The following is a 114,296-nucleotide window of genomic DNA, read 5'->3' as shown; positions in this document are numbered from 1 at the left end:
GAGCATGTTGTCTTCGAAATCGTCGAAGCCGACGCCGTTGTCAAAGGTCAGACCCAGTCTTCTTCCTTCAAGCCGGCTGTTCTTGAGAACGGTGTTCGTGTGATGGTGCCCCCGCATATTGAATCGGGTACGCGCATTGTCGTGAACACGGTTGAAGGCACCTATGTCGAGCGTGCCAAGGACTAAGGGCCTCCCTGCCCGCCGGTCCGGAAAGCGGACCTTCTTTTAATTCAAATTCCGGGAGATATGCCGTGCGAGGCGCCGCCCGTCGTTCTGCAAATATCAACGTGATGTACAAGGCTGTCGAAAAGGCAGCCTATGGACTGAAACGCGACTTCGGTGAAGTCGAAAACCTTCAGGTTTCGATGAAAGGCCCGGCAGATTTCGTATCTGCGGCTGATCACCGTGCCGAAAAACGCCTGCGTGAAGAGCTTGAGCGTGCCCGTCCGGGCTATGGCTTCCTTCTTGAAGAAGGTGGCGAGGTCAAGGGCTCCGATCCCGAGCATCGCTGGATCATTGATCCGCTTGATGGCACCACCAACTTCCTGCATGGCATCCCGCATTTTGCGATTTCGGTTGCCCTGCAAAAGGGTAACGAAATCATCGCTGGCATGATCTATGACGTTGCCAAGGATGAGTGCTTCTGGGCGGAAAAAGGCGTCGGTGCGTTCCTTGATAACCGTCGCCTGCGCGTTTCGGGCCGTCGTCGCCTGAATGAATGCGTTCTGGCCTGCGGTGTTCCGCACCTTGGCCATGGCGATCACGCGACATTTGAAAAGCAACTGCACTCGGTCATGGACCGTTGTGCCGGTGTACGCCGTATGGGGGCTGCAGCCCTTGATATGGCCTATGTTGCGGCTGGCCGTTATGACGGATACTGGGAATCTCACCTGAATGCGTGGGATATCGCAGCCGGTATTATCCTGATCTCCGAAGCGGGCGGTTACATCCGCGATGAAAAAGGCGGCACCAACATGCTGGCTACCGGCAGCGTCGTTGCAGCCAACGACTACATCCAGCCTGTGCTGGCCAAGACGCTGAAAAAGGCAATTGCGGGCTAACACACCGCTTTTGTTACTGTTTTTTGAAAGGGGCGCTTCACAATTTGCTGAAGCGCCCCTTTTGCATTATCGGTCAAAGCGGTTGTCCATTACCTGTCTCTAAGCTATTGTGCATGGGACTATGCGGCCTAAATGCAGGCCCATAGACAACAGGGGGGCATTCCGAAGGTTTGCGGGTGCCTAATGATCGACACAAAACTGTGTGAAATAGAATAGCGTTACCAAAACGATTTCAAACACAGGGTATTAAGGGGCCTGCGATTTGATGATGGGGTATTCCAAGATTTCGGTGCTTGCGATGACGGCCGCACTGGGAACAACCGTGTTCTTTGGGGCAAACGCATCCGCGCAACAATACTCCCCCGTTTCGGTTGATAGCAGCGTTCAGGTAAACTGGGACGTGGCAGATGGCTATGGCGGACAACCGACCGTGCCACAATATCTGTCCCCGACTGTTTCACGCGATCACATCGTCGTGCCCGGCGGTGATCTGATTTTCCCGGAAAGCAAACCAAAATCGACCTTCCTGGCTTCGGATCAGTTTGCCAGTGCCTCTGGCGCAGGCGGCTATGACGGCGGCTTTGAAACGGTTGTCATTGATGGATCAGGTGGTGGCAACGCCTTTCCCACCCAGTCAGAGTTTTACGGCGTACCCGGCGTTGCGGCGCCCTCACCGTCTGCTGCCCAGGCACAGGCAATGATGGATGACGGCGCAAATCAAACCATCGTGTTGAACCAGCCGGAACCAACCGCCGCACCGCGCAGCAAGCCCGCAGCCCCCACCACCAGCGAAAGCAGCGCTGCGGCACCTACCCCGCTGACGAAACCGGCACCAGCACCGGAGCCAATGCCAAGCGTCGCAGAACCAGCGCCTGAAGCAACATCATCACCAGCGCCGGTGACGGAAACAGCAGAAGAACAAAGCGTTCCGGCGGCCCCGGCCGCGCCAGAGATTGCGCCGATTGCAGATGCACCTGAACCGCCTGCTGCACCGGCACCTGACACCACCCAGCCCGCAACCGAGATGGCCGACACTGCAGAGCCTGTGACCGAACAGGCTGCCCCGCCGGCACCTTCGGCCGAAGAAGCAGCCATTCCGCCGGAAACCGCACCGGAACCAATGCCTGCTGCCGGGTCTGATGAATACAGCCTTGGTTTTGCGGCTGAAAGCTTTGAGCTTAGCGACGCCGCCAAGCGCCAGCTTGACAGCGTGATTGCAACCATGGGTCAGGATGAAAACCTGCGCATCCAGTTGCAGGCATACGCACAAGGCGATGGATCAAACGCATCCAAGGCGCGTCGTCTGTCGCTGTCGCGCGCGCTTCAGGTACGTTCCTATCTCATTGACCGGGGTGTGCGCTCCACGCGCATTGATGTTCGCGCTCTTGGTGCGAATGTTCCGTCCGGCCCCGCCGATCGCGTCGATATCAAAACCGTTCAACGCTAGGATTAATCCGTTATGAGCAGCAATTCGGCAAATGGCACGGGATCTCTCCCGCCCATTACCAAACCCGGAAGTTATCTGACACGCATGGCAATCTTCGTTGCCATTATTGCCGGGGTTGGCGCCCTGTTGTACCCGGCGCTGTCTGATGCCTTTATGGCCAATGCTGTTCTCAATGGCCTGATCCTAGGCGTGTTTGTCGTCGGCGTCATTTACACGTTCCGCATGGCCGCAAGCCTGTCACCGGAAGTCACCTGGATCGAGGATTTCCGGCGTTCCCGCCCGGGTCTGACATCACAGGTTCCGCCAAAACTTCTGGCCCCGATGGCCAGCATGATGGCCGAACAGCGCCGTGACCGCCCGCAGCTTTCGACGACTTCGACCCGGACGATCCTTGACTCGATCCGTTCCCGACTGGATGAAAGCCGCGAATTGTCGCGCTATGTCGTTGGCCTTCTGGTGTTTCTTGGTCTGCTGGGGACCTTCTGGGGCCTGCTTCAGACCGTCAACTCGGTTGCCGGTGTGATCAGCAACGTCAATGTTGGCAGCGGGTCAAACATGGATCTTTGGTTCTCTGAACTCAAAGACGGGCTGTCCGAACCGCTCAGCGGCATGGGCACAGCGTTCTCGTCCTCGCTGTTTGGTCTTGCAGGCTCGCTTGCGCTGGGCCTTCTGGACATGCAGGCCGGTCAGGCACAGAACCGGTTCTTCAACGACCTTGAAGAATGGCTTTCAAGCTTTACCCGCCTTGGGTCGGGTGGCGGCATTTCCGATGGTGAACAGTCAGTTCCGGCCTATCTTTCGGCCCTGATCGAACAGATGGCAGACAATATGGAAGGGTTGCAGAACTCTATCCAGCGATCGGAAAGTTCGCAGATCAAATCGCACAATACGCTGATTGATCTGGCCGACAAGCTATCCACCCTGACCGATCAGATGAAGGCCGAACAACAGTTGATGGTCAAGCTGGCTGAAAACCAGATGCACCTCAAACCGGTTCTTGATCAGTTGGCTGATTCCATGAAGATGGGCAGCTTCGGCATTGATGATAACACCCGCGCCCACATCCGTTCGCTTGACAATACGCTTGGCCGTATTGGCGAAGAGCTGACCATGGGCCGCCAGCAATCCACACAGGAAATCAGAAGCGAGATCAAGCTTCTCGCCCGCACCATCGCCGCCATCGCCGAGGAGGGCTGATCGCATGATCGGGCTTTCGCGCCGTCGTAACCGCGATGTAAATACGTGGCCGGGCTTTGTTGATGCGCTGGCAACCCTTTTGATGGTGATCATCTTTCTTCTGATGATCTTTGTCATTGCGCAGGTTTATCTTGGTGCGGCCCTTTCGGGCCGTGACGAGGCCCTGAATGACCTGACCGCGCAGGTCAACGAGCTGACCAATTTGCTGTCGCTTGAACGCGGCAACAATCAGCGTATGGAACTCGAACTGACACAACTGACAACCGAGCTTTCCAACACGGCTGATCAACGTGATGATTTGCGTGCACGTGCCGCGACCCTGGCCGATCAATTGGCTGCTGCCGAACTTTCCGCCGACGAGATTGAGCAGAAACTTCTGGCAGCCTTAGCATCGCTTGAAGACAAGGAAGCCGAACTGACCGAACTTCGCGAAACGACAGGCGAAAAGATTTCGGATCAGGAAACCCGCATTGACGAGCTTTCAGCCCTTTTGGCATCGCGCGCGGCTGAACTTGAAGATCAAAAAAATCTGAGCGAAGAAGCACAAGCGCAAGTCGCCGCCCTTAATCAGCAGATGCTGGCCCTGCGCCAGCAACTGGCCCGGATTGAGGCCGCGCTTGAGGCATCCGAGCGCGAGAACGAGGAAAAAGAAGCCCAGATCGTCAATCTTGGCAACCGCCTGAATGCGGCCCTTGCCACCAAGGTTGCCGAACTGCAGCGTTATCGTTCGGAATTCTTTGGCCGCCTGCGTGAAGTTCTGGGCGATCGTCAAGATATCCGTGTTGTCGGGGATCGCTTTGTCTTCCAGTCCGAAGTGCTGTTTGGATCGGGCGAGGCAGAGCTTGGCGAAGAAGGCAAGGATCAGTTGGCCAAACTGGGCGAAACGCTGACCACGATCGCAGCAGACATTCCAGATGACATTGACTGGGTCATGCGTGTTGATGGCCATACCGACAAGGTGCCGATCCGAAACCTTCAGTTTGCCTCGAACTGGGAACTTTCGGCCGCCCGTGCGATTTCGGTGGTCAAATTCCTGATCGATCAGGGTGTACCGCCCAACCGTTTGGTTGCCGCTGGCTTTGGTGAATACCAGCCGCTCGATAACCGTGATGATGAAATCGCCTATCGCCGCAACCGGCGCATTGAGTTCAAGATTACCGAGCGATAAGCCAAAGCACCAAAACAGACCTTTTAACGGCACCCTTTAGGGGTGCCGTTTTTGGTTTGGGCGCACTGAAATCCAATTAAAATGGAACCAATCCGCGTTGTGTTACGTTCAATGTCAATGAGCCTTGCAACAAAAAGGAGGCCCAAATGACAACAACACATCGCGAAACCGTAGGCGTTTTTGACGATATCAAACAACTCCAACAGGCGGCTGATGATCTGGCGCAAGCCGGATTTGATCAGCAGAAGGAGCTTAGCCTTCTTGCCAATGAAGGGACCGTCGAAGACAAGCTTGGCCATATTTACAGCAAGGCCGAGGACATCGACAACGACCCTGACATGCCTCCGCTTGCCTATACGACGCCGACACCGATCGGCAATGCCGAAGGCGCATTGATCGGTGCCCCGATGTATGCAGCGGCCTTTGGCGCCGCCGGTGCCGTCATTGCAGCGGGTGGCCCGATTACACTGACCATTTCAGCGATTCTCGGCGCGGGCGGTGTTGGTGCTGCTGCTGGTGGCGTGATCGCCGCCATGGTGGGAAAGACCTATTCTTCCAAGCTGCAAGAAGAGCTTGACCAAGGTGGCTTGCTGCTGTGGGTCAAAACACCCGATCCACAAACCGAGGAACGTGCCAAGGATGTGCTTGGCCGTCACGAAGCACGCCTCGTTGAAACCCACGACGTATCTAACCCCACCACCAAAGGTGACGTCGTCTGATACCTATTCACCCCCAACCGTTCGAACGCGGCTGAACTTAAAGACAAAAAGAATCCAGGCGAACAAGCACAGGCACCAGCCGCCACGTTTGATCAACAGATGCTGGCATTGCGCCAGCATCTGGCAAACATATAGTCGGCCCTTGCCAAGACTCTTACCAAATCGCAGTTGATTTTGGTGAACACCAGCTACTTAACTAGCGCGATGACGAAATCGCCCTTTACCGAACTAAGCCCAAGATTACCGGGCGGCGGGCATTCCCAGCCCATTGATTTTCGAACGATACAGGTTCCGTTTTCCCATCCCCATATGCAATTTATGGTGGAAAAACTCCAGCATGTTGAAATATAAGGAACTTAGATAAATACACAGGGGAGACCGAATGTTTTCTAAATTCCTTATCGTGGCGGGGGCTGCGCTTCTTTTGGCTGGCTGCGTAACAGACCAAGGACTGACTGATCGTAAGGGGCGTTCGCTTAGCCTTGATGATGAAGGCAGCTTTGAACCCGCTGAAAGCAGATTTAACACCTTCAAGTTTCTTGATGTTTCCAAAAGCTACTCAACGCAGGCTTATGAACGCGACAATGGGCAAGGTTGGGCTGAGATTGTTAAATGGGATACCGGAAAATCATACGTCCTGATCCAGTATGTGAACAGTGCCTGGTTCTCACGCTCAACTGAAGACAGAGCGCTTGAAGGCGCTGATTTCCGCAAGATTGCTGCGAAGATGGGTATTCCTGAAGCCAAGCACCAAATGATTGACCAGGTTTCTCCAAGAACCAAAGGATGGATCGGGAAAAACGGCGACTGTGTTGCTGGGTTCTTTGCCAAACGTTTCAAACGGTTTACCCCGTATGACAACGACAGAGGTTATTCGGATGCCATTGTCGAATTTGCCGGCTGCAGCAAATTCTCGGAATCTCCCGAAGCCATTATGCAAGGGATCAATCTGATCACGGAAGCAGATGAAGCACAGCTCGCTGCCGCCTATTTGAACATTGGTCCTCTGGGAAACAACGGCTCGACCCTTACGTCGCAGAATCAAACTTGGACGTTTGAAGGAGACTGGGACGGCGTTTCTTCCGAGATTGAAGGTGAAGTCAGAAAGAAAGGCGCAGCACAGTTCGATTTCTCGTTTGATATTACTGAGGCAGACGCAAGCTGCAGCGGCACTGCCATTACCGGTAGCGGTACTGGCAACACAGGCACATGGAAACTGCTATGTGACAACGGCCTGAAAGCTGACGGCATGTGGACCAAACACGAGGGGCAACCGATCAAGGGAGCCGGTGCAGACAGCATGAAGCGTCGTATCAGTTTCGAGTTAAAGTCCTAGACATCCACACCAAATCACCAGAGACATATCGCATATCATGTCTGAGTAAATGCCCCGCAGGTCACCGCCTGCGGGGCTTACATATTTACTGGTACAGGCGCATTGATCAGGTTAGCGTCGCTACTTCGCCACCAAGATGTTCTATAAAATTTCGCGTTCGGAGCTCCCATGCTGCGTGATATTTCGCCCCAAAGTATTTTCATGGGCCTGCTGGCCGGTTTTGTTGGCTCTGCCAGTTCGTTTGCGGTTGTGCTTCAAGGTCTTACCGGCGTTGGCGCCAGCCCGGAACAGGCGGCATCTGGCCTGATGGCGCTATCCCTTTCGATGGGCATTTGCGCAATTGTTCTATCCCTTAAAACCCGCCTGCCGATCAGCATTGCATGGTCAACACCCGGTGCAGCCCTTCTCGCGACATCTGGCGCAATTGAGGGCGGCTTTGCTGTTGCTGTTGGCGCGTTCATCGTTTGCGCCATCCTGATTATCATCAGTGGCGTTTGGAAGCCGCTGGGCCGTGCGGTTGCAGGTATCCCTGCCCCTTTGGCAAACGCGATGCTGGCCGGTGTGTTGCTGGGTCTGTGCCTTGCGCCGGTCAAGGCGGTTGCCTTTGATCCGTTGCTTGGTCTTCCCATCGTGATCGCATGGATTGTAATGGGCCGGTTTAACCGGTTGCTTGCCATCCCGGCCGCCCTTTTGGCCTTTGTCGGGGTGATGGTGTTCGGCATTGAGTTCCCTGAAAATGCGCTTGCCGATCTGGGTGGGGCAATTGCGCCGCCCGTTGAATTCGTCATGCCGGAATTCACATTGGCCGGACTGGTCGGCATTGCCTTGCCGCTTTTCATCGTCACCATGGCATCGCAAAACATTCCGGGTACGGCGGTTCTGCGCGCTAATGATTATGAAACCCCGCCAGGGCCGCTGTTTACCGTGACCGGGATATTCTCGTTATTATCTGCCCCGTTTGGTGGACATGCAGTTAACTTGGCCGCCATCACCGCAGCCCTTTGTGCGGGCAAGGATGCCCATCCCGATCCGGCCAAACGGTATTGGGCCGCTGTTTCGGGCGGCGTTTTCTATATCGTGTTTGGCCTTTTGGCCGGGCTGGTTACGGCGTTTATCAGCCTGGCACCCGGCATCCTGATCGAGGCGGTTGCAGGCCTTGCCCTGATTGGGGCGTTTGCCGGATCCGCCGTTGCCGCCTTCAAGGACGAAGATGGACGTGAAGCAGCCGCCGTGACCTTTATCGTGACTGCGGCTGGTTTGACATTCTATGGGATTTCGGGTGCGTTCTGGGGCTTGCTTGCCGGTGGGCTGATTTATTTCCTGACCCATCTGCGCAATGGCAAAAAGAAACCGGACTGAAAACTCAATCCGGTTTCGATCTTCGGTCCTGGACCAATTTGACTTTGGGTTCGGTGCTTGGTGGTGTTTCTGCCACCTGCCCGTCTGTCAGTTTCGAGACGGCCTCAAACTGTGACAAGAAGACATCGCCGGTCAGTTCATCAAGGAAGTGGGTCTTTTTCAGGCGATCCATCACCGGACCTTTGACCTCGGACAGATGAAGCGAAATACCCATTTCCTCAAGCCGGTGATTGATCGCCTCAAGCGATTCAAGCGCGCTTAGATCAATCTCGTTCACGGCCGAGCACATCAGAACCACATGCTTTAGGTTCTTGCACCCAACCACCCGGTCGTAGAGGTAGTCCTCCAGATAGCGCGCATTGGCGAAATAAAGACTTTCATCAATCCGGATGGTTAAAACCGATGGATGGGTAATGACCTTGTGACGCAGGATGTTTCGGAAATGCTGGGTGTCGGGCACAAGGCCGACCTCGGCAATATGCGGGCGCGATGTTTTGTACAAAAACAGCCCGATCGAAAGTACCACACCGGCGGTCACCCCGACCTCGACCCCAAGACCAAGGGTCAGAAGGATGGTTGCCAGAACCGCAATGAAATCCGCCTTGGAATATTGCCAGCTGGTTTTCAGGATCGAGAAATCGACCAGCGACAGCACCGCAACGATGATGGTCGCAGCAAGGGTTGCTTTGGGCAGAAAGTAAACCAGTGGCGTCAGCGCCACGGCGGCAATAGCCAAACCAACAGCGGTAAAAGCCCCGGCCGCAGGTGTCTGCGCCCCGGCGTCAAAATTCACGACCGAGCGGGCAAAACCACCCGTGACCGGATAACCACCCGTGAAGCCCGCGCCGATATTGGCCGCCCCCAGACCAATCAGTTCCTGGTCCGGGTCAATGCGTTGACGGCGTTTGGCCGCAAGCGTCTGCGCGACAGAGATCGATTCAACAAAGCCGATCACCGAAATCAGGATGGCAGGCACCAGAAGGTCGGCCATCAGCCCCGGGCTGAAATCCGGCATGGTCAGCGGCGGCAGACTTTGCGGCACATCACCAACAATTTTGACCCCCTTATCGGCCAGACCAAGATACCAGGTCGCCGCCGTGGTGGCGAAAACGGCAAAGACCGGCCCCGCCTTGGTCAGGACATCTGCAGCCCGCACGCCAAGGCCAAGTTTACGTAAAGTGGGTTTAAGGCCCTTACGCACCCAAAACAGAAAGCCGGTGGCACAGATGCCAATGATCAGGGTCGTCTGATTGGTTTCGGGAATATGGGCAATCAAAGAGGTCACAATTTCCCAAAGGTTATGGCCGCTGGCATCCACACCAAGGATGTGTTTGAGCTGACTGGCGGCAATGATCATGCCCGATGCGGTAATAAAACCCGCAATGACCGGGTGGGAGAGGACGTTGGCCAAAAAGCCCAGCCTGAACACGCCCATCGCAAGCAGGATCGCCCCGGAAAGAACCGCAAGCGTCAGGGCAGCAAGGGCATAGCCCATGGTACCGGTTTCGGCAATATTGCCCACTGCTGCTGCGGTCATCAGGGAAACAACCGCAACCGGACCGACCGCAAGGGCGCGGCTGGTGCCAAAGATGGCATAAAGAATGATCGGCGCGATGGAGGCATAAAGCCCTGCCTCGGGCGGCAGACCGGCCAGCAACGCATAGGCAAGCGATTGCGGGATCAGCATGATCGTCACGATCACGGCTGCAATCATGTCATTGCCAAAGGCCGTCCTGTCATAGTTCTGTCCCCAATCAAAAATCGGGACATATTTCCGAAGCATGTTAAGGCGCATCAGTCGATCTCTTGAATAAGAGTGGGTCCAAGGCAGCGGTTTCACCGCCTTGGACGAAGGGTATTTTAAGTGCTGGTGACTTTTTCAGGCTTTGCCAGCCATTCCTTGCCACGCAGCATCGCCTTCCAATAAATCGGCGGCAGCAGCTTTTCCTTAAGCAACCAGGCAAGGTGCGAAGGTTTGGTGCCGTCGATCATCCATTTCGGGAAGGACGGCAAAAGCGTTCCGCCATACCCGAATTCGGCAAGAACAATGCGACCGCGTTCGACGGTGAGCGGGCAGGACCCATAACCGTCATATTGCGCCACCGGGGACTTGCCATCGATATCGGCAACCACATTTTCGGCCACAACCGGGGCCTGTTTGCGGGCCGCAGCAGCGGTTTTGGCATTGGGCGCATTCATCACATCGCCAAGCGACCAGATGTTGCTAAACGACTTGTGGCGAAGGGTCGCCTGATCGACATCCACCCAACCGGCGGCATCTGCCAGCGGGGACACACGAATGAAGTCCGGTGCCACCTGCGGCGGGCAGACATGGATCATGTCAAACGACTTCTCAACGCGTTCGACCTTGGTGTCGGGTTTGGCCACATCGAACCAGGCCTTTTTCGCCTGACCATCAATCGCCACCAGATTGTGGAAGAAATCAAGATGTGCATCGTATTTCTTCACATAGCTTTCAAGCGCTGGGACATAGTCCTTTACCCCGAACAGCACGCCACCAGCATTGCAGAAATCAATATCAATGTTCTTCAGGACTCCGCTGCGGTGCCAGTGATCGGCCGAGAGATACATCGCCTTTTGCGGGGCACCGGCGCATTTGATCGGCATTGGCGGCTGGGTAAAGATCGCCTTGCCTTCGCGCATCGAGGAAACCAGTTCCCACGTGTAAGGCGCAAGATCATAACGATAGTTTGACGTCACACCATTACGGCCCAGCGTCTCGACCAGACCTTCAACCCGGTTCCAGTCAAGTTTGAGCCCGGGACAAACGATCAGACGGTCATATTTGACCACCCGGCACCCATCAAGGATGACGGCATCGTCTTGCGGCTCGAACGCGGCAACAGCGGCCTTGATCCAGTGCACGCCCTTGGGGATCAACGATCCCATGGTCTGGGCCGTGGTGCTGGCTTCAAATACGCCACCACCAACCATGGTCCAGCCCGGCTGGTAATAGTGAATATCTGCCGGATCAATGACCGCGATCTCAAGCCCGGAACGGCGGGCCTGCAGGCTGGATGCCACCGAAATACCGGCTGCACCGCCCCCGATGATCACGACATCGTACTTCGCATCACCTTGATCGGTCGGCGTCTTGCCGCCATTGACAATCCGGCGAACAACACCGCCCATGTCATAGCCAGCCGCCTTGGTGGCGCGAAGGATTTCGCTGGTATCAAGTGTTGCGGCCTGGCTTAGCGACCAAAGCGTTGTCGAACGCGTGCCAGTGCGGCAATAGGCAAAGACCGGTTTGGGCAATTCATCAAACAGGCGGCCGAAGTCACGGGCGTCATCGTCGCTGACCTTGCCCGACACAATCGGCTGATAGCGAACCTCAAGCCCGGCTTCCTTTGCCGCATTTGAAATCTCTTCAAAGGTTGGCTGATCGGCACCCTCGCCGTCCGGACGGTTACAGACGATGGACCGGAAGCCGCGCTTGGCGATTTCCTTGACATCGTCTGCAACGATCTGCGGGCTGACAGAGAACCCGTTACTTATTGTTTTGATTTCCATGGCTTTTCCTCACCTGAGTGTTGATCAAAGCCCGTTTACCGGGACTTTCAGCATTTTTTTGCCGCTGCCGTCGGTCGGCACCTTTCCGGCGCGCATATTGACCTGAAGCGACGGGATGATCAGACGCGGCATATCAAGCTGTGCATCACGCTCGGTGCGGAACTTGATGAAGTCTTCGCGGGTTTTGCCTTCGCCAACGTGGATGTTGTGCTTTTTCTCTTCGCCGACGGTGGTTTCCCACTTGATATCACGGCCATTGGGGCCGTAGTCGTGGCACATGAACAGGCGCATATCGTCGGGCAGCGCGAGGAGCTTCTGGATGCTGTCATAAAGCGTCCCGGCGTCACCACCCGGAAAGTCGGCCCGTGCCGAACCGCCATCGGGCATGAACAAGGTGTCACCGACAAAGGCGGCATCGCCCATGACATGGACCATGCAGGCCGGGGTGTGGCCCGGGGTGTAGATGGCAAAACAGGTCATGGAGCCGACCTGATAGGTATCACCATCTTCAAACAGGCGATCAAACTGACTGCCATCGCGCTGGAATTCAGTGCCTTCGTTAAACACCTTGCCAAAGGTGTCCTGAACAACCGTGATCTTGCTGCCGATGCCAAGTTTGCCGCCGAGCTTATCCTGAATATAGGGTGCTGCCGACAAATGGTCGGCATGGACATGGGTTTCGATAATCCATTCCAGCTCAAGGCCGTTATCCTTGATAAAGGCAATGATGTTGTCGGCGTGGGCAAAGGTGATACGACCCGCCGCATAATCGATATCCATCACGGAATCGACAACTGCACAGGCGTTGCTTTCCGGGTCCTTGACCACATAGCTGATCGTGTTGGTATCTTCGTCGAAAAAGGCGGTAACTTCCGGTTTTATCGACATGTTTACCGGGTATGCAGACATGTGTTCCTCCTAAACAACTGCCTCCGTGCGGCCTTATGAGCAGCCTGCAACGGATGGATTTGCGATGTCCTATGTCCGCCAGGATTGCGGGCGAAACATCTGGGTATATTGTTTATTTTAAGAGTTCGCGATTTGCGCTTCAGTGATGAAGTCACCAAACATCGCAACATTAACAACTAATAATTCTAAAGTTGTAGAGCCGCCGGTCTTGGTACAGAATTCCTAGCTATTTGCCAGATTTTCCAATGGCATGCGCTCAATCAGCCGGATGGTACCGCGCGATTGTTCAATCCAGCCGCGACGCTGGAATTCTTGCAGCTGGCGCGAGATCACTTCACGGGCAGAGCCCAGTTCGACGGCCAGTTTCTGATGGGTTGCCGAGACCGTATCATTGTCCCCGGCCAGTTCGATCAGCTTGTGGGCGAGGCGGATGTCAAGCTTCTGGAATGCGATTTCCTCGATCACCATAAACAGGTCGGTGATGCGTTTGGAATAGGCGGTAAAGACAAACTGACGGAACTCGATTGAATCCGAGACAAGCTTGTCAAACACCTTGCGCGGGATTGCCACCGCGCGGGTTTCGGTTTCGGCAATGCCTTCTGCCGAGTAATCCTCGTAAGCCAGAAGGCAGGCCGTGGTCAGAACACAGCTTTCCCCGGCATGGACGCGATAAAGCACGATTTCACGACCGGTATCGGATGTTTGCTGGACACGCACTGTGCCATCAAGCAGCAACAACAGGTTTTCCGGCGACTTGCCCGGTCCGAAAATGACCGTATTGGCAGGAACCGTGACGATCTTGCTTTCTTCGACAAGGTAGGATCGGATGGCATCGGGCAAACGTGATAGCCCTGGAAACTGGTCGATCCAACTCAAAACCTTATCCCCCTTGAAAGCATGGATTAAAACTACATCACGTTCGATGTAAAAGTAAATTATCCCCGATGCAACTGTACTTTGGAATATCTATGAAAACGGGCAGCATGTTGCTGCCCGTGCTATGTAAGTATGCAGAGATGCCGTGGTGGCGCGATGGATGCGCCCTACGCGGTTTTCTGTGGCGGGATGTGCAGATTGCCCTTCTCGTCAATTTCCCAGAATGGATTAAACGCGACTTCCCACGCATGGCCGTCGGGGTCTCGGAAATAACCGGAATACCCACCCCAGAAGACCTTCTCGGCCGGTTTCTGGATTTTGGCCCCGGCTTTTTGCGCCTCGGCCATCACCTGATCGACGTCTTCTTCGCTGCGCGCGTTATAGGCCAGTGTCAAACCGGCAAAGCTTGCCCCGGTATCATCATCAAACTTGCCATCTTCCTTAAGCGCATCGCGCCCGAACAGGCCAAGGGCAAGACCGTTGGACAGCTGATAAAACACCACCTGCCCTTCAACCATTTCGGTCATCTGCCAGCCGAGGCCACCTTCGTAAAAGCGACGCGACCGATCCAGATCCGCAACACCGAGAGTAATCAGCGAAACACGCTGTTCCATGCTAAGCTCCTTGCTGTGCGCACCCAAAACCCGCGCGAGATTAACACAGCGCGGTATCCCCGCCGAGCATGGACTCGACCCCAACGAGCAATTTCGCACTGCAATAGATGCGCAATTTTATTGCGCGTAAATCGGTACCGGAATAAGTAAATATTAAGTTGACCCAACGTCAACAGGTGCAATCAGGCATTTTGCATAGTGCGATGCGAGTTCGTTTTGAAAAAAGGTCAGTATTTATTACCATTTCAAAGTCAGGCATTGGTCCCGCACACCAAACCTGAAACATAATTTACAGGTCATACCGAAACACTGCACAAACACCCATATCAATAAATGCAGTGCATTGGGCGCGAAATGACCCCGCATATCAGAGAGATCCGAGGGAGACCGGTCATGGCACAACATTTGGCGGCAGTTCAACTCGACGATAAATATACGCTTGAGGAAGGCCGTGTTTACCTGACAGGTATTCAGGCACTGGTGCGCTTGCCCTTGATGCAGCGCCAGCTTGATGCGCGCGCAGGGCTTAATACTGCCGGGTGCATTTCAGGGTATCGCGGATCGCCGCTTGGTGGCCTTGATCAACAGCTTTGGCGTGCCAAGAAGTTCCTGACCAAACAGCAGATCGAATTTCAGGCCGGCGTAAACGAAGACCTTGCCGCCACCGTCGTCTGGGGCAGCCAGCAGGTCAACATGTACAAAGATGCCAAATATGATGGTGTCTTTGGCATGTGGTACGGCAAGGGCCCCGGTGTTGACCGGTCCGGTGACGTTTTCAAACACGCCAATTATGCTGGCACGTCCAAGCATGGTGGTGTGCTGGTTCTCGCCGGTGACGACCATAGTTGCAAATCATCCACCCTGCCTCATCAGACCGAATATGCCTTTATCGATGCGCAGATCCCGGTTCTGAACCCGTCCGGCGTTCAGGACATTCTGGATTACGGCCTGCATGGCTGGGCAATGAGCCGCTATTCCGGGTGCTGGGTGGCGATGAAAACCATTGCCGAAACGGTGGAAAGTTCGGCTGCCGCCGATGTCGCCCCGGATCGGATCATGCCCGTCATCCCGACTGATTTCGACATGCCCGAGGGTGGCCTGCATATCCGCTGGCCCGACACGCCCAAGGAGCAAGAACATCGCCTGATGAAATACAAGCTGTATGCCGCATTGGCATATGCGCGGGCGAACAAGCTGAACAAAACCGTGATCGACAGCCCGAATGCGCGGCTTGGCATCATTACCACCGGCAAGGCCTATCTTGATGTCATGCAGGCCTTCGATGACCTTGGCATTTCCGAAGAAGACGCTACCGAGATCGGTATTCGGGTCCTGAAAGTCGGCATGAGCTGGCCGCTCAACCGTGATGACGTGCGCGAATTCGCCATGGGACTGGAAGAAATCATCGTCGTCGAGGAAAAGCGCGCGGTGATGGAAAACCAAGTCAAGGAGCAGCTTTATAATTGGCGCGAAGATGTCCGCCCCCAGGTCATCGGCAAGTTCGATGAAAAGGGTGAATGGATCCTGCCATCCATGGATGAACTGACCCCGGCACGGGTTGCCGTGGTTCTGGCTGAACGTATCAAACGTTTCTATGACAGCCCGGCCATTCATGAACGCATCGACTGGCTGGCGGAAAAGGAACGCGAAATCGCCGAACCGCGCCCGGATGTGGCGCGCATTCCATGGTTCTGCCCGGGTTGCCCGCATAACAGTTCAACCAAGGTGCCCGACGGCAGCCGCGCGATGGCCGGTATCGGGTGTCATTACATGGTCAACTGGATGGATCGCTCGACGGAGACCTTTACCCATATGGGCGGCGAAGGCGCGACCTGGATCGGCCAGGCGCCGTTTACCGATACCAAGCACGTATTCCAGAACCTGGGTGACGGCACCTACTATCATTCCGGGTCGCTGGCCGTGCGGGCCGCGGTCGCATCGGGTGTGAACATCACCTACAAGATCCTGTTTAACGATGCAGTTGCCATGACCGGCGGGCAGCCCGTTGACGGGCCGCTGACCGTGCCGCAGATCACGCGCCAGATGTATGACGAAGGTGCCAAGCGCATCATTGTTCTGTCCGATGAACCCGAAAAATACCCGATGGGCGCAGACTTCGCGCCGGGCGTTGACGTCCGCCATCGCGATACGCTTGATGACACCCAGAAAGAACTGCGTGAAATCGAAGGCGTTTCAATCCTGATCTTTGACCAGACCTGTGCTGCGGAAAAACGCCGCCGTCGCAAGCGCAAGCTGATGGTGGATCCGCCCAAGCGCGTGTTCATCAATGATCTGGTCTGCGAGGGCTGTGGCGATTGCGGCGAACAGTCCAATTGCCTTGCCGTTGTGCCGGTCGAAACAGAGTTCGGCCGCAAACGCGCGATTGACCAATCGGCCTGTAACAAGGATTTCTCCTGCCTCAAGGGCTTCTGCCCAAGCTTTGTCACCATCGAAGGCGGCGAGCTCCGCAAACCGGATGCCGCAGCCAAAGGCGATACCGGCATGGATACGGTCTTTGCCAGCCTGCCGCGCCCGACCCTGCCCGATATTGATGATCCGTGGTCGGTTCTGATTACAGGTGTTGGTGGCACGGGCGTTGTCACGATCGGCGCGTTGCTTGGAATGGCTGCCCACATCGAAGGCAAGGGTATTGTTGGCCTTGATATGGCAGGTCTTGCCCAGAAAGGCGGGGCTGTCGTCAGCCATATCCGCTTTGCCAACGATCAGAACAAGCTGCATGCCGCGCGCATTCCGGCCGGTGAAGCCAATGTGGTTCTGGGTTGTGACCTTCTGGTTGCGGCAAGCTATGAAGGGCTTGCCAAAATGCGCCGCAACTTTACCCAGGCGGTGATCAACACCCATGAAACCGTTACCGGGGCCTTTACCCACAATCCGGACTTCGAGCTTAAAACCAACGAACACATGAAGGTCATCAATGATGCCTGCGGTTCTGAGGCAGTGCATTTCGTTGAAGGCAGCGACATTGCCACCCGCCTGATGGGCAATTCGATTGCAACCAACCTGTTCATGCTGGGCGTTGCCTGGCAGCGCGGCCTGATCCCGATCAGTGAAGAGGCGCTTATGCAGGCAATTGATCTTAATGGCGTATCAATTGATATGAACAAGCAGTCCTTCTATTGGGGCCGCCTTTACGCCCATGACCGCAATCGCGTGATCGAGGTTGTCGGCCCGAACGAGGCCGAAGCCCACCCGATTGCAACCGAGCTTTCCGATATCATCGCCAAGCGCCGTGCCTTCCTGACCGATTATCAGAACCAGGCCTATGCGGATCGCTTCAGCACCCTTGTTGACAAGGTTGCGGCGGCCGAAAAGCGCCTTGGCGATGAGGACGATCTGGCCCGGACAGTTGCCAAATATTACTTCAAACTGCTGGCCTATAAGGACGAGTACGAAGTGGCGCGTCTTTACACCGATCCGGCATTCATGAAGAAAGTCACCCAGACCTTCACCGGGGATTACAAGATCAACTTCCATCTTGCGCCGCCATCACTGGCCAATGCCGACCCGGAAACCGGCAAGCCGCAGAAATCGGTTTACGGTCCGTGGATGATGTCGGCGTTCCGCATGCTGGCGAAACTGAAATTCCTTCGGGGGACCAAACTTGATCCGTTTGGCCGCAATCCGGAACGCAAGGTCGAACGCCAGTTGATCACCGACTACGAAAAACTGGTGGCCGAGGTCCTTGATGGCCTGACCCACGACAATGCACGGATTGCCAAGGCGTTGCTGGCCCTGCCCGAACACATTCGTGGTTACGGGCACGTCAAGGAAGACCACATCAAAAAGGTCAAGGCACGCGAAGCCGAACTGCTGGATCAGTTCCGCAACCCACCCGAACACCTCAAGGCAGCGGAATAAACCTGCACTCTTCCAACATCAAAGGCCCCGGAACATCCGGGGCCTTTTTGGGTTATGTCTGTCAGGAAACGAAAATCGGGTCCTTGCCATCACCGCGCAGGCGCGCAGCCGCTGTTTGACCAAACGAAATCAGAAGCTTTTTGCGGCGGGCAGCCGAAAGCCTGGTTTCGTTACTTTGGCGGATGATGGCGGCCTCAAAACGGTCCGCAACGATCAGCCCGACATCCTCCGGGATCAAATCCTTCGGGAAGTGCATCGGTACGGCAAAATAGAACCGGTCACAGTAATCAAGATAGCTTTGCCACTTCTGATCAACGCGGAAATCCTCGACCGATGATTTGACCTCAACGGCCCAAAGCTCGCCCTTTGGACCAAGGGCCAGCACATCGAGCCTGCGCCCATTACCCAGACGCAACTCCGTCAGGCAGGCCATTTGATGGTGAAATAAAAGCCGACAGACACCTTCGGTGACCTCAGCCGTGATTTCGGGGCGGGATGCGGTTGTCATGGACCCAGCTTACAAAAGCAAAAGCCCGCATCAAAGCGGGCTTTTGGTATTCACGTTCGGTCTGCTGACAGGGTGGTGTCAGCTCATACCCAGCGCACGTTTGTAGACTTCCAGGATTTCTTCCTGTTCGGTGCGCTCGTGGTCTTCCATTTTGCGCAGACGAATGATCTGGCGCAGGATTTTCACGTCATAGCCAAGCGCCTTGGCTTCACCGTAAACTTCCTTGATATCAGCCATCAAGTTGGCTTTTTCTTCTTCAAGGCGTTCGATACGCTCGACATAACTCGCAAGCTGATCGGCTGCGATACCACCGACTTCGGTCATCAATTCTTCTCCGATGATGGATTGCACAGCGGATATCCGATGCGCGGAATTCAAAGGGCCCAAACCCGTTTCGGCGCGACGATACTCAATGCACTGCCCGCTGACAAGAGCGTTAGGTCTCCGATCTTGCGTGCGGGTCGGTGCGCTCGATCAGGACATCCGCCACCGCAACCAGTGCATCCTTTGGCGTCGCACCCAGTTCGATTGCCCCGTCATAGATTTCGCGCTGTCGGCGGGCACTTGTGCCGCGTTTGACTATGGTGCGGGCATGTTCGACTTCATCGACACAGCCAAAGAATTCGGCATCGGGTCGAATGAGTTCGAGGATCTCTTCAAGCAGATCGGCATAGGGCACGATTTCACCCCGGCCAAAGTCGATCAGCCCGGCCTTTTCACCCGGATCGCTGCCGTAACGGCATGCCCGCCAGCGGTTTTCACGAACCAACATATTGGCATAAATCCGCCAGCGCTGATTATTGCGCCGCAGACGATACAGCATGCGCATCAGACATCGCGTAATCGATGCCACACAGACCGCGTCTTCAAGATCAGTACAGACATCAGCAATTCGCATTTCAAGGGTCGGCCAGCGATCAGAGGGACGCAAATCCCACCACAGCTTGGTTCCATCCTCGATCACGTCGGCATTGATCAGCATATCGACATGGCGGCGATATTCCGCCCACGAGCCAAACACTTCCGGCAGGCCGGTACGCGGCAGGTTGTCAAACACCGACAACCGGAAAGTCTGAAGGCCGGTTTCCTTGCCCCGCCAGAAAGGCGAACTTGTGGTCAGGGCCAAAAGATGGGGTAAAAAATAGCTCGCCTGTGCCATCAGTTCGATGCGCAGATCATCATCTTCGATGCCGACATGGACATGCATGCCGCAAATCAGCAATCGATCCACAACCGTGCGCAGATCACGCGCGATGGTGTTGTAACGTTCGCCATCGGTATGCTTCTGGTCGTCCCACTGGGCAAAGGGATGGGTCGAAGCCGCCAGCAGCGCCATGTCATATTTTGCCGCCACCTCGGAAAGCGTGCTGCGCATATGAATAAGCTGCTCGCGCGCTTCAAGTGCGCTGTTGCACACTTGGCTTCCGGTTTCGACCTGACAGCGCATGAATTCGCTGGAAACCTGATCGCCAAGCTTTGCCTTGGCGTCCTTGAGAAATTCGGCAGGCGGGTCTTTGGCAAGGTCGCGGGTTTCGCGATCCACGAGCCAGAATTCTTCTTCTATGCCGATGGAAAATCCCGGTTCGCGCGCGCTGGCCCCTGCCAAATCAGTCTCTCCTGATCTTGTATAGGTTTGGATCCGCAAGGATATCGACGAAGGCGTCGCCAAGGATCTTCGCCCATTTTTCACATCCTTCGTCAGTATCAATCAGATCCTGACGAATTTCAATCGACACACAGGGAAGACCTGCCGCCTCACCATGGTGATCAATCGTGTAATCAGCCAGATGCTGGCCGGAATAAGGTTCATTGTCGCCAATGGTCAGATCCGGGTTCTGCGCACGAAGCGTTTCAAGCAACGGCACCGGGATACGATCGTCCTGATCCCACAACACGCCGATCTCCCAAGGGCGTTCAAAGCCCTGAAATACCGGGGTGAAGCTGTGAATGGCAATCAGGGCCGGTGCGATTTTGTGCGCGTGGAACGTCGCAATCTGTTCTTCGATTGCCCAATGGTAAGGCAGAAAGATCTCGCGGATGCGTTTCATGTGTTCGCTGGGCGAGACATTCTTGTTGCCCGGCACCACGGTCTGATCCGCAATTTCGGGCATCCCCGTCGGGTCCCAAAGCTGCCGGTTGCAATCGATCACAAGACGCGAATATCCGCCCAGAACTGCCGGGCAGTCAAATCGCTCGACCAGAATTTCAGTCACCTTGCGTGCGCCGATATCCCAGCCGATATGGCGTTTGCGTTCTTCGTCGGGCAGGCCAAGAGTCCCAAGACTTTTGGGCACTTCGCGGGACGCATGATCGCACACAAAAAGTGAATGACCCTTGCCGTTCTCGTTCAAGATTTCAAACGGAGCGGGATCATCATGGCCCAAAAGGGACCCGGCTTGGTTCGGCACGCGTGTTCTCCTGAAAATCGGTGGCCTTGGATACTGGCAGGTCAGACCGGGGCTTCATCCCTTGGCACGACTGGTTAAAGGACCATCGCAACCATAAGGCAGAAGCACCAACCGGCACCTGTTGAACTATCAATTTATCACCGCCGAGACAAGATTACGCTGCAATAAGCCGCCTTGGGCTCATACGACGCTTTGCGTCCATCGCAAACATCCCGTAAAATGGTATGACCATTGCGCGGAGATACACAGAAATCGTTGCATTGGCTTAGAAAAACACGATGGGAGACAACCCAACATGCCGTCTGCAAAGACGCTTCAGGCACAAGATGATCCGGAAACCAAGCGCCCCAAACGGGTCGCTGATCAGGTTGCCGATCAAATTCTTGAAAAAATCTCAGATGGCATTTTCCTGCCGGGAGACCGCCTGCCCGGTGAACGCCAGCTTGCCGAAAGCATGTCGGTCAGCCGTGTATCCGTGCGCGCAGCGCTACAAAAACTCAAGACCCGCGGGTATCTGCGTGCGGTTCAGGGCGGCGGCACGGAAATCCTTTCATCAACCGGGATCGACATGGACACGGCCATGACCGATCTGGTGCGCGATTCGATCAGCAATCTGCGTGACCTGCAGGAAATCCGCTGCACACTTGAAACATGGGCTGCAAGACGTGCTGCCATAAATGCCAGTGACGAGGATATCAAACTTCTGCGCATGGCCTTTCGTCAGGCACATGATCCAAGGCGGGCAGCCAAACATCGTGCGGATGACGATCACCGACTGCATATGATGATTGGCCGGGCAACCGGATCGATCATTTATTATCACGTGATGAAAATGCTGCATGATGTCCTGCAAGCGGCCCTGACCGAAATCCGATTTAACGGTATGGCCGGGCCTACATTTGACCGGATGGTGCAAGAACATCATCGCGCCATTATCGAAGCCATTGCCGCCCATGACCCGGACGCGGCAGAAAAGGCAATGTCCGATCACCTGCAGGCGGTTATCGACTTCTTCAAAAGCGCATCCGACAAGCAAGCGACCTAAGCCCCGCCCCCAATTGGCCAAAACCTATTCAGGGAAACCCGACATGACGACTTCGCGCGAAAAACTTCTGGCTTTGATGGACGCTGCATTGAAGGCCGCTGATCCGGGGGTTCAAATTCCGCGCAATTTGCCGGAACCGCCCAAGGGCAAGACCATCGTCATTGGGGCGGGCAAGGCATCGGCCAATATGGCGCGCGCGTTCGAGAAAGCCTGGAAAGGTGACGTCGAAGGTCTGGTTGTCACCCGATATGGCCATGCGGTTGAGTGTGATCAGATCGAAATTGTCGAGGCATCCCACCCCGTCCCCGACGCAGCCGGGGAAAAGGCCGCAAAGCGGATCCTTGACATCGTTTCCGATGCGGGTCCGGATGATCTGGTTGTCTGCATGATTTCCGGGGGTGGATCGGCGCTTCTGGCCCTGCCCGGTCCGGGTTTGACGCTTGAAGACAAACAGGCGATCAGCAAGGCACTGTTGCGCAGCGGTGCCACCATTTCGGAAATGAACTGTGTGCGCAAACACCTGTCGGCCATCAAGGGGGGCCGCTTGGCCAAGGCGTGTGCGCCTGCGCGCATGGTGACATATCTTGTATCCGACGTTCCCGGTGATGATCCGGCGATCATTGCGTCTGGCCCGACGGTGTCCGATCCGACGACCGGACAGGATGCGCTTGATATCATCCGCCATTATCAGATCGAAATTCCGCAGGCTGCCAAGGACCTCTTGCAAAGAGCAAAGGACGAAACCATCAAGCCGGATGATCCCTGCTTTGAGGGCCATGAAACCATCATGCTGGCGCGCCCGCAGGATAGCCTTGAGGCCGCGGCATCGGTTGCGCGCGACATGGGGCTGAATGCCGTCATCCTTGGCGACGCCATCGAGGGTGAGGCCCGCGAAGTCGCCATCGTCCATGCCGGGATTGCCCATCAGGTTGCCAATCACGGCCAACCTGCAGCAAAGCCATGCGTTTTGCTGTCGGGCGGTGAAACCACCGTTACCGTGCGCGGCAAGGGTGGCCGTGGCGGGCGCAATAGCGAATTTTTGCTGTCACTTCTGCTGCAACTTCGTGATCAACCGGGCTTTTGTGCGCTGGCAATTGATACCGATGGCATTGACGGCAGCGAGGACAATGCGGGCGCGATCATGGATGCCCAAAGCTGGCAAACCGCGCAGAAGGCAGGCATCGATCTTTGGGAATATCTGGACAATAACGACGCCTATAGCGCGTTTACCAAGATTGATGACCTGCTGGTGACCGGACCGACCCTGACCAACGTCAATGACTTCCGGGCTATCCTGATTGAATAGATCCCGGTCCGAAGACTGAACAAGAAGACTGGTCAGGCACCCGGTTTTGGCATCCAAGGACGGACCCAGCCAAGCCCGTCTTCGGTCTTGCCATGCGGTTTGTATTCGCAGCCGATCCAGCCGTCATAGCCGATGCGATCCAGCATATAGAACAGGAAGGGGTAGTTAAGTTCCCCGCTGTCAGGTTCGTGTCGACCGGGCGCACCTGCGACCTGAACATGGGCGATACTGTCGATATGCTTATCGAGCCGCGCGGCGATGTTCCCGCCGACAATCTGGGCGTGATAGATGTCGAACTGCAGTTTCAGGCGCGGGTGATCAAGCTGTTCAAGGATCACCGCCGCCTGCTCAACTGAATTAAGCAGATAACCCGGCATATCCAGTGGATTGATCGGCTCGATCAGGATATCCACCCCGGCCTGATCGGCAAGGTCCGCAGCATAAAGCAGGTTATCGCAGTAAAGCCGGGCGAGTTCACCGGAATCCTCACCCTTGCCCATCAAACCCGCCATACAATGGAGCATCTTGCAATCGGTGGCCGCCGCATAATCAAGGGCCTTTACGACAGAGTCGCGAAAGGCATCTTCACGCCCCGGACGACAGGCAAGACCACGGTCACCCGCCTCCCAGTCACCGACCGGCAGGTTAAACAAAACCTGTTCCAGGCCGTTCTCATCAAGAAGCGATTTGACCGTGGAAAGCGGCATGTCATAGGCGCCGATATACTCCACCCCCACAAAGCCTGCTTCTGCGGCCGCGGCAAACCGTTTTTCAAACGGCAGTTCGGCAAACAGGAACGAAAGGTTGGCGGTAAAGCGGGGCATGATCCATCCACAAGAATGATTGACGATGCCCCATGGTTTCCGATGCAGGCCGCAAGGTCAATCGGCAATCCGGGGCGAAGATGCCACCTCGCGCACAATCCAGTCCCCGAATGCCTCTACCTCACGAAGGTTCTCGCCACGGCCGGTATGCACATAATGATAATAATGGCCTTTGATTCCCGGGCCAAATGGCATCACCAGCAATCCTGCGTCAATTTCTGCGCGCACCATCACCGGACTGCCCAAAACGATACCTTGGCCTGCAATCGCGGCCTGAATGGCGTGACTGTCATCGGAAAAACTGATGCCCGCGTTTGGCAGGCAATCAGACCTTTCTGCCACCTGCCCCCATCTTTGCCATGTCGGGGTCGCATCATCGGGACGTAGCCAGTCAAAATGCAGCAAAGTCGCATTGCGCAAGTCTTCCGGTTTTTGCAGGCCCAATGCCGGACTGCAAAGTGGCACGAACTGTTCGCGAAACATCTTGTGCGCAACCAATCCCGGATACGGGCCGACACCATAACGAATGGCCACATCCGCGACGCCACCCGCAAGGTCGACGGCCTCTGGGGACGTATGAAGTCGCAAATGGATGTCGGGATGCGCCGACTGAAATCGCGGCAGGCGCGGCAACAGCCATTTTGCCGCAAAGGATGGGATGACCGAAACCGTCATGCTGCGCGATACCGGGCGGTTTCGTATGCGATCAATGGCCTTGGCAAAGGATGAAAAGCCATCACGCAAAACCGGATATAGCTCCTGCCCGACATCGGTCAGGACAACCTGCCGTGGCTTGCGATCAAACAAGCGGACACCAAGCGTCTCTTCGAGAAGACGTATTTGGTGACTGACCGCTGTCGGCGTCACGCCAAGCTCGGATGCGGCCTGTTTAAAACTTTGATGGCGGGCTGCGGCTTCGAAGGCGCGCAGGGTCGCAAGCGGCGGCAAGGACATATGAATGAATACAACTCATCTGTTGGCTGAGGAGTTCGATTTTGCCGCGTGAATGAAATTCGGTCAATCCTTGACCATCAAACCAAATCACAGATGAACCATTTTCATCACATGGAGAACATGATGACCAAAATTCTTCATATCGACAGCAGCGCCCGCCCGGGGCGTTCCGATCAGAAACCGCATGGTTCGCACACGCGCCGCCTCACCGCACAATTCATCCAGAACTGGCTGGCAAAACGCCCGAACACGGAAATCATCTATCGCGATGTCGGCGCAAACCCGCCACAACCAACCACGGGCGACTGGGTCCACGCGGCCTTTACCAACCCCGATGATCGTGAAACCTGGATGCACGCGGCGCTTCGCGAAAGCGATCAACTGGTTGATGAGCTTCTTTCAGCTGACATCATTGTCGCCGGGGTACCGATGTATAATTTTGGTATGCCCGCACAAATGAAGGCGTGGGTCGATAACATTGTCCGTGTCGGCCGCACATTCGGCTTTGACCGAACCCGTGGTGACGTCCCCTACTGGCCGATGATTGACGGCAACAAATCAATTGTCGCCCTGTCATCGCGCGGCGACTATGGCTATGGGCCTGACGGGCGTATCGCGCATATGAACTTTGTCGAGGGCGGGCTGTTTACCCCGCTTCAGTATATCGGGATCACCGATCATTACGGCGCCGCGATTGAATATGACGAGTTTGCCGACGAACGCACCCAGGCCTCCATTCATGCTGCAGAACAAGAGGTTCTCGGACTTGTCGACCAGCTTCTGGCCAAACACAGCGATATAAAGGCCGCATGATATTTTGGGCGGGAGGGCCTGACCTTCCCGCCAATTTGCGTAAATGCCTGCCCGGGTATCTGATGGATTTCACACCACAGGCCAAGACATGGAAAGCATGGCACGTTATAAGCGGGGTCGCTGTTCGGTTATCACGACAAAAGGACTGACCATGAATAACGCATTCACCCTTCATCCGCAGCTTGCCGCTGACACCACTTTGGTCACCGACGGGCCGCTTTCACATGTTCTGTTGATGAATGATGCGCGTTATCCGTGGCTTATTCTGGTGCCCAAGCGCCCCGACCTTGTCGATTATGATGACCTGGGCGCGGAAGACCGCAAAATTCTGGGCGATGAAGTCGCGGCAGTTTCAAATGTCATCAAGCGCCGCTTTGACGCCTTCAAGACCAATGTTGCAATGCTTGGCAATATGGTGCCGCAGCTTCATTGTCATGTGATCGGCCGCTTTAAGGACGACCCCGCATGGCCCGGGCCGGTTTGGGGTATCGGCACCGCCAAACCGTATGACGAGGAAGAAGGCCGTGACCGCCTTGCAGCCCTTCGTGCCGATCTGATATCGGCCTTCAAGCATCTTTGAAGGCCGTCTGCAATATCGCTACGGCGTAATAAGACGCCACCATCAAAAAGACCACACCCCATGCCGGATCTGGAACGCGATACGATATTCCTGCTCAAGCCCGACTTCGAAGACCCCGCCTGGCCAAACCAACGCTTTTATTGCTGGCATTGTGCTTTGATTGATGGGGTTCTGGGTTCTTTTCCGGACTTGCATGCCGGACTTGATATTCGCCACATCAATTGGCCCCGTCCCCGGCAAGATGTGATTGCGCTTTTGGGCGAAGATCATCAGTCACTTCCTGTCATGATCCTGAAGTCCGGCGATACATCATCGCTTCAAACCGGCATCGCAAATGGTCATGCCTTCATTGATGACAAAGACAGTATTTTGCTGGCTTTGAGCGAACGGCACGGCTTCCCTGTTCCCCATCCTTGACGCACATCAAGGCGGCCAAGTTTGGAATAATGCAAAAGACGGACAGAACGAATTTTCGGGATGTCCGTCATGCAGCTTGCCCTTTACGAAAAATACGACCTGCGACTGCCGCGCTATACCAGCTATCCGACCGCGCCGCATTTCCATGCCGGTGTGGATGGCGAGGTATTTGAAGGCTGGCTTGGCGATCTTGATCCCGCACAGCCGCTTTCGCTTTATCTGCATGTCCCTTATTGCGAGGAAATGTGCTGGTTCTGCGGCTGCAACACCAAGATCACCAAGACCTACAAGCCAGTTCACGGTTATGTCGCAGCCCTTCTGACAGAGATCGAAGGTACCCTTGGCAAACTGCCGTCGGACAAGTCATTCAGCGTTTCGCACATTCATTTTGGCGGCGGCAGCCCGACCATCCTGAAGGCCGAAGACCTGCGTGCCATCATGGCGGCAATCCGCGAAAGATTGCATATTCTTGATGATGCCGAAATCGCCATTGAAATGGATCCGCGCACCGCGACCGATGACTTCATGGAAGCCATGATCGAATGCGGCTTCAACCGTGCCAGCATCGGCATTCAGGATTTCAACCAACAGGTCCAGACAGCGGTCAACCGCATCCAAAGCATACAGCTGGTTCGCGAGGTGATCGCCAAATTGCGCTCGCACGGGATTGCCGGCATCAATGTTGATCTGATGTACGGCCTGCCGTTCCAGACGGTTAAATCCCTGCGCGAAACGGTTGATCAGACTGTGGAGCTTTGCCCGGATCGCCTGTCGGTTTTCGGCTATGCCCATGTGCCATGGATGAAAAAGCACCAGCAGCTTATCCCGACCGAAGCCCTGCCAAACACCGAGGAACGCTGGGCCCAGTATGAGGAAATCCAGAACCGTCTTGCCAAGCACGGCTTTGTTGCCATCGGGCTTGATCACTTTGCCCATCAAACCGATAGCATGGCACGCGCACTATCTGATGGCCTTCTGCACCGGAACTTTCAGGGCTACACCACTGATCGTGCCGAAGCCCTGATCGGGTTTGGCCCGTCTGCGATTTCGTCCCTGCCTCAGGGTTACGCACAAAACGACCCGGCGTTGGCCCGCTGGCAGCAGGCGGTTGAAGACGGAAAATGCGCCATTGAAAAAGGCGTTGCCCTGACCGACGAGGACAGATTGCGCCGTGACATCATTAACGAGCTGATGTGCAATCTTGCCGTGGACCTTGATGACATTTGCGCCAACCACGGTATTTCCGCAGATCGCTTCACGCCCGAGCTTGAACGGATCAAGGCGATGACCCAGGACGGCATTGTCGAAGTTCAGGGGAATTACATTAAACTGAGCGAGTTGGGCCGTCCGCTGGTGCGCGCTGTCTGCGCGGCGTTTGATACCTATCTCAACCACGCGCACGGACGTCATTCGCAGGCGGTTTGATGGCCCCGCAAATCGGACCTTGAACAACGAAGGGAGCCAAACGGCTCCCTTTTCTGTTCTGGTTACGCCCCTTTGCGCAGGGTCAGAATGACAATGCCGCTGACCACGACCAGACCGCCCAACATCTGGATTGGGCTGATCATCTGTCCCAGCACCACCCAGCCAAACAACAAGGTTGCGATCGGTTCGACATTCATCACTGGCGCATTGCGCGCCATATCAAGGCGCGGCACATTGATGAACAGAACCGCAAAAGCCCCGCCATACAGCAGCATCAAGGCCAAAAGCCCCATCCATCCCGGCGTCGCGTTTGGCAGGCTCATACCGCCCGGCAAGACATCGCCAATTCCCGCAATGATCATGGAAATGAAAACCACAACCATGGTGAACATGGAACGCACCGGCCCACTTATCCCCGCAAGCTTGTGATCGGTCACCCAGAAAGCCACTGAAAGTGCGGTTGCCGCCATCAAGGCAAACCCGATCCCCAGCCACCAGCTTGAACTCACTTCTGCACCACCGCCCAGAATGGCTGGCAGATCAAGCGCAAGGACAAGCCCCGAAAGGATGAACAACATCAGCCCCGCCGCGCGCAGTGTCGGGCGCGGCCCGCCAAGCGCCCAAGTCAGCAAAGCCAAAATGATTGGAAACGTATTGGCCGTTAACAGCGCCAACGCAACAGGCACACGGGCAACAGCAGAATAAAGACACAGGCTCTGGATCGTGATCATCAATCCCAGCACCAATTGCCAACGTCCCAATCCACGCGGCAGACGGATCGAATGGCGCTTGAAAAAGACAATCCCAATCAGGATCGATAACGCAACGCCAGAGCGGAACAAAACCGCCACAAGAAGCCCGGTGCCATGTTCAAACGCCAGACGCGCCGCAACATGGTTGCCAGCAAAACAACAGGCAACAATAGCCAGAATGGCGACGGCAATCTGACGCGGAAACAATTGCGGGGCGTTTCCCGCACGCAGAGCGGCAGAAGCGGAATCGGGTGACGACATCGGGGCGAACTTCCAAAACAGTGGTGCCCGACCAATAGACCCTACAGCCCCGGATAAAACAAGGCGCGATCAACGATCCTGATCGGCAGGTGCACCCAAAAGCTCCAGACAGCGTTGCGCAACAAGTCGCGCAGGCTGCAATGACGGGTGCTTGAACGGAACCAGTTCGGTATCAGGTAACAATGGCCGTGCATAGCCGCCTTCATACAGGTTTTGATGCAAACGCTGATGGCGCACATTGGCCAGACCATCCGGGGCATAAATATAAACACCGCCCGGTGCGGCCGCTGCTTCGCAACACATTGAAACGGAATCACTGGTCACGATCAGAACATCGGCCAAGGCAAGATACCCGAAATACGGATTTTCGTCCTGCGACTTCCAGTCATGCAGATGATAAGTCACGCCAGAATTAGCCAGCCGACTGACAATCAATTCTTCGCATTCCTGACCAGTCCGGCGGCTGGTGGTTACAAGCAGTGACCCGTCAACGGACCGAGCCGCATCGATTGCCCGTGCTATCAATTCTTCTGCCATGGCTGGCGTGAAAGTCGTTTTCTTTGTGCTCCCACCAATGATCACGGCAAAACGCGGAGACGGAAGCCCCTTGAAGTAGATGCGCCACTTGTCGGCTTCGACCAGAAGTCTGGTTTCGGTCACGCGATGCGGGGCGCCGGGAATCTCGACAATGTTCTCGCGTACAGGAATTCGATCATGGGCCGGCACAGCAATAAGATCGAAAGCGTTTTCACCACCGTCGGGACGCATGATCTGACAGATGCGACTATGGCCGCGGCTTTGTTTTTTGATCCAACGTGCAATCGGTGCGGTTCGCCGTCCGGCGGCGATGACAAGATCCGGCCAAGGGGCAACAAGGCGCGCACGCGACTCATCATCAACACCGATCAAGCTCGCGCGGCGGACAAAGTTCGGCAATTTGACCAGATTTGTATACGCGATATCAATCCGCTTAAAAGGTTGCGCCAATGCTTCGGCCACCCCGACGGCCTGGTTGATATTCCCCGCGCGGTCATCGGCCAGAACCCAGATCAGGTGTGTTTCTTGATCGCTCATGCAGGGAACTTTCCTGACAGGTTTATTGCCATGGTTCGCGCAGTTCAAGGGTCACCAACAGAAACGGCGATCCCTGCCGACGCTTTCCTGATAGGTACAGCCTGATCAGCCGATTATCAAGCACGACAAGCACAAACAAAATTTACACTGGGCATTGAAATCTTTTTGTAATCTAATCTCGAAACCCCACCTTTATGGAAGGGATACCCACCCTAAAGTATGGGTGGATCGTTATCTGACGTCCAAGGTGAACGTAGACAGAATGCTCAGCACTTCGGCTTCTATAAAAAGAACATCACGGATCGTCCTTTGCGTCTTGCTGGCGCTCTTGCCGGTCACGGTGTGGCTCGTGACCACGCTGTGGCACGAGGCAAAGCTGATCGACATCACAGAGGACGGGCGCAACAAGCTTGAACTGTATCGTTCCAACCTTCAGGGCGCGATCAAGGAACACGAATACCTGCCAATCACGCTGGCATCGGACAAGCGCATCATTGATCTTGCTGTCTATGCCGACCCGGTTATCGCCAAGGCCGTGAACATCTATCTGGAAAAACTTGCTGCCGACAGTGGTGCTTCGGACATCTATTTCATGGATCGCAATGGCGCGACGCTGGCTGCCAGCAACTGGAACAGCGACGCCTCCTTTATCGGGCGCAACTTTTCCTTCCGGCCCTATTTCCAACAGGCCAAAAGCGGCCAGACCGGGCACTATTTTGCCTTCGGGATCACATCAAACGTGCCGGGTTACTATATCTCCCACCCGGTGCGGCCGGACGGGACGACTTTTGCCGGGGCCATGGTTGTCAAAACGCATCTTGAAGCGCTTGTGCAACGCTGGACACGCGGCAGCGAAAGTGTGCTGGTCACCGACCAGAACGGCATCGTTATCATCTCGTCCAACCCGGAATGGCGTTTTCGTGATCTTGCCGGGCTTGATAACAAGGACCGCCCGCGCCTGATCGCATCGCGTAAATACGGAAGCTATCCACTTGAAGCCATGCCGTTGCTTGAAGGCAAATGGCCGCTTGATGAAGGCCCAACAACACTTAGTCTCGCCCCTGTCGCGCAAGACGAAACGCAGTCCAAGACCACAGACCAGACAACCGGCACCTTGCAAAATCGCCCGGATACTCCCGGCAAAACGAGTTATCTGGTCACGGCAAGCAACTTGCCCAAACAGGGTTGGCGCATGTTTCTGCTGACTGACAAGTCGCTGCTGGATCGCTCAGTTATCAGTGCCGGCGCGATGGGGGGTGCCGCACACATCATCCTGACCGGTCTGATTTTTATCATCCTTCAACGCCGCCGCGCGATGATGGAGCAACTTGAAATTCGCGATTGGTCACAACGCGAACTTGAACGCCAGGTCCGGCTGCGGACCACCGACCTGATGAACACCAACCAGCGCCTTGCAGAAGAAATCTCTCAGCGGTCGCGCACCGAAGATGCCCTTCGCACCGCCCAGGCCGAACTTGTTCAAACAAGCAAGCTGGCCGCCCTTGGGCAAATGTCGGCGGGAATTGCCCATGAAATCAACCAGCCCCTGACTGCCATTCGCAACTATGCGGAAAATGCGTTGAAGTTCATTGCCCGTGGCAACGACGAAACGGCGAACCGCAACCTCAAACGCATCTCCGAACTTACAGATCGTATGGGCCGAATCACCAATAACCTCAAAACATTTTCGCGACGGCCAGAACAGGACAACCAACCGGTTGATGTTCCCGTCCAAATGCAAAAGGCCATTGATCTGGTTCTTGAGACAGGGCGTGCGGGTGTCAGCAATATCACACTTCACCAGAATGGTGACATTAAACCAGTCATCGCCGAGGCAAGCCAGCTTACCCAAGTCTTTATCAATCTGGTCAACAATGCTGCTGATGCGTGCCAAAACATCGAAGAGCCGGAAATCAGTATCACGATCACAGGCGGCGAGGACCGCTTGATCGTCAAGATCAACGACAACGGCCATGGCATACTGCCCGACAATCTGCCAAAGCTTTTTGATCCCTTCTTTACAACCAAGCCGTTTGGCGATGGGCTGGGGCTTGGACTTTCGATCTGTTATGGCATCATTCGAAGCTTTGGCGGCACCATTCGTGCGGAAAACCGCCCGCAAGGCGGTGCATCCTTCATCATCGAGCTACGCTATGATGGCCCTGTCGAAACAGACGGCGAAAACGGCATCTCGACGTCGATGCTACCCGCTGCTAGAACATCACCAGAATCCAGTATACACTTCGAACAGCACCATGGTCAGAGCTGAACCTGTTTTTGTCCTCTGATCCGGGTAACAGATCAAAGGATAGGTCAGTGCCGACATCCGCAGAATGCGTCCTGTTTGTTGATGACGATGAAGATGTGCGAGAAGCCGCACAACAAACGCTCGAGCTTGCCGATATCTATGTCGAAGTCTTCGGGACCGCGGCTGCTGCGCTTGAACGCATCAAGAACGGCTGGCCTGGCATCGTTATTTCCGACATTCGCATGCCGAAAATGGACGGCCTTGAACTGCTTGGCGAAGTCAAAAAACACGATGCGGAAATGCCGGTTATACTGGTGACCGGGCATGGCGATGTCGCCACCGCGGTTCAGGCGATGCATGACGGGGCGTTTGATTTTATCGAAAAGCCCTATGCGCCGGATCTGTTTATCGACATTACCCGTCGCGCAATGAGCCACCGCGCGCTCGTGCTTGAAAACCGCACACTGAAAATCGAACTGGCCCGTCATTCCAAAAATGCCTCGGACTTTATCGGCCGCAATCCTGCGATGGAAAAGCTCCGCACGCTTATTGGCAACGTTGCCAGCACCAATGCCCATGTCCTGATCAATGGCGAAACCGGGTCGGGCAAGGAAGTCATTGCACGAAACCTGCATGAAATGTCGGGCCGCACAGGGCCATTTGTTGCGGTCAACTGTGGCGGGATGCCCGAACATCTGATTGAATCCGAACTGTTCGGCCACGAGGCCGGTGCCTTCACCGGGGCGGACCACAAGCGCATTGGCAAGTTCGAGTTTGCCGACAAGGGCACGCTGTTCCTTGATGAAATCGAAAGCATGCCCCTTGCCCTGCAGATCAAGTTGCTGCGCGTGTTGCAGGAACGCGCGCTTGAACGTCTTGGATCAAACCGTGTCCTGCCAATTGATCTGCGTGTTGTCGCGGCAACCAAAGTCGACCTGCGCACAGCGTCAGCCCAAGGCGAATTTCGCGAAGACCTGTATTACCGCCTGAACGTCGTGCAGCTTCACATTCCGCCCCTGCGCGATCGCAAGGATGATATCGCGTTGCTGTTCGAGTATTTCACACGCGACGCCGCCAAACGATTTGACCGGACTGTCAGCCCGCTTACCCCTGCGGAACTGGCGCGCTTTAATGCTTATGACTGGCCGGGCAATGTGCGCGAATTGCGCAATGCCGCCGAACGCCGTGTTCTGGGTCTTGAGCCGCTGGCAACGGGTGACGACGGCGAGGAAAGCTATGGCGTCCCCCTGCCCCAACAGGTCGAGGCGTTCGAGAAAAGCCTGATCACCGAGGCACTTCGTGAACATGGCGGCAATGTTACCGCCACCGTTTCTGCCCTTGGCGTACCGCGCAAGACATTTTACGACAAGCTTACCAAATACAACATCATCCCCGCCGAATTCCGGCGCCAGCGCAGCACCCACGATCCAGAGCCCGTCACTTAGACGGGCTTTTTTGTGCCGGATTTGAAGCCTGCTGTTGCTCTGGCCAAAGCGCCTATGGACAGGCGGGAAATCTGATGTGTGAACTACCGCACAGTTTGGCGATAAACATGCGTGAAATCACAAACACAATACCCGGAATTTGCTGCGGCGCAGCAATGAAAAACTCATGCTATTACATTGATATAAATACATAATATTTACCTTACTTGAATTGGCCCGCTGCTTGCTGATTACGGCACAGCGCCAAACGGCGTTTTAGAACGACGCCAAAAATGGCGCGCTAACGGGAAAACAGACTTAGTCAATCAAGGGAGACGTATTGATGCGTCCTATCAGCAAAAGCATTCTTGCTGCTGGCGTTGCTGCCGCAGCACTTCTGGGGTCCAACCTTGCCGCTTCCGCGCAGGAAGTCATCAAGTTCGCGCACGTCGTTGCACCGAACACCCCGAAAGGCCAGGGTGCGGACTACTTTAAAAAACGCGCCGAAGAAATTCTGGGCGACAAGGTCAAGATCGAGATTTATCCGAACTCGCAACTGTTTGATGACAGCAAGGTTCTTGCTGCGATCCTGCGTGGCGATGTTCAGTTCGGCGCACCGTCGCTGGCGAAATTCGGCAAATGGACCAAGAAGCTGCAGGTGTATGATCTTCCGTTCCTGTTCAAGGACATGGATGCCGTTTCCTGCTTCCAGAATGGTGAAAAAGGTCAGGAACTTCTGGGTGCCATGTCGTCAAAAGGCCTGACCGGTGTCGGGTACTGGCATAATGGCCTGAAACAGCTTTCCGCCAACAAGCCGCTGCGCATCCCGGCCGATGCCGAAGGCCAGAAATTCCGTATTCAGTCGTCTGACGTGATTGCAGCCCAGTTCGAAGCTGTCGATGCCGTCCCGCAGAAAATGGCGTTCTCGGAAACCTATTCTGCCCTTCAGACCGGCGTTGTTGATGGTCAGGAAAACACCTGGTCGAACATCTATTCGAAGAAGTTCTTCGAAGTTCAGGACTATATCAGCGAGTCCAACCATGGCCTGCTCGACTATATGGTCGTGACCTCGACCAAGTGGTGGGATGGTCTGGATCCGGAAATCCGCGAAGGTCTGGCACAGGCGATGAACGAAGCATCCGAATATGCCAACAACCTTTCGGCTGACCTGACCGCTGAACAGCGTCAGGCCGTGATTGATTCCGGTGAAACCGAAATTCTGCAGCTGACCGATGCCGAATTCGCCGCATGGCGCGAAGCCGTCAAACCGGTGTGGGATGAATTCGCAGACGATATCGGTCAGGACGTCATTGACGCCGCTGCCGCGTGTAACTGATCACGTAATTTTTCCAATCCAACATTATCGGAAAAGGACCGTTTACGATGATCTCAACGGTCGTTAACCGGCTGGAGGAGGGCATTATTGCCCTCCTGCTCGCCGCCATGACGTCGCTTACCTTTGTAAACGTCATCATGCGTTATGTTTTCAATTCCGGCCTGACCTGGGCTCTGGAAATCACCGAATTCCTGTTTGCCTGGCTGATCCTGTTTGGCATGTCCTATGGGGTAAAGGTTGGCTCGCACATCGGTGTCGATGCCCTTGTGCGCCTGTTCCCCAACAGCGTTCAACGTGTCATCGGCCTGATCGTGGTGGCCGCCGGCATCCTGTATTCAAGCTGGTTGATCATTGGCGGGTGGGAGCTTGTCAGCTTCAACCACATGCTGGAAATGGAAGCCGAAGACAGCCCTGTCATGCTGTGGATCGTCTATCTGATCATGCCGGTTGGCGCAGGATTACTTGCATTCCGCCTGGCACAGGTCGGGTGGCGCATCATTACCGGAAAACAGGTCGGCTTTAATCTGGCAGACGAAGCACGCGAAGCGATTGACCAGCTTGCCCATGCGGGTAGCGCTGGTGGCGCAGCCAATGCGGATGACAACAAATCCGCGCCCGCTTCGACGCCAAAATCGTAAGCCGGACAGGGGGACATATAAATGACGATTGCATTCCTGTTTATCCTGCTGTTTGGCTTGATGGCGTTTGGCGCACCAATTGCCATATCGCTTGGCGTCGCATCTCTTTCGACCATTCTTCTGTTTGGCGATGACAGCCTGGCCACACTCGCAGAGAAACTTTTTGGCGGCATGGAACACTATACCCTGCTTGCCATTCCCTACTTCATTCTGGCATCGGCCTTTCTTTCGACCGGGGGCGTTGCGCGCCGCCTGATCCGCTTTGCCATTGATACGGTCGGCTGGTTCCCGGGCGGCCTTGCCATGGCATCGGTTCTGGCCTGTATGCTGTTTGCCGCTGTTTCGGGCTCAAGCCCGGCAACGGTTGTTGCCATCGGCTCCATCGTGATTGCCGGTATGGTTCGCGCAGGCTACCCGCAAAGCTTTGCAGCTGGTGTTATCTGTAACGCCGGTACGCTTGGCATCCTGATCCCGCCATCCATTGTCATGGTGGTCTATGCCGCCGCGACCGAGGTGTCGGTGGGTCGTATGTTCCTGGCCGGTGTTTTTCCGGGCATCATGGTCGGCCTGATGCTGATGACCGCGATCTATATCGTCGCACGCATCAAGAAACTGCCAAGCCAGCCACGCCCGACACTTGGCGAATGGGGAAGCGCACTGTTTTCCGCATCGGGTGGCCTGTTGCTGGTGATCCTGATCATGGGCGGTATCTATGGCGGCGTTTTCACCCCGACCGAAGCCGCAGCCGTTGCTGCGTTCTATGCCATGTTTGTCGCGGTGCTGTTTTACCGTGACATGGGCCCGATCAAGGAACTGCCCTGGGTGCCGGAAAGCGGCAACAAGTCCATCGGCAGCCTGATCGCGCATAACGTGCCACAAATGGGCAAGGCCCTTGCCCTGCTGCCGTTTGACAAGGAAATCCGCCACGTCCTTCTGGATGCAGGCAAGGTCACGATCATGCTGATGTTCATCATCGCCAATGCGATGCTGTTCGCCCATGTTCTGACATCCGAACGTATCCCGCACACCATTGCTGAAACCATCATCGGATGGGGTTTACCGGCATGGGGCTTCCTGATTGTTGTAAACATCGTTCTGCTGATTGCCGGCAACTTCATGGAGCCAAGCGCGATCCTTCTGATCATGGCACCGATCCTGTTTCCGATTGCCATGCAGCTTGGCATTGATCCGATTCATCTGGGCATCATCATGGTGGTCAATATGGAAATCGGCATGATCACGCCGCCGGTCGGGTTGAACCTGTTTGTCACATCCGGGATCACCGGCATGCCATTGCTCAAGGTTGTCAAAGCCGCCTTCCCGTGGCTTTTGATCCTGCTGGTCTTCCTGGTGCTGGTCACCTATATCCCGGCGATTTCGACCTGGCTTCCGACCACCCTGATGGGACCGGAACGGATCATGACCCACTAACGGGCCATCGCCAAAAACATCCATCAAAGACCAAGGGCGGCATTCAAGCGGATGCCGCCCTTGATGTATTTCAGTGCCACGTCTTCTGACATGCGGTAGTATCAGGTGAATGTTTGACAACCCCAAAGAACGCACAACAAGGTGCGCGCCCTGAAAAGGAGTGGTTCTAAAATGTCCAAGATGAATTTCAACGACTATGGCCGCTGCATGGCGACCTATAACAGCTGGCAGAATAGCGTGCTGTTTGATTTGTGCGAACAGATTGGCGATGTCGAACGGCGCAAGGATCGCGGCATGTTTTTTGGTTCGATCCACAACACGCTAAACCATATTCTGTATGTCGATTTGCGCATCCTGACCATTTTGCGCACCGGCGAAGCAGGCCCGTTTCAGCCGACCTCGGTCGTCGCGGATGACTTCGAAACCCTGAAAGCCATGCGTAACGAAGTCGATGCTGAAATCACCGAATTTGTCGAAGGCACGGATCACAGTTGGCAGGATGAAATCCGCGAACTGCCCTTTCCCGATGGCGTGACGCGCAAACTGCCGCGCCAGCTGTTTCTGGTGCAGTTGTTCAACCATCAGACCCACCATCGCTCACAAATCACAAGCGAACTGCACAAGATGGGCCTTGATTACGGCAACACCGATGTGCCCTACACGCCCGATCTGCCAATAAGCTAAGTCGCGATCCAAGCAACCGCTGGCAGAAGACTGAATTTTATGGATAATACAGGGCTCGGGATTACTGCACCCGAAGCCCCACATTGCTGCGCCTTGGGTACTTCGCTTACCTGCGCTTACCTGTGCGTGCCTGCATACTCCGCGCAACGCGTACCCTCTGGTCGGGCTCCCTGACCCGCCGCCAAACACAGAACGGAATTGATTGCGCATGTCCACGCCCCTGCCCGGCGCAACGCTTGACCCGAAAAAGCTTGCCATCCTGCTTGCCGCACTGGTTGCGACGGCACCATTTGCCATTGATACCTACCTGCCGGCGATCCCGGCAATGGCACGCGACTTTGGCGAGGCCACCCACGCTGTTGAAGTCTCCGTCAGTACTTTCTTGATCGGATTTGCCCTGGGACAATTGATCGGCGGACCGCTGTCTGACCGGGTTGGTCGACGGCCCATCGCCTTGGTCGGTTTGGTCATCTATATCGTCACCAGCGCGATCATCACCACCGTCGACAGCGCCTTTTCGCTTAATGTCATGCGCTTTTTCCAGGCGATTGGCGGCGGGTTTTCGATTGTTATTGTCGGTGCGTCGGTACGCGATCTGTTTGATGGCAAGGAAGCTGCGCGCATGTTTGCGCTGATTGCGGTGATCATGATGATTGCACCGCTTGTCGCACCAACCATCGGCTCGGTACTGCTGGTCTGGTCGACCTGGCAATCGATCTTCGTGCTGCTGATTGTCTATGGCACTGTGATGCTTGCCATCGTTTACCTGAAACTGCCCGAAACAAGCTTGCTGCGCCGACGCCATCCCGGCCCGGTGCGCCGGGTCTGGTGGACTTATCTGGAAGTCCTGCGCACTCGCAAGGCGGTTGGCTTTATGCTGACCCATGCCGGGGCCAGTGCAGTGATGTTCAGTTTCGTCACCGACAGCCCGTTCATGTATATCGATTTCTTTGGCGTGCCGCAGGCATACTTCCCCTATCTGTTCGGGGCCAATGTTGCGGTGATTATCATCTGTAACCGGCTCAACAACCCGTTGCTCAAACGCCTCGAATGCCATCAGATTCTAAAAATCGGCACTGGCATTCAACTGCTCGCGACCATCGGCCTGTTCATTGCCACAAATGTCTTTGAGCCAAGCTTGTGGACAGTGGTGCCGTTCATCATGTTCTCGGTCGGACTGATCGGTCTGACGGCCCCGAATGCCACGGCATCCTTCATGCAGTATTTCCCGTATATCGGCGGTACGGCGACCGCCCTTTTGGGAACGATCCAGTTCGCCACCGGCGCGGTTGCGGGCATCGTCATCGGTCATTTTCATGACAACACATTGTTGCCACTGACGGTTTCGATGCTGGGCTTTGCGATTTTTGCCAACCTGATGGTTCATTTTATGGCCGACGCAAAACAGACAGAATCCCCCGCCTGATCAAGCCGACCCCGCCACCACTCATTTCAGGATATCTTCAATGGCCCGGATGACATTTGACGACTATGGCTGCGCAATGGCCAAATACAACACATGGCAGAACAACGTGCTTTATGATCTTTGCGATCAGATTGGCGACGAAGAACGCCGCCGTGATCGCGGCATGTTCTTTAAGTCGATCAATGCCACCCTTAATCATCTGGTGCATATAGACCGTCGTATTCTCAGCATCATGAAAACCGGAAACGCCCCGGTCTATGACGCCCACACCCAGGTCGCCGACGGTTTTGATGAGTTGCGGCAGATCCGCCGCAACCTAGATGCCGAGATCGAGGCTATTGTCGCCTCGGAGGACCGTGACTGGCAGGATGGATATCGCGAATTCACCGGTGTCGACGGCATCACGCGCAACCTGCCGCGCCCGCTGTTTCTCATTCAGTTTTTCAATCACCAAACCCATCACAGATCACAAATCACAAGCGAATTGCACAAGATGGGCATGGATTACGGCATCACTGACGTGCCGTTGACACCGGATATCTCTTGGTAAGGCGGCGGCCTGATCACGCGCACAACTCCGCACGCAGCCAGGCAACAAGTGCCTCAGTCGCCGGGTCAGAAACCTGACCACGCAACCCTCTGAACACCGATATTCCGGCCGGATGAAAAACCTGTTCCGCACAGGGCCGTATCAATATGCCTTGATCAAGCATTTGCTCGACAGTTCTCTGCCAGCCAAGGGCAATGCCCTGGCCTGAAACAGCCGCCTGCAACACCAGCGGATAACTATCAAAGTCCTTGGTTTTGAGATGGGCAATATCGGTCGCACCGACCTCATCAAGCCACCCGTCCCAATCAAGCCAATCCTGCGGCACGACCCGATGCGATAACAAAACATGACCAGGCAGATCTTCGAGCGCCAAGGGCGCCTGGTCTGACCCGAGATAGTTCGGACTACAGACCGGAAACACCGCATCGGACGCCGTAAAGGCCAACGGATAGGAACCATGCCTGCGCCCGGTGGTTTGCAGGGCGACATCAAAGGGTTGATCGGCATCGACAATCGGTTTGACCGAACTTTTGACCCGAAGCTCGATCTCGGGATGTTGATGATGAAAATCCGACAATCGGGGCATCAGCCAATAAAACGCCTCGCACAGCTGGCAGAACAAAACGATCTCGCCAGATGACCCGGACTTGCGCATAAAGGTCGCTTCCTGGGAAATATCGCCCAGTGCCAACCCGACAATACGCCCGAACCGACGCCCCTCCTCGGTCAGGAAGACGGCCCTGTTGCGGCGCTCAAACAACACGGTCCCCAAATCCTTTTCCAGAATTCGGATCTGCTTGCTGATCGCGGCCTGGGTCAGGCCAAGCTCCTCAGCAGCCAGTGTAAAGCTCTCATGCCGTGCGGCGGCCTCAAACGGCAAAAGCGATGTCAGGGGCGGCAAGTTTCGCTGCCATTTTTCCATAACCAGAACTCATGCAAAATAGATCAGAAGTCGTTTCAGACTGATGGCAATTGGCGATAGATACAACCCTATGCACTCAAAGATGGGTAAATTCATGGAAAACATTATCTCACGCAACACTACATTCCTTGGGGTTATCCTGATTACATCTGCAGTGTGCCTGCTTTCCCTGTCTGACGCGCTGGTCAAACTGCACAATGACCGGTTCAGCATTGCCCAACTGATTTTTCTGCGCTCAGCACTGGCCTGTGTCTTTTTGCTCGTGATCTGGCGCTTCAAAAAACGCGGCACCAAATCACTTGTTCGGCCAACGCGGTGGGTCATCGTGCGAAGCCTGCTGCTCTGTACGATGTGGTTGCTGTATTATTGCGGCCTGCCCGACATGTCATTTGCTGTCGCGGCCGCCGCACTTTACACTGCCCCACTCTTCATGGCGGTATTTGCCCGTCTGATACTCGGCACACCGATTGATCTTCCCGACCAGGCCGCCTTGGGCGCAGGCTTGATCGGGGTTGTGATGGCCGTTCAACCAAGTCCCGAAAACCTTTCACCAAGCTTGCTGCTGCCCTTCGGCGCGGCCGCGTGTTACGCGATGGCGGCGGTTTTGACCCGGGCCCATTGCCGCAACGAGACATCGCTTGGCATGGCCATCAACCTTAATCTGTGTCTGGCTGTTGGTGGCGGCATCGCGCTGATGGGGCTTGAATGGGTCAACCCGATGACAGAGGTCACCACATCGTCATTCCTGATGGATGGCTGGCGAATGCTGTCCCTGATGGATTTCAGCATTATCTGCCTTCTCGCCGCCTTCATGACCTATATCGCCATCGCCGTTGCGCAGGCCTATAAGACATCGACCTCGATCACGGTCGGTCTGTTTGACAACGCCTATCTGGTTTTCGCTGTCGTCTGGAGCATCATGTTCTTTGATGACCTGCCCAATATCATGAGCTTGGCGGGGATTACGTTGCTGGCGGGGGCTGCAGTTATGTCTGCACTCCCACGCCGCAACATGCGACTCAAAACGTTGTAAAGCCAGATGATCCGCAATCGGGGCGCCTACTTGCCGGTGAAGACCGCTTTGCGCTTTTCCAGGAACGCGGTGTAGCCTTCCTTGAAATCGGCACTTTCAAAGGCGCGGTAGCCTTCATCAAATTCACGCGCATCGATCGCCCCCCCCTGACGCAAACGATTTAGCATGTGTTTGTGCGCGCGTTGCGTCAATGGCGCCCCACCGGCAATGCGTTTTCCGGTCTTGGCGACTTCTTCGTCAAATGTTTCAAGCGCGACATGACGGGCGATAAAGCCGATCTCGCGTGCACGGGCGACGTCAAAAACCTGACCTTCCAGCAGGATCTCGAAAAGTGCGGCCTCACCGAGCAAATCAAGCATGATTTCCAGTTCGGGATAGCCCAGCGTGGCGCCCAGCTTCATCGGCGGCACGGCGAACTTCGCGTCATCGGCAGCAATGCGCAGATCACAGGACGCGGCCAACACAAAGGAAGCCCCCATGCACGGGCCATCAATCGCGGCAATTACCGGATGTACGCAGTTCTGAATGGTTTGAAGCGCCTCTGCATGCAGCAGGCCGTAATCACGTGCTTTCTCGAACCCGGACCGTTCACGCACAAATTCATGAATGTCGGCCCCGGCACCAAAACCGGCCCCTTCGCCACCACGAATGATCACACAGCGAAGCTCAAGATCATCCGACAGGTTCTGAACAATCTTGGCAAGTTCCCCCCACATCGGTTTGGTCAGGGCGTTTTTACGTTCCGGCTGACAGATGGCGATGGTGGCAACGCGATCATCAATGGTGACATTCAGTCCGGTCTGCTCAGTCATGGCATTTCCTCTGGGGCATATTGGGCTTTTTGGGGCGTGCTGTTTGGACACAGTTTAAATCGGTATAACTATACCGAATAAACCCAAAAGACGGTTTTGCCAATGGCTTGTCTTACTTGCCCTTGGCAGTCCGGGGTGCCGGGCTACCTGATGGTGCGCGAAAGCGGGTCTGCAATCGGTTTGGCACCCGAAAGGCAAAGAGTGCAACCGCCACCGTGGCACCGGCGACAACCCACAGCGCCTGCTGACCGATTTCAAAAGTCAAAAGGCCCCCAATCACGGCCCCGACCACCATCCCGATCCACGGCACAATCTGAATGATCCAGTCATGGCGACGATCCCCGGTCAACCAACGGCCAATGCCGCGTCCAAACCGCGACAGCGAACCGGTCACATAGGTCAGCCCAATCGGCAATCCTTCAATATGTTCGACCGTGGCATTGATCATGCCCATGCACAAAACCACCAGAAAGAAGGCAGGTGACCCGCGCATCTCAATCGGCAGGATGGCAGCCAGACACAACAAAACGGCGACCACACCCAGCAACCCGGCCAGACGTTTGCGAAACCAGCCCGCAACCACAACACCAAGCGCATTACCAATAATAAAGAACCCGACAGCACTGATCAGAATTGTGGCCGTTGACCAGTCCCCATACCCGATGGCAAGGGCGGCACGGGTTGTATTGCCCGACATGAAGGAAACAAAATCCCCCGCCATCAGAAGTCCGATGGCATCGGTCATGCCCGCGATCATCGAGATTGCCATCACCAGCACAAGGCCAATGCCCTTGCGGCGGGCCATAATCAAACGACGACGTCTTTGCTGGCTCATAACACTCTGTCCTGACAGAAAACCTTGGACTGATTAAACAGCATTTTCGGTTTGGATTGCCAGCGCTGTTCACAAAGACCCGGTTGCTGCGAATTCCTGACCAGTTGGTCAGCGGCTTTTCTTTGCGCTTTTGGACCAAAAGCGTTAAGAGGTGCGCAAATATTCGATCCGAAAAGGGTATTGCCGCCATGACCACTGAAAAACCGACTGCGCATTGCACCTATGCTGCCAAGACTGTCGCCAAGATTTTGCTTGATATCGGGGCTGTGAATTTCCGCCCGGAAGAGGCCTATATCCTGACATCTGGCTGGGCGAGCCCGGTTTATATCGATTGCCGCAAACTGATTTCCTTCCCGCGTGCACGCCGCAAGGTCATTGAACTTGCCGCCCGCCAGGTTTCTGATGCGGCTGGCTACGAGGCCTTTGACGCAGTTGCCGGTGGTGAAACGGCTGGTATCCCCTATTCCGCATGGCTTGCTGATGCCCTTGACCTGCCGATGCAGTATGTCCGCAAAAAACCCAAGGGCTTTGGCCGCAAGGCCCGCATCGAAGGTGACATCCACGAAGGCCAGCGCGTTCTTCTGGTCGAAGACCTTGCCACCGATGGCGCATCAAAGGTCAACTTCGTCAATGCCATCCGCGAAGCCGGTGCGGAATGCAAACACGCCTTTGTCGTCTTCTTCTATGACATCTTCGAAGGCGCGCTTGACGAACTGCGCAAGGACGACATCGAAATGCATTACCTTGCCACCTGGGCTGATGTTCTTGCCGTTGCCGAAGAAGGCGAATATTTCAGCAAGGACGCCATCGAAGGTGTGCGTTCCTTCCTGAACGATCCAATCGGCTGGTCCAAGGCCAATGGCGGCAAGCACGACTAAGCTGCAACCAAGCCCAAAATACAAAACGCCCGCACGATAAATTCGGCGGGCGTTTTTGATTGCCTGTTTTGCGTTACATCGCGTAACGGCAACAACAGATCCAATGCGTTACATGACAGACCTATTCACCCCAAACGTCAGGTCCTGATGCGGTATCGCGCGCAATCGTTTTGCCAAATACCCTTCCTTGCAGGCGATGAATGCGTGCATTTCCTGATAATAGGTTGCGGGCACCGCCGTTCGGACGGTCTGGTGTGCGGCAAGCTGGTTTGACCAACGACGCAACGTCGGAAATCCGGCAAACAAATCCCGGTTCAAACCAGCTGATATCAGGACGAATGGCCGAAACACCGTTGCAAAAACCATATCAAGCATCGAAAGGTCTTGATCCTTCGCAACGGAATCTGGCGTCATCAAAACCGATATGATCGACATCTGGGTGTGAATTTGATGCAGCGTCGCATCCACCATGTTTTCAGAAAGATCGCGATAGATCACATTCGCGGTCAGCGACAATATCTTGTCCCCGATCGCGATCACGCCTTGCTGAAAGGCCCGGTCATAGGCATCGACCGGAAACAGTTTTGTCCAGTACATATCCTGCAGGTACTGACAAATCGCTGCTGACTCAAACAGGGATTTATCGCCGTCAATAACCAGCAACGGCACATTTCCGGTCGGGCTTAGTTTAAGAAACCAGTCCGGCTTTGTATCAAGCTCTATATCGGTCCGCTTATGGGCAATTGTATTCTGGGAAAATACCATCGCGACCCGCTGAACATAGGGACAAAGCCTGTGCGCGATCAGATGATAGGACGGCAAACTTCCCGTGCGTTGCGCAGAATTGCTGTGAACCAGAACAGGCATCGCCCTATCCCATGTGATGGATGTTAAGTTTGTTGCCGTCCGGATCGCGGAAATAAGCGGCATAGAACCCGTTTTCGTGGCGCTGCCCCGGTTCGCCTTCTGACGTTGCGCCAAGCGCAATTGCCTTTTGATACAGGGCATCGACCTGGTCACGTGACCCCGCCGCAAGCGCGATCATCGTTCCGTTTCCAACAGTCGCAGTATTTCCATCAAATGGGACATGAACCGAAAATGCGGGAACGTTTGGCCCGGCACTCCAGACAATAAAGTCCGTTTCCTCGAAAATGCGCTGCGCATCAAGCTCGGCAAGCAAGCCGTCATAAAAGGCAGCCGAACGTGCCAGATCATTGGTGCCAAGCGACGTGTATCCAATCATGATTTCATTCCTGGTCTAATGTGTTGAACTTCGTGTGTCGCGTAGCGTACGGAATTTCAATTTTGCAATGAACAGGCAATTTTGTAGTATAAAATTGCAAATTTGAAATCGGAGGATGGATTGGACTGGAACTATATCAAGTCGTTTCTGGCCATTGCCGAGACAGGGTCGCTTGAACTCGCAGCCCAGAAAATCCGGGTCAGCACAACCACCATATTTCGCCATGTCCATGCGCTTGAAAATCAAACCGGCGCCAGACTGTTTGACAGGATACGCGGCCAATACAGCCTGACAGATGCCGGGACCGAGATGCTCGCCCCTGCCCGGCAAATCATGAACAACTTTGAAATCATCAGTACAAACCTGTCCGGGGCCGATGCGCTTCCTGCCGGGCTGGTCCGCATCACGGCGCCAACCAGTTTTTCGTATTTCTTTTTGCCAGACCACCTCGCCCGGTTTCAGGAACGCTGGCCCGATATCCAGATAGAACTTCTTGCCAGCAATCACGAATTCAACATGACGCAACGATACGCCGACATTGCTGTACGTGTGGCGGCAAGCCCGCCAGAACATCTTGTTGGCAAGGAAGTGCGCACACTGCAATGGAGCATCTATGGTGCCGCCGACAAATACGCACCGGCAGACCTTGATGATCTGCTTAACGCGCCCTTCGTCGGCGCATCCGGGACACTGGCAAGCTACGCGCCATATAAATGGCTTGATGCAAAACGCCGCCATCCATACCGGCAACAAACCGATGATCTGATTGCGATGGCACAGTTGGCCTGTGCGGGTTGTGGCTTGGCGTGCTTGCCATCCGATCTCGCCCTGCCCGGCCTTCGGTTGCTGGCACCAATGCCAGAGGTCGCGGCAAACAAGCTTTGGGTGCTGACGCATCCTGATCTTCGAAACATCTCGCGTATCCGCGAAACCATGCGATGGATCAGCAAATCGCTTAAAGAGGACCCAAGGCTTCTATGATCAACTGCCCCAAACCGAGGAACCCGGCCCTGCATTTCCCGATGCAGCGTATTTGTCCGCCTGCCCGGACTGGACAGACTTTGCGACTGGGTTCAATATGTTCGCAAATAAAAGCAAGGCCATAGCAACGACTATGAGCAAGTTCGGGACCCCAAACTGACATGACCAAGGTGTACCCGCCACCGGTCGGAGGAACAATGCATGTCGATGCGCAAGACTGCCAAATGCCTGCCTGCAATTGCACTGGGCCTTGCCCTGTCTGGCTGTATGGCCCCGGTCGAAGAACCGGTCACCCACGCCAACAGTTCTGACACGATTGTCACACCGTGGGGTGCACCATCACAAAATGCATCCCCGGCACCATCAGGCAGCATGCGTTCGACCGCGCCGGAAAACGACAATCTGGTCATGATGGAGGACCCCGGCCGCAAGGTGCAGGATGGCATCCGACAACAACAGATCGACGAAGCCCGCATTGCGCTTGGCATTCTTGATCGTATGGCGCAACGCTGCCAGTCCGGCGATGCTGCTGCCTGCACAACGCTTCAAACCAATTGGAGCACGTTGTCCCAGCAATTGCACAAGACCCTTTCGATGATGTCGGGCGACGCAATGCAAATGCCCGCCAATATTCCAACCGATGATCCGGCCCTGCCAGCGATGGATGACGGTACGACGATGACGCCGGCACCAGCCGCCCTCCCGAAAATGGATGATCCGGCCGGGGGCGAGATGCCAACGATGGAAAAAACCATTCCAATGACGGAACCGGGCGCGGACGGCTGACCAAACAGGATAAAAAAGGCCCAAGTACAACTTGGAATGATTTAATTTGAGATAGAGCAAAGAAACGATCCGACAACCCGAATATGTTGGCCATGACGTTAAGGCGCGAAACGACGATGCAGATTTCGGGTTTGCGCCGCGCCCCCACCGAATGGAGATCGGATCATGTATCGGGATATTCTTGTCCACATAAACACCGCTGCTGCCTGCAAGGAACGCCTGTCTGTCGCGTTGAAAGTTGCCAAGGCGCAGGACGCGCACCTCACCGGTCTTTTCCTTCTGCCCTATCCTGAAATCCCGCGTTTCATGGAAGTGCAGATCACCGAGGAAATTATCAATCAGCAGCGCAGTGCCATGGCCGAAACGGCAAAAACCGCGCGTGCAGAATTCGAAGCCGCCTGCGAAGCTGCCGGTGTCGCATTCAGCTGGCAGGAAACCTCCTGCCCGGCGTCGGAAATTGCCGATACAGCGGCCATGTATGCCCGTCATCATGATCTGACCGTTTTGGGCCAACGCAATCCGGAAAGCTCTGACCCGTGTTCTGTTTCCGAAATGCCGGACAAGGTCATCCTGACGTCTGGCGCACCGGTCATGGTGGTGCCCTATGTTGGCAAATTCGACACCATCGGCGAACGCGTCATGGTGGCGTGGAAACCTTATCGTGAAGCTGTCCGCGCCATGAATGACAGCATGCCGTTCCTCGAAGCATCGAAATCCACGCTGGTTCTGTGTGCCGACCCGAACAAAGGTGCCCGCGACACCATGCCGGTACCGGGTGTTGATATTGGCGAACGCCTGAAATGCCATGGCGTGAATGCCAAAAAAGAAACCATGAATGCATCGGGCATCAGCGTCGGTGACCTTCTGCTGTCACGTGCGGCAGATGAAAGCATTGATCTGATTGTGTGCGGCGCATATGGCCGTCCGCGTCTGCGCGAACTTATGCTTGGTGGCGTGACACAGCACCTTCTGCGTCACATGACCGTACCGGTCATCATGTCGCACTAAAATCACGACCTTCCCGTCTTGCCAGACCGGTCGGAATTTCCGACCGGTTTTTTCTTTGTCAAACAGAGGCTTTCTGCGTTTGCGGAAATGTCGGCCAGGCGTTCTTGGGCGCACGAAGGGACGACAAAAACACCTTAAATAGTCAAGCTACGGGTTAAGTACGCAAAACAATCGATTTTTTCGATGACATAAATCGAATTAAATGCCCCCCAAAAGCTGTTCGAATCCTTGCCAAATGAAAACAATAGCGCCAAATTGGGGGTAACCGCAAAACGGAGCATGCTCCGAAAAGAGATCGACAATTGAGAGATGGATCGCCTTCTCTGATCTGATGGTTCCAAAGAAGACTGGAATCGCTTTAATTTTTGACAAGGGTCAATGCCATATCGACCATCATGGTTGATAAGGGAACCATAAGGACCCGGTCAGACCGGAGGATATGTCCAGAATCAGTTCGCTGAGCTGGACGAGACCAGAGCTTTGTGCTGCCACGACCGCATAGAAACAGCGTGACACTGCAAAGAGACAGGCGAAAGAAAAACGTATGAATTACAACACCTTCTTCAAAGATGCATTGGCTGGCCTCAAAGCCGAGGGCCGGTATCGTGTATTCGCCAATCTCGAACGTATTGTCGGAAAGTTCCCCAAAGCGCTTTATCATCCCGATAATGGCGAAGCCCCGCGTGAAATCACTGTGTGGTGCTCCAACGATTATCTTGGCATGGGCCAGCACCCCAAGGTGCTTGATGCCATGCAAAACGCCATCACCGGTCAGGGTGGCGGTGCCGGCGGTACGCGTAACATTTCCGGTTCCAACCATCTGCATGTCGCGCTTGAGCGTGAACTCGCCGACTTGCATGGCAAGGAATCCGCGCTTCTGATGACATCGGGTTATGTCGCGAACTGGACGACGCTGTCGACCTTGGGGTCAAAACTCCCCGATTGCGTGATCATTTCCGACTCTGAAAACCACAATTCCATGATCGAAGGCATGCGCCATTCCAAGGCAGAGCGCCGCATCTGGAAACATAACGACATTGCCCATCTCGAAGAGATCCTTAAGGATCTTGGACCGCAGCGCGCCAAGATCGTGGCGTTTGAGTCCGTTTATTCGATGGATGGCGACATTGCACCGATCGGCAAGATCCTTGATCTTTGCGAAAAATACAACGCCATGTCCTATCTTGATGAAGTCCATGCCGTTGGCATGTATGGCCCACGCGGCGGCGGCGTTGCAGAACGCGATGGCGTCATGGATCGCGTGGACATTATTCAGGGTACGCTGGCCAAGGCCTTTGGCGTGATTGGTGGATATATCGCGGCCAAACCGGAAATCGTCGATTTCGTGCGCAGCTTTGGCAATGGCTTTATCTTCACCAGTTCCCAACCGCCCAGCATCGCGGCAGGTGCACTGGCGTCGGTACGCCATCTCAAGCACAGCAGTGTCGAACGCAATGCCCAGAAAGAACGCGCCGACACCCTGCGCGAACGCATGCGGGCCGCGGACCTTCCGGTGATGGATGCACCAAGCCATATCGTCCCGCTGATGGTTGGTGACCCGGCCATGTGCAAGGAAGCCAGTGATCGCCTGCTGTTCGAACATGACATCTATGTCCAGCCGATCAACTACCCCACCGTGCCGCGCGGCACCGAACGCCTGCGCTTTACGCCGGGCCCGTTGCACAATGACGAACTGATCGATCATTTGATCGACTCGCTGCTGTCGGTCTGGGGCCAGTTGGGGATTTCCAAGGTCGCCTAGGGAACCGGCCCGCACAAACATTAAAAGGCCGGTGGCGTAAACTGCACCGGCCTTTTTGCTGATCTAGTGAAATGGGCCGCCCGTATCGGATTGCTGAAATGTCGCGACGTTTGCTTTCGACGTACAGCGTTCTATATTGAGGCTGTCCTGCTGGTGTCTTGCCAGTGCGGATAAATATTTGCAATTAAGAACCGTTCGCGTTAACGTCGGACCTGTCATCAAACAGGGACCGCTTATGTATTCGGATAGAACCTTGCTTCCCAAAGAATGTCTCCGCCTGTGCGCGCTCGGCACCCTTGCGCTTTCCGACAAGCCGATCAGCTATGGTGATCTGGCCAATTCGGTGCGTCATTTCATGTCCCACATCATGGGGCCGTCGCTTGATATGATGGGAAGTTCGCTTCAGCTGCTTAAGCTTGAAGGACTGGTCAAGGAAGATACCGGCAGCGGTACGTTTTCTGATGCGCAACTCCGTCTGACCGATGCCGGGCATGAAAAGTTCATTGAACTGATGCAAGGCAATCTGCGCGATACGTCCGGTGAGCTTGCCCGTCTGATCATGGCACTCAAGATGCGGTTCCTGCATCTGCTTGAAGAAGATATCCGCACTGAGCAGATCGAAATCCTGCATGACGTCTGCGAACTTGATCTTGAACGCGTGCTGGCCCTGCGTGAAGAACACGCAAGCGAGGCCGAAAACTTCACCGGCTGGCTTGAAATGGAGGTCAAACGGCTTGAGCAAAAGCGCGACTGGCTTAAAAGCCTTTTGGCCTAGGGCTCAAACTCGCGTACATGACCGGCCCGATTATGTGAATGAGCTTGGATCCTTACGCATTTTCCCGTTATAGTCGTGGCTGATGGCTTGCAGGAAGTAGGCCCAACGTCACAGGCAGGGACGGAAAATGTTGATACGTGAAGAAACCGAAAAGGACATTCCGGCGATTCACGCGTTGCTGGATGGTGCCTTTGCAACCGCTCCCCACAGTCAGCAGACCGAACATCTGATTGTGGACGCGCTCAGAAAATCGGGGCAACTTACCCTTTCCCTGGTCGCGGAACAGTACGATGAAATCGTCGGCTGCATTGCTTTTTCACCGGTAAAAATCAACGGCAAAGCCTGTGACTGGTTTGGTCTGGGCCCGGTCGCGGTCACCCCTGACCGTCAGGGCATGGGCATCGGTTCCGAACTGATCCAAAGCGGCATCCGCCATCTTCGCGCCGACGATGCGCGTGGCTGTGTCGTGCTGGGGGAACCCGATTATTACAGCCGGTTTGGCTTTGCGCCCCTGCCCGATCTCAAACTTGAAGGCATCCCCGACAAGTACTTCATGGCACGCCCATTGGTTGATGAAATCCCGGCTGGTCTGGTCGATTACGATCCGGCCTTTTACATCAAACCTGACAATTAACCATCTGTCTGTGACCAGTGTGTCTGCTTAGTACAAATGCTGCCCGCCAGTGACAAAGATCTCTGTGCCGGTGACATAACTGCTGTCCTCCCCCACAAGATAATGCACTGCGGCCGCCACGTCCTCGGGCGTGCCCATACGGTTCATTGGAATGCGCGGCACAAGGGCCTCATATTCCGGGGAAATCATGTCTGTCTTGATTTCGCCCGGTGCGACAGCATTCACGCGAACACCAAGTTCGGCGAATTCGACCGCCATTTCGCGCGTCAGGCCGGAAAGAGCGGCTTTGGACGTCGAATAGGCCGATCCGGCAAATGGATGGACGTAATGCCCCGCAATCGAGGTGATGTTGCAAACCGCCCCCTTGCCCCGGTGTAATGCGGATGCAAATCCACGCGCCAGGGTCAGCGGGGTAAAGAAGTTGAGCTCAAACACATCCCGCCAGGCGGCAATATCGCCATTCAGGCAGCCAAGCCGCTCCTTGTACGGCGTCTTGGGCGACACACCGGCATTGTTAACCAGCGCATGCAAAGGATCATCGCCCAGCACCTCATTGGCCTCGTTGATAAACTCTTCGACTTCTGCCGGTTTGGACAAATCAGCACGGATGTGAATACCCTGGGCCGGATCGCGCGGGCAACTGGGCGGCGGGGCTTCGCGTGAACAGCAAATCACCCGCCAGCCACGTTTGGCAAAATATCCGACCGTGACATGGCCGATACCACGGCTGGCACCTGTCAGGACGATTGTTTTCGGGGCATTGCTGCTCATTAGGTCTACTCACTTCACATGATATGCGCGCAAACAGAGTTTTGCTGGTTTTCTTATAGCATCGCAGGGCTTCCCCATCGAAGGAAAACCCTTGTCACGTATGATTTTTCTGCGATCACCAACGCGATATAGGCTGCCCTGTCGAGATTTGGCAAGGCATGCGAAACACGCTATGTTTTACATCTGTTTACCATGGGCAAAAACATGTGCAGCCGCTTTGATCTGAACAGTGATATTCGGGCCTTTCAGGTTCAGCTTGGTCTGGAAATGGAAGACATCCTTCGCATGCCCCTGCCCGACGGTCTGAATGAGGCCACCACAGATGACGAGGATGAAGAAACCGCCTTTGACAGCCTGACAGGCACGCGCCGGCCAACAGACCCGATTGCCGTTATCCTGCCCCATCACAAGGCGGCCATTCGATATTGGGGGCTGAGTGTCGCAGGGCTGAACAGCCCGATGATCAACGCGCGCGCCGAAACCGTGATCGATAAACCGACCTTCCGGCCACTTTTGAACCGTCGCTGCCTGATCCCGGCAAATGGATGGTACGAATGGCGCAAGGATGGCACGACCAAGCACAAGAACCGCATCACCCTGCCCGATCATCAACCGTTTCTGTTTGCCGGACTGGAAAACGGGCGAGAGGCCACCATCATCACCTGCGCGCCATCAGGCGCGATTGCCCACATTCACAACAGAATGCCGACCGTGATCGGCCCCAACCATCTGGGTGACTGGCTTGATCCACAGATTGACTTCGCTGATTTGGCTTACATGCTGGGCCCGCTGCCCGACCATGTTCTTTCATGGTACGAAGACCCGGCTGACCCGGCCCGAACCGATCAGACAACAAACCAGATTGATTTGTTTTCAAACTAAGAAATACCACACGGCCCCACAAAGAACGGGTTAACGCCGCTTGGTCTTAGTCGCTTTCAATGTCATTTGCAGCACATGGTGTTGCACTGCATGCACGCAATGCACCGCCAAGACCGGTATGACCGGCAACCACCGCGCCAAGATCGGGCAGGCCAACATTCGGATTGTTGAGTTCCTGTGCCAGATCCTCGGACATGGAAGCGAAATCAATGATATCGCGTAGAGACAACATGGGAATTCCCCTGCCAGACGTTTCTTTTCCTCGGTGCGAAACGCCTCGTTTATCGGGGTTTCGTCTTTGTAAGGTTTCTGTAACCCTGTCGTGATTTCTTCGCGCATGCAACAAAAAAAAGGCGTACAAAAGTACGCCTTTTCAGCAATATACCAATAGATAGGTAATTTAATTTCGCGATATCAAACGCTTAAGATGACCTTCGCGTTAATGCATTATCCAAAGCGGCAAAGCACATTTTGACAGCATATCCTGCGTCACACCGCCAAGGATCATTTCCTTGAAACGTGAATGGCTGTAAGCGCCCAGAACAATCGTATCAGCGCCGCATTTTTCTGCCTCGGAAATCAAGGTATTAGCAACTTGTCCGGTTTCGGCACTCTCGACCACGTTCGCATCGACTCCGTGCCAGCTGAACTGTTCGGCCAGGGCCTTGGCGCATGCACGGCCATACGGGACCTCTCCGACGCTGACAATTGTGACTTCCTTGGCATTGCGCAACATTGGCATGGCCGAAGTCACCGCGCGCGCCGCCTCAATCCCGCCATTCCAGGCGATCATGACTTTTTCACCAATTTTTTCAGGCGTGCGTTCCGGGGCAACAAGGATCGGGCGACCCGTTTCCATCAAGGCTGCGTCAAAGGTCAGCGATGCGGATGCTTCCTTTGGATCGCGGCCAATCACCACCAAATCAAAAAGGCGCCCGCGGCGGGCAACTGTTTCGTCCTCGCGCCCGCTATCCTTGCGCCAGGTGCAGGACGGTTTGGCATCGGCGTTTGGCGTGTTGATTTCCTCAAACCCGGACTCCTTCACGGCCGCCTGAAACGATGCCTTGCCCGATGCCTCGCGCTTTTCTGTTTCGTTTGCAGCAGCCTGAATCATTTCTTCGATGATCAGGCCCGACATACCCTCGCCAACGATCGGGATGGCGTCCTGTGGTTCGGCAGCAACGAATAGCGCCTCAAGATGGGCATCAAACGTTTTGGCTACCTTGAAGGCCGTTGTCATTACACGTTCGTCAATCGCCGTGCCTGATACCGGTGCCAGAATTGTGCGAATTGCCATTTTCATTACTCCCGCCTGTCCGCCCGGTCATTGAGCCTGCTCGAAATCCGGACTGATGATGACCATATTCCCAAGCAGTGTGAGATCTCTTGCCTTGGTATTCTTTGTTCAAGATCAAAAAATTGCGAAAGTTATTATTATTCTTATATTTTGTTGATGCCGGTTGGGAATTTCTAGATCAACCGCGCACAAAATGATTGTAACATGATTGCCAGTGATTACGATGACGCTTTGATAATCGGGAAATTATTCTCTTGGGTAGGGTCCGGGCGCACAAGGCGAAAAATCGATCTGGCGTGCGGCGAAAAGAACGGGGTTACTCGCGGATGGACTACAACGCACTGCACGAAAACGCACGTGAAGCTGCTGAATTTCTCAAGACGCTTGGCAATGAATGGCGCTTGCTTATTCTGTGCTCGCTTGGGGATACAGAAAAATCCGTCGGCACGCTGGAAAATGAACTGGGCATCAAACAATCCGCCCTGTCGCAACATCTTGCACGGCTGCGCCGCGAAGGGCTGGTAAAAACCCGCCGTGATGCGCAAACCATTTACTATTCTCTGGCCAATCCGGACATCATGAAAATCATTGCCGTGCTGCAAGACACCTTCTGTCCCCCGGAACCGGCGGCGTAAACTTCACCTCGACCAGAAAACAAAAAACGCACAAGACTCTGTCGCCTTGTGCGTTTTTGCGTTTGTGTTTTCCGACCTACCCTTACGGAAACAGCTTCTGGGTATTCCAGCCACTGTCCGCATCATCACGGGTGAACAGTTTGCGGTCATGAAGGCGGAATTTCCCTTCTGCCCAGAATTCAATACGGTCAGGCACAAGCCGGAACCCGCCCCAATGATCAGGGCGCGGCACTTTGCCAAGACCAAACTTTGCAGTGAATTCGGCAACCCGCTTTTCAAGATCGAACCGGCCGCTCATCGGGCGGGACTGAATGGATGCCCAGGCACCCAATTGGCTGCCACGCGGGCGCGATGCAAAATACTCGTCTGACTCGCTGGCATCGACTTTGGCAACCTTGCCTTCGATGCGCACGCATCTTTCAAGCGTTTTCCAATGAAAACAAAGGGCGGCATAGCCGTTCTCGGCCAACTGATCGCCCTTGCGGCTTTCATAATTGGTGTAGAAAACAAAGCCGCGCGTATCGAAACCCTTTAGCAGGACGATACGGGCCGACGGGCGACCTTGCGCATCCGCAGTCGCCAGTGTCATTGCATCCGGATAGGCATCTTCGGCCTTTTTGGCGTCAGAAAACCACGTTTCAAACATGTCAAACGGGGCTTCGTGGGGTTCATGCCCCATTTTCGGCGCATTTTTTTCGTTCATTGCAAAAGGAATTCCTTTGGCTGATTGGGTCTGTTGCCGTGAGAAACATTTATTTCGGAACTACGGTGGCAGCGACAACGTTGGATCAACATATAAACCCAAAGCATATCGGTTGGGACTGTAAAGACAAGATGGGCAAATTAAACATGAAATTCCGTCAGATCGTTATTCCGGTCGTCATGACCGCCTTTATCGCTGGCTGTGCTCAGGACCAGGGTCAGAAACAGACAGCAGGCACACTTCTGGGCGCCGTTGGCGGCGCCGTTGCGGGTGCGCAGTTCGGCAAGGGCAGCGGCCAGCTTGTTGGCGTGGCACTTGGGACACTCGCCGGTGCCTTTATCGGCAGCGAAGTCGGCAGATCACTTGATAATGCCGACCGCGCCATCATGGCCCAAAGCACCCAGCGTACGCTTGAAGCTGCGCCGACCGGTGAAACCACCACCTGGCAAAACCCCGATACGGGCGTTCAGGGCACGGTAACCCCGACCCGCACCTATCAGAAACCCGAAACTCAGGAATATTGCCGTGAATACCAGCAAACGGTGATGATTGGCGGTCAGGAAGAAACCGCCTATGGCACCGCATGCCGCAAACCCGATGGCAGCTGGCAGGTCGTGAACTAAGACCCGTCAAAAAATCTGAAATGACAGGCGGTGCGGTCCTTGCGATCAGCGCCGCCTTTTCATATCTGCTGTTCGGATCGGGCGTTCTGCCCACGAAATCTCATTGTTTCGGATCAGATGCGGCAAAAAGGTTCATCTTTTGCGGCGCATGATCTAATAATGAACACAACATCCAAATCACATAACGTGCTTTTAGTTTCTGGAACCGGTCAGTAAATGCAGGATCCCTACAAGACACTTGGCGTTGCCAAAAACGCCAGTCAGGAAGAAATCAAAAAGGCCTATCGCAAACTGGCGCGTGAACTTCACCCTGATGTCAATCCGGGCGATGCCAAAATCGAAGAACGCTTCAAAAAGGTATCAAGCGCCTATCACCTGCTGGGGGATGCGGAACGCCGCAAGAAGTTCGACAACGGTGAAATCGACGCCGATGGCCGCGAAACCAGCCCGTTTGCCCGTGGCGGTGGCGGACACGCCGGTGGTGGCTTTGCGGGCGGAGACCCGTTCGGCTTTTCCGGTGCCAATGCCGAAGACATCTTTGACGAGATTTTTGGCAAGGGGCGCGGCCGATCTGGCGGCGGCGGTTTTGGTGGCTTTGGCGGGGAACGCAAACCCAAAAAGGTCAAAGGCCCGAATATCTCTTATGAGCTCAGCCTTGATTTTGCCGAGGCCATCCTTGGCACGACCAAACGCATCAATCTTGCCAGTGGCAAAAGCCTTGAAGTCCGCATTCCGCCCGGAAGCGAGAACGAACAGACCCTGCGCCTGAAAGGTCAGGGCATGGCGGGCATGAATGGTGGCGAAGCTGGTGACGCCCTGATCAAGCTGCATGTCCATCCGGACAAAACCTTCCGGCGCGAAGGCAATGACATCCATTGTGATCTGGCAATCAGCCTGCCTGAAGCCATTCTGGGGGGCTCCATCGAAGTGCCGATCGTCGATGGCAAGGTCAACATGAAGCTGCCTGCCAACGCCAACAGCGGCACCAAACTGCGCCTGCGTGGCAAGGGTGCGCCCTATGACCGGGGCAACAAACGCGGTGATCAATATGTTCACCTGACGGTGAAGTTGCCCGAAGAACGCGATGATGAATTGATCGAGTTCATCAGGGAATGGTCTGAAAAGCACCCCTACAAGGCGCGCTAACCCATCAATCCAAAGCCGGCATTCGCCGGCTTTTTTCTTGGCCCGTTGGCAGCCGGGGTCAGGCTGCACAAAAGACCCTGTGTTGAGAGGTGCCTGTTAATCCCGTTCCGTGTTACCATATTGTTTTAGGGGCAGAATCTAACGGGCTTTGTCGCAAAGAACGCAACCGATCATAAGGGGCAATATGGAACAGCTCAGCAACCCGGACATCTATTTGCAATGGCTTGAACAGGCAATCGCCTGGCTTTCCGCAAATGTCCTGCTGGTCCCGATCCTGATCCAGATTGCCGCCTGCCTGCTTGCCACCATCCCGGCCTTTTTGCTGCGCCGTCGGCTGGCGTCGCTTCTCGCGCGCTTGCAGGACTGGAAGCCGCTTTTGCCCTATGCCGGGTTTCGTCGCTTTGCCAAGGTTCTGCCGAGCTTGGCTTTTCCGCTTATTCTGGTCATCACGATTTGGTTGATTGACGCGATCGCCATTCAGGCGGGCTATCGCCATAACGTTGTTCGGCTGGTTGCAAGTCTTCTAAATGCGTGGATTGTCATTCGTCTGGCCGCAGCCATCGTCAATGACCCGGTTTGGTCACGCACCATTGCCGCCGTTGCATGGACTTTGGCGGCGCTTAACATTGTCGGCTGGCTTGATCCCGGAATCGAAATTCTCGACGGGCTGGCGCTTAATATTGGCGAGTTCCGCATATCGGTCTATGGCATTCTCAAGGCCATTTTATCCCTTGCGGTTTTGCTGTGGGTGGCATCCTTTGCCTCGCGCCTGTTTGAACAACGCATCCGCAAGGTCCATCACCTGACCCCATCGGTTCAGGTTCTGATGGCAAAGCTTCTCAAGCTTGTATTGCTGTCGATCGCGGTTCTGTTTGCGCTTTCGACCATGGGTGTCGACCTGACTGCACTTGCCGTGTTTGGTGGTGCGGTTGGTGTCGGGATCGGGTTTGGTCTGCAACGCATTTTCGCCAACCTGATCAGCGGCGTGATCCTGTTGCTCGACCGATCGATAAAGCCCGGCGACGTCATTGCGATTGGCGATACCTTTGGCTGGATTCAGTCACTGGGCGCGCGTTACACCGCCGTTCGTACCCGCGATGGTACGGAATTTCTGATCCCGAACGAAGACCTGATCACCAATCAGGTCGAAAACTGGAGCCACTCGGACGTCAAGCTGCGCCTGAAAGTGCCGGTCGGAATTTCCTATAACTGTGACCCTCACCTTGCGATCAAGCTATGCAACCAGGCGGCGGCAAAATGCCCCCGCGTGCAGGACAACCCGGGTCCCAACACCCTGATGCGCGGTTTTGGGGATAACTCGGTCGATCTTGAAATCCGTTTCTGGATCAACGATCCGCAAAATGGACGCGGCAACGTCATCAGCGAAGTTTTGCTCAATGTCTGGGATGCCTTTATCGAACACAATATCGAAATCCCGTTCCCGCAACGCGACCTGCACCTGCGCAGCGGCGACGCACCGATCCGCGTGGAAATGACCAGCGCCAGGGCACACACCCCCAACGACTAGGAACATGTTCCGCCGAATTGGCAGACCAGTCGCTAGTTCATGGCGTTGCTGATCTCTTTCTCGTCGATATCGCCGCCCTTGTCCTGATCAGGGTCTTTCTTGATCTGCTCGGGGATCTTGTCTTCGGGACGCGGCGTATCAAGCAGTTCGCCAACCTTCACATCCAGAACCGTCTCACGCTTTTTCTCAAGCTCGATCAGGCGTTCGCGCATGGCAACCGGCCAGCCACCATCTGTTTGCACCACCAGCAAGCGGTCGTAATCCAGAAACAGCCCCAAACGCGTCATCAAATCCATCAGCGAAATGCGTGACAGATCCCCCGACAGCAACCAGCGATGCTTGTCAGAACGTTCAATCAGTTTTTGCCGCCGCAATGCGGCCAGCGCCCAGTTAAGATCACGCCCTCCCAGCTTCACATCGCGCATCATCCTGCGATAGGTCGGTGGTTTGGCTGCCTCGTGAAAGCAATTTTGCAAATATTCCAGCACACGCAGCACGGCGATAATCCGTTCCATATGGCCGGGCACCGCAACGCGTGGATCGGGGATCAGGCCTGCCGCACGTGCCGCCCGCCATTCGGACCGGCCCGCCGCCACCTGCGCCCCCAAAAGAATTACGATCCAGGTCAGATACATCCATAACAGGAATATCGGGACAATCGCGACCGCACCATAGATTGTCTGATAGGTCGGAAAGGTGGTGACGTAAAACCCGAAGCCTTTTTTCAGCGTCTCGAACAGAACTGCTGCGACCAGCCCGCCGACGCCCCCGTCAACAACACTGACCGAGCGGTTCGGCATGCCAATGAACAGCAGGGAAAAGGCCATCGCAGACAGTATGAATGGCGCAAGAAATGTAAGCTGACCAATCTGCCCGCCAAGTACCTCGCCGCCGACAAGATGGCGCATGGCAAAAATGTAGGACGCCAGTGAAAGACTCAAGCCCAGCAACATTGGCCCGACGGTCAGAAGCGTCCAGAACACAACGAGACGCGACAGCAGTTTGCGCGGACTGGTAACGCGAAACACATCGTTCATCGCCCCTTCGATGGCGCTTAGGAACATCACCGCCGTCAGGCCCAGAACGATTGTGCCAATCGCCGTCATTTGCCCGGTATTTTGCAGGAAATCACTCAGATAGCCGGTCACCTGTTCACCGGTTTCCGGCAGGAAATTGTTCAGGACCACATTCATGATCTGGTCCTTGAACTCATCAAAGACCGGAAACGCAGAAAGCACCGTCAGCGCAATCGCCAGAAACGGCACCATCGCCAGAAGCGTCGTATAGGAAAGCCCGGCCGCCCGTTGCACGGATTTGTCATGAACAAAACGCATGACGGCGTAACGCCAGAACGCCGTTCGGTCAGCCAGCAATTTCTGAATTTCGACCATTAAACGCTTATCCCCACGCATTTTCCGGTTATACTACACTTGATCAACAGGATAGCGCGCCTGCACGCGTTATGACAGGTCAGATTGACCTTGGCCGTGCTTTGTGTAGGATGCGCCGAATGTCTAATGCCTTCTGGGCCGGTCGCGGCTTTTCTTGAATGCCTCTACCTGCCAGAGAGAGATCGTGGGAACGAGAGGGAATATGAGCCTGTCCACCGACAACATTTCAGGCCTGATGGCCGGTAAACGCGGCCTGATCATGGGCGTCGCCAACGACAAATCGATTGCCTGGGGCATTGCACGTGCGGCCGCAGCGGCCGGCGCCGAAGTGGCCTTTACCTTCCAGGGCGAAGCCCTTGAAAAACGTGTGCGCCCGCTCGCGGAGTCTGTTGGCAGCAACATCGTTCTGCCATGTGACGTGACCGATGCGGCCAGCATGGATGCCGTGTTCGAGACGCTCAAGGAAAAATGGGGCAAGCTTGACTTTGTCGTGCATGCCATCGGCTTCTCCGACAAGAGCGAACTGCGTGGTCGCTATGTCGATACCTCGCCGGAAAACTTTGCGCTTTCGATGAACATCTCGGTCTATTCCTTTACCGCGATCGCACAGCGCGCTGAAAAACTGATGACCGATGGTGGTTCACTTCTGACGCTCTCCTATTACGGCGCAGAAAAGGTCATGCCGCATTACAACGTCATGGGCGTTGCCAAGGCTGCCCTTGAAGCCAGCGTGAAATACCTTGCCAATGACCTTGGACCAGACCGCATTCGTGTCAACGCCATTTCGGCGGGCCCGATGAAGACCCTTGCCGCATCGGGTATTGGCGATTTCCGCTATATCCTGAAATGGAACGAATACAACTCACCGATGCGCCGCAACGTCACGCTTGATGATGTTGGCGGATCGGGCCTGTACTTCCTCTCTGATCTTTCGACCGGTGTTACGGGCGAAACCCATCATGTCGATTGCGGTTACCACACCGTTGGCATGAAACAGGCAGACGCACCTGACATCACTGTCCAGAAACCCTGATCTGGGCCTGATACGATTTTGCGGGCTGCCCTGATGGGTGGCCCGTTTTGTCTCTTAAATACTTGAATTCTGGATAATCGGTTATGGCTGGCAACAGTTTTGGAACACTTTTCCGCTTCACCACCTTTGGCGAAAGCCACGGTCCGGCCATTGGCTGTGTCGTTGATGGTGTGCCGCCCCTGCTTGAACTGACCGAGTCCGACATTCAGGATTACCTTGAAAAACGCAAACCCGGTCAGTCGCGCTTTACCACCCAGCGCCGCGAACCTGATCAGGTCAAAATCCTTTCGGGCGTTTTCGAAGGCAAAACCACCGGCACCCCGATCGGGCTTCTGATCGAAAACGTCGATCAGCGCTCCAAGGATTACGGCGAAATCAAAAACCAGTTCCGCCCCGGCCATGCCGATTACACCTATTGGGAAAAATACGGCACCCGCGATTATCGTGGCGGCGGCCGTTCATCGGCGCGTGAAACGGCGATGCGTGTTGCCGCCGGTGCGATTGCCCGCAAGGTGCTGGGTGATGACATCAAAATCCGTGCGGCCCTGGTCAAAATGGGCACCAAGGAAATCAATCGCGCGAACTGGGACTGGGATGAGGTTGATAACAACCCGTTCTTCTGCCCGGACCCGGAAGCCGTGCCGGTGTTCGAGGAATATCTTGATGGCCTGCGCAAGGATGGCTCATCGGTTGGCGCAGTGATCGAGGTCGTCTGTTCTGGCGTCCCGGTTGGCCTTGGTGATCCGGTTTATGACAAACTTGACGCCGATCTGGCCAAGGCGATGATGACGATCAACGCCGTCAAGGGCGTTGAAATCGGCAATGGTTTTGAAGCCGCCGAACTGACCGGCATTGAAAATGCCGATGAAATGCGTCTGGGCGAAGATGGCAAACCGGTATTTGGTTCCAACCATGCCGGTGGCATTTTGGGCGGGATTTCATCGGGGCAGGACATCGTCGTTCGCTTTGCTGTCAAACCGACCAGCTCGATCCTCACCCCGCGCAAAAGCCTTGATATCTATGGCAAGGAAGTCGACGTCGTCACCAAGGGCCGCCATGATCCGTGCGTTGGCATCCGCGGCGTTCCGGTGGGCGAAGCCATGGCTGCCATCACACTGGCTGACCACCTTCTGCGCCACCGCGCACAGTGCGAAGGCTGGAACACGAACAAGCATTTCCCGAGCTGATTTCGCAACTTTATCGGGTATTGCGAGTTTCGCATCACAAACGGGTTTGTGCCACGTCAAAGGGGCATGAACCCGATATTGCTCAAAACCCTGATCCAACTTGCTGCGTCAAACAAAAAGCCCGCACCCACCGGGACGGTTGGCAGTGACGCGCAGCTTAAAAACCGTATCGTTCTTTTCTCGGACGAGGCCGTCAACCTGCCTGACTGGGGCATTTCGGGGCTCCCGGCCATGATACTGGGGGCTGCACCTCAAACCTGCCTGTTCGTCGGTGACCTGAATGTTGACAGCCCCGGTGACGATGAAAGCCCCCCACAAAGCGATGACGCAGAAACGGACAGTTCCGATTCCCCATCAGATGGAACGGTTTCCTTTTCGCTTACCATCAAGTCACCGCCCGATCCCGCAAGCACGCTTCAGGCCCGTACGATTGTTTGGAAATTGTCACTGCCGATTGCGGGTTACCGTGATGTGCAGACCGGCGCGGGCAACACCACTGTGCGCGCGCCCGTAATCAAATCGCGCCTCAAACTGGGCGGCGTTGAGCGCGATGTTGAAATCGGTCTGCTGGAAATGGGCGGCCTCGAACAGCCGCTTTTGATCGGCAAGGACACGCTGGCCGACAAGTTTTTGATCCGCCCGGACAGGCCCGACGACCAAAAAGCCGCCAATCCGCCTGCTGTTGACCTGAACCAGCACGTGGCAGAAGCACCACAATCGGCCGGGACTGACGCCAAAAGCAATGACACTCCGGCAAAGGATACATCTGCGCCAAGCTCTGATTCCGAAGCAGAACCGGCATCAAGCACCGCCGATGACAAAGCGCACACAGCATCCGTCACCGATGCACAACCCGACGCTGACACTTCCCCGGATCAGACAACAGCCGCCACACCGGAAAACAACACCACGCCAGACACGTCACAGCAGACCGAGACCGCAGATACGCCAACCCACGACCAGAATGCGGCAAACCCGGCACCCGACACACAACAAAACAAGGCCGCACCGGACGCCGCTTCGACCACGGCTGACGGCAATGATGCGTCCGCAACACCCGACACACCAACTGACACGGCTGCGAACGCAGAAAACCAAACAAAACCCGACGATCCGAGCAAAGCGCAAGAAGGCGCCAAAACATCTGGCGAGTCCACGACATCACAGACCGGATCAGAAACCGCCAAACCAGCCGACCGCGCACCTGAACCGGCGTAAGTTCCCATAGAACCTGAAGCCCCCTGAAGCCCCTGGGTCCCCTGCGCCGCCCTTTGAAAGGGTGGCGCTTTTTTATAAGCCGGGGCAATTTTCCAATGGTTTCGGCTTGTAGTTTGCCTGCGCGACCACATCTTTATCCCATAACGAGAAACGACCCGAAATGCGGTTGGGAAAAGGCAAGACGAATGACAACACATCTGGATCTCTCCAGCCTGTCGCGCCGATCTGCGATAAAGGGCTGGTTTGCCACAGGCGCGGCAATTATCGGCCATACCATTCTGTCACCGGCCGCCCACGCCAGTGACACAACCCTGCCGGCAACCCCGGCCTGCGGCGAGGATATCGGCCCGACACGTTCAATGACCGAGGGCCCGTTTTATTCGCAAAACCCACCAGAAAAACGCAACTTTCGGACAGATACCGATGGCAGCCCGGTGACACTGATCGGTTACGTGCTCAGCACCACCTGCACGCCGATTGCCAATGCGATTGTCGATCTCTGGCACGCCGATGCCAATGGCCGATATGACAATCAGGGCTTTAGCATGCGCGGTTATCAGCGCACCGACGCCCAGGGACGTTATTATTTCGATACCATTCGCCCGGCCGAATATGCCGGACGTACCCCGCATTACCACATCAAGATCACCCCACCCAACGGCCCCACCCTGACCACACAACTCTATTTCCCCGAAGAGCCCCGGAACGAGCTGGACCACCTGTTTGACAGCGCGCTTTTGATGAACATGCGCCCGGCGAGCGACGGTGAGATCGGCCGGTTCGATTTTGTGCTGGCTTAAACAGGCCATCACGTCCCGACATCATAGCACCAAGCCCGATGACAAGACCCGGTTCACCTGAAAAGCGTGATTTTGGTCTTGCGCAAATGTGTGTTCCGCTTTAATGTTAACAAAGTTAACATAAGAAAATCGAGATACGAGCAAATGGGAAAATATCACCACGGTGATGTCCGCAACGTCCTTCTGCAACAAGCTGAAAACATCCTGATCGACGAAGGCCCGGCTGGGTTGTCGCTACGGCGCCTGGCGCGGCTGACCGGTGTGTCCGAAGCCGCCCCCTATCGCCATTTTGACGGCAAGGATGGCATTTTGGCGGCAGTCGCCATTGCCGCCTTTGAACGGTTTGCCGAACAACTTGAAACTGCTGCTGCCAGCACGGAAAACCATGAAGAACGCATCATGGCGCTGGGGGCTGCCTATGTGCAGTTCGCGGTCGAAAACCCGCAGCATTTCCGTCTGATCTTTGGCCGCGAACGCCCACCGCTTGATCAATACCCGGAGTTGCGCGATGCCGCCGATAACGCCTTTGACGTCTTGCAGCGCGCGGTCACATCGGTTGATCGCAAGGCTGAAATGACTCTGGCGGAGGCTGCAAGCGCCTATAACCGCGCCCTTGCCGCATGGAGCCGCGCGCACGGCATCGCCATGCTGGTGATTGATGGCATGATCGTGCCGCCAGCCGATCAGGATCTTTCAGGTTTTGTTCTGGGTCTTCTGGCCGAGGACCTTACCATCCCGGCCAACGCCGAATAACAGCTCGACCGCTTCATCGTCCCTCGTTGGGGTCTGCCCGCAACCAACCGGAATTTCAAATGGAATATTCAACCGTCAAACTCATTCACGTTCTTGGCGCTATCCTGTTTTTGGGCAATATCATTGTCTCGGCCGTTTGGAAAATACAGGCAGACCGCACCAACAACCCGGTCGTCATCGCCTTTGCCTGTCGTCTGATCAACATCACTGATCTGGCCTTCACCACTCTTGGCTCGGCCCTGCTTGTGATTGGCGGCATCGGGTTGTTCCACGCCACCGGCATATCCCTTTCTGATGCCCCCTATCTGATCTATGGCATCAGCCTGTATGGCATGGCTGCGATGCTGTGGCTGGCAGGCCTGCTGCCGCTTCAGATCTATATGTCAAAGATTGCTGCCAAGACCGTGGCTGATGGCGAAACCGAAATGCCGGTTGCTTACGAGAAATGCCGCAGGCTGTGGAACATGGTTGGCCGCATCGCCATCCTGTTCCCGCTCGGCGCGCTTTATCTGATGATCATGCGTCCGGACTTCTGAGTAGCGGGCGTAACACGTCGCGCCTTCCACAATGCGGAAAGCCGTTTTATATGATTGATCGGCTTTTGGCGCTGCCCGTACTATGCTGGCATTAGATTAATGATAACGCCCGGGAGAAAAGTCCGATGCTGACCATCAAACGCCTGTCCATTGAGGATGCCTATATCCTGATCGAAGGGGCCCGCAACCGTGCCAATGAAATCGGGGTTCCGATGTGCATTGCCATCACCGACGAATCCGGTGTTCTGATCGCGTTTGAACGCATGGATGGCGGCAAGGTCACCAGCACCACCATCGCCCAGGACAAATCCTTCACCGCGTCGGGTGCGCGCAAGGGCACGCATGAATACGCCGCCGCTGCCCAGCCGGGCAAACCGGCCTATGGCATCGATAGTGAAATTGGCGGTCGCCTGTCGATTGTCGCCGGTGGTCTGCCAGTATTCGTTGATGGTGAATGTGTTGGCGGTATCGGCGTCAGTTCCGGCACCCCGCCACAGGATCAGGACTGCGCACAGGCCGGTATTGACTTCTTCATGAAGAAAATCGCGAGCAACAATTAATTCTGCCACAAACGGACTTCAACAGTCTCAGACTGCATTTTGCAAAAATAGAAAAAAAGGCTGGATCAAAAAAAATGATCTAGCCTTTTAAATACTACTACAATTACGAGACGTAGCTTGCATCCCGTTTCTCTGTACTTCAGAAACCGCGCTCTGTCTCAAACATCGCCGCCTACTCCTTCGAACAGTAGATAACATACTTCACTACACGCATAGTAACCTCTCGGCCTTCAATTAGCAAGCTAAGTGGGCACAATGGAACTATTAGATCTTATAAATAGTTTAGTGGAGTTCGTAGTCAAGTGGAGTGAGTCTCTTACCTCTCAGCAAGCCATTATGATTACAGGTTCTCTAGCGACACTTGGCTGGATTGTCTCCGCCTCTCTTTCTCGTAAGTTATCTCGCAAGCAGCACACAATGTCCGCTCTTCTGGCAGACGAAGATCTAATTCAAGGAAGTGAGAAAATTCGGGATTATGTTGCGACAGGTACTTACCCAATAAAAGGTTCCGACGAGTACGACGAATGGCTACAAGGCTTGAGAAAATGCCTAAACTATTATGAGTTCTTGTGCTCTGGCATTCTCCGAAAAGATTTCGATGAAGAGCTCATCAAAATCAACGAAAGGTATAACTTACTTACCCTTTACCAATATGCTTATTCATATATCGACGAAAATAGAAATAAAACGCCGCAAGGACATAAGACACAAGACAGAAGCCGCATATACCTCTCGATGGAAACTATCTCTCGAAGGTGGGAAAAACCATGGATGCGTTTCCCTTAAGCTTATGTATTTTCAGTCACTAAAAGCTTTCCGCCCGCAAATCAGGAACTCAACATTGCCTTCCGGTCCGGTGATCGGGCTTTTGGTAATGCCCAGCACCTCCCAGCCCGGAAGATTGGCCAGCCAGTCGGAAATCGTATCGCAGACTTCCTGATGCAATTCGGGTTCGCGTACGACACCCTTTTTGCCGACACGCTCCTTGCCGACTTCAAATTGCGGCTTGATCAGCGCAATCAGATAGCCGCCATCCTTGACCCGCTCCATACTGGCCGGAAGCACGGTGCGCAGACCAATGAAGCTGGCATCACAAACGACGATATCGATGGCGTCAGTAATCTGTTCTTCGGTCAAATGGCGCGCATTGGTCTTTTCCATAACCACAACGCGGTCATCATTGCGCAGTTTCCAGTCAAGCTGCCCCTGCCCGACATCAACGGCATAGACCTTGGCCGCTCCGTTCTGAAGCAGAACGTCGGTAAAGCCACCTGTCGAGGCCCCGACATCGACACCGATAAAACCGGTTACGTCGATCTCGAACTCGGCGAGCCCCTTTTCAAGCTTGAGCCCGCCCCGCGACACCCACGGATGGGGTTGCCCGCGCAGCGTAATGGAAATGTCTTCCTTGCACGGCATGCCCGGCTTATCGAGCCGTTGCTCGCCGCTAAAGACATTGCCTGCCATGATGAAAGCCTGTGCCTTGGACCTGGTTTCCACCAGCCCACGTTCCACAAGCAACTGATCCAAACGTTTCTTTGCCATGCGCGCGTTTTACCCTACCGGCCCGAAAAGGTCACGCATTTGGTCACATCAAATAATGGGAATTAGCTGGCCAACGGTTCCAGATACCCGCGCGGCACAATGGCGAGTAGGTCATTAAGCGACTCACCCTGAACCGCCACATGCTGCTGCATCAACTTGCCAGCCGTTTCGGCCTCACCATTGGCAATCGCATTCAGGATATCGGCATGCTCGTTGTTCGATGTCTTAACACGCCCCGGCCGATGCAACTGCAAACGGCGATATGGTGCCAGACGGTTGCGCACATTCTTGGTCTGACGTTCAAGGAAACTGTTGCGGCACCCGGCATAGATCGCCTCATGGAAGCGCACATTGGCCTCGTAATAGGCATCGGCATCCGCATGATCCTTAAGCGCACCGCATTCATCAGACAGCGCGATCAGGTTGTCGATATCAACACGCGGCATCCGCCGTGCCGCCAGACGCGCACACATCGCTTCAAGTTCTGCCATGACTTCAAACATTTCGATCAGTTCGGCAACCGTGATGGCAGCAACAATTGTGCCCCGGCGCGGCATGGTCGCAACCAACCCCGATCCGGCAAGGGTTTGCAACGCTTCACGTACCGGGGTGCGCGATACGCCGAACCGTTCGCTTAACGAGCGCTCATCAAGTTTGTCGCCGGGCTTGAGCACGCCGGTCACGATATCGCGTTCAAGTTTCTGGACCAGATCGGTGGCAAGCTTTCCGTTTTGCGACATGTGCGCCCTCATTCATCATCACTCACTGGTATACCAGAACACATATTCTGGTACCAATCAAAGCCTTTTCGATGCTGCTCTGCGAAGTTTTTCTGCTGCGACGCAAAAGTTCAGATCAGGTTTTCCCTGACACACGGGCAAATAGGCCAGCGCTGATTTGTGGCACTGCAAAATCACATTCTGGTATACAAAATTGCATGGACAGCATGCCAGAAATCTGTAACGCTTTTCACCAATGCGAAAACCGCATCAATAAAAAGACGCGCAAAAGCCGTCACAATGCATTCAAAACGCATGCTTCATCCGGGAGGAAAAGATGAAGATTTTCAAAAAGACTCTTACGGCGTCTGTCGCCGCCATCTCCATGTCCGTTGCCGCCTTTGGCATGTCTGCCTCCGCCGGTGCCGAGACGCTCAAGCTGTCGCATCAGTGGTCCACCAGCGATGTCCGTCACAAAGTGGCAGAAATCATCGCCAACGAAGTCAAGGCCGCTGACGTTGATCTGGAAATCCAGATCTTCCCGTCCGGCTCGCTGTTCAAGGCGAAGGAACAGTGGACTCCGATGACGCGCGGCCAGCTTGACATGATTGTCTATCCGCTCGCCTATGCCGGTGGTCGTATTCCGGCAACCAACCTGACGCTGATGCCCGCCCTGGTCAAAAACCATGACCATGCACAGCGCATCAACGAATCCCCGTTCATGGCCAAAATCGAAGAGCTCCTGAACGATGACGGTGTCGTCACCGTCGCCAAGGGCTGGCTTGCCGGTGGTTTTGCCTCGACCCAGGGATGCATCAAAAAGCCTGAAGACGTCAAAGGCCTGCAGATCCGTGCAGCCGGTAAATCGTTCGAACAGATGCTTCAGGGTGCTGGCGGTTCCATTGCCGCAATGCCAAGCTCGGAAATCTATCCGGCCATGCAGACCGGCGTTCTTGACGCGGCAAACACCAGCTCTTCAAGCTTTGTGTCCTATCGTATCTACGAGCAGGTCAAATGCTACACTCCGGCAGCTGGCAACGCGCTGTGGTTCATGTACCAGCCGGTCCTGATGTCCAAGCGCAGCTATGACAAGCTCAATGACGCGCAGAAAGACGCACTCGCAGCCGCCGCAAAGGTTGCCGAAGAGTACTACACTGCCGAAGGCCGTAAACAGGACTCCGATAGCGTAGAGGTCTTCAAGGAAGCCGGCGTGGAAATCGCCGATCTTTCGGACGAGGACTTTGCAGCATGGCAGGCGATTGCCATGAAAACCTCCTATGCCAAGTTCGTGGAAGAAACCCCGAACGGTCAGGAACTTCTCGACATGGCGCTTGCTGTAAAGTGATCCATGCCTGATCTGATGGTGGTGCCGGTGATCCGGCACCACCCTGATTTCTCAACACGACCAGACCATAACACCACGGTTCCGTCAGAGGAGTACGCGCGTGTCCAACGCCATGTCCCCGCACCCACTGCCCATTGATCTGCCCGATGATTTCGCGCAGACCCGAAGTGCGTCGCATTCCGTTAAATCCGATATGCCGCCCCCGCCTGATGTCGAACCAATCGACCATCACGGTCCGCAGGCAAACCGCAATACACAAATTCCGCACGGCCCTGTTGATAACATCATTGCCGTCATTCATTTCCTGTCGCGTGTATGTGGCGTTGCCTCGGCCTCAATGTTTGGCATCGCGATGCTGATCATTTGCCAGTTGGTGTTCATGCGCTATGTGCTCAATGATTCCACCGTCTGGCAAACCGAAGCCGTGATCTTCCTGATGATTGGCGCGACCCTTGTTGGCCTGCCCTATGTTCAGTTGCTGCGCGGTCACGTCAATGTCGACCTGCTGCCGCTTTATCTGAAACGTGGCGCACGCATGACCCTTGCCATTGTCACCCTGTCTCTGGGTATGGCAATCGCCGCCATGTTTGCCTTCTACGGTCTGGAACTGGTGATCGAAGCCTACGAAGGCGGCTGGTTGTCCGAAACCATCTGGGCCGTGCCGCTGTGGAAGCCGTTTTCGGCCCTGCCGATTGGCTTTGGCTTGCTGTTCTTGCAGTTCTTCGCCGATTTCCTGTCCCTCATCACGCGCAGATCGACCCCGTTCGATATTCGCGACGACGCATTCTAAGGAGGCCGCACCATGGATCCCTTGCTTCTTGCGGCCATTGTTGGCATCGCGACCACCCTTGTTCTTTTCTCTGGCATTCCGGTCGGTATCGGCCTGATCCTGGTCAGTATCGGTTTCATCGTCATCTTTGATGGCACCGGCTCGCTGCCGCTTCTGCCTGAAATTCTGTTTGGCAAACTCGAAAGTTTCGAAGTCCTCGCCATCCCGATGTTCATTCTGATGGGGGCGGTTGTTGCCTCATCGCGTGCTGGTGGTGACCTTTATTCGGTTCTTGATCGCTGGCTGACGCGTGTTCCGGGCGGGCTTGTGATTTCAAACCTTGGCGCCTGCGCTATCTTTTCCGCCCTATCGGGTTCGTCGCCTGCCACCTGTGCCGCGATCGGCAAGATGGGCATCCCGGCCATGCGTGAACGCGGCTTCCCAGATACGGTTGCAGCCGGCTCAATTGCCGCTGGCGGGACGCTTGGCATTCTGATCCCGCCAAGTGTTACCATGATTGTCTATGGCATCTCGACCGAAACCTCGATCGGGCGTCTGTTCCTGGCCGGACTTCTGCCCGGTCTGCTGGTGACGGTTCTGTTCATGGCATGGTCGCTTTATTCGACCTGGCGTCAGGGCAATGCCCAAGCTGCCCTTGGCGTGATCAAATACAGCTGGAAGGAAAAGTTTGAAATCCTTCCGCGCGTTCTGCCCTTCCTTGTCATCATTGGTGCTGTTCTGTTCGCCCTTTATGGCGGCGTTGCGACACCTTCGGAAACAGCCGGTGTTGGCGCACTGTTCTGCCTTGTCACGGCGATGATCGTGTATCGCATGTGGAAACCGGGTCAGCTCTGGAATGTCATGCGTGACACCACCAAAGAGTCGGTGATGATCCTTTTGATCATCGGCGCGGCGGGCCTGTTTAGCTACATGCTGTCATCGCTTCTGGTTACCCAGTCGATTGCACAGTGGATCTCCGCCCTGGAGGTCAACCGCTGGGTCCTGATGGGCTTCATCAATCTGTTCCTGCTGATCAGTGGTTTCTTCCTGCCGCCGGTCGCCGTGATCCTGATGAGCGCACCGATCCTGCTGCCGGTGATCATCAATGCCGGGTTCGACCCGTACTGGTTTGCCGTGATCCTGACGATCAATATGGAAATCGGCCTGATCACCCCGCCGGTTGGTTTGAACCTGTATGTGATCAATGGTATTGCCCCTGATATCCGTCTGCAAAGCATCCTTAAGGGCGCATTCCCCTATGTACTGTGCATGATCGCGGCCATCATCATTCTGTGCTTCTTCCCGCAGATCGCCACCTGGCTTCCGGAAAAGGTTATTGGAGGACGCTGATGTCAGGCATGTCTGTCAAAAGCTGGCTTTCAAGTATTGCCGACCGTGGTCGGGAACTGCTTGACCTGCCGATTTCAACCCCGCAAGAACCGCTCAAACAACTCGGTGCCATGTGCAGGGACCTTGTCTCGCAAAAAGGCGAGGCACGTGGCACCGCGGTTGCCCGCGAAGTGGTCCGCCTTTGGGAAAGCCTGCCAGAAGAAGACCATCTGGCCTTCTTCCAGATGATGCAAAACGACTTTAGTGCCGACCGAACCAAAGTCACCAAGGCGGCCGAGGCCTTTGCCAAGGACCCGTCCGAGGCCAACCTTGCGGCTCTGACCCAGGCGTCCGAACCGGTCCGTCAGGAACTTCTGCGCAAGATCAATATGGCACCGGGTGGCACGCGGGCGATTGTCGACATGCGTGAAACCCTGATCGGGGTTTTGAAAGACAGCCGCGATCTTGAACCGCTCAATGCCGATATGCAGCACCTGCTGACCAGCTGGTTTAACCGTGGTTTCCTTGAACTACGTCATATCGACTGGGACACATCGGCAGCCATCCTTGAAAAACTGATCCGCTATGAAGCAGTTCATGAAATTCAGGGCTGGGAAGATCTGCGCCGTCGTCTGGCGACCGACCGGAAATGCTTTGCCTTCTTCCATCCGGCCATCCCCGACGATCCGCTGATCTTTGTTGAGGTCGCGCTGGTCCATGGTCTGGCCGATAGCGTTCAGGCGCTTCTGGCCCCGGAAATCGATGAAAAAGCGCCCGAAACCGCCAACACCGCGATTTTCTATTCAATCAGCAACTGTCAGGCGGGGCTCAAGGGGATTTCGTTTGGCAACTTCCTGATCAAACAGGTGGTCGAGGAACTCAAACGCGAATTCCCGCAACTCAAACAGTTCGCCACCCTGTCGCCCATTCCGGGCTTCATGGGCTGGTTGCGCACCCGCCAGAAAAGCAAGGCCAATGATGCCAAGCTTGCCGGTCAGGTGCTTGCGGGCCTAAGCGAGGACGACTGGATCAATGATCCGGTCAAGGTCGCGAACCTGAAAAAGCCGACATTGGCGCTGTGTGCAACTTATCTTGCCACCTGCAAACGCGGCAAATCACCGCTCGACCCCACCGCGCGGTTCCATCTGGGGAATGGCGCACAACTTGAACGCCTGAACTGGCTTGGCGATACGTCGGACAAGGGTCTGCGTCAGGCTGGCGGCATGATGGTGAATTACGCCTATCACCTTGATGATATCGAGAAAAACCACGAAGCACTGATGAATGACGGAAAGATCGCCACATCGAAATCCGTCGCACAGCTTGCCGGAATTTAAACAGGTATGACCATGTCAGATAATCTTCTTCAAACCTTTCTGGACCGTTTTCCGGCCGACAAATCGCGCACATTCCTGATCGAACGTGATGGGACCGAACGCAGCTTTGCGTGGTTGCTTGATCGCACCGGGCGTTATGCAGCAGTCCTTGCCGCCCATGGTGTGGTCAAGGGCGACCGGGTCGCCGCACAGGTCGACAAATCATCCGATGTCATCGCGCTTTACCTTGCCTGCCTGCAGCTTGGCGCCATTCATTTGCCACTTAACACGGCCTATACCGGTGACGAGATCGCCTATTTCCTGGGTGACGCTGCCCCGCGTGTCTTTGTCTGCCGTCCGGCCCATATCGATGCGGCCAAGGAACTCGGTGACAAAAATGACGTCGCTGCTGTTCTGTCGCTGGGAACAAATGGCGATGGCAGCCTGAATGACGAAGCCGCAAACGCCGCCGCCATGACCGACATTGTGGCCGCAGACAAGGACGACGTTGCGGCGATCCTTTACACATCGGGCACGACGGGCCGGTCCAAGGGCGCGATGCTGACCCATAACAATCTGTGCTCGAACGCCAAGACCCTGCATCAGGCCTGGGGCTTCAAGCCGGGTGATACCTTGCTGCATGCCCTGCCGCTGTTCCACACCCATGGTCTGTTTGTGGCGATCAACATCATGCTGATGAATGGCGGCAAGGTGATCCTGCTTCCGAAATTCGATGCAGATGACGTGATTGAACGTCTGCCGCAATCAACGGTCCTGATGGGGGTTCCGACCTTCTATACCCGCCTTCTGGCACATCCGCAGTTCACCAAGGACATCACGGCGAATATGCGCCTGTTCGTTTCGGGCTCCGCCCCGCTTCTGGCCGAAACCCATGACGCGTTCTTTGAACGTACCGGGCACAAGATCCTTGAGCGCTATGGCATGACCGAAACCTGCATGAACACGTCCAACCCGCTTGATGGCGAACGCCGTCCGGGCGCGGTTGGACCGACCCTGCCGGGGATCGAGGCCCGCGTTTGTGACAAGGATGGCAACATCCTGGGGGCTGGCGAAATCGGCGTGCTTGAAGTTCGTGGCCCGAACGTTTTCAAGGGGTACTGGCAGATGCCCGAAAAAACCGCGTCCGAATTCCGCAAGGACGGTTTCTTTATCACCGGCGATCTCGCCACCATTGGCGAAGACGGCTATGTCACCATCGTTGGTCGTGACAAGGATCTGATCATTTCCGGCGGCTTCAACGTCTATCCCAAGGAAGTCGAAGAAGTCATCGCCGAATATGACGAGGTCGATGAAGTCGCAATCTTTGGCCTGCCCCACCCTGATTTTGGCGAAGCCGTTGCCGGTGTGATTGTCGCGGCCAATGGCGATCAACCTGATCCCGATGCCCTGATCAAGCGCACGCAGGACAAACTGGCGAAGTTCAAGGTGCCCAAGCGCATCTGGGTCATCAAGGAACTGCCGCGCAACACCATGGGCAAAATCCAGAAGGCCCAGTTGCGCAAGCAATATGAGGACACTTTTACCGCCTGAATCTTATAGCCATACTCCCGCTGCCGGGAACCGTCTTGCGAACAGATGGTTCTCGCCCGCAGCACCCATCGGGTCTTCGACCCAACCTTCCGGCCGGATTTATCTGGCCGGATTTTTTTTGTGCGCCATCACAAAGACCTGAACACCACCACTTCTAACATTATGCAATTGTTAGGGAATGACGGCAAAGAATGCTAAATTAGAAAAAACAACAAAGAGCAACCTGCAGGCTTGTCCAAAAGTGCCAGAACGAAAGTGACTGGGATTGATGACCAAGCTTGACGACGCCTTAAACCGCATATCGCGTGACATCGCCCAAACCGGTGCCCTGACAACAGAGGCATCGCGTCGCTATGACCAGATGTTTGCCGACTTCCGCACCGAGCTGGATCGTACCCTTGATACATCCACCTCACTTGCCGATGCTGCCAACGCCACAATGGCGTTACTCGAACAGGCATCGACCCTTCTGCGCGAAAGCTTCCCGAACCCCGCGCCGCGTGCGTGTCGCGATCAATGCAGTGCGTGTTGCCATCTGTTTGTCAGTGTCCCGCCCGGTGTCACCGACCTGATCGCAGCACATATCAAGGCAACCTTCACCCCGCCAGAACAACAGGCCCTGCTGGATCGACTGAGAACTGCCGCAAGCGAGATCGAGAAATTCACCAAAACCAGTGACGTTCGTGTGCGCTGCCCGCTTCTTGATGAAAATGAACGCTGCAGCATATATGCCGTTCGCCCGCTCACGTGTCGCGCATTCACGTCCTCTGATGCCGGTTTGTGTCACGCCATGGTCTTTGGCAACACCACGCAACAATCCACCCGCATTGATCAGGATCCGGGCCACTACCGCCTGCATATCGAAGCAACCGAAGCCCTGCAAAATCTTGCGACCCGGCGCGGATTGAATGATCGGCAGGAAGGTTTCGTGCATGGGCTGCTTGATCGGCTTGAAAACGGGGCCCCTTCAACCTGATCCGGTGACTTGCATTTTCGCGCGAACAAGACCATTTCTCGAACGTTCCTGAATGGTCGGGCCTTCGCCCGACGTCACCAAACAAACATGTAGGGCAGACATGCAACAGCCGTCAGCACAAGCACCGCGCGTGGCCTTTATCACCGGCGGTGCACAGGGTTTGGGCCTTGGTATCTCAAAGCACCTTCTGGACCTTGGCTGGAAGATTGCCATGTTCGATCTTGATGCCGACGCAGGCGAGGAAGCCCTAAGCAGCCTGTCCGATGCCCAGCGCGACCGTACCCTGTTCCTGCACGGCGACGTCGCCGTTGAGGCCGACATCAAACTCGCCGTACAACAATGCGTTGACCGGTTTGGCCGCATTGATGGCCTGATCAACAATGCCGGTATTGCCAATCCCCACGCGCCAAACATCGAAGACCTTGAATGGGATCAATGGCAACGGGTGATCAACGTCAATCTGGGCGGTGCGTTTCTGGCAACCAAACACGCGACACAGCATCTGCGTGAAACCGGCGGCGCGATTATCAACATTGCCTCCACCCGCGCTTTCCAGTCCGAAGCCAATACCGAACCCTACGCCGCGTCCAAGGGCGGCATCGTTGCCCTGACCCATGCGCTGGCGGTCAGTCTGGCTGGCGAGATTCGCGTCAACGCCATCGCGCCGGGCTGGATCGAAGTCGGTGACTGGCAGAAAAAGGCCAACAAAACCACCCCCGATCACAGCGCGGCCGATAAATCGCAACACCCGGTTGGCCGCGTCGGCAAACCCGAAGACATTGCGCAGGCCGTTACCTTCCTGCTGGATTCCGATAAATCCGGCTTCATGACCGGCGAAACGATCCGCATTGATGGTGGCATGACACACAAGATGATTTACGTCGAATAACAGAAAGGCCGGTCTGTCTTCTGACAACCGGCCTTTTTAATTTCGATCCTTGGAGAAAAGCGTCAGGCGCGTGCCTTGTTCTCGCTCATACCAAGCGCACCCAGCGCGGTCTTGACGATGGACTTGGCATCAAGCCCGGCTTTCTCGTACTGGATTTCCGGCTTGTCATGATCAACCAGCGCATCGGGCAGCGCCATGGTGCGAATCTTAAGCCCGTTATCAAGCAATCCGTGGCCTGCCATATGCTGCAGGACCATCGCGCCAAAGCCGTTGATCGACCCTTCTTCGATGGTGATCAGGACTTCGTGGTTGCGCGCCAGATTGGCAATCAGTTCATGATCAAGCGGCTTGGCAAAGCGTGCATCGGCCACAGTCGCAGGCAAGCCACGCGCAGCAAGGTCTTCAGCCGCCACAAGCGCCTCGGCCAGACGCGTGCCATAAGACAGGATGGCAATCTTGCCACCTTCACGAAGAATTCGACCCTTGCCGATTTCAAGAACTTTGCCCTCAGTCGGCATTTCAACGCCAACACCCTCGCCGCGCGGATAGCGGAACGCAGATGGTCGATCATCAATCGCCCAGGCGGTTGTGGTCATATGCACCAGTTCGGCTTCATCAGCCGCCGCCATCAAGACAAAGTTCGGCAGGCAGCCAAGATAGGCAATGTCATAGGCCCCGGCATGGGTCGCGCCATCCGCCCCGACCAAACCGGCACGGTCCATCGCGAAACGCACCGGCAGGTTCTGAATCGCGACATCATGCACGACCTGATCATAACCGCGCTGCAGGAACGTCGAATACAGCGTGCAGAACGGCTTGTACCCTTCGCACGCCATCCCGGCGGCAAAGGTCACCGCATGCTGTTCGGCAATACCGACGTCAAAGGCACGATCGGGGAAATGATCGGCAAAGATGTTTACCCCGGTGCCCGATGGCATCGCGGCGGTAATCGCGGTAACTTTCTCGTCTTTTTCCGCAAGCTTCACCAGCGTTTCGCCATACACCTTGGTGTAGCTTGGCGCATTCGGGGTCGGTTTGGCCTGTTTGCCGGTCACAACATCAAACTTGGCAACGCCATGATATTTGTCCGCGGCATTTTCCGCCGGGCCATAACCCTTGCCTTTTTGGGTCACCGCATGGATCAGGATCGGGCCGTCAACATCGGCGTCCCGCACGTTTTTCAAAACCGGCAACAGATGATCCATGTTGTGACCATCAATCGGCCCGACATAGAAGAAGCCCATTTCTTCAAACAGGGTCCCGCCCGTGACCATGCCACGGGTATATTCTTCAAGCTTGCGCGCCGCCTCTTCGATCTGGCGCGGCAGGTGCTTGGTCAGGCCCTTGGCCGCATTGCGCAGCCCCTGATATCCCTTGCCGGAAATCAGGCGCGACAAATACCCCGACATCGACCCCACCGGCGGGGCGATCGACATGTCGTTGTCATTGAGGATTACGATCAAACGCTGATCGGTGGCGGCGGCATTGTTCATCGCCTCATAGGCCATGCCCGCACTCATCGACCCGTCGCCAATGACGGCAATCACGTTCTTGCGCTTGTCATCCGATAGCTGGTTGGCCACCGCCATACCAAGCCCGGCCGAGATCGAGGTGGAGCTATGCCCCGCCCCAAACGGATCATATTCGGATTCGGATCGTTTGGTGAAACCGGACAAACCGCCGCCCTGACGAATGGTGCGAATACGATCACGCCGCCCGGTCAGGATTTTATGCGGATAGCACTGATGACCGACATCCCAGATCAAACGATCATAGGGCGTATCAAACAGGTAGTGGATCGCAACCGTCAGCTCGACCACACCAAGTCCGGCACCCAGATGCCCGCCGGTCACCGATACCGCATCAATCACCTCGGCGCGCAATTCGTCTGCGACCTGCTTCATCTGGGCAGGCTGCAGCTTGCGCAGCTCTTCGGGGGTGTTGATGGTATCCAGCAGCGGGGTCTTGGAGGTCGTGCTCATTCCGATCTCGATTTCAATTTTTATATGGCGTTGGTTAGGGTCAGGACCCAGCAACAGGGTGACTGTTATGGCGCCATGTTGCAAGCTGCGTAAAATAGCGAGGTTCGACCGAATTAGCGACCCTGAATTTCACCGGTTTTTACCTTATCGAGGAAACGGTGGATCACTTGCTCGACAGTGCGGTGAATGGTGTCACGATCCTGCCCGAAATCCCGGCAAAGATGGCCAAAGTTCTCGGCAATATATGGGGTGCATTTCGGCAAGAAGGAATAGTGCCCAGCCCCCTTGACCTTCACGAACTTTGCCCGCCCGCGCAAAAGCTTGCGAAAGTGCGCGGCGTTAACATGGTCATGCAGGATTTCGTCCGTGTCGGCTTCGACAAACAGCATCGGGATATCAATATCGCCAAGTCCCGCGTCCGTTGCCGCCACGCCAAAGGCCGGGGCAATCGCAATGATGGCCGCAATCCGCTCATCACGCTCGGACACCACCGGCCCGCCATAAACAGTGTGCAGCCGATCAAGGTGATCATCGCTTGGCGCGTGCTGGCAAATCACGTGATCCGTATCAGCGTTGATTTCGCAGTAATCCTGCCACGCCCGGGCATCAAAATCCCACCCGGCCAGTTTCAGGACCGTCGCCCCACCCGCTGAATGACCAAGGGCATAGATTTTATCGGGGTCAATCTGCGGCCCGATTTCGGAATGCGCCAATAACAGATCAAGTGCCAGACGCATTTCCTGCGGACGGCGTTCGATAATCGCCAACTGCCGGGCCTCGGACGCATCCAGATAGTTGTCCCCTACATGCTGTGGGGCCGCAACGATATAGCCCCGCCGCGCCAGATATTCCGCCAACCAGAACTGATTGAACCGATGCCCTTCCGAGCCATGCGAAAACAGCACGATGGGAAACGGGCCGTCATCGGCAAAGGCGGCCCCGCGCGCGGCACTGGAAACCACGCCCATATGGCGCACGGAACTTTCAGCCTCCGTCGCCGGATACCAGATCGCAAGCGGAAACGGGTCCTTGTCAAACAGCCGGTCGCGAAAACCGGCTGTGTATGAGGCATGATCGGTCATGGTAATGATCTAGGGCCACAGCCGCTTAACGGCCGCGCTCAACCACAAAACGTGCCACCGCGCGCAGCGGTTCGGCCTCGCCGTCAAAGCAGTTCAGGTGATTAATCGCCTGATCACACAGCATGCGGGCCTGTTCGCGGGCCTGATCAAGACCAAGCAATTTGACGAAGGTTGATTTTTCCTGATCAACATCCTTGCCAGCGGTCTTGCCGAGTTCTTCCGAACTTGCCTCGACATCAAGGATGTCATCCTTGATCTGAAACGCCAGTCCCATGTCATGGGCATAGGATCGAAGCGCCAAACGAATGCTTTTGGGTGCCTTGCCAAGGATCGCCCCGGCTTCGCAGGCAAAGGCAAACATCCGCCCGGTCTTAAGCAAATGCAGGTGTGTGACCTGCGCCTGATCAAAGCTCTGTCCTTCACCGGCCAGATCAATCATCTGACCGCCAACCATGCCATACGGCCCGGCCGCACGGGCAAGGGCACGGACAAGATCGGTGCAAACGCGCGGATCAGGATGGGTATCTTCATCAGCCAGCACTTCAAATGCCTGGGTCAGCAACGCATCACCGGCCAAAATCGCCGTCGCCTCGTCAAACTGCTTGTGGCAGCTGGGCTTGCCGCGACGCAGATCATCGTCATCCATCGCCGGCAGGTCATCATGGATCAGCGAATAGCTGTGCACCATCTCGACCGCGGCTGCTACGCGCAGGGCGGAGCGGCGCGATACCTTGAACAACCCGGCAGAGCTCAGCACCAGAAACGGGCGTAAGCGTTTGCCATCGCCCAGCGTCGAATAGCGCATCGCCTGATACAGGCGCTGCTCGATCTGGCCATTGGCACGGGGCAGGATCCCGTCAAGCGTCTCGCCCAGATCAGCAGACGCCGCACTCAGTTCGGCAATCATGTCGTAACTCACGACGGTCTCCGATTATTCAATTTCGGTCGGTGTTGCCGACGGGCGGCCATCCGCATTCAGGGTGATTTTTTCGATGCGCTCTTCAGCCGCGCGCAGTTTGTCCGCGCAATGGCGTTTCAGCGCCGCACCGCGTTCATAGGACGCAATGGCGTCATCAAGCCCGACCTGCCCCTGTTCAAGCTGACGCACAAGGGTCTCAAGCTGCCCAAGCGCCTCTTCGAAACTCAGTTTCGCGATATCTTCAGGAATAGCGGGAGATGCAGTAGCCTCGGACATGTAAGCTCCATTTCTTAGATCGGCGCGGAGTTTACGCGCAAGTCACGATCAGGGCAACCGAACAGAACGCAATTTCGTCTGACTGAAACGCTTTTGTCGGGCAACAGCCCGGTGATCTTGAAGTGATCTTGAAGTGATCTTGGGGTGACATCGGCTGCCCTTAATGTGCGCCCATCAGTGTGCGCACATGCTGCACGGCACTGGTCGCAAGTGATGGCAAATCATAGCCCCCTTCAAGCAAGGACACCACACGCCCACCACACTGTTCCTCGGCAAGATCCATCAACTGCTTGGTCATCCAGACAAAGTCATCCGCCACATAGCAAAGCCCCGCCAGCGGATCATTCTTGTGCCCGTCAAAGCCCGCCGAAATGATCAGAAGTTCCGGCTTGAACGCGGCAATACCGGGCAGGACCGTCGAATTGAACGCTTCCTGTACTTCGGCAGTGCCCGATCCGGCAACCATACCGACATTCAGGATATTGTTCGCACATCCGCGTTCGCTTTCCGCCCCGGTGCCGGGATAAAGCGGCCATTGATGGGTCGAGCAATAAAACAGGTCCGCATCATTATAAAACAGGTCCTGCGTGCCGTTGCCGTGATGGACATCGAAATCCATTACCGCCACCCGCTTGATGCCGAATTTACTGCGCGCATGGTGGGCGGCAATGGCCGCATTGTTAAACAGGCAAAATCCCATTGCCCGGTCATATTCGGCGTGATGTCCCGGTGGCCGGGTGGCAACAAAGGCATTCCTTTCATGCCCGCCCATTACCGCATCAACAGCAACACACGCCCCACCGACCGATCGCAACGCGGCCTTGCCCGACCCTGGCGAGACATAGGTATCGCCATCAAGCGGCTCGACGCCGTGATCGGGGATGGATGCCATCACCTTGTCGACATAGGCCGGGTCATGAACGGCCTTGATCAAATCAAGATCGCCCAGCGGCGCTTCTTCGCGGTGAAGGAACATGAATTCCTCGGCCTCGAAAACGCGCTGGATCACGCGCAGGCGGTCGGCTGATTCCGGGTGCCCCGGGCCGGTATCGTGTTCAATGCAGTCGTGATGGGTCACGAACAAGGTCGCCATTTTTCTGGGTCGCCTTCCTGAAAGGTCAAACATGATGTCGCTCCGGGCCAAGACCCGGATCAAGGGATTGCGTTCATCGCTTCCCGCTTTTTTTGATCGTCATGCGATATGCCTATCGCAAAACGAAATGCTTATCTTTGTTCTAAATCAGCATATCAAAGAACGATAACGCAAGCTCTTTGACCTTCAACATAAGCATCACCCTCTACGCCCCTGCCACCACCATTACTTTCATATTTTCGCCGCTTTCTCGGGTTTGTATATGCTTACATCGAATGTGCCCCGAAACGAGCAAACCGGGGCGCAATCGTCTAAAAACTGACCTTTTGGGTGGTGTGTTGCACAGGTTTCATTACCCTCCAAAAGGATCAGTTTCAAAACCACCAGAGAAAATCTGGCGGATGGGAGAAAGTTCGACAGGTTGTTTTCCGGCAAAATACCTTTGGATTCAGGCAATACAGGCGTAAACAGTCTCTTGACAGATTTGTAATATACTTGAGAATAAGTTTACCGATGGATTCCTGTAATTTATTGGTAGAAGAAGTCACGATCCGATAGGTACTTCTGCGGAAGTGACATCGCGCCAGTCGGATTACAGCCACGCAAGATGGCTCCGTCAGGTGAATTGTCGAACTTTCATTGGGACAATGGCCGCTCGCGGTCAGGCTTATAAGGAAGCCAGATGGAACTTAACAATCTAGAAGAAAAGGCCGAACAGGCGAGTGTCCTGTTAAAGGCCATGAGCAATCAGAGCAGACTGCTTATCCTTTGCCAACTTAATGAAGGCGAAAAGTCGGTTGGCGAACTCGAACGTATCGTTGGACTAAGCCAGTCCGCCCTCTCGCAGCACCTCGCACGCCTGCGTCGTGACAAGCTCGTTAAGACTCGTCGCGAAGCACAGACCATCTACTATTCACTGAATGGTGACGATGCTCTGCGCGTGATCGAGACCCTTTACGGACTTTATTGCAACTCTGCAAACAAGTCCGCCGCTGCATAACAGACCAGGGCATTCCCCATTAAAAAAGCCTGCCTTTTTTAGGGCAGGCTTTTTAATTTCCGGGATGTGCAACCGGTATTATTCCTAGCCACAATCTGGCATTGGCAACCGGTTGACCTTGTCAAGGGTTCCCAACACCTCGAACTCGCCGTAATCAAATCGCATCGCTTGGGCAACGCCGTTTTCGGCAAAATCAACGGCCATCTCGGTCGTCGGGCCATTTTCCGCCGCCCCGATCGGATAAAATGCAAGGCTCATCCGGTGAAAGGGGCTCTGTGCAATGGCGTCGGGGTCATCGGCCGCATTTTCGGCATCCTTGCGATCTGAAATCACCACCGCTACCCGGTTTGTCGGGGTATCGCCACTGCCATCAAACACCAGATCATTGGCAAACTTTTCGCCGTCCTGCGCACGTTTCAGCAACACCAGCGAATGTTGGGTCGGAAACATCGCATCTGCCGGAAGCTCTTCTTCGACCTCGACCGGGATTTCATAGGTGACCTTGACCATGTCATCCTGACGGACGGCCTTGCCGACAATCTCGTCAACCTTGGTACCGTCAAGATAATCGCTCATGCGGAACCGGTACTCGCTGCCCGCGAAATCTTCCCACTGGGTAATCGAATAGGCCGAATTGACGGGTGTGCCTTCAGCACCCTGCAAGATCATGATCTGCTGCATCTCGGTGACCCAGCCATCACAGACCTTCTCGAACCGGTAACCCAGCACACCGGATGCATCAACAATCGAGCTCCCCGGCTCCGCGTGGCTCATTTTGAAGTGATATTCCGCGATATGGGGGACAACGGCATCCTGAATGCCCGAAACACTTCCTGCCTGCGCGGCACAGCCGCCAAGCCCCAAACAAAAGATCAGCGCTCCTCTAAAGGAACGCTGACGTTGCTTCATCTCTGAAAAAAATCCAGACAACATCACTCTCCGGTGGCCATCACGCCGACAATCCAGGGATCTTTAACCCCCTTTTTGGCAGCAAGAAGGCGTAAATCACGTGCATGCTCTGCCGACAACGGCCCGACCGCAACCCGAAGATAGGGCTTGCCCTGCACTTCGGCATTCAGCAGGCGCGGCTGGTATTCCGCATAGATGCCAAGTGCCTTGGTGGCATGGGCTTCATCAGCAAAGCTTGCCAATACCACATAATCACCCGGCAGCGGCACGGCAAGATCATCGCCTGCAAGGGCTTCACCATCAAGCGGAGCATCAACAGGCTTTGCCACCGCTTCGACACTGTCTTTCATGGTGACCGGATCCGTCAATGCGGCTGTCACAGTTTCCTTTGGTGCCGCGACTTCAGGCATGCGTTTGTCATCGACATAACCCGCAACCGCTGCATCGGCCTCAACCTGCGGATCAATCGGCCCCAGATCGCCCACTGCCACCGGAACGTCTTCGGCTTCGATCTGATCACGTGCAGAAGCAACCTCGACCGTTGCAGAAGGCGCCTTGGTGTCTGCAACCACATCATCCGTGTTCTTTTTCGGCGCCAGCGGCGGCAGGTTGGTCGTGACAATCACGTTCGATTTCGCGGCAGTGGTGCTCGGGCGTGACCAATCCTCTGCCGGTGCATTCACGGCATAGATTTCCGGGCGGGCGGCGCGAATTTCCTGTTTGATCTCGGGCTCGCCCATTACGGCAAGGGCGGCGGCCTCTTCGGCCAGAACGGTTTCCTCGTCCTTGCAGATATCCTGCTCAAGCAATGGGCGATGCAGGGCGCAATCCTGTTCGGCAACAAACGATACCGCATGGTCGGTCGTGCTTTTGCCCGTCGACACATAGCTGATCAAATCACCGGCCAGCTTGGCAACGGTCAGTTCAATCGGACCACCACACGCGCTAAGCGCCAAAGGCGCTGCCACCACAAGAATCTTTCTCAACAGCCCATCCCCCGAAGGATCAAATGTTCTTTTCCTCCGCTAAACTGCCCTATAGGCCGTTAATATTAGGTAACGATTGGCGATTGAATACGCCCAAAAGAAAACGGCCCGGAACATATCCGGGCCGTTTGATCCATCGCTGTTTCGGGCAATTCCGAAAACAGATCAGTCTTTTTTCGCCTTCGGCGGCATCTGAACACGCAGATGCAGTTCCTTAAGCTGCTTGTCTTCGACTTCTGCCGGGGCATTCATCATCAGATCCTGTGCCTGCTGGTTCAGCGGGAAGGCGATGACTTCGCGAATGTTCGGCTCGTCGGCCAGCAGCATGACGATACGGTCAACGCCCGGGGCCGAACCACCGTGCGGAGGGGCGCCGTATTTGAACGCATTAAGCATACCGCCAAACTGTTCTTCGACCACGTCCTTGCCATAACCGGCAATTTCGAACGCCTTGTACATGATGTCCGGACGATGGTTACGAATGGCACCCGACGACAGCTCGATACCGTTACAAACGATGTCATACTGCCACGCCTTGATATCAAGCGGGTTCTGGTTTTCCAGCGCCTCAAGTTCGCCCTGCGGCATCGAGAACGGGTTGTGGCTGAATTCGATCTTGCCGTCGTCATCTTCCTCATACATCGGGAAGTCAACAATCCAGCAGAACTTGAACATGCCTTCTTCGCGCAGTTCCAGCTCGTCACAGACCTTGTCACGGACTTTACCGGCGAACTTGGCAGCTGCCAGTTCCTTGTCACAGGCAAAGAACACCGCATCGCCATTGGCAACGCCGGTGATTTCCTTGATCTGTGCGATACGGTCGGCATCAAGGTTCTTGGCAATCGGGCCTTTTGCTTCGCCGTCTTCACCGTAAACGATGTAGCCAAGACCAGCCGCACCTTCATCACGGGCCCAGTTGTTGAGCTTGTCAAAGAAGCTGCGCGGGCGGGATGCGGCACCGGTTGCCGGGATCGCACGCACCACCGAACCTTTTTCGATGTTCGATGCAAAGATGCCAAAGCTCGATCCGCGGAACGGCTCGGTGACATCAGAAATGATCAGCGGGTTACGCAGGTCCGGCTTGTCGGAACCGTATTTCGCCATCGATTCATCAAACGGAATGCGCGGGAACGGATACGGGGTCACATCACGACCACCGCCGAACTCGACAAAGATGTCATGCAAAACCGGCTCGATCGCCGCAAACACGTCTTCCTGGGTGGCAAAGGCCATCTCGAAGTCGAGCTGATAGAACTCACCCGGCGAACGGTCGGCACGCGCGTCTTCATCGCGGAAGCACGGTGCGATCTGGAAGTATTTGTCAAAGCCCGAAACCATCAGCAGCTGCTTGAACTGCTGCGGTGCCTGCGGCAGGGCATAGAACTGGCCCGGATGCATACGCGACGGCACCAGGAAGTCACGCGCACCTTCCGGCGAACTTGCCGTCAGGATCGGGGTCTGGATTTCCAGGAAACCCTGCGCCGTCATTTTCTGACGCATGGCCGAAATGACCTTGGAACGCAGAACAATGTTCGAATGCACGCTTTCACGGCGCAGATCAAGGTAACGGTGACGCAGGCGAACTTCCTCGCCATATTCGACATCGCCAAAGACCGGCATCGGCAGAACTTCGGCCGAAGACTGAACTTCGATGTTCGATGCGTAAACTTCGATCTCGCCAGTCGGCAAGTTGGGGTTGATGGTCTCGGCCGTACGTTTGACAACCTTGCCATCGACCGTGATCACGCTTTCGGCGCGCGCTTTGTCCAGCGTTTCGAACAGCGGGCTCGAAATGTCGATAACGACCTGGGTGATGCCGTAATGGTCGCGCAGGTCTACGAACAGAAGGTTGCCGTGGTCACGTTTACGGTGAATCCAGCCAGACAGGCGAACTTCCGCGTCGGCGTCAGTCGCGCGCAGCGCATTACAGTTATGAGAGCGAAAAGGATGCATTGTCATTCCAGGTTGCTTTATTTCTTGGGCCGCAAATTTGGCCGCAAAGGTGCATGCCAGACCCGCGCTGTCAAACAAAAAACGCACCACAACGTGCCCGCCACAGATCAATCAGCGTACGATCCGCAGCGCTTGCGTGTGATGTTTCCCTGCCCTTCAAGCACGGAGTCCCAAATTTCAGCGGTATAAAACGCGGACATGCGCCCTTCGTCAAGTGCCCGTAACGCAGATCAGCAAATCATTTGGCAATTGGTTCCGGGCCGATCTTGACCGCCTGAAGGTCCTTGACCTTGATGAAATCGATCAGGCGTCCGGTTCCGGGCGCGATTTCACCCCAATGATCGACATCGAATTCGAAATGCGCCAAGGCGCAGGTCGGATATTTGCGCGCCATGATTTCCCTGGCGTCTGCGTTCCCGTCGCCATAAAGCGACTGGGCAAACACCTCGATCCCGGGATTGTGGCCGACAAACATCACCTGCTTTGCGTCTTCATGGGTGTGATGCAGGTTTTCAAGCAACACCCGCTCGCTGGCCATATATAGGTCTTCGTTATAGATAACATCGGCATCTGTCGCGAAATCACGCCCAAGCAGACCAAGGGTCTGAACCGCACGTGCCGCGGTCGAACACCAGATCAAATCAGGCACCAGTTCGTGCTGACGCAAATAGCGCCCCATGAACGGGGCGGCCTTTTCACCGCGACGGTTAAGCTCGCGGTCATGGTCCGAACGCCCCGGGTCCGCCCAGCTTGATTTTGCATGCCGAAGCAATAACAGCGTTTTCATGTCTTCGTCTGTTTGGCAGTCGCGAATAATGATCAAACGGTGTACCTGCATGCCACATTGAAGGCCGGGAAGCTATTAGAAAAACTGACACATAAATTTAAGAAAATTGCACCCACCCAAGCAGTTATCCTATACTCCATTTGCAACCGGGAACTGTCGCATAAGTTCAAGGACGTTCCCTCAATCCGCAGGAGGCATAGCGTGACACACGCCGCTGCAGTTCAGTCAAGCGCGATCACCATTGATTCGGAAAGCCGCTTCATTAACCGCGAATTATCGTGGCTGGCATTCAACAATCGCGTTCTTGAAGAAGCCCAGAACAAGGGGCACCCGCTGCTTGAACGCCTGCGCTTTCTGTCGATTTCCGCCAGCAACCTTGATGAATTCTATATGGTGCGTGTCGCAGGCCTCGTTGGGCAAATGCGCGCTGGCATGACCAAGGTCAGTCAGGATGGCATGAGCCCGTCCGAACAGCTGCGCGCCATTACCTTTGATGCCAACCAGTTGATGCAGGATCAGCAACGCGTCTGGCGCCAACTGAGCAGCGAAATGGAAAAACAGGGCATCTCGGTTATTGATAAAACCGATCTGACCCAGACCGACCGCAAATGGCTTGATGGCTATTTCATGCGTGAAATCTTCCCGACGCTGACCCCGCTTGCCATTGATCCGTCGCACCCCTTCCCGTTCATTCCCAACCTTGGCTTTGCCATCGTCATGCAGCTGTTTGATCCGGCGGATGGGCACAATATGCGCGGGCTGATTCCGGTGCCGCAAAAGATCGGCCGCTTCCTGCGCCTGCCGGGCCGCAATGAACGCTATCTTCCGGTCGAACAGGCCATCCTGCTGTATCTTGGCAAGATGTTCCCGGGCTTTGACATGATCGAGCACGGTTTCTTCCGCGTCATTCGTGACTCGGACGTTGAGATCGAGGAAGAAGCCGAAGATCTGGTGCGCGTTTTCAAAACCGCTCTGAAACGCCGCCGCCGTGGCAGCATCATCCGCCTTAAAGTCAATGCGGGCATGCCCGAGGACCTTCTGGATTTCGTCATTGATGAACTTGATGTCGCGCTTGAAGAAGTCGTCAAGGTTGATGGTCTGCTCGGTGTGGTGGACGTCAAGCAACTGATTGACTCCGATCTGCATCATGATCTTCTGTTTGCGCCCTACGCCGCGCGCTATCCTGAACGGGTGCGTGACTTTGGGGGCGATTGCTTTGCCGCAATCAGCAAAAAGGATCTGGTGGTTCATCATCCGTTCGAAGATTTCGATGTGGTGGTGCAGTTCCTGTTGCAGGCCGCACGTGATCCCGATGTGGTCACCATCAAACAGACACTCTATCGCACGTCAGAAAACAGTCCGATCGTCAAGGCCCTGATCGCTGCGGCCGAGGCTGGTAAATCCGTTACCGCCATGGTCGAGCTCAAGGCCCGCTTTGACGAAGAAGCCAACCTGCGCTGGGCGGCCGATCTTGAACGTGCGGGCTGTCAGGTGGTCTATGGCTTCCTCGACTGGAAAACACACGCCAAGATCTCGCTCGTGGTCCGCCGTGAGACCCATGGTCTTCGGACCTACACCCACTTCGGGACGGGCAACTATCATCCGATCACAGCGAAGTTCTATACCGATATTTCGTTCTTCTCGTGCGATCCGGCACTGGGGCGTGATGCGGCCAATATCTTTAACTTCATGACCGGCTATGCCACGCCGCGCTCGCTTGAAAAAATCGCGATCGCACCGCATACCCTGCGCCCGACCCTGCTCACCCACATTGATCAGGAAATCGAAAACTGCAAGGCGGGCAAACCGTCCGGCATCTGGGCCAAGATGAACAGTCTGGTCGACCCGGTGGTGATCGACGCGCTTTATCGTGCAAGCCAGTCGGGCGTGCATATCGAACTGGTGGTGCGTGGCATTTGTTGCCTGCGTCCGGGTGTGCCGGGACTTTCGGAAAACATTCGCGTCAAATCGATTGTCGGGCGGTTCCTTGAACATTCGCGCATTGTCGTCTTTGCCAACGGCGCCAAGCTTCCGTCACGCAAGGCCAAGGCGTTCATTTCGTCCGCCGACTGGATGCCGCGCAACCTGAACCGCCGCGTTGAAACGCTGGTACCGGTTGAAAACCCGACCTGTCAGCAACAGATTGTTGAACAGATCATGATCGCCAACCTCAAGGACACCGCACAGGCATGGCATCTCCAGCCCGACGGTTCCTATGAACGTTGTGAGGCAGATGAAAAAGCATTCTCGTCGCACAAATACTTTATGACCAACCCGTCGCTTTCGGGCCGGGGCAGTGCGCTGGATCAAGCTGACCCGAATGTTCCTGTGCTAGAACTTGATGACTAAAGACGACCAAAGACGACCAACAGGTGCCAACATCTTATGCTGACTGACCAACGGGCTTCCAACCGCATCGCAATCATAGATGTTGGCTCCAACTCTGTGCGGCTTGTCATTTTTGATGGCATGACCCGCGCCCCCGTGCCGATCTTCAACGAAAAGGTCATGTGTGGCCTTGGTCGTGATCCCGAAAACACCGGCAAGCTCAACCCCGAGGGGGTCGAACTTGCCGTGGTTGCCATGCACCGCTTTGCCACCCTTCTTCGGGCCATGAAGGTCACCCATGTCGACGTGCTGGCCACCGCCGCGGTGCGGGCTGCCTCCGATGGCAAGGAATTCTGTGACCGTGTGGCCGCGGAAACCGGTCTTGCGGTCAAGGTGATCGATGGCCTTGAAGAAGCCCGCCTTTCGGCCCTTGGCATCATTTCCGGTGATCCGATGGCGTCCGGCATTATGGGAGATATCGGCGGCGGGTCGCTTGAACTGGTACTGCTTGATAAGGGCGAGATCAAAAAACGCATAAGCCTCCCGCTTGGTGCGATGCGCCTGCACACGGTATTCGGTTCTGATCGCGCCCGTTTGACGGCTGAAATCAATCAGTATCTGGATACGGTCGATTGGCTTTCCGACGCCAAGGGCCAGCAGCTTTATGCCGTGGGCGGTTCCTGGCGCTCAATCGCCAAACTCTTCATCGCCCAGGAAAACTACCCGATTTCCGTGGTCCATAATCTTGCCATGCCGCAATCGGAAATGGCCGAACTGACCCACATCATTTCCCAACAAAGCCGGGTGTCGCTTGAAAAGATCGGGGGTGTCTCCAAACGCCGTATCGACAGCCTGCCCCACGCATCGCTGGTGATGAACATGCTGATGAAACGCATGCAGCCAAACGAGGTTGTCTTTTCCGGACACGGGCTTCGCGAAGGCTGGATGTATGAAGTCCTGCCCGAAGATCTGCGTCAACGCGATCCCGTGCTTGAAGCCTGCTTCAGCTTTGCCGAAGACGGCGAACGTTTTCACCAGCATGGCGAAGAAGTCGCCAAATGGTGCGCACCGATCTTCTCGGAATTACCGGACAATATCGAACGTCTGCGCTTGGCGGCCTGTATCATTGGTGACATCGGATGGAACGAACACCCCGATTATCGCGCCATTCAAAGCTACAACCGTATTCTCCGCCATCCCTATATTGATCTCAACCATCATGACCGGGTGTTTCTGGCCTACACGATCGGTTCGCGCTATACCGGCAATTTCAAGGGTGACGACGCAAGTGACCGCATCCTTAGTGAAGATGACCGCCTGACCGGACGCCTGTTTGGCCATGTCATTCGCCTTGGCCATACACTGTCTGGCGGGGTCGAGGGCATCTTGCCACAAACCCGGCTGCTGCTTGAAGGCGACAAGCTGGTGCTGCAATTTGAAAAACAGGCCGCAGCCCTTTACGGCGAAGTCGTCGAACAGCGTCTGTCGAAACTGGCCAAGCTGATGAACCACGAAAGCGAAGTGCGTCTCGCCTGACCGTCAAGCTGAACGCAATATCGGGATAGAACCTGTGTTGGATGATAAAAACACCCTGCATGTCCGTTGCGGATCCGATATCCGCGATGGCCTCAAGCAGGCTGGCTTCATCGGCGATTTTCTGGAATTCTCCGATCCGTTTTGTCAGGGCCCGGTGCCCGATCTGCCGCGCGATGCCTTCATCGAAACCCGTGCGGCCTTTATTTCTGGCGCTTACGACCTGCCCGGCGACGCAGCACTTGAACGCCTCAGGCGCGAATATGATGCGCTGGGTCGTCTTGGGCAGTATGACCATGTCGTGCTCTGGTTCGAACATGACAGCTACGATCAGCTGATCCTAGCCTTCCTGATGAATGCCATCGCCACCATCCAGCCCGAAACCAACATCGACGTCATCTCCGTCAATCACGCGCCCGCGTCCGAAGCCATCGACCGCTTCATCGGCCTTGGTCAGCTCTCGCTTGATGGTCTGATCTGGTGCTGGCAAAACCACCGCATGCCGCTTCGCACCGACATGCTGACATTCGGCACCAAAGTCTGGAAGGCGCTTCGTGCAGACGACCCGCGACATCTTAAAACACTTGCGGAACAAACCACTGCGCCCCTGCCCCATATGCCAGCGGCCCTCAAACGCCACCTCGCGGAATTGCCCGACCCGCAAACCGGCCTTGGCCTGACCCAAAAACTCACCCTGCAAATCATCAAGGACCAGGGCCCCGTCACCGTCGGCAAGGTCTTTGGCCACCTGATGCGACGCTACGACCCCCTGCCCTGTCTCGGTGACCTGATGTTCTGGTCAGAAATCCAGTGGATGATGGATTGCAAGGACGCGCTCTTCACCCTGTCCGCTTCGGACCCGAAAACCAACTGGGCCGAACAAACAATCACGCTTACTACCACCGGCCACGAAACCTTGGCCGGCAGACGTAATTTCCTCGATAACTTTACTGGCGTTCGTTGGGTTGGTGGTGTTCTGGTCAGCCCTTAACAAAGGCAATAACCTATCAAGACCGAACAGTGTTTCTTTCTGCGTCCGCAAATGACTGATTATTTTCCCTTTGCCGGGATTCTCTGATTGGACATTGCGCCCGGATTGAATATGTTCTGCCCCACGGGGACATGGACATTCTGCAGGGAACCTAAATGACGGCAAGAACGACAGTAATCACGATCACCCATAATGGGGGGCTCGTTATTGGCGGGCTATTAAAATCGCTTCCTGCCGACTTGCCGCTGATCGTCGTCGATAATGCGTCCCAAGACGACACGCTCGATATCGTGGCCAAGCTCCGCCCGGATGCAAAAGTCATCCGCAACAGCAATGGGCTAGGCTATGGTGCTGCTGCCAGTCAGGGACTTGGCGCGGTTGAAACTGAATTTGCCCTGCTCGCCAACCCGGACTCCCTGATGACCGCAGATGCAGTCGACGCGCTTGTCTCTGCTGCGGATCAATATCCCGAAGCTGCCATGTTCGGTCCGCTTCATAAAGACGGCGACGGCAATATCGAGCCCAGCCATGATGTCGAACTTTGGAAACGCCGCGACTTTGGAAAACTTGCCTATCACTGCGTTCCGGAAGGTGCATTATGCGTCGAGTTCCTCTCGGGGGCAGTCAATCTTGTGCGCATGGACGTGATGAAACAGATCGGCTTCTATGACCCTGAGATCTATCTTTACTTCGAAGATGATGACATGTGCATGCGCCTGCGTCGTGCTGGTCATGGCCTGATTCTTGTTGCTGATTCAGTTGTCACACACCTCAATGGCGGCTCCGTTCGTCCCAATCGTGCCTACTACTGGGAAAAGTTCTGGAACATTGCATGGTCCAGAATATACTTTGAACGCAAGTACAAAGGTCGTCTTGCAGGAATTTGCCTTGGCCTGAAACATGCGTTGAGATTTGCAGGAAAGGCGCTGCTGCACGGGCTGGCCTTCAAAAGCAACAAGAGCTGGCGCGACCTGGCAAGATCGGCGGGCTCCTTGGCGGCTGTCCTTGGCGTAAGGGCATCAAAACTACCACGCGCGGCAAAACACTAGGTCGGCAGGCCACGAAAACTGAATGAGTGGATATCGATTCAAATGAAGGCAGTAATTCTTGCAGGCGGATATGGCAGCCGATTGAGCGAAGAAACCTCGGTCAAGCCAAAGCCGATGGTCGAAATTGGTGGCAAGCCGATCCTGTGGCACCTGATGAAGATTTACGCGGCACACGGGGTGAATGAATTCGTGATCTGCCTTGGCTACAAGGGCTATGTGATCAAGGAATATTTCGCCAACTACTTCCTGCATCACGCCGACGTCACCATTGATATGGCGACCAATCAGCTTGAATATCACAATGCCAATGCAGAACCCTGGAAAATAACGCTGGTCGATACCGGCCTGAACAGCATGACCGGCGGCCGTATCAAGCGCGTGGCCGACTATCTTGATGATAATGCGCCCTTCTGCCTGACTTACGGCGACGGGCTTGGCAATATTGACATCACCGCCAGTATCGACTTCCATAAAAAACAGGGCCGCAAGGCAACCATGACGGTGGTCTCACCTCCGGGCCGGTTTGGCGCGACTGTACTTGACGGGGATCGTGTCTCGGCCTTTCAGGAGAAGCCGCTGGGCGATGGTGCGCGCATCAATGCCGGCTTCTTCGTCTGCGAAAAATCCGTGCTCAACGAAATTGCCGAAGACAAAACCGTCTGGGAAGCTGAACCGCTGCGTAATCTCTCTGATCAGGGTGAACTTTCTGCATGGCGTCACGATGGTTTCTGGCAGCCGATGGACACACTGCGCGAGAAACATATGCTGGAGACCCTGTGGACCGAAGGTAACGCCCCCTGGAAGGTCTGGTAACTGCCATGCGCACCAGCGAAAACCTGCGATCATTCTGGTCGGGAAAGCGCGTTCTTCTGACCGGTCATACCGGTTTCAAGGGCAGTTGGGCAGCATGCTGGCTAATGCAGATGGGCGCAGAAGTTCATGGCTTTGCGTTGGCACCAGAAACTGATCCCAGCCTGCATGACCTGCTTGATCTAGACTATGCATCGCAAACCATTGCCGACTTGCGTGACCGGGCCGACGTCGCCGACATGGTAAGAAAGGTCCAACCCGAACTTGTCCTGCATATGGCGGCCCAACCGCTTGTTCGCCGTGGATATCGCCAACCGGTCGAGACCATGGCAACCAACATAATGGGCACTGCTAACCTTCTGGATGCGTTGCGTGATAGTCCGGGTCTCAAAGGTGTTCTGGTCGTGACCAGCGACAAGGCCTATGACAATGACAGTTACGATCAGGCACATGGTGAAATCGTATTTACCGAAGGCGATGCACTGGGCGGCCGCGACCCCTATAGTGCGTCCAAAGGCTGTCAGGAAATTGTCACGCGCAGTTTCGGTCAAAGCTATTTCCGCGCGGCAAACATTCCGGTGGTAACGGCACGTGCTGGCAATGTTGTTGGCGGCGGCGACTGGTCAGAAGACCGACTGATGACCGATATCATCCGCGCCGTTTCCAACGGTGATCCAGTCGAACTGCGTAACCCCCGCACCACACGCCCCTGGCAACATGTGATTGAGCCGGTTTCGGGATATCTGATGTATCTTCAGGCTGCGGTTGAAGGCAAAACCACAGTTCCGGCTCTTAATTTCGGCCCCCATGAATCACACACGGTGGGGCATGTTACCAATCTCATGCTGGATGCATGGGGATCAACGGCCGGTATTACGCAACAGGACAACTCCGGTGGCAGCAAGGAGGCGCTCACATTGGCGCTGAATTCAAGCCTTGCCACCAAAACACTCGCGTGGGAACCGCGCCTCGAATTACCGACATGTGTGGAATGGATAGTCGCATGGCACAAGGCACATCTTGATGACCGCAAAATGCGCGACGTGACCGAGGCCCAGATTGCCTCGTTTGAGATGATGATGGATACAAAATGACAACGCCAACCTGCCGCGCCTGCGGAACCGCTCTGAAACACACGCTTGTTGATCTTGGGCTTAGCCCGCTTGCCAACTCCTATGTGTCGCTTGATCAGGCAGACCAGACGGACCCGCGCTACCCACTGCATGCGCGTGTTTGCAGCAACTGCTTCCTTGTTCAGGTCGATGATGTTGTCCCGCCGTCTGACATCTTCAGTCATTATGCCTATTTCTCAAGCTACTCCTCAAGCTGGGTTGAGCATGCCCGAAACTACTGCGAAACCGCAACCGAGCGACTTGGTCTTGGAAAGGACTCCTTTGTGGTCGAAGTGGCATCCAACGATGGCTATTTGCTTCAGCATTTTGTCGCCAAATCAATCCCGGTATTGGGCGTTGAACCGGCTGCAAATGTCGCCGAGGAAGCCGAGAAAAAAGGCGTTAAAAGCCTCGTCGCCTTTTTTGGCAAGGAAACGGCCGAAAAGGTCGTCGCCGAACATGGCCACGCAAACCTGACCGCAGCCAACAATGTTCTAGCCCATGTGCCAGACATCAACGATTTCATCTCGGGCTTTGCCGCAGTTCTGGCTGATGATGGGGTCTCAACCTTTGAATTCCCGCATCTTCTGAACCTTCTGGAAAAGACCCAGTTCGACACGATCTATCACGAACATTTCTCCTACCTCTCGCTCTACGCGGTCGAGAAATGCTTTGAAAGCAATGGCCTAAAGGTCTTTGACGTGGAAGAACTCCCAACCCATGGCGGCAGCTTGCGTGTCTGGGCCCAGAAAACCATCGGCACCCGGTCCGAGACAGACCGCCTTGCAGCCCTTCGCGCCAAAGAGGCTGAGGCGGGCATTGCGACCCTGGCCTGCTACGAAGGCTTTGACGCGAAATGCCGCAAGATCCGTGACGATCTGCTGGCATTCCTCAAATCCGCCAAGACAGAGGGCAAAACCGTTGCCGGCTATGGTGCAGCCGCCAAGGGCAATACGCTGTTGAACTATTGCGACATTGGTACCGACCTGATTGATTTTGTGGTTGATGCCAACCCGCACAAGCAAAACACGCTCCTGCCCGGCAGCCATATTCCGGTCCACGCACCCGATCACCTCAAGGTCGCGAAACCGGACTATGTCCTGATCCTGCCATGGAACCTGTCGGCCGAGATCATGAAAAGCATGTCGCATGTCAGCGACTGGGGCGGAAAGTTCATGGTTGCCATCCCCAGGGTCGAAGTGATCGGATGAGATTTATTGCGACAGATATCAATGGCGTCGACCTGATCGAGCTTGAAAAGCACAGCGATGATCGCGGCTTTTTCGCACGCTCCTTCTGCAAAGAAGAACTGGCTGCAAATGGTCATGACTTCGAGGTCGTTCAGGCAAATCTGTCCTTTAATCACCATGCGGGCACACTGCGCGGCATGCATTATCAGGCAGCCCCGGTCGGCGACCCCAAAATCGTTCGCTGCATTTCCGGCGCGATCTATGATGTGGTCATTGATTTGCGACCAGATTCAGCAAGCTACTGCAAATGGGTAGGCGCCGAATTGTCAGCGACCAACCGCAATTCCCTGATCATCCCGGCCGGCTGTGCACATGGCTTCCTGACGCTTGAACCCGATACCGAGGTTCTCTATCTGATGGGCGCGCCCTTCGTGCCCGATCTCGCATCGGGCGTGCGCTGGAACGATCCGGCTTTCGGTATTTCATGGCCCGAAAAGCCGGCGATCATCAATGATCGTGATGCCAACTACCCTGATTACGAGCCACCAAAATGAAGGTCCTCGTTACTGGTGCCAACGGCCTGATCGGCCCCTATGCCAGCCAAAAGCTGTTTCACACCGGCCATGATGTCATTACCTGCGGGCGATCTGTACCAGAAGATGGCGCTCTGCCCGGCCGTCACATCTCCGGTGATTTGCTTGACGCGGACTTTCGCAAGCAACTGATTGAAAGCGAACGTCCCGACGGCTTAATTCATTTGGCCTGGCAGACCAAACACGGTCATTTCTGGAATGCTCCCGACAACCCCGATTGGCGTGTCGCCAGCATTGATCTTCTGGATCGATTCCATGATCGGGGTGGCGAACGCGCCGTACTGGCCGGAAGCTGTGCCGAATATGACTGGCAGGGTATAGCGCCGGGTCAGAAACTGACCGAAGACGCAGCATGTAAACCCCACACGCTTTATGGGCAGGAAAAGCTTAAACTCGCCCAGCATTGCCTTGAACTGAACGCCCAAGGCGCATCCATTGCCTGGGGACGCCTGTTCCTGCTGTGCGGCCCGCAAGAGGCCCCGGCGCGCTTCGTCCCGGCGATCACGCGTGCGCTTCTGGAAGGTGAAACTGCCAAAATGAGTTCCGGCAAACAAATCCGCGATTTCATGCATGTCGCAGATGCCGGTGCCGCCTTTGCCAAGCTGATCGATCATCCCTTCACGGGCCTAATCAATATCGCCACCGGCGAAGGTCACAGCCTGCTGGAAGTCGCCGAAACACTGAAAACCCTCATAGGGCGCGGGTCAATCGCTGCGGGAAGCATGCAAGATCGTCCCGATGACCCGCCCTATCTGGTTGCGGATACATCAGTACTCACGCAAACGGTTGGTTTCAATTGTGAATTTGACCTAACATCCGCATTACAGGATTGTATTGATTGGTGGCAGTGAAATGAAACTTAAGGACCGACTGCGGAAATTACTGGGCATCAAACCCAAATCGGCAAAGCTTCCCGCCCATGTCACCATTGGCAAGCATTCCTATGGCCTGAACAAAAACATGGTCGCGGGTGTCTCTGCCGATGCTGCCCTTTCCGTTGGCTCCTATTGCTCCATCGGGCCGGACGTGCTGTTCCTTTGCAAGGTCGACCACCCCTTAGGCTATCCCAGTACATATCCGCTTAAAACGCGCCTTTGGCACCCGGACCAGCCCAATAGTGATGCTATTACCAAGGGACCAATCACACTTGGTCATGATGTCTGGATCGGGGCGCGGGCCATTATTCTCTCTGGTGTTTCTATCGGTACCGGTGCGGTCGTCGCAGCTGGCGCCATCGTCACCAAGGACGTCCCGCCCTATGCCATCGTCGGCGGCAATCCGGCGCGAATCATCAAAAAGCGTTTTGACGATCAACAAATCGAACAACTTCTTGCAACTCGCTGGTGGGAATGCAGCGACGCGGAACTGCGCCAGATGGCTGATCTGCTCTATGGCGATGTAGATGCATTTATCGAAGCCCTGCAGAACCGCGCATAACACTCTGCTCACAACCTACCCCAACCCGCGTGATACCCGGAAAATCTCGCCTCTAAGCCATTTATGGGCGGCGTTGGCGGCGTTGCGGACGTGCCAGTACTGGGCAAAGCCGTATTCGGGGAAATCAAACGGCAGATCGAACTGTCCGAACCCCTCCATCATGGCCCCTGCCAGACGCGACGGCAGGGTTGCGATGATGTCAGTACCGCGGATCAGGTTGGCAACACTGGCAAAGGTTGGTACCTGAAGGGCGGTGCGCCGTGATCGGCCAAGTCCGCGCAGGATGTCATCAATTGCCGAACTGTCATTGGCCCCGATCATCACGCGGGCATGACTGGCGGCACAATACCGGTCCAGCGTATCGGGCAAAACATCATGAAACGCCGGATCATAAAAGCAGCGCATCTGTTCACGAAAAAGGCCCTGGCGGGCAATATCGCCATGCTTGCCCGAGGAATCGATACTGATCGCATGATCAATCGTGCCATCGCGCAGACATCTGACCATCCTGTCAAATCCGGGTACCGGCAAAATCTTGAGCCGGATATCCGCCGCGCAATTCCGAACCCGCTTCATCAGGGCGGGCAAAATCACCGCCACCTCGTAATCATTGGCGCCAATCACGAAATGCGCACTCTGTTCCGCGTTATCGGGATCAAAGGCCACCACGCGGGTCAGGCTCCGCATCCCTTGCAGCAATACGCGCACCTGTGGCGCGATTTCATCGGCATGGGCGGTTGGCGCAACTGATCTGCCTGACCGGACAAACAGCGGGTCGCCAATAATCTGGCGCAACCGCTCCAGCCCGTGACTGACGGTTGGCTGCCCGACATCAAGGCGGTGCGCAGCCGCCGTCACCGACCCTTCGTCATAGATCGTCAGGAACAGCCTTAGCAGGCGATAATCAAGATCCAATTCATCGATATCCATGCATACTGATTATCATATCCATCGAATTGATCATATGCATTAATAGGCGCAGATTTCTCCCATACACAGGCAACGCCTGACACCCGATAGGAGAAAACCAACATGACCATCTTGATCACCGGTGCGACCGGCCAACTTGGAAGCCTTGTTGTCAAACATCTGCTGGATCGCATCCCGGCAAGTGACATCGCCGTCAGTGTCCGCAAGCCGGAAAAGGCCGCCGACCTTGCCGCCAAGAGCATTGATGTCCGCGCAGGCGATTTCAATGATCTGGCCCTGATGACAACCGCCTTCAAGGGCATTGAAACCGCGCTGATCATCTCGGCCGAGGACGACAACGCAACCCGCATCAAACAGCACCGCACCGCTGTCGATGCCGCCAAGGCCGCAGGCGTCAAACACATCGTCTATACCGGCATTGTCGACCCCAAGGCCGATGCGGATTTCACCTATTCGGCCATTCACCTCGATACTGAAAACTACATTCGCGAAAGCGGCCTTGCCTTCACCATTCTGCGCAACAGCTTTTATGCAGACCTGTTGCTGGCCGGTGTCCCGCACGCGCTTGAAACCGGCGATTTCGGCGCCCCGGCGGGTGATGCCAAAATCACCTATATCCCGCGCAATGACCTGGCGGAAGCCGCCGCCGTGGTGCTGGCCAAGCCAGCCGATCACGTCAACAAAACCTATGACCTGACCGGGACCAAGGGCGTCACCCATACCGAAATTGCCGGCTATATCGCAGACGCCACCGGCAAGCCGATCAAATTCGTGGACCTGCCAGCAGAGGTCCATACCGGCATCCTAGGCAGCCTCGGCCTGCCGGGTCACCTGGTCGAAGCCCTTGCGGGCCTTTATGTTGGCGCGAAGAAAGGCGACTACGAAACCGTAAGTGACGATTTCGAAACGCTGGTCGGTCGCAAACCACAGTCTGTCGAGAATTTCATTCAGACCGCATTGGCAAACTGATCCACCCCACCGAAACAAAAAAACGGGCCCCGAAAGGGGCCCGGCAAGTTTTCAGGGAGGCATCGGAATGTTGGTCAAGACGATGGGGCTTGACCCTGACCTTTACGGCGCAAAGGTCAGCAGGGAGGAGACAAAAAGCACGGCGGTCGACGTAATCGAAAAGGCGATATATTTGACAATCATGTTCAGGGTCCTTTGCGGGGTGACAGGCAAGACAGCACCGGGGACGCACCACCTTGCCTGTCGGGTAGAACTGGTTTCCGCCGAAACTTCCTGTCCGTCGCCGGAACCGGAACATGGCGGGGTTATCGAGACTAAAGTCCCAAGTCTGACAGCCCCGGATGATCATCCGGACGGCGTCCAAGAGGCCAATGGAACAGCCGGTCTTCTGCCGAAATCGGCTTGTCATTGATCGATGCCACACGATGGCGCATCAGCCCGTCTTCATCGAATTCCCAGTTCTCGTTGCCATAGGCCCGGAACCAGTTGCCGCTGTCATCGCGATATTCATAGGCAAAGCGCACAGCAATGCGGTTTTCGTGAAACGCCCAAAGTTCCTTGATCAGGCGATACTCGATTTCCTTGGCCCATTTACGGGTAAGGAACTCCACGATGTTTTCACGGGCCGCGAACATTTCGGCACGGTTGCGCCAGCGGCTGTCTGGTGTATAGGCCAACGACACCTTTTCAGGATCGCGGCTGTTCCAGCCATCCTCGGCCAAACGGACCTTCTGTTTGGCAGTCTCAACGTTAAAGGGCGGAAGCGGTGGCCGTGACATCAATCTTGTCCTTTGGTCTGTGGTCAAAAAGGGGGACCCCGGTCGGCGCGGAGCAACATGCGGAGGGGGGATTGCCGACCGGGGCTTTACCGGAAGCGTGCCCTGCCCTTAGGCGGCAGAAGCATTCACGACCGGGAAATCAATCGGGGTATCAAAGGCTTCGTTGAGATAGTTGGTGAGCGTATTGAGCGCGACATGCGCGACAATCTCGACCAGCTCGGCCTCGCTGTAACCGGCAAGCTTGACGGCACTGACATCGGCCTCAGACACCCGGCCACGATTCGTCACCAGGGCCGCGGCAAAGCGCACAGCCGCATCGGCCTTCTGATCGGTGGAACCACCATTGCGGTTCGCCGTGATCTCGGCATCATCAAGCTTTGCAAGGTTTTTACCCAGATAGGTATGCGCCGACAGGCAGTAGTCACAGCCGTTGATCTGCGCAACCGCAAGGGCGATGCGTTCGCGTGTTTGCGGATCCAGCGCGCCTTTTGACAGCGCACCATTCAAACCAAGATAGCCTTCAAGGGCCGCCGGGCTGTTTGCCGTCAGACGAAACAGGTTCGGAACCGAACCAAGCATCTTGTTCACACCCTCAAGAAGCGGCTGCGAAGCATCAGGGGCGGCATTGATCGAAGCAGGCAGAGAAATACGGGTCATTGGAACTCTCCTTAACAAGTTCGGGTTGATCAGTGTTGAAAACATATATACAGACAGGTCTGTCTATTTGTCAAATATATTTTTGAAATGATCGTTCTAATATCCGAAAGGCTTGCTATTCTGCGGCTTTCCCGCCAAAAGAATACAGACCGGTCTGACTATGGAACTATCGAATCCGACTATTGGAGTGAAGAAAGTTGAAATCAAAACGCGACGTGCTTGTCGATACGGCCCTGCGGCTTTTCTATACACAGGGCTTCAATGCCACCGGAATCGACAAGATTTTGGCCGAGTCCGGCGTCGCCAAAATGACGATGTACAAGCATTTCAAATCCAAGGATGAGCTGATCCTGGCCGCCCTCACCCGGCGCGATGAACAATTCCGTGAGTGGCTGACATCGGAAATGCAAAAGGCATCCGCCAACCCGCGCGAACAGCTTCTGGCGATGTTTGATGCGCTTGAAGAATGGTTTCACGGCCGTGCTTTCAAGGGCATGGGATTCTCTCGCTGCGCATTCATCAACGCCTCAAGCGAATTCGCCAAGCTTGACCACCCCGCCCATCAGGTCGCGGCCGAACACAAGGTCTGTGTCCTCGAACATATCGCGGATCTCTGTGATAAAGCCGGTGCGGCAGAACCCCGGAAACTGGCCGAACAGCTTGCGCTGCTAAAGGAAGGCGCGATTGTCACCGCCCAGGTGCGTGGCATGCCCGAATCGGCGCAGATCGCCAAAACCATGGCAACCACATTGCTTGATGCGGCCCTGCCCGCCTGACGCCTGGCACAAACCTGACGACAAAAACAAAAACGGGGCCATCAGGCCCCGTTTTTTGTTCGGCACAGCAAGCTGACCATCAGCTGTCCAGTTCAACAAACACCACTTCGCCGTCTTTGAGCTTAAGCCCAAGCTGGCCGTGTTTGAGACGCAGCGCATACTGCCCGAAAAGCTCGCGTCGCCAGCCGCGCATGGCCGGAACATCCGCATTGTCATCGGCTGCGATGTTTTGCAAATCATCGCTTGAGGCCACCAGACGCTGGGCAACACCCTTTTCCTCGGCACACAGCTTCAAAAGGACTTTCAGCAACTCGACCGTCGGACCAATCCCGGCTGGCAACTCGATGCGTTGCTTTGGCTTGGGCCATTGGTCCTGCGGGCTATCAAGGGCTGCCTTGATCGCCTCGATAATCGCCTGCCCCGGTTTGGAACTGCCAAAATTGCGTCCGACACCGCGGGTTTTATCAAGATCCTTGTCCGTCATCGGCTGACGGGCCGCGATATCAAGCAAGGTATCATCGCGCAAAATCCGGTTACGCGGCAGGTTCTTGCGCTGCGCTTCGGTTTCGCGCCATTCGCCAAGCGCACGGGCCACGGCAAGGAATTTCGGGCTGTTGGACCGGGTTTTAAGCCGCTTCCACGCATCGGCCGGGTCAATCGAATAGATCGACGGATCGGTCAGGCGTTCCATTTCCTCAAACAGCCATGCCGCACGGCCATTGGCTTCAAGGCGTTCGTGGAACGCCTCATAGATCACGCGCAGATGCGTAACATCTGAAAGTGCGTAACTGATCTGTTTGGAAGACAGCGGCCGGCGCGACCAATCGGTAAAGCGCATCGATTTATCAATGCTTTTGCGCGCCACCTTGTTGACCAGCGTCTCATAGCCGACCTGATCGCCATAGCCCAGCACCATCGCCGCCACCTGGGTATCAAACACCGGATGGGGCACCTTGCCCGACAGATGGACGAAAATTTCGATATCCTGACGGGCGGCGTGAAATACCTTCACGACATCCTCGTCCTGCATCAGCTCGAACAGCGGTGCAAGGTCAATGCCCTCGGCCAGCGGATCAACCGCAGCGCCGTTGTCTGACGACTCCGGACTTGCCAGCTGCACCAGACACAGTTGCGGCCAATAGGTCGAGTCCCGCATGAATTCGGTATCGACAGTGACATATTCGAACTTGCGCAATCTTTCACACAGATCACGAAGTTCTTCTGTAGTTGTAATCGGTTCCATGTCGATTGCTATAGCATTGCGCAGCACAATCCGCCAGTGGCTTCGGTGCAGAGCTGATCTTCGGCTTCGTCAGGCGAAAACGGCCACAACATCCCGGAGCGACTAGATAATCTCGTCCTCATCAAGAAGCGGATCGGATTGCAGGTGGGTTTCGATGGCATCCATGCGTTCCTGCACCTCGGATGGCCGTTTGATCGAGGCAACATGAAACAGCGCATCGCCCTGGTTGACGATCGGCAGGTTGGTCCGCCCGATGATCAAGCCGTCTTCACGCGCAAAGATATCCTCGTCGCGCTGGCCGAACGGATCGGACACCGCCGCAACCACGTCCCCGGCATGCACAAAATCGCCCGCCAGCTTGAAGGTTCGCAAGATCCCCCCGGCTGGCGCGCGCAGCCAATGGCTGTTTGATGACTTAAATGATGGCACACGCGGTTCGCGCACGGTGCGTTGCGATGTCATGCCCAATTTGCGCATCACTCGTAAAACACCCGAAACCCCTGCCCGGATCGACATTTCATCAAAACGAAGCCCCTCGCCTGCTTCATACAGCAGGATCGGCACGCCAAGTTCGCGCGCAGCCTCGCGCAGCGACCCGTCGCGCAACGGACTGGTCAAAATGATCGGCGCGCCAAAGGCCTCGGCAAAACTCATGATTTCCGGGTCATCTTCATTGACCCGGATTTGTGGCAGGTTCACCCGGTTCACGGCGGCTGTGTGCAAATCGATCCCGAAATCGGACCGTTCGACGATCTCGCTCAAGAAAAGGTGGGCAAGCTGCCCGGCAAGCGATCCACGGGAATGGCCCGGAAACGACCGGTTCAAATCACGCCGGTCGGGCAGATAACGCGTATGGTTCAAAAACCCGAACGCATTGACCACGGGAACTGCCAGCAACGTTCCGCGCATGCCGCGCAAGGCCGACGACTTCAAGACACGCCGGATCACTTCCACCCCGACAATCTCGTCGCCATGCACCGCCCCGCTGACAAAAATCACCGGGCCGGGCCGTTTGCCATGCACAACACTCACCGTCAGATTGACCGGCGTGTGGTTTGACAGCAGCGAAATCGGAATATCGACAAGCTGGCGTGTGCCCGGTGCAACCTTTTGCCCGCCGATTTCGAAATCAGGGGCCTTTGGGGTTCTGGCTTTTGACGCCTTGCCTTTCCCCGTCGAAGATCCGGCCTCGCTCATGCCCTTATCCCTTGCCCTTGGTCCGTACCTTGCCGGGTTTGAAATCCTTTTCCATGAAATCAATGATCATCCCGGCAATGTCCTTGCCTGTCGCCACCTCGATCCCCTCAAGCCCCGGGGATGAGTTCACCTCCATCACCACCGGCCCGTGGTTGGAGCGCAGAATGTCAACACCGCATACATTCAGGCCCATGGCCTTGGCTGCTTCCACGGCGGTTGCGCGTTCCTGCGGCGTAATGCGGATTGACCGCGATGACCCGCCGCGATGGATGTTGGAACGGAAATCACCCTCCGCCCCTTTGCGCTCCATGCTGGCAACCACCTTGCCGCCAATCACAAAGCAACGGATATCACTGTTCCCGGCTTCCTTGATGAATTCCTGCACCATGATCGCAACATTGGCCCCGCGAAAGGCCTCGATCACGGATTTTGCAGATTTCTCTGTTTCGCCCAGAACCACACCGATGCCCTGCGTCCCTTCAAGGAGTTTGATCACCACGGGCGCGCCGCCAACAATTGACAGTACCTCGTCGGTCTTTTTGGGATCATGGGCAAAGGCGGTAACCGGCAGGCCAATGCCACGGCGCGCCAAAATCTGCAGGGAACGCAGCTTGTCGCGTGACCGGCCAATCGCCACCGATTCATTCAGCGGATAAACACCCATCATTTCGAACTGACGCAATACCGCCAGACCGAACTGTGTCACCGACACACCAATACGCGGGATCACCGCATCATATCCCGTCAGCTTCGCTCCGCCGTAATAGATTTCAGGTTTGAGCGACGTGATATTCATCGACACCCGCAGGGTACTGATGATGTCCAACTCATGCCCGCGATCTTCGGCCGCCTCGACCAACCGTTTGTGGGAGTAAAGATTGGGATTGCGTGCAAGCATCGCGATTTTCATGAGATGTCCCCCTTGGTCGGCATAAAACGGCGCGCGCCCGGTATCATACCGGCTGCGGGCGAATGAGAAATTGTCAGAAAGTAAAACGGCCTTGCCGGGAACTTGTTCCGGCGATGGTGCGTTCTTCTGCGCGTCTATCTCTGTTCCGGCTTCCCTGCAAGATAAGATTTTGATGGCAACACCAAAAATCTTCCTGCCTTCATCGCTGTACGGCCCAAAAGCATGGGAAAGCCCATGATTGACCGATTTGCCAGCGACACTTCAACTTTCAATTTGTGATGCCCGACCAGGATATGGGTCGAAATCACAAAGCGTTCTTCGGCACTTCCGTTCGAAGAGCGAATCTCGCGACGCTCCAGCAACGGGGCCAAACATTCAATCGGGCCATGCCCGTCGCCGCGATAGTGCGGCAGGGTAAAGGCAACGAAATCGCGCCCGTCACGCTCAATCTGTATCGGATTGATCGCATGCAGCGACGATGTCCGCGCCCCTGTATCAACCTTAGCCTTGATCACCGGCACGTCAAGGTCGGGAAGTCCGATCCATTCCCGCCAGCCCAGAACATGCCCGTCCGCGATCAATGATGCGGTCTGGGTTTTAAGCGACGGTTTTGCATTTACGCGTTGTGGGCTCACATGCAGCTTCCAATTGTTGAACGGCACTTTGTTAGATGTGGTCGATGATACCCTGTAACAACCTGATCGGCTTGCGAAATCGGCTAAAACAGCATCGTGATTACAGCGCCATATCTTCCATCACGTTGCGCACAAGGGGCAAGGTCACGGCACGCTTTTCTGCCAGTGCGCGCCGGTCAATCGCCGCCACCAGTTCACTTAACGCCGCAAAGGATCGTTCGATCCTTGGCAAAACATAACTGATGATTTGCGGGCTGGCCGGGATTTGCCGGTCAGCAAACAGCTTGATCAGAAGTCCGACAATCAAATCATCATCCGGTGGTGAAATCTCGCACACCAGTGCCGCGCCCAGTCGTGATTTCAGATCGGGCAGCGTGATCTGCCAACGCGATGGCGGCTGGCTTGCGGTCAAAAGCAAATGGCCGCCGCGTTCTTTAAGCATATTGTAAATGTGGAAACAGACCGTCTCATCAAGGCCGCCATCCGCATCCTCGATCACAAGACCGGTCGCATCCCCCAGGATCTCGTCGGCATTTTGCACACCAAGATCAGCGGCCGCGACCTGCAAGGCACCGGACCGCGCCCGCCAGACTTCCGCCAGGTGACTTTTGCCACACCCCTTTGGCCCATAAAGACACATTGCCGGTGCGGGCCATTTCGGCCATTGGTCGATCCACGCCACGGCTTGGCTGTTGCAATCGGCCACCATGAAATCGTCACGCCCAAGTGCCGGGCGCATTTCAAGGGCCAATGGCAATTGCTGTGGATCGTTATCTTTATCCGGTTTGGAAGTCACCCGGGTCACACTAAGCTCAATTTGCAGGTCTCTATGTTCTACTGGGTTCTACTGGCTTTCGGAATCCGCACCGGCACCGTTGCTGGCACCGGATCCATGATCATACAGCCGACTATCCAGATACTGCCTTAAACCATAACGGACAAGCACGCCAATAACAGCCGCCACCGGCACGGCGAGCATCACGCCCAGAAGGCCAAACACCGCACCACCGGCCAGCAAGGCAAACATCACCCAGACCGCATGCAGGCCGACCTTGTCACCAACCAGTTTCGGCGTCAGGAAATTACCCTCAAGCACCTGCCCGATCAAAAACACAATCGCAACAAGCCCAAGATCAAGGCCAAAGCCGAACTGGGCCAGCGCAACGCCCATGCCCACCGCAAATCCGGCAATCATCCCGAAATAGGGCACAAACGATACAAGCCCGGTCATCAACCCGATGACAAAGCCGAACTCAAGCCCCGCCAGCGTCAGGCCAAGCCCGTAAAACAGGCCCAGCAAAATGCACACGGTCGCCTGCCCGCGCACAAAGCCCGCAAGGGTTTCGTCAATCTCGCTGACACACTGGCGGATATCCTTGGCCGATCGCCGTGGCAGGTAACTGTCCACCTTGGCAACGATCTTGTCCCAGTCGCGCAGCAGATAAAATGACACAACCGGCGTAATGAACAGCAAACTCAGGAAGTTCAAAAGCGCCAGCCCACCCGACAGGACTTCACTTAAGACATTGCCCACCCATTTAAGGGCGTTGGCACTCTGTCCCTTGATCGCGTCTGATACGCTTTGCAGGGTTTCGGGCGCGACACGGTCGAGGACACTTTGCAAATACGGCGCAACATTGGTGCGCAAGGTATCGACATAGCCGGGGAACCGTTCAAGGAATCCTGCCAGCTGGCTACCGATCATCGGCACCACCAGCAACATCACCAGAATGAAAACAAGGAAGAACAGCACCGTAATGATGCTGGTCGCAATCACCCGGCTCGTCCCGCGCGCCTCAAGCTTGTCTGCCAGCGGATCAAGGAAATAGGCAATCGCCATCCCGGCCACGAATGGCAACAGGATGCTCGAAAACAGCCAGATCAGGAAAAAGAATCCGACGACAAAGATCAGCCAGAAACGCGCTTGCTGCCGTAATGTCATCTTCGGGTCCCCCTGTTACCCTTCCCCGTAGTCAAACGGGCTTAACTGCCAAGTGATAATCCATCAAGGCGATCCGAACCGCTTGGCTGGATGAACCAAAGTTCACCCATCCGGCTCAGGCTAAGATTCTGTTGATTAAGGGCAGTCTGCAACTGATTGGTCGAGCCGACATAATCAAGTGACAGCTGCACTTCACGCTTGGACATTGCGACAACCCGCGAATTGCGCACCACCGGAAGCCCGACCAGCTTTTTCTCGATCCCGGCCCAGTCGCCAAGACCGGTAATCGGGATAAACACCATCAGGTTGCCACCCGTGCCGTAATTGATCAGGTTCGCCCGTTTCCAGCCATCGGCCAATTGGTCCTGCACCGATTTGGCCGCGCGTACCAGCGTCTCGTTCAAAGTCTCGCCGGCTTGCGTCTTTTCCTGCACGCCAAAAATCTGCGGCGCACCGGTGGGGTCATACCGCGTGACGGAAACATTCACCGTTTCACCACTTTGCGGGCCGGTGACCTCGGCACTCGCCACCACGGCGACATCCGCACCATAGCGCCGTGCCAGTTGGCCCAGAGGCTCCATTGCTCCGTTTTCTGCCTGTTCGGCTGTAATCGCGCTGATATCGGTCAGATCGCCAATCGGCGCCTTGATCGGCACAAGTCCCGATGTCGCGATATTGCGCGACCAGACCTCGCGCCACGGATTGGGATCATCCCACAGGCTGACATAATTGTTCGTGCGATAGACCGGCACGATCATCACCGGCTTGGATTGCAGCTCGGCAAAGGAAATATCGCGGAACCGAAGGTACCGGCGCAGCTCGTCATCCTTGAAACGCACCGTCATGTCGGCGATATAGCGCACCGAGGATGTCTTTTCATTCGACACCCCGAAATCGCGCACCATGTTCGTGATCGTCGATGTATCGGGCATGGCAAGTCCGGCCCGATCTTCGGGCAGGGTCAAACGGGCTACCACTTCTTCAAAGGCCTTGCGCTGGCCGATCTCAAGTGCGCTTTCGCGCGCGGCGGCGGCTGTTTCGGCGCGCTCGTCAACATGAACACCGGTCACGGTGAAAATGTCCTGTGCGCCCGCCGGAAATGCCATGATCGCGGCAACGGTCGCCGTGACCGCCAACATCTTGATGTTTTTCAATGAAGTAAGCACGTATGCCTCTTTGCCCTAATCGTGTCTTGTTGGAGTCTTCTATAACGCTCTTTGTGGCATGTTGAACGCATTCTGCAAAGAAAACTCTGTCATGCGCAGGTGATCATTGCATATTGTCCGCGTTTGAGTATTTTCGGCCCAGCGGAAATTATCAAGCCCGCGTTTTTTATCAGTAGAGCGTAGATCACCCTCTACATCTGATTAAAGGCGTCAGTAAGGCGGATTGGTCAAACAGCAGGACTACCCTGCGACCCGGACCGCACGTGCCCCGTGTTTGACGCATGGAAGTCGGTATGTACTGATCAAAAACGCGGGTCCGCCCGCTTTTATTCATGCACGCGCGAAGCCAGGGATCACCAACATGACCGCCTCTAACGGCCTTACCTATAAGGACTCCGGTGTCGATATCGATGCCGGGAATGACCTTGTCGAACGAATCAAACCGCTTGCAAAAGCAACAACCCGTTCCGGTGTTGCCGGCGGTCTTGGCGGTTTCGGTGCCCTTTTTGATCTGAAGGCCGCCGGATATAACGACCCGGTTCTGGTGTCCTGCACCGATGGTGTCGGCACCAAGCTCAAAGTCGCCTTCCTCGCTGACAAACATGACACCGTTGGCATCGACCTTGTCGCCATGAGTGTCAATGACCTTGTCGTTCAGGGTGCGGAACCGCTTCTCTTCCTTGATTACTTCGCAACCGGCAAGCTGTCGGTCGATAACGCCGCAAGTGTTGTTGCCGGCATTGCCGAGGGCTGCAAACAGGCTGGCTGTGCGCTGATCGGTGGTGAAACCGCCGAAATGCCCGGTATGTATGCCGACGGCGAATATGATCTGGCCGGTTTTGCGGTTGGTGCGGCCGAACGCGGCGAACTGCTTGACGGCTCGAACGTTGCCGAGGGCGATGTCATTCTTGGCCTCGCCTCCAGCGGTGTACATTCCAATGGCTATTCGCTGGTCCGCAAGGTTGTCGAGACGGCCGGTCTTGAATATTCCGACGAAGCCCCGTTCGCACCGGGCAAAACCGTTGGCGAAGCCCTGCTTGAACCGACGAAGGTTTATGTCAAAAGCTGTCTCGCGGCCCACAAGGCCGGTCTGGTCAAGGCACTTGCCCACATCACGGGTGGCGGCCTGACCGAAAACGTGCCGCGCGTTCTCCCCGAAAACCTCACCGCTGTCTTTGATGCCAGCTGCTGGGAATACCTGCCGGTCTTTAAATGGCTGTCCAAACAGGGCGGCATTCCGGCCATGGAAATGGCGCGCACCTTTAACTGCGGCATTGGCATGTGCGTGGTCGTTCCGGCGGACAAAGCCGATGAAGCCGAAGCCATCCTGCGCGAGCACGGCGAAACCGTCAGCCAGATCGGTGTCATCGGCCCGCGCGCAGGCGATGGGCCGCAGGTCGTGATCAAGAACATGGCCCGTACATGGGACAAGTAAGCAACGGCAAGAAGCTCAAGCTCGCCGTTCTGATCTCAGGCGGCGGGTCCAACCTGCAAGCCATCATTGATGCCTGCAACGCATCTGACTACCCGGCCGAAATCGTGCTGGTATTTTCCAACCAGACCCAGGCGGGCGGGCTTGAACGCGCGCGTCGTGCCGGCATCCGGGCAGAAGCCATCCCGCACAAGGGCTATCCCGGCGGGCGCGAAGCTTATGACGATGCCGTCAGCACCCTGATCGCGGAAAGCGGTGCCGACCTTGTCGTTCTGGCAGGCTACCTGCGTCTGGTCAGTGAAAGCTTTACCGCGCGCTGGAAAGACAAGCTGATCAACATCCACCCGTCCCTTCTGCCAAGCTTCAAGGGCCTGCATGTTCATCAGGCCGCCCTTGATGCCGGGGTGAAGTTCGCGGGTTGCACCGTGCATTATGTCGTGCCCGAAGTCGATAGCGGCCCGATCATCGCGCAGGCCGTGGTTCCGGTCCTGCCCGGCGATGATGCTGGCAAACTCGCCCAGCGCATCCTGAAGCAGGAACACCGCATCTACCCGCAGGTCATCCGCTGGATCGCCGAAGGCCGCGTCTCCGTCGATGCCAAGGGCATTGTGACCGTCACAGACGCCCCGCAAGCCGACTTCGCCGAAATCAACCCGGCACTCGAACCCGGATGAAAGAACCTGTGGCGCTGGCTGCGCAGGTTTCTGAACGCATGAAAAAGCGGGCCATAGTCATATGGCCTGTTTTTTTTGTGCTGTGCTGCCAAATCGGCAAAGCACGACCATAATCTCTGCGCATTCTGATGGTGTGGTGTGCTGGTTAAACGCCACCGCCACCACCGAAATCACCGCCACCAGAGAAAACCGCATCATGAAACACAAGCTCCCCGGACTCATCACTGCCCTCGCCGTTTTGGCGGCCCTGCCGACCCACGCAATGGCAGAGGCCGACGGCGCAGACATGCAAACCGGCGACAAACACTGGCGGGCGCAAAAATGCGCGGTCTATCAGGACGTGCGCGCCGAATTGCTCGACACCATTCCGCGCGGCGCACTCAGCCCCGAATTCGCCAAGGCCGAAGAAGACTATATCGAAAATGGCTGTGCGGGCCGCGCCTATGCCTGCCCGAAATCCAAGACAGAGCTCGACTATGCCAACGAGATGTCACTTGCAATGATGAGCCACGGGCTCACCGGCACCTTCCTGCCCTATGGCTGCAAATCGGGCATCCAGTAAGTCCTTGGCATCAAAGGTGAACCAAACCAAATGTGAAGTCGGTCAAAGGTATGACATTCAGGGTTAATCTCGCACTTGCCTGCGCTCAACCCAACGGCTATACATTTGAAAAATCCCAATCCCCAAATCCCAAGGAGGCAAGTTTGCAGGGTAACGATTACGAACTCACCGAAACCCATGTCAGCATCTATCACGGCTACACCAATTTCGTGAAATGGGGCACCATCTCTATCATTGCCCTTCTGATCCTGATGGCGATCTTCCTTCTGTGATCTGCCGGTTGGCATTGATCCGAAAAATTGAAAAGCTGCCGTTTTCCGGCAGCTTTTTTTTATGTTCAAAGCGTATCTGTCTCATAGCGCACGACGTTAAACCCTTCCTCCACGCTTGGCGGGACAAAAGCCGCATTGATCTGATGGAACTGGGCGTCGCTTGCGGCAAACTGATGGGTTCCGGCCCGGTTGCGCACCCGAAGCCGCGCAATGCATACATCATCCTCAAGATCGAGATAATGCAAAACATGATCGGCCCCGGACTCCTCGACGATCCCGCGCATCCAGTGACGCAAGCCCACTGTATTGGCCGGGAAATCCAGCACCACCGATAATCCGCACCGCAGCAACATTGCCACATGCGGGCCCATCACACCGCGAAGCTTTTCCGAGACCCGGACATAATCGGCAACGGAGCGCATCTGGTCGCCAAAAAGCGTTGAAAGCCATTCATCCTCGGCAATCAGCACCGTCCCCGGCTTGCGCGCCAGTTCCGCCGCAAGCGTCGATTTACCCGCCGCGATCTTGCCACACAGCATATGCAGGGTTCCGGCCCTGGTTCCATGTGCCGGGGTCGATGGGCTGTTGGTATGCGCTAACTCGGATAAAGGCCTGGTCATTTCTGTCTCCCGTTTCTTGAACTAGGTTCTGGCCGGGAGACAGCCACAAAAAAACCCGCCTCGCCGGCGGGTGGGTCTCAATTGGTCAAAACGTCGCTACCCCGCCACTCTATGAGAGGCGGTAAAAA

The 114,296-nt window shown here is 55.5% G+C and carries 114 protein-coding genes (1 of these 114 running past the window's edge); 68 read left to right on the top strand and 46 right to left on the bottom strand.

The features are described from left to right. From efp to AUQ43_RS17980, 8 genes are all read left to right on the top strand, one after another. Positions 1 to 186 carry the end of an elongation factor P gene (gene efp, locus AUQ43_RS18015; protein ID WP_062957699.1) on the top strand. Its footprint begins 381 nt before the window's first position, so only the last 186 of its 567 coding nucleotides appear in the window; its start codon lies off the left edge, out of view; its stop codon occupies positions 184 to 186. Positions 187 to 251: 65 nt separating this feature from the next. Further along, positions 252 to 1,061, top strand: coding sequence for an inositol monophosphatase family protein (locus AUQ43_RS18010; protein WP_198157186.1), 810 nt, complete (start codon positions 252 to 254; stop codon positions 1,059 to 1,061). Between the two features lie 265 nt (positions 1,062 to 1,326). Continuing rightward, the gene (locus tag AUQ43_RS20650; RefSeq protein ID WP_062957697.1) at positions 1,327 to 2,508 is read left to right on the top strand and encodes an OmpA family protein; all 1,182 of its coding nucleotides are present in this window, start codon (positions 1,327 to 1,329) and stop codon (positions 2,506 to 2,508) included. Positions 2,509 to 2,520: 12 nt separating this feature from the next. Then, positions 2,521 to 3,705: a hypothetical protein gene (locus AUQ43_RS18000; RefSeq protein WP_062957696.1), complete on the top strand. Its 1,185-nt coding sequence runs from the start codon at positions 2,521 to 2,523 to the stop codon at positions 3,703 to 3,705. A 4-nt stretch (positions 3,706 to 3,709) separates the two neighbouring features. Continuing rightward, complete coding sequence (locus AUQ43_RS17995) at positions 3,710 to 4,873, top strand: peptidoglycan -binding protein (protein WP_062957695.1); 1,164 nt, start codon at positions 3,710 to 3,712, stop codon at positions 4,871 to 4,873. A gap of 146 nt (positions 4,874 to 5,019) precedes the next feature. Further along, complete coding sequence (locus tag AUQ43_RS17990; RefSeq protein WP_062957694.1) at positions 5,020 to 5,592, top strand: hypothetical protein; 573 nt, start codon at positions 5,020 to 5,022, stop codon at positions 5,590 to 5,592. A gap of 382 nt (positions 5,593 to 5,974) precedes the next feature. Beyond that, on the top strand, positions 5,975 to 6,928 hold the full coding sequence (locus tag AUQ43_RS17985; protein WP_114129838.1) for a hypothetical protein: 954 nt from the start codon (positions 5,975 to 5,977) through the stop codon (positions 6,926 to 6,928). Positions 6,929 to 7,096: 168 nt separating this feature from the next. Further along, positions 7,097 to 8,287, top strand: a complete 1,191-nt coding sequence (locus AUQ43_RS17980) for a benzoate/H(+) symporter BenE family transporter (protein WP_062957692.1) — start codon at positions 7,097 to 7,099, stop codon at positions 8,285 to 8,287. Between the two features lie 4 nt (positions 8,288 to 8,291). Here AUQ43_RS17980 and AUQ43_RS17975 read toward each other — a convergent pair whose 3' ends face one another. From AUQ43_RS17975 to AUQ43_RS17955, 5 genes are all read right to left on the bottom strand, one after another. Next, complete coding sequence (locus AUQ43_RS17975; protein WP_062957691.1) at positions 8,292 to 10,082, bottom strand: SulP family inorganic anion transporter; 1,791 nt, start codon at positions 10,080 to 10,082, stop codon at positions 8,292 to 8,294. A 65-nt stretch (positions 10,083 to 10,147) separates the two neighbouring features. Beyond that, the gene (locus AUQ43_RS17970; RefSeq protein ID WP_062957690.1) at positions 10,148 to 11,821 is read right to left on the bottom strand and encodes a bifunctional protein tyrosine phosphatase family protein/NAD(P)/FAD-dependent oxidoreductase; all 1,674 of its coding nucleotides are present in this window, start codon (positions 11,819 to 11,821) and stop codon (positions 10,148 to 10,150) included. Positions 11,822 to 11,845: 24 nt separating this feature from the next. Next, positions 11,846 to 12,730: an MBL fold metallo-hydrolase gene (locus tag AUQ43_RS17965; RefSeq protein WP_062957689.1), complete on the bottom strand. Its 885-nt coding sequence runs from the start codon at positions 12,728 to 12,730 to the stop codon at positions 11,846 to 11,848. A 222-nt stretch (positions 12,731 to 12,952) separates the two neighbouring features. Continuing rightward, positions 12,953 to 13,606: a Crp/Fnr family transcriptional regulator gene (locus AUQ43_RS17960; protein ID WP_062957688.1), complete on the bottom strand. Its 654-nt coding sequence runs from the start codon at positions 13,604 to 13,606 to the stop codon at positions 12,953 to 12,955. A 167-nt stretch (positions 13,607 to 13,773) separates the two neighbouring features. After that, on the bottom strand, positions 13,774 to 14,220 hold the full coding sequence (locus tag AUQ43_RS17955) for a VOC family protein (RefSeq protein ID WP_062957687.1): 447 nt from the start codon (positions 14,218 to 14,220) through the stop codon (positions 13,774 to 13,776). Between the two features lie 393 nt (positions 14,221 to 14,613). Here AUQ43_RS17955 and AUQ43_RS17950 point away from each other — a divergent pair, with 393 nt between their 5' ends. Continuing rightward, positions 14,614 to 18,099, top strand: a complete 3,486-nt coding sequence (locus tag AUQ43_RS17950) for an indolepyruvate ferredoxin oxidoreductase family protein (RefSeq protein WP_062957686.1) — start codon at positions 14,614 to 14,616, stop codon at positions 18,097 to 18,099. Positions 18,100 to 18,160: 61 nt separating this feature from the next. On the opposite strand, the gene AUQ43_RS17945 is transcribed toward AUQ43_RS17950, so the two are convergent. The 4 genes from AUQ43_RS17945 to AUQ43_RS17930 all read right to left on the bottom strand — a co-directional run bounded on the left by AUQ43_RS17945 (position 18,161) and on the right by AUQ43_RS17930 (position 21,015). Next, complete coding sequence (locus AUQ43_RS17945; protein ID WP_062957685.1) at positions 18,161 to 18,607, bottom strand: MmcB family DNA repair protein; 447 nt, start codon at positions 18,605 to 18,607, stop codon at positions 18,161 to 18,163. Positions 18,608 to 18,685: 78 nt separating this feature from the next. Further along, complete coding sequence (locus AUQ43_RS17940) at positions 18,686 to 18,931, bottom strand: DUF2312 domain-containing protein (protein WP_007090950.1); 246 nt, start codon at positions 18,929 to 18,931, stop codon at positions 18,686 to 18,688. A gap of 112 nt (positions 18,932 to 19,043) precedes the next feature. Next, positions 19,044 to 20,213 (bottom strand): carboxylate-amine ligase, encoded by a 1,170-nt coding sequence (locus tag AUQ43_RS17935; RefSeq protein ID WP_062957684.1) that lies wholly within the window; start codon positions 20,211 to 20,213, stop codon positions 19,044 to 19,046. 1 nt (position 20,214) lies between these two features. Further along, entirely contained in the window at positions 20,215 to 21,015 is an 801-nt protein-coding gene (locus AUQ43_RS17930) for an N-formylglutamate amidohydrolase (RefSeq protein ID WP_062957683.1), read from the bottom strand. Between the two features lie 295 nt (positions 21,016 to 21,310). On the opposite strand from AUQ43_RS17930, the gene AUQ43_RS17925 reads away from it, so the two are divergent. After that, entirely contained in the window at positions 21,311 to 22,060 is a 750-nt protein-coding gene (locus tag AUQ43_RS17925) for a FadR/GntR family transcriptional regulator (protein WP_062957682.1), read from the top strand. Between the two features lie 43 nt (positions 22,061 to 22,103). Continuing rightward, a complete protein-coding gene (locus AUQ43_RS17920) occupies positions 22,104 to 23,366 on the top strand; it encodes a glycerate kinase (protein WP_084272159.1) in 1,263 nt (420 codons plus the stop codon). Positions 23,367 to 23,398: 32 nt separating this feature from the next. Here AUQ43_RS17920 and otnI read toward each other — a convergent pair whose 3' ends face one another. Together otnI and gcvA are read right to left on the bottom strand one after the other, a co-directional pair. After that, on the bottom strand, positions 23,399 to 24,190 hold the full coding sequence (otnI, locus tag AUQ43_RS17915) for a 2-oxo-tetronate isomerase (protein WP_062957680.1): 792 nt from the start codon (positions 24,188 to 24,190) through the stop codon (positions 23,399 to 23,401). Positions 24,191 to 24,247: 57 nt separating this feature from the next. Further along, the gene (gcvA, locus tag AUQ43_RS17910) at positions 24,248 to 25,144 is read right to left on the bottom strand and encodes a transcriptional regulator GcvA (protein WP_062957679.1); all 897 of its coding nucleotides are present in this window, start codon (positions 25,142 to 25,144) and stop codon (positions 24,248 to 24,250) included. A gap of 123 nt (positions 25,145 to 25,267) precedes the next feature. Between gcvA and AUQ43_RS17905 the strand changes: the two genes are divergently transcribed. From AUQ43_RS17905 to hemN, 4 genes are all read left to right on the top strand, one after another. Further along, entirely contained in the window at positions 25,268 to 25,957 is a 690-nt protein-coding gene (locus tag AUQ43_RS17905) for an FMN-dependent NADH-azoreductase (protein ID WP_062957829.1), read from the top strand. Between the two features lie 151 nt (positions 25,958 to 26,108). After that, positions 26,109 to 26,537 (top strand): HIT domain-containing protein, encoded by a 429-nt coding sequence (locus tag AUQ43_RS17900; protein ID WP_062957828.1) that lies wholly within the window; start codon positions 26,109 to 26,111, stop codon positions 26,535 to 26,537. 60 nt (positions 26,538 to 26,597) lie between these two features. Continuing rightward, a complete protein-coding gene (locus AUQ43_RS17895; RefSeq protein WP_114129839.1) occupies positions 26,598 to 26,954 on the top strand; it encodes a DUF3088 domain-containing protein in 357 nt (118 codons plus the stop codon). 69 nt (positions 26,955 to 27,023) lie between these two features. Beyond that, positions 27,024 to 28,379 carry an oxygen-independent coproporphyrinogen III oxidase gene (hemN, locus tag AUQ43_RS17890; RefSeq protein ID WP_062957826.1) on the top strand — a complete coding sequence of 452 codons (1,356 nt, stop codon included), beginning with the start codon at positions 27,024 to 27,026 and terminating at the stop codon, positions 28,377 to 28,379. Between the two features lie 62 nt (positions 28,380 to 28,441). Here hemN and AUQ43_RS17885 read toward each other — a convergent pair whose 3' ends face one another. After that, on the bottom strand, positions 28,442 to 29,392 hold the full coding sequence (locus AUQ43_RS17885; protein ID WP_062957678.1) for a DMT family transporter: 951 nt from the start codon (positions 29,390 to 29,392) through the stop codon (positions 28,442 to 28,444). Between the two features lie 69 nt (positions 29,393 to 29,461). Further along, the gene (locus AUQ43_RS17880) at positions 29,462 to 30,466 is read right to left on the bottom strand and encodes a mitochondrial fission ELM1 family protein (RefSeq protein ID WP_062957677.1); all 1,005 of its coding nucleotides are present in this window, start codon (positions 30,464 to 30,466) and stop codon (positions 29,462 to 29,464) included. A gap of 349 nt (positions 30,467 to 30,815) precedes the next feature. On the opposite strand from AUQ43_RS17880, the gene AUQ43_RS17875 reads away from it, so the two are divergent. The 8 genes from AUQ43_RS17875 to AUQ43_RS17840 all read left to right on the top strand — a co-directional run bounded on the left by AUQ43_RS17875 (position 30,816) and on the right by AUQ43_RS17840 (position 40,203). After that, positions 30,816 to 32,735, top strand: a complete 1,920-nt coding sequence (locus AUQ43_RS17875) for an ATP-binding protein (protein ID WP_232310741.1) — start codon at positions 30,816 to 30,818, stop codon at positions 32,733 to 32,735. A gap of 47 nt (positions 32,736 to 32,782) precedes the next feature. Further along, positions 32,783 to 34,159, top strand: a complete 1,377-nt coding sequence (locus AUQ43_RS17870) for a sigma-54 dependent transcriptional regulator (protein ID WP_062957675.1) — start codon at positions 32,783 to 32,785, stop codon at positions 34,157 to 34,159. Between the two features lie 322 nt (positions 34,160 to 34,481). Beyond that, positions 34,482 to 35,474: a TRAP transporter substrate-binding protein gene (locus AUQ43_RS17865; protein WP_062957674.1), complete on the top strand. Its 993-nt coding sequence runs from the start codon at positions 34,482 to 34,484 to the stop codon at positions 35,472 to 35,474. A gap of 47 nt (positions 35,475 to 35,521) precedes the next feature. Beyond that, positions 35,522 to 36,112, top strand: a complete 591-nt coding sequence (locus AUQ43_RS17860) for a TRAP transporter small permease (protein WP_062957673.1) — start codon at positions 35,522 to 35,524, stop codon at positions 36,110 to 36,112. A 21-nt stretch (positions 36,113 to 36,133) separates the two neighbouring features. Then, positions 36,134 to 37,543 carry a TRAP transporter large permease gene (locus tag AUQ43_RS17855; protein ID WP_062957672.1) on the top strand — a complete coding sequence of 470 codons (1,410 nt, stop codon included), beginning with the start codon at positions 36,134 to 36,136 and terminating at the stop codon, positions 37,541 to 37,543. Between the two features lie 171 nt (positions 37,544 to 37,714). Beyond that, entirely contained in the window at positions 37,715 to 38,227 is a 513-nt protein-coding gene (locus AUQ43_RS17850; RefSeq protein ID WP_062957671.1) for a DinB family protein, read from the top strand. A gap of 208 nt (positions 38,228 to 38,435) precedes the next feature. Continuing rightward, positions 38,436 to 39,653 carry a Bcr/CflA family multidrug efflux MFS transporter gene (locus tag AUQ43_RS17845; protein WP_062957670.1) on the top strand — a complete coding sequence of 406 codons (1,218 nt, stop codon included), beginning with the start codon at positions 38,436 to 38,438 and terminating at the stop codon, positions 39,651 to 39,653. Positions 39,654 to 39,693: 40 nt separating this feature from the next. Continuing rightward, entirely contained in the window at positions 39,694 to 40,203 is a 510-nt protein-coding gene (locus tag AUQ43_RS17840; RefSeq protein ID WP_062957669.1) for a DinB family protein, read from the top strand. 13 nt (positions 40,204 to 40,216) lie between these two features. On the opposite strand, the gene AUQ43_RS17835 is transcribed toward AUQ43_RS17840, so the two are convergent. Further along, positions 40,217 to 41,125: a LysR substrate-binding domain-containing protein gene (locus AUQ43_RS17835; protein ID WP_062957668.1), complete on the bottom strand. Its 909-nt coding sequence runs from the start codon at positions 41,123 to 41,125 to the stop codon at positions 40,217 to 40,219. A 94-nt stretch (positions 41,126 to 41,219) separates the two neighbouring features. On the opposite strand from AUQ43_RS17835, the gene AUQ43_RS17830 reads away from it, so the two are divergent. Beyond that, positions 41,220 to 42,158 (top strand): DMT family transporter, encoded by a 939-nt coding sequence (locus tag AUQ43_RS17830; RefSeq protein WP_181838553.1) that lies wholly within the window; start codon positions 41,220 to 41,222, stop codon positions 42,156 to 42,158. A gap of 26 nt (positions 42,159 to 42,184) precedes the next feature. On the opposite strand, the gene AUQ43_RS17825 is transcribed toward AUQ43_RS17830, so the two are convergent. Both AUQ43_RS17825 and AUQ43_RS17820 read right to left on the bottom strand, forming a co-directional pair. Further along, positions 42,185 to 42,970 (bottom strand): enoyl-CoA hydratase/isomerase family protein, encoded by a 786-nt coding sequence (locus tag AUQ43_RS17825; RefSeq protein ID WP_062957666.1) that lies wholly within the window; start codon positions 42,968 to 42,970, stop codon positions 42,185 to 42,187. A 112-nt stretch (positions 42,971 to 43,082) separates the two neighbouring features. Then, positions 43,083 to 43,805 carry a YoaK family protein gene (locus AUQ43_RS17820; RefSeq protein WP_062957665.1) on the bottom strand — a complete coding sequence of 241 codons (723 nt, stop codon included), beginning with the start codon at positions 43,803 to 43,805 and terminating at the stop codon, positions 43,083 to 43,085. A gap of 188 nt (positions 43,806 to 43,993) precedes the next feature. Here AUQ43_RS17820 and AUQ43_RS17815 point away from each other — a divergent pair, with 188 nt between their 5' ends. Beyond that, the gene (locus AUQ43_RS17815) at positions 43,994 to 44,683 is read left to right on the top strand and encodes an orotate phosphoribosyltransferase (RefSeq protein WP_044828964.1); all 690 of its coding nucleotides are present in this window, start codon (positions 43,994 to 43,996) and stop codon (positions 44,681 to 44,683) included. A gap of 108 nt (positions 44,684 to 44,791) precedes the next feature. On the opposite strand, the gene AUQ43_RS17810 is transcribed toward AUQ43_RS17815, so the two are convergent. Both AUQ43_RS17810 and AUQ43_RS17805 read right to left on the bottom strand, forming a co-directional pair. Further along, the gene (locus AUQ43_RS17810; protein ID WP_062957664.1) at positions 44,792 to 45,550 is read right to left on the bottom strand and encodes a glutathione S-transferase family protein; all 759 of its coding nucleotides are present in this window, start codon (positions 45,548 to 45,550) and stop codon (positions 44,792 to 44,794) included. A gap of 4 nt (positions 45,551 to 45,554) precedes the next feature. Beyond that, positions 45,555 to 45,926, bottom strand: coding sequence for a VOC family protein (locus tag AUQ43_RS17805; RefSeq protein ID WP_062957663.1), 372 nt, complete (start codon positions 45,924 to 45,926; stop codon positions 45,555 to 45,557). A 120-nt stretch (positions 45,927 to 46,046) separates the two neighbouring features. Between AUQ43_RS17805 and AUQ43_RS17800 the strand changes: the two genes are divergently transcribed. The 6 genes from AUQ43_RS17800 (at position 46,047) to AUQ43_RS17775 (ending at position 51,872) form a co-directional block, all read left to right on the top strand. After that, positions 46,047 to 46,907 (top strand): LysR family transcriptional regulator, encoded by an 861-nt coding sequence (locus AUQ43_RS17800; protein ID WP_062957825.1) that lies wholly within the window; start codon positions 46,047 to 46,049, stop codon positions 46,905 to 46,907. Between the two features lie 201 nt (positions 46,908 to 47,108). Further along, positions 47,109 to 47,693 (top strand): hypothetical protein, encoded by a 585-nt coding sequence (locus AUQ43_RS17795; RefSeq protein ID WP_062957662.1) that lies wholly within the window; start codon positions 47,109 to 47,111, stop codon positions 47,691 to 47,693. 165 nt (positions 47,694 to 47,858) lie between these two features. Next, positions 47,859 to 48,701 (top strand): universal stress protein, encoded by an 843-nt coding sequence (locus AUQ43_RS17790; RefSeq protein WP_062957661.1) that lies wholly within the window; start codon positions 47,859 to 47,861, stop codon positions 48,699 to 48,701. A 544-nt stretch (positions 48,702 to 49,245) separates the two neighbouring features. Further along, positions 49,246 to 50,463 (top strand): 5-aminolevulinate synthase, encoded by a 1,218-nt coding sequence (gene hemA / locus AUQ43_RS17785; protein ID WP_062957660.1) that lies wholly within the window; start codon positions 49,246 to 49,248, stop codon positions 50,461 to 50,463. Positions 50,464 to 50,698: 235 nt separating this feature from the next. Beyond that, positions 50,699 to 51,238: a hypothetical protein gene (locus AUQ43_RS17780; protein ID WP_062957659.1), complete on the top strand. Its 540-nt coding sequence runs from the start codon at positions 50,699 to 50,701 to the stop codon at positions 51,236 to 51,238. A 127-nt stretch (positions 51,239 to 51,365) separates the two neighbouring features. Then, a complete protein-coding gene (locus AUQ43_RS17775) occupies positions 51,366 to 51,872 on the top strand; it encodes a GNAT family N-acetyltransferase (RefSeq protein WP_062957658.1) in 507 nt (168 codons plus the stop codon). Between the two features lie 27 nt (positions 51,873 to 51,899). On the opposite strand, the gene AUQ43_RS17770 is transcribed toward AUQ43_RS17775, so the two are convergent. Then, entirely contained in the window at positions 51,900 to 52,643 is a 744-nt protein-coding gene (locus AUQ43_RS17770; protein ID WP_062957657.1) for an SDR family NAD(P)-dependent oxidoreductase, read from the bottom strand. 204 nt (positions 52,644 to 52,847) lie between these two features. On the opposite strand from AUQ43_RS17770, the gene AUQ43_RS17765 reads away from it, so the two are divergent. Continuing rightward, positions 52,848 to 53,525, top strand: coding sequence for an SOS response-associated peptidase (locus tag AUQ43_RS17765; protein WP_062957824.1), 678 nt, complete (start codon positions 52,848 to 52,850; stop codon positions 53,523 to 53,525). 46 nt (positions 53,526 to 53,571) lie between these two features. Here the strand turns inward: AUQ43_RS17765 and AUQ43_RS17760 are convergent, their stop codons facing one another. Further along, positions 53,572 to 53,757 carry a hypothetical protein gene (locus tag AUQ43_RS17760; protein ID WP_062957656.1) on the bottom strand — a complete coding sequence of 62 codons (186 nt, stop codon included), beginning with the start codon at positions 53,755 to 53,757 and terminating at the stop codon, positions 53,572 to 53,574. 207 nt (positions 53,758 to 53,964) lie between these two features. After that, a complete protein-coding gene (locus AUQ43_RS17755) occupies positions 53,965 to 54,822 on the bottom strand; it encodes a universal stress protein (RefSeq protein ID WP_062957823.1) in 858 nt (285 codons plus the stop codon). A 326-nt stretch (positions 54,823 to 55,148) separates the two neighbouring features. Between AUQ43_RS17755 and AUQ43_RS17750 the strand changes: the two genes are divergently transcribed. After that, positions 55,149 to 55,457 carry a helix-turn-helix transcriptional regulator gene (locus tag AUQ43_RS17750; protein ID WP_084272156.1) on the top strand — a complete coding sequence of 103 codons (309 nt, stop codon included), beginning with the start codon at positions 55,149 to 55,151 and terminating at the stop codon, positions 55,455 to 55,457. An 82-nt stretch (positions 55,458 to 55,539) separates the two neighbouring features. Here AUQ43_RS17750 and pdxH read toward each other — a convergent pair whose 3' ends face one another. Further along, on the bottom strand, positions 55,540 to 56,160 hold the full coding sequence (gene pdxH / locus AUQ43_RS17745; RefSeq protein ID WP_062957654.1) for a pyridoxamine 5'-phosphate oxidase: 621 nt from the start codon (positions 56,158 to 56,160) through the stop codon (positions 55,540 to 55,542). 146 nt (positions 56,161 to 56,306) lie between these two features. Between pdxH and AUQ43_RS17740 the strand changes: the two genes are divergently transcribed. The 3 genes from AUQ43_RS17740 to AUQ43_RS17730 all read left to right on the top strand — a co-directional run bounded on the left by AUQ43_RS17740 (position 56,307) and on the right by AUQ43_RS17730 (position 59,457). Then, on the top strand, positions 56,307 to 56,783 hold the full coding sequence (locus AUQ43_RS17740) for an RT0821/Lpp0805 family surface protein (RefSeq protein WP_062957822.1): 477 nt from the start codon (positions 56,307 to 56,309) through the stop codon (positions 56,781 to 56,783). A gap of 216 nt (positions 56,784 to 56,999) precedes the next feature. Next, positions 57,000 to 57,929, top strand: coding sequence for a DnaJ C-terminal domain-containing protein (locus AUQ43_RS17735; protein ID WP_062957653.1), 930 nt, complete (start codon positions 57,000 to 57,002; stop codon positions 57,927 to 57,929). Positions 57,930 to 58,113: 184 nt separating this feature from the next. Further along, positions 58,114 to 59,457, top strand: coding sequence for a mechanosensitive ion channel family protein (locus AUQ43_RS17730; protein ID WP_062957652.1), 1,344 nt, complete (start codon positions 58,114 to 58,116; stop codon positions 59,455 to 59,457). A gap of 32 nt (positions 59,458 to 59,489) precedes the next feature. Here the strand turns inward: AUQ43_RS17730 and AUQ43_RS17725 are convergent, their stop codons facing one another. Further along, entirely contained in the window at positions 59,490 to 60,848 is a 1,359-nt protein-coding gene (locus AUQ43_RS17725; protein ID WP_062957821.1) for a YihY family inner membrane protein, read from the bottom strand. A gap of 202 nt (positions 60,849 to 61,050) precedes the next feature. Here AUQ43_RS17725 and fabI point away from each other — a divergent pair, with 202 nt between their 5' ends. The 8 genes from fabI (at position 61,051) to AUQ43_RS17685 (ending at position 67,721) form a co-directional block, all read left to right on the top strand. After that, positions 61,051 to 61,881, top strand: coding sequence for an enoyl-ACP reductase FabI (fabI, locus tag AUQ43_RS17720; RefSeq protein ID WP_062957651.1), 831 nt, complete (start codon positions 61,051 to 61,053; stop codon positions 61,879 to 61,881). An 83-nt stretch (positions 61,882 to 61,964) separates the two neighbouring features. After that, positions 61,965 to 63,068, top strand: coding sequence for a chorismate synthase (gene aroC, locus AUQ43_RS17715; RefSeq protein ID WP_062957650.1), 1,104 nt, complete (start codon positions 61,965 to 61,967; stop codon positions 63,066 to 63,068). 66 nt (positions 63,069 to 63,134) lie between these two features. Next, complete coding sequence (locus AUQ43_RS17710; protein ID WP_062957649.1) at positions 63,135 to 64,286, top strand: hypothetical protein; 1,152 nt, start codon at positions 63,135 to 63,137, stop codon at positions 64,284 to 64,286. Between the two features lie 185 nt (positions 64,287 to 64,471). Next, positions 64,472 to 65,086, top strand: coding sequence for an intradiol ring-cleavage dioxygenase (locus AUQ43_RS17705; protein ID WP_062957648.1), 615 nt, complete (start codon positions 64,472 to 64,474; stop codon positions 65,084 to 65,086). Positions 65,087 to 65,230: 144 nt separating this feature from the next. Then, positions 65,231 to 65,839, top strand: coding sequence for a TetR/AcrR family transcriptional regulator (locus AUQ43_RS17700; protein WP_062957647.1), 609 nt, complete (start codon positions 65,231 to 65,233; stop codon positions 65,837 to 65,839). A gap of 59 nt (positions 65,840 to 65,898) precedes the next feature. Beyond that, a complete protein-coding gene (locus AUQ43_RS17695; protein WP_062957646.1) occupies positions 65,899 to 66,375 on the top strand; it encodes a DUF2269 family protein in 477 nt (158 codons plus the stop codon). Between the two features lie 125 nt (positions 66,376 to 66,500). Then, complete coding sequence (locus tag AUQ43_RS17690) at positions 66,501 to 66,935, top strand: heme-binding protein (RefSeq protein WP_062957645.1); 435 nt, start codon at positions 66,501 to 66,503, stop codon at positions 66,933 to 66,935. A gap of 255 nt (positions 66,936 to 67,190) precedes the next feature. After that, the gene (locus AUQ43_RS17685; RefSeq protein WP_062957644.1) at positions 67,191 to 67,721 is read left to right on the top strand and encodes a DUF4760 domain-containing protein; all 531 of its coding nucleotides are present in this window, start codon (positions 67,191 to 67,193) and stop codon (positions 67,719 to 67,721) included. A gap of 12 nt (positions 67,722 to 67,733) precedes the next feature. Here AUQ43_RS17685 and AUQ43_RS17680 read toward each other — a convergent pair whose 3' ends face one another. Beyond that, complete coding sequence (locus AUQ43_RS17680; RefSeq protein ID WP_062957643.1) at positions 67,734 to 68,480, bottom strand: TlyA family RNA methyltransferase; 747 nt, start codon at positions 68,478 to 68,480, stop codon at positions 67,734 to 67,736. 62 nt (positions 68,481 to 68,542) lie between these two features. Next, positions 68,543 to 69,220 carry a GntR family transcriptional regulator gene (locus tag AUQ43_RS17675; RefSeq protein WP_062957642.1) on the bottom strand — a complete coding sequence of 226 codons (678 nt, stop codon included), beginning with the start codon at positions 69,218 to 69,220 and terminating at the stop codon, positions 68,543 to 68,545. Between the two features lie 316 nt (positions 69,221 to 69,536). Between AUQ43_RS17675 and dctP the strand changes: the two genes are divergently transcribed. The 7 genes from dctP (at position 69,537) to AUQ43_RS17640 (ending at position 77,374) form a co-directional block, all read left to right on the top strand. Next, on the top strand, positions 69,537 to 70,544 hold the full coding sequence (gene dctP, locus AUQ43_RS17670; RefSeq protein ID WP_062957641.1) for a TRAP transporter substrate-binding protein DctP: 1,008 nt from the start codon (positions 69,537 to 69,539) through the stop codon (positions 70,542 to 70,544). A 100-nt stretch (positions 70,545 to 70,644) separates the two neighbouring features. Then, a complete protein-coding gene (locus tag AUQ43_RS17665) occupies positions 70,645 to 71,334 on the top strand; it encodes a TRAP transporter small permease (protein ID WP_062957640.1) in 690 nt (229 codons plus the stop codon). 12 nt (positions 71,335 to 71,346) lie between these two features. After that, positions 71,347 to 72,663 (top strand): TRAP transporter large permease, encoded by a 1,317-nt coding sequence (locus tag AUQ43_RS17660; protein ID WP_062957639.1) that lies wholly within the window; start codon positions 71,347 to 71,349, stop codon positions 72,661 to 72,663. Then, positions 72,663 to 73,979, top strand: a complete 1,317-nt coding sequence (locus AUQ43_RS17655) for a malonyl-CoA decarboxylase (RefSeq protein WP_062957638.1) — start codon at positions 72,663 to 72,665, stop codon at positions 73,977 to 73,979. Before AUQ43_RS17660 ends, AUQ43_RS17655 begins: the two co-directional genes overlap by 1 nt. 12 nt (positions 73,980 to 73,991) lie before the next feature. Beyond that, the gene (locus AUQ43_RS17650) at positions 73,992 to 75,509 is read left to right on the top strand and encodes a malonyl-CoA synthase (RefSeq protein ID WP_062957820.1); all 1,518 of its coding nucleotides are present in this window, start codon (positions 73,992 to 73,994) and stop codon (positions 75,507 to 75,509) included. 268 nt (positions 75,510 to 75,777) lie between these two features. Next, entirely contained in the window at positions 75,778 to 76,485 is a 708-nt protein-coding gene (locus AUQ43_RS17645; protein WP_062957637.1) for a YkgJ family cysteine cluster protein, read from the top strand. A 100-nt stretch (positions 76,486 to 76,585) separates the two neighbouring features. Beyond that, positions 76,586 to 77,374 (top strand): glucose 1-dehydrogenase, encoded by a 789-nt coding sequence (locus AUQ43_RS17640; RefSeq protein WP_062957636.1) that lies wholly within the window; start codon positions 76,586 to 76,588, stop codon positions 77,372 to 77,374. 62 nt (positions 77,375 to 77,436) lie between these two features. Here the strand turns inward: AUQ43_RS17640 and dxs are convergent, their stop codons facing one another. The 5 genes from dxs to AUQ43_RS17615 form a co-directional block, all read right to left on the bottom strand. After that, positions 77,437 to 79,356 carry a 1-deoxy-D-xylulose-5-phosphate synthase gene (gene dxs, locus AUQ43_RS17635; RefSeq protein WP_062957635.1) on the bottom strand — a complete coding sequence of 640 codons (1,920 nt, stop codon included), beginning with the start codon at positions 79,354 to 79,356 and terminating at the stop codon, positions 77,437 to 77,439. Positions 79,357 to 79,469: 113 nt separating this feature from the next. Continuing rightward, entirely contained in the window at positions 79,470 to 80,438 is a 969-nt protein-coding gene (locus AUQ43_RS17630; protein WP_062957634.1) for an alpha/beta fold hydrolase, read from the bottom strand. Positions 80,439 to 80,463: 25 nt separating this feature from the next. Beyond that, positions 80,464 to 81,345, bottom strand: coding sequence for a polyprenyl synthetase family protein (locus AUQ43_RS17625; RefSeq protein ID WP_062957633.1), 882 nt, complete (start codon positions 81,343 to 81,345; stop codon positions 80,464 to 80,466). A 24-nt stretch (positions 81,346 to 81,369) separates the two neighbouring features. Continuing rightward, positions 81,370 to 81,633 carry an exodeoxyribonuclease VII small subunit gene (locus AUQ43_RS17620; protein WP_044828501.1) on the bottom strand — a complete coding sequence of 88 codons (264 nt, stop codon included), beginning with the start codon at positions 81,631 to 81,633 and terminating at the stop codon, positions 81,370 to 81,372. Positions 81,634 to 81,793: 160 nt separating this feature from the next. Further along, positions 81,794 to 82,726 carry a histone deacetylase family protein gene (locus AUQ43_RS17615; protein ID WP_062957632.1) on the bottom strand — a complete coding sequence of 311 codons (933 nt, stop codon included), beginning with the start codon at positions 82,724 to 82,726 and terminating at the stop codon, positions 81,794 to 81,796. Between the two features lie 682 nt (positions 82,727 to 83,408). Here AUQ43_RS17615 and AUQ43_RS17610 point away from each other — a divergent pair. Then, a complete protein-coding gene (locus tag AUQ43_RS17610; protein WP_062957631.1) occupies positions 83,409 to 83,726 on the top strand; it encodes a helix-turn-helix transcriptional regulator in 318 nt (105 codons plus the stop codon). 84 nt (positions 83,727 to 83,810) lie between these two features. Here AUQ43_RS17610 and AUQ43_RS17605 read toward each other — a convergent pair whose 3' ends face one another. The 4 genes from AUQ43_RS17605 to AUQ43_RS17590 form a co-directional block, all read right to left on the bottom strand. After that, positions 83,811 to 84,635, bottom strand: coding sequence for an EipB family protein (locus AUQ43_RS17605; RefSeq protein ID WP_232310739.1), 825 nt, complete (start codon positions 84,633 to 84,635; stop codon positions 83,811 to 83,813). A gap of 23 nt (positions 84,636 to 84,658) precedes the next feature. After that, positions 84,659 to 85,621, bottom strand: a complete 963-nt coding sequence (locus tag AUQ43_RS17600) for an SPOR domain-containing protein (protein WP_232310738.1) — start codon at positions 85,619 to 85,621, stop codon at positions 84,659 to 84,661. A 165-nt stretch (positions 85,622 to 85,786) separates the two neighbouring features. Continuing rightward, positions 85,787 to 87,574, bottom strand: a complete 1,788-nt coding sequence (gene aspS / locus AUQ43_RS17595; RefSeq protein ID WP_062957819.1) for an aspartate--tRNA ligase — start codon at positions 87,572 to 87,574, stop codon at positions 85,787 to 85,789. 238 nt (positions 87,575 to 87,812) lie between these two features. Beyond that, positions 87,813 to 88,361 (bottom strand): histidine phosphatase family protein, encoded by a 549-nt coding sequence (locus AUQ43_RS17590; protein ID WP_232310737.1) that lies wholly within the window; start codon positions 88,359 to 88,361, stop codon positions 87,813 to 87,815. Positions 88,362 to 88,562: 201 nt separating this feature from the next. Here AUQ43_RS17590 and AUQ43_RS17585 point away from each other — a divergent pair, with 201 nt between their 5' ends. The 10 genes from AUQ43_RS17585 to AUQ43_RS17540 all read left to right on the top strand — a co-directional run bounded on the left by AUQ43_RS17585 (position 88,563) and on the right by AUQ43_RS17540 (position 99,404). Continuing rightward, the gene (locus tag AUQ43_RS17585; protein ID WP_062957627.1) at positions 88,563 to 90,710 is read left to right on the top strand and encodes an RNA degradosome polyphosphate kinase; all 2,148 of its coding nucleotides are present in this window, start codon (positions 88,563 to 88,565) and stop codon (positions 90,708 to 90,710) included. A 36-nt stretch (positions 90,711 to 90,746) separates the two neighbouring features. Beyond that, the gene (gene ppx, locus AUQ43_RS17580) at positions 90,747 to 92,225 is read left to right on the top strand and encodes an exopolyphosphatase (RefSeq protein WP_062957626.1); all 1,479 of its coding nucleotides are present in this window, start codon (positions 90,747 to 90,749) and stop codon (positions 92,223 to 92,225) included. Between the two features lie 37 nt (positions 92,226 to 92,262). Continuing rightward, positions 92,263 to 93,213, top strand: coding sequence for a DUF1835 domain-containing protein (locus AUQ43_RS17575; RefSeq protein WP_062957625.1), 951 nt, complete (start codon positions 92,263 to 92,265; stop codon positions 93,211 to 93,213). A gap of 155 nt (positions 93,214 to 93,368) precedes the next feature. Beyond that, positions 93,369 to 94,262, top strand: coding sequence for a glycosyltransferase family 2 protein (locus AUQ43_RS17570; protein ID WP_084272153.1), 894 nt, complete (start codon positions 93,369 to 93,371; stop codon positions 94,260 to 94,262). Between the two features lie 42 nt (positions 94,263 to 94,304). Then, a complete protein-coding gene (rfbF, locus tag AUQ43_RS17565) occupies positions 94,305 to 95,075 on the top strand; it encodes a glucose-1-phosphate cytidylyltransferase (protein ID WP_062957623.1) in 771 nt (256 codons plus the stop codon). A gap of 5 nt (positions 95,076 to 95,080) precedes the next feature. After that, complete coding sequence (rfbG, locus tag AUQ43_RS17560; RefSeq protein WP_062957622.1) at positions 95,081 to 96,166, top strand: CDP-glucose 4,6-dehydratase; 1,086 nt, start codon at positions 95,081 to 95,083, stop codon at positions 96,164 to 96,166. Beyond that, positions 96,163 to 97,395 carry a class I SAM-dependent methyltransferase gene (locus AUQ43_RS17555; protein WP_062957621.1) on the top strand — a complete coding sequence of 411 codons (1,233 nt, stop codon included), beginning with the start codon at positions 96,163 to 96,165 and terminating at the stop codon, positions 97,393 to 97,395. Before rfbG ends, AUQ43_RS17555 begins: the two co-directional genes overlap by 4 nt. Next, a complete protein-coding gene (rfbC, locus tag AUQ43_RS17550) occupies positions 97,392 to 97,928 on the top strand; it encodes a dTDP-4-dehydrorhamnose 3,5-epimerase (RefSeq protein ID WP_062957620.1) in 537 nt (178 codons plus the stop codon). Before AUQ43_RS17555 ends, rfbC begins: the two co-directional genes overlap by 4 nt. Beyond that, positions 97,925 to 98,818 (top strand): NAD(P)-dependent oxidoreductase, encoded by an 894-nt coding sequence (locus AUQ43_RS17545; protein ID WP_062957619.1) that lies wholly within the window; start codon positions 97,925 to 97,927, stop codon positions 98,816 to 98,818. Before rfbC ends, AUQ43_RS17545 begins: the two co-directional genes overlap by 4 nt. A gap of 1 nt (position 98,819) precedes the next feature. Further along, positions 98,820 to 99,404 carry a CatB-related O-acetyltransferase gene (locus AUQ43_RS17540; RefSeq protein WP_062957618.1) on the top strand — a complete coding sequence of 195 codons (585 nt, stop codon included), beginning with the start codon at positions 98,820 to 98,822 and terminating at the stop codon, positions 99,402 to 99,404. Positions 99,405 to 99,419: 15 nt separating this feature from the next. Here AUQ43_RS17540 and AUQ43_RS17535 read toward each other — a convergent pair whose 3' ends face one another. Continuing rightward, a complete protein-coding gene (locus tag AUQ43_RS17535) occupies positions 99,420 to 100,334 on the bottom strand; it encodes a LysR family transcriptional regulator (RefSeq protein WP_062957617.1) in 915 nt (304 codons plus the stop codon). 102 nt (positions 100,335 to 100,436) lie between these two features. On the opposite strand from AUQ43_RS17535, the gene AUQ43_RS17530 reads away from it, so the two are divergent. Then, the gene (locus AUQ43_RS17530) at positions 100,437 to 101,303 is read left to right on the top strand and encodes an SDR family oxidoreductase (RefSeq protein WP_062957616.1); all 867 of its coding nucleotides are present in this window, start codon (positions 100,437 to 100,439) and stop codon (positions 101,301 to 101,303) included. 314 nt (positions 101,304 to 101,617) lie between these two features. Here AUQ43_RS17530 and AUQ43_RS17525 read toward each other — a convergent pair whose 3' ends face one another. Continuing rightward, positions 101,618 to 102,082, bottom strand: coding sequence for a DUF1348 family protein (locus AUQ43_RS17525; RefSeq protein ID WP_062957615.1), 465 nt, complete (start codon positions 102,080 to 102,082; stop codon positions 101,618 to 101,620). Between the two features lie 108 nt (positions 102,083 to 102,190). Beyond that, positions 102,191 to 102,739, bottom strand: coding sequence for a carboxymuconolactone decarboxylase family protein (locus AUQ43_RS17520; RefSeq protein ID WP_062957614.1), 549 nt, complete (start codon positions 102,737 to 102,739; stop codon positions 102,191 to 102,193). Between the two features lie 197 nt (positions 102,740 to 102,936). Here AUQ43_RS17520 and AUQ43_RS17515 point away from each other — a divergent pair, with 197 nt between their 5' ends. Continuing rightward, complete coding sequence (locus AUQ43_RS17515) at positions 102,937 to 103,515, top strand: TetR/AcrR family transcriptional regulator (protein WP_062957613.1); 579 nt, start codon at positions 102,937 to 102,939, stop codon at positions 103,513 to 103,515. Positions 103,516 to 103,594: 79 nt separating this feature from the next. On the opposite strand, the gene rnd is transcribed toward AUQ43_RS17515, so the two are convergent. The 7 genes from rnd to AUQ43_RS17480 all read right to left on the bottom strand — a co-directional run bounded on the left by rnd (position 103,595) and on the right by AUQ43_RS17480 (position 110,608). Further along, the gene (gene rnd, locus AUQ43_RS17510; RefSeq protein ID WP_062957612.1) at positions 103,595 to 104,758 is read right to left on the bottom strand and encodes a ribonuclease D; all 1,164 of its coding nucleotides are present in this window, start codon (positions 104,756 to 104,758) and stop codon (positions 103,595 to 103,597) included. Between the two features lie 102 nt (positions 104,759 to 104,860). Further along, positions 104,861 to 105,955 carry a succinylglutamate desuccinylase/aspartoacylase family protein gene (locus AUQ43_RS17505; RefSeq protein ID WP_084272152.1) on the bottom strand — a complete coding sequence of 365 codons (1,095 nt, stop codon included), beginning with the start codon at positions 105,953 to 105,955 and terminating at the stop codon, positions 104,861 to 104,863. A gap of 4 nt (positions 105,956 to 105,959) precedes the next feature. Continuing rightward, a complete protein-coding gene (gene rimK, locus AUQ43_RS17500) occupies positions 105,960 to 106,865 on the bottom strand; it encodes a 30S ribosomal protein S6--L-glutamate ligase (RefSeq protein ID WP_062957611.1) in 906 nt (301 codons plus the stop codon). Positions 106,866 to 106,999: 134 nt separating this feature from the next. Then, positions 107,000 to 107,500, bottom strand: a complete 501-nt coding sequence (locus AUQ43_RS17495; RefSeq protein WP_062957817.1) for a RimK/LysX family protein — start codon at positions 107,498 to 107,500, stop codon at positions 107,000 to 107,002. 100 nt (positions 107,501 to 107,600) lie between these two features. Next, positions 107,601 to 108,305, bottom strand: coding sequence for a DnaA ATPase domain-containing protein (locus tag AUQ43_RS17490; protein ID WP_062957610.1), 705 nt, complete (start codon positions 108,303 to 108,305; stop codon positions 107,601 to 107,603). Between the two features lie 39 nt (positions 108,306 to 108,344). Next, complete coding sequence (locus AUQ43_RS17485; protein ID WP_062957609.1) at positions 108,345 to 109,442, bottom strand: AI-2E family transporter; 1,098 nt, start codon at positions 109,440 to 109,442, stop codon at positions 108,345 to 108,347. Between the two features lie 41 nt (positions 109,443 to 109,483). Beyond that, positions 109,484 to 110,608 carry a DUF2066 domain-containing protein gene (locus AUQ43_RS17480; RefSeq protein WP_232310736.1) on the bottom strand — a complete coding sequence of 375 codons (1,125 nt, stop codon included), beginning with the start codon at positions 110,606 to 110,608 and terminating at the stop codon, positions 109,484 to 109,486. 361 nt (positions 110,609 to 110,969) lie between these two features. Between AUQ43_RS17480 and purM the strand changes: the two genes are divergently transcribed. Beyond that, positions 110,970 to 112,043 carry a phosphoribosylformylglycinamidine cyclo-ligase gene (gene purM, locus AUQ43_RS17475; RefSeq protein WP_062957816.1) on the top strand — a complete coding sequence of 358 codons (1,074 nt, stop codon included), beginning with the start codon at positions 110,970 to 110,972 and terminating at the stop codon, positions 112,041 to 112,043. Then, a complete protein-coding gene (purN, locus tag AUQ43_RS17470; protein WP_062957607.1) occupies positions 112,031 to 112,714 on the top strand; it encodes a phosphoribosylglycinamide formyltransferase in 684 nt (227 codons plus the stop codon). Before purM ends, purN begins: the two co-directional genes overlap by 13 nt. A gap of 57 nt (positions 112,715 to 112,771) precedes the next feature. Here the strand turns inward: purN and AUQ43_RS20385 are convergent, their stop codons facing one another. Further along, positions 112,772 to 112,912, bottom strand: coding sequence for a hypothetical protein (locus AUQ43_RS20385; protein WP_157088481.1), 141 nt, complete (start codon positions 112,910 to 112,912; stop codon positions 112,772 to 112,774). Between AUQ43_RS20385 and AUQ43_RS17465 the strand changes: the two genes are divergently transcribed. Both AUQ43_RS17465 and AUQ43_RS20470 read left to right on the top strand, forming a co-directional pair. Continuing rightward, positions 112,911 to 113,276 (top strand): hypothetical protein, encoded by a 366-nt coding sequence (locus tag AUQ43_RS17465; protein WP_147250451.1) that lies wholly within the window; start codon positions 112,911 to 112,913, stop codon positions 113,274 to 113,276. The two genes, AUQ43_RS20385 and AUQ43_RS17465, sit on opposite strands and share 2 nt — an antisense overlap. Positions 113,277 to 113,419: 143 nt before the next feature. Beyond that, positions 113,420 to 113,548 (top strand): aa3-type cytochrome c oxidase subunit IV, encoded by a 129-nt coding sequence (locus AUQ43_RS20470; protein WP_198157185.1) that lies wholly within the window; start codon positions 113,420 to 113,422, stop codon positions 113,546 to 113,548. A 65-nt stretch (positions 113,549 to 113,613) separates the two neighbouring features. Here AUQ43_RS20470 and AUQ43_RS17455 read toward each other — a convergent pair whose 3' ends face one another. Further along, positions 113,614 to 114,168 (bottom strand): ATP-binding protein, encoded by a 555-nt coding sequence (locus AUQ43_RS17455; RefSeq protein ID WP_232310735.1) that lies wholly within the window; start codon positions 114,166 to 114,168, stop codon positions 113,614 to 113,616. Positions 114,169 to 114,296 lie beyond the last annotated feature (128 nt).

Origin of the sequence: Thalassospira sp. MCCC 1A01148 (assembly GCF_001613795.1) — a bacterium.
In the GTDB taxonomy this organism is placed as follows: Bacteria; Pseudomonadota; Alphaproteobacteria; order Rhodospirillales; family Thalassospiraceae; genus Thalassospira.
The sequence above is the reverse complement of the archived record's forward strand: the minus strand, read 5'-3'. Positions and strand labels throughout refer to the sequence as shown.

Excerpts from the sequence above, each read along its gene's own strand:
- AUQ43_RS17850 (WP_062957671.1), top strand. The coding sequence starts at position 37,715 with ATGTCCAAGATGAATTTCAACGACTATGGCCGCTGCATGGCGACCTAT.
- AUQ43_RS17955 (WP_062957687.1), bottom strand. The coding sequence starts at position 14,220 with ATGGAACAGCGTGTTTCGCTGATTACTCTCGGTGTTGCGGATCTGGAT.
- AUQ43_RS17755 (WP_062957823.1), bottom strand. The coding sequence starts at position 54,822 with ATGGCAATTCGCACAATTCTGGCACCGGTATCAGGCACGGCGATTGAC.
- AUQ43_RS17705 (WP_062957648.1), top strand. The coding sequence starts at position 64,472 with ATGACAACACATCTGGATCTCTCCAGCCTGTCGCGCCGATCTGCGATA.
- AUQ43_RS17970 (WP_062957690.1), bottom strand. The coding sequence starts at position 11,821 with ATGGAAATCAAAACAATAAGTAACGGGTTCTCTGTCAGCCCGCAGATC.
- AUQ43_RS17455 (WP_232310735.1), bottom strand. The coding sequence starts at position 114,168 with ATGACCAGGCCTTTATCCGAGTTAGCGCATACCAACAGCCCATCGACC.
- AUQ43_RS17880 (WP_062957677.1), bottom strand. The coding sequence starts at position 30,466 with ATGAGCGATCAAGAAACACACCTGATCTGGGTTCTGGCCGATGACCGC.
- hemA (WP_062957660.1), top strand. The coding sequence starts at position 49,246 with ATGAATTACAACACCTTCTTCAAAGATGCATTGGCTGGCCTCAAAGCC.
- AUQ43_RS17810 (WP_062957664.1), bottom strand. The coding sequence starts at position 45,550 with ATGCCTGTTCTGGTTCACAGCAATTCTGCGCAACGCACGGGAAGTTTG.
- AUQ43_RS17655 (WP_062957638.1), top strand. The coding sequence starts at position 72,663 with ATGTCAGGCATGTCTGTCAAAAGCTGGCTTTCAAGTATTGCCGACCGT.
- pdxH (WP_062957654.1), bottom strand. The coding sequence starts at position 56,160 with ATGAACGAAAAAAATGCGCCGAAAATGGGGCATGAACCCCACGAAGCC.
- AUQ43_RS17775 (WP_062957658.1), top strand. The coding sequence starts at position 51,366 with ATGTTGATACGTGAAGAAACCGAAAAGGACATTCCGGCGATTCACGCG.
- AUQ43_RS17465 (WP_147250451.1), top strand. The coding sequence starts at position 112,911 with ATGAAACACAAGCTCCCCGGACTCATCACTGCCCTCGCCGTTTTGGCG.
- AUQ43_RS17645 (WP_062957637.1), top strand. The coding sequence starts at position 75,778 with ATGACCAAGCTTGACGACGCCTTAAACCGCATATCGCGTGACATCGCC.
- AUQ43_RS17840 (WP_062957669.1), top strand. The coding sequence starts at position 39,694 with ATGGCCCGGATGACATTTGACGACTATGGCTGCGCAATGGCCAAATAC.
- dctP (WP_062957641.1), top strand. The coding sequence starts at position 69,537 with ATGAAGATTTTCAAAAAGACTCTTACGGCGTCTGTCGCCGCCATCTCC.
- AUQ43_RS17725 (WP_062957821.1), bottom strand. The coding sequence starts at position 60,848 with ATGGTCGAAATTCAGAAATTGCTGGCTGACCGAACGGCGTTCTGGCGT.
- AUQ43_RS17980 (WP_062957692.1), top strand. The coding sequence starts at position 7,097 with ATGCTGCGTGATATTTCGCCCCAAAGTATTTTCATGGGCCTGCTGGCC.
- AUQ43_RS17735 (WP_062957653.1), top strand. The coding sequence starts at position 57,000 with ATGCAGGATCCCTACAAGACACTTGGCGTTGCCAAAAACGCCAGTCAG.
- AUQ43_RS17780 (WP_062957659.1), top strand. The coding sequence starts at position 50,699 with ATGTATTCGGATAGAACCTTGCTTCCCAAAGAATGTCTCCGCCTGTGC.
- ppx (WP_062957626.1), top strand. The coding sequence starts at position 90,747 with ATGCTGACTGACCAACGGGCTTCCAACCGCATCGCAATCATAGATGTT.
- AUQ43_RS17535 (WP_062957617.1), bottom strand. The coding sequence starts at position 100,334 with ATGGATATCGATGAATTGGATCTTGATTATCGCCTGCTAAGGCTGTTC.
- AUQ43_RS17650 (WP_062957820.1), top strand. The coding sequence starts at position 73,992 with ATGTCAGATAATCTTCTTCAAACCTTTCTGGACCGTTTTCCGGCCGAC.
- AUQ43_RS17905 (WP_062957829.1), top strand. The coding sequence starts at position 25,268 with ATGACCAAAATTCTTCATATCGACAGCAGCGCCCGCCCGGGGCGTTCC.
- AUQ43_RS17900 (WP_062957828.1), top strand. The coding sequence starts at position 26,109 with ATGAATAACGCATTCACCCTTCATCCGCAGCTTGCCGCTGACACCACT.
- AUQ43_RS17680 (WP_062957643.1), bottom strand. The coding sequence starts at position 68,480 with ATGGCAAAGAAACGTTTGGATCAGTTGCTTGTGGAACGTGGGCTGGTG.
- AUQ43_RS17520 (WP_062957614.1), bottom strand. The coding sequence starts at position 102,739 with ATGACCCGTATTTCTCTGCCTGCTTCGATCAATGCCGCCCCTGATGCT.
- AUQ43_RS17815 (WP_044828964.1), top strand. The coding sequence starts at position 43,994 with ATGACCACTGAAAAACCGACTGCGCATTGCACCTATGCTGCCAAGACT.
- rnd (WP_062957612.1), bottom strand. The coding sequence starts at position 104,758 with ATGGAACCGATTACAACTACAGAAGAACTTCGTGATCTGTGTGAAAGA.
- AUQ43_RS17615 (WP_062957632.1), bottom strand. The coding sequence starts at position 82,726 with ATGGCGACCTTGTTCGTGACCCATCACGACTGCATTGAACACGATACC.
- purM (WP_062957816.1), top strand. The coding sequence starts at position 110,970 with ATGACCGCCTCTAACGGCCTTACCTATAAGGACTCCGGTGTCGATATC.
- hemN (WP_062957826.1), top strand. The coding sequence starts at position 27,024 with ATGCAGCTTGCCCTTTACGAAAAATACGACCTGCGACTGCCGCGCTAT.
- AUQ43_RS17995 (WP_062957695.1), top strand. The coding sequence starts at position 3,710 with ATGATCGGGCTTTCGCGCCGTCGTAACCGCGATGTAAATACGTGGCCG.
- AUQ43_RS17975 (WP_062957691.1), bottom strand. The coding sequence starts at position 10,082 with ATGCGCCTTAACATGCTTCGGAAATATGTCCCGATTTTTGATTGGGGA.
- AUQ43_RS17710 (WP_062957649.1), top strand. The coding sequence starts at position 63,135 with ATGAACCCGATATTGCTCAAAACCCTGATCCAACTTGCTGCGTCAAAC.
- AUQ43_RS17895 (WP_114129839.1), top strand. The coding sequence starts at position 26,598 with ATGCCGGATCTGGAACGCGATACGATATTCCTGCTCAAGCCCGACTTC.
- AUQ43_RS17545 (WP_062957619.1), top strand. The coding sequence starts at position 97,925 with ATGAAGGTCCTCGTTACTGGTGCCAACGGCCTGATCGGCCCCTATGCC.
- AUQ43_RS17760 (WP_062957656.1), bottom strand. The coding sequence starts at position 53,757 with ATGTTGTCTCTACGCGATATCATTGATTTCGCTTCCATGTCCGAGGAT.
- AUQ43_RS17660 (WP_062957639.1), top strand. The coding sequence starts at position 71,347 with ATGGATCCCTTGCTTCTTGCGGCCATTGTTGGCATCGCGACCACCCTT.
- rfbG (WP_062957622.1), top strand. The coding sequence starts at position 95,081 with ATGCGCACCAGCGAAAACCTGCGATCATTCTGGTCGGGAAAGCGCGTT.
- AUQ43_RS17845 (WP_062957670.1), top strand. The coding sequence starts at position 38,436 with ATGTCCACGCCCCTGCCCGGCGCAACGCTTGACCCGAAAAAGCTTGCC.
- AUQ43_RS17940 (WP_007090950.1), bottom strand. The coding sequence starts at position 18,931 with ATGACCGAAGTCGGTGGTATCGCAGCCGATCAGCTTGCGAGTTATGTC.
- AUQ43_RS20385 (WP_157088481.1), bottom strand. The coding sequence starts at position 112,912 with ATGATGCGGTTTTCTCTGGTGGCGGTGATTTCGGTGGTGGCGGTGGCG.
- AUQ43_RS17855 (WP_062957672.1), top strand. The coding sequence starts at position 36,134 with ATGACGATTGCATTCCTGTTTATCCTGCTGTTTGGCTTGATGGCGTTT.
- aroC (WP_062957650.1), top strand. The coding sequence starts at position 61,965 with ATGGCTGGCAACAGTTTTGGAACACTTTTCCGCTTCACCACCTTTGGC.
- otnI (WP_062957680.1), bottom strand. The coding sequence starts at position 24,190 with ATGCCCCGCTTTACCGCCAACCTTTCGTTCCTGTTTGCCGAACTGCCG.
- AUQ43_RS17630 (WP_062957634.1), bottom strand. The coding sequence starts at position 80,438 with ATGACCGATCATGCCTCATACACAGCCGGTTTTCGCGACCGGCTGTTT.
- rimK (WP_062957611.1), bottom strand. The coding sequence starts at position 106,865 with ATGAAAATCGCGATGCTTGCACGCAATCCCAATCTTTACTCCCACAAA.
- AUQ43_RS17765 (WP_062957824.1), top strand. The coding sequence starts at position 52,848 with ATGTGCAGCCGCTTTGATCTGAACAGTGATATTCGGGCCTTTCAGGTT.
- AUQ43_RS17675 (WP_062957642.1), bottom strand. The coding sequence starts at position 69,220 with ATGTCGCAAAACGGAAAGCTTGCCACCGATCTGGTCCAGAAACTTGAA.
- fabI (WP_062957651.1), top strand. The coding sequence starts at position 61,051 with ATGAGCCTGTCCACCGACAACATTTCAGGCCTGATGGCCGGTAAACGC.
- AUQ43_RS17485 (WP_062957609.1), bottom strand. The coding sequence starts at position 109,442 with ATGACATTACGGCAGCAAGCGCGTTTCTGGCTGATCTTTGTCGTCGGA.
- aspS (WP_062957819.1), bottom strand. The coding sequence starts at position 87,574 with ATGCATCCTTTTCGCTCTCATAACTGTAATGCGCTGCGCGCGACTGAC.
- AUQ43_RS20650 (WP_062957697.1), top strand. The coding sequence starts at position 1,327 with ATGATGGGGTATTCCAAGATTTCGGTGCTTGCGATGACGGCCGCACTG.
- AUQ43_RS17540 (WP_062957618.1), top strand. The coding sequence starts at position 98,820 with ATGAAACTTAAGGACCGACTGCGGAAATTACTGGGCATCAAACCCAAA.
- rfbC (WP_062957620.1), top strand. The coding sequence starts at position 97,392 with ATGAGATTTATTGCGACAGATATCAATGGCGTCGACCTGATCGAGCTT.
- AUQ43_RS17505 (WP_084272152.1), bottom strand. The coding sequence starts at position 105,955 with ATGAGCGAGGCCGGATCTTCGACGGGGAAAGGCAAGGCGTCAAAAGCC.
- AUQ43_RS17605 (WP_232310739.1), bottom strand. The coding sequence starts at position 84,635 with ATGAAGCAACGTCAGCGTTCCTTTAGAGGAGCGCTGATCTTTTGTTTG.
- AUQ43_RS17825 (WP_062957666.1), bottom strand. The coding sequence starts at position 42,970 with ATGACTGAGCAGACCGGACTGAATGTCACCATTGATGATCGCGTTGCC.
- AUQ43_RS17990 (WP_062957694.1), top strand. The coding sequence starts at position 5,020 with ATGACAACAACACATCGCGAAACCGTAGGCGTTTTTGACGATATCAAA.
- AUQ43_RS17805 (WP_062957663.1), bottom strand. The coding sequence starts at position 45,926 with ATGATTGGATACACGTCGCTTGGCACCAATGATCTGGCACGTTCGGCT.
- AUQ43_RS17640 (WP_062957636.1), top strand. The coding sequence starts at position 76,586 with ATGCAACAGCCGTCAGCACAAGCACCGCGCGTGGCCTTTATCACCGGC.
- AUQ43_RS17690 (WP_062957645.1), top strand. The coding sequence starts at position 66,501 with ATGCTGACCATCAAACGCCTGTCCATTGAGGATGCCTATATCCTGATC.
- AUQ43_RS17695 (WP_062957646.1), top strand. The coding sequence starts at position 65,899 with ATGGAATATTCAACCGTCAAACTCATTCACGTTCTTGGCGCTATCCTG.
- AUQ43_RS17950 (WP_062957686.1), top strand. The coding sequence starts at position 14,614 with ATGGCACAACATTTGGCGGCAGTTCAACTCGACGATAAATATACGCTT.
- purN (WP_062957607.1), top strand. The coding sequence starts at position 112,031 with ATGGGACAAGTAAGCAACGGCAAGAAGCTCAAGCTCGCCGTTCTGATC.
- AUQ43_RS17820 (WP_062957665.1), bottom strand. The coding sequence starts at position 43,805 with ATGAGCCAGCAAAGACGTCGTCGTTTGATTATGGCCCGCCGCAAGGGC.
- AUQ43_RS17795 (WP_062957662.1), top strand. The coding sequence starts at position 47,109 with ATGTCGATGCGCAAGACTGCCAAATGCCTGCCTGCAATTGCACTGGGC.
- AUQ43_RS17530 (WP_062957616.1), top strand. The coding sequence starts at position 100,437 with ATGACCATCTTGATCACCGGTGCGACCGGCCAACTTGGAAGCCTTGTT.
- AUQ43_RS17625 (WP_062957633.1), bottom strand. The coding sequence starts at position 81,345 with ATGATTGCCGAACTGAGTGCGGCGTCTGCTGATCTGGGCGAGACGCTT.
- AUQ43_RS17925 (WP_062957682.1), top strand. The coding sequence starts at position 21,311 with ATGCCGTCTGCAAAGACGCTTCAGGCACAAGATGATCCGGAAACCAAG.
- AUQ43_RS17885 (WP_062957678.1), bottom strand. The coding sequence starts at position 29,392 with ATGTCGTCACCCGATTCCGCTTCTGCCGCTCTGCGTGCGGGAAACGCC.
- AUQ43_RS17790 (WP_062957661.1), top strand. The coding sequence starts at position 47,859 with ATGTATCGGGATATTCTTGTCCACATAAACACCGCTGCTGCCTGCAAG.
- AUQ43_RS17740 (WP_062957822.1), top strand. The coding sequence starts at position 56,307 with ATGAAATTCCGTCAGATCGTTATTCCGGTCGTCATGACCGCCTTTATC.
- AUQ43_RS18000 (WP_062957696.1), top strand. The coding sequence starts at position 2,521 with ATGAGCAGCAATTCGGCAAATGGCACGGGATCTCTCCCGCCCATTACC.
- AUQ43_RS17730 (WP_062957652.1), top strand. The coding sequence starts at position 58,114 with ATGGAACAGCTCAGCAACCCGGACATCTATTTGCAATGGCTTGAACAG.
- AUQ43_RS17685 (WP_062957644.1), top strand. The coding sequence starts at position 67,191 with ATGGAACTATTAGATCTTATAAATAGTTTAGTGGAGTTCGTAGTCAAG.
- dxs (WP_062957635.1), bottom strand. The coding sequence starts at position 79,356 with ATGAGCACGACCTCCAAGACCCCGCTGCTGGATACCATCAACACCCCC.
- AUQ43_RS17525 (WP_062957615.1), bottom strand. The coding sequence starts at position 102,082 with ATGTCACGGCCACCGCTTCCGCCCTTTAACGTTGAGACTGCCAAACAG.
- AUQ43_RS17945 (WP_062957685.1), bottom strand. The coding sequence starts at position 18,607 with ATGACAACCGCATCCCGCCCCGAAATCACGGCTGAGGTCACCGAAGGT.
- AUQ43_RS17590 (WP_232310737.1), bottom strand. The coding sequence starts at position 88,361 with ATGAAAACGCTGTTATTGCTTCGGCATGCAAAATCAAGCTGGGCGGAC.
- AUQ43_RS17700 (WP_062957647.1), top strand. The coding sequence starts at position 65,231 with ATGGGAAAATATCACCACGGTGATGTCCGCAACGTCCTTCTGCAACAA.
- AUQ43_RS17835 (WP_062957668.1), bottom strand. The coding sequence starts at position 41,125 with ATGGAAAAATGGCAGCGAAACTTGCCGCCCCTGACATCGCTTTTGCCG.
- AUQ43_RS17555 (WP_062957621.1), top strand. The coding sequence starts at position 96,163 with ATGACAACGCCAACCTGCCGCGCCTGCGGAACCGCTCTGAAACACACG.
- AUQ43_RS17860 (WP_062957673.1), top strand. The coding sequence starts at position 35,522 with ATGATCTCAACGGTCGTTAACCGGCTGGAGGAGGGCATTATTGCCCTC.
- AUQ43_RS17985 (WP_114129838.1), top strand. The coding sequence starts at position 5,975 with ATGTTTTCTAAATTCCTTATCGTGGCGGGGGCTGCGCTTCTTTTGGCT.
- AUQ43_RS17610 (WP_062957631.1), top strand. The coding sequence starts at position 83,409 with ATGGAACTTAACAATCTAGAAGAAAAGGCCGAACAGGCGAGTGTCCTG.
- AUQ43_RS17570 (WP_084272153.1), top strand. The coding sequence starts at position 93,369 with ATGACGGCAAGAACGACAGTAATCACGATCACCCATAATGGGGGGCTC.
- AUQ43_RS17830 (WP_181838553.1), top strand. The coding sequence starts at position 41,220 with ATGGAAAACATTATCTCACGCAACACTACATTCCTTGGGGTTATCCTG.
- AUQ43_RS17770 (WP_062957657.1), bottom strand. The coding sequence starts at position 52,643 with ATGAGCAGCAATGCCCCGAAAACAATCGTCCTGACAGGTGCCAGCCGT.
- AUQ43_RS17865 (WP_062957674.1), top strand. The coding sequence starts at position 34,482 with ATGCGTCCTATCAGCAAAAGCATTCTTGCTGCTGGCGTTGCTGCCGCA.
- AUQ43_RS17750 (WP_084272156.1), top strand. The coding sequence starts at position 55,149 with ATGGACTACAACGCACTGCACGAAAACGCACGTGAAGCTGCTGAATTT.
- AUQ43_RS17965 (WP_062957689.1), bottom strand. The coding sequence starts at position 12,730 with ATGTCTGCATACCCGGTAAACATGTCGATAAAACCGGAAGTTACCGCC.
- AUQ43_RS17620 (WP_044828501.1), bottom strand. The coding sequence starts at position 81,633 with ATGTCCGAGGCTACTGCATCTCCCGCTATTCCTGAAGATATCGCGAAA.
- AUQ43_RS17920 (WP_084272159.1), top strand. The coding sequence starts at position 22,104 with ATGACGACTTCGCGCGAAAAACTTCTGGCTTTGATGGACGCTGCATTG.
- rfbF (WP_062957623.1), top strand. The coding sequence starts at position 94,305 with ATGAAGGCAGTAATTCTTGCAGGCGGATATGGCAGCCGATTGAGCGAA.
- gcvA (WP_062957679.1), bottom strand. The coding sequence starts at position 25,144 with ATGTCCTTGCCGCCGCTTGCGACCCTGCGCGCCTTCGAAGCCGCAGCC.